The organism is Streptomyces sp. NPDC050315 (genome assembly GCF_040655775.1).
Lineage (GTDB): Bacteria > Actinomycetota > Actinomycetes > Streptomycetales > Streptomycetaceae > Streptomyces.
Map to the genome: position 1 here is coordinate 458061 of NZ_JBFAKN010000005.1, position 110628 is coordinate 568688.

Consider the following 110628-nt stretch of genomic DNA (forward strand, 5'->3'; position numbering starts at 1 on the left):
GCCCGGAACGTGGGGCCGGGCAGCCGCAGCGGCAGCGTGAGGCGGCGGCGCTCGCCCGCGTGCAGGGTGCGGTCGACCAGTTCCTTGGCGGTGAGGATCTCCGGGCCGCCCATGTCCGGGACGTGCCCGGCGGGTTCGCCGTACGCCAGCTCCACCAGCCGCGCGCCCACCTCACGGACGTCGACGGGCTGGACCCGTACGCCCGCCGGGAACGGCAGTACCGGCGACCGCGCGCCGGCCTTCACCAGCCGCAGCACCAGATCGTGGAACTGCGTCGTGCGCAGCACGGTCCACGGCACGTCCGACTCCGCCAGCAGCCGCTCGACCTCGCACTTGGTGCGGTAGTAGCCCAGGGGCACGCGGTCCACGCCGACGATGGAGATATAGACGAGATGGCGTACGCCCGCCGTCCGCGCCGCGTCCACCAATTGGCCCGCCGAATCCAGGTCGCCACCGGTCGGCGTCGAGGCGCAGTGCACGATCACCTCCACGCCGGACACCGCGTCGGCGAGCCCGACGCCGTTGCGCAGATCGACGGCGTACGAATGCAGCCGCGGGTTTTCCGTGCGGGTGTGCGGTCGGCGGCTGAGCACCCGCACGGTGTGCCCGTCGGCAAGCAGCCGGTCCACCACCACGCGCCCGAGGGTCCCCGTGCCGCCGGTCACCAGAAACGTCGTCATCGCCCGCTCCTCCCGGAGACTGTCCTGTCATTCGACCGCGCCGGGCGCGGTCTGTCATCCGTAAGAACTCCCCAGGAACGGCCGGGGAACTCCGGTCGACCGGGCGTACCCGTCCCGCCACCCGGTGTGAGTCAGCCCACAGCCACGCGCCCGCATGGCCGACGATCAGACGTGGCAGACTGGAGGGGTACTGACACACGCAGCGCACTCCGGGGTCGGTGAAAGTCCGAACCGGCGGTTACAGTCCGCGACCCGTCCGCAGCCAGCGGCCGGTTGAGCAGGTGAAATTCCTGCACCGACGGTTAAAGTCCGGATGGGAGGCAGTGCGCGGCGGGCGAGCAGCATCAGTGCACCGCCGTCGGCGGTCCCGTCCAGATGGGCGGGATCCTCTGTCCGGCCCGGTGATCGTGTTGTTCCGTACCGCTTCTGTCGCTCGCGACAGCCCCGGAGTCCGTGCCTGAAGAGGCAGGAGGACCCGGTGGCCGCGACAGCCCCCGCTGAGACCACGGCGATGCGCCGAGCCATCGAGCTCGCCGCCCGCGGCCTCGGGCACACCAGCCCCAATCCCGCCGTCGGCTGCGTCGTCCTCGACGCGTCCGGACAGCTGGTCGGGGAGGGCTGGCACCAGCGGGCCGGCGGCCCCCACGCAGAGGTCCACGCGCTCGAAGCGGCAGGTGAGCGGGCCCGTGGCGGTACCGCGCTGGTCACCCTGGAGCCCTGCAACCACACCGGCCGTACCGGCCCCTGCGCCCAGGCCCTCATCGACGCCGGCATCGCCCGCGTCGTCTACGCCGTACCGGACCCGAACCCCACCGCGACCGGCGGCGCCGTCACGCTCCGCGCGGCCGGCGTCGACGTCGAGGGCGGGGTGCTGGCCGACGAGGCCGCCGCCGGGAATGAAGCCTGGCTGACCTCCGTACTGCGCCGCCGCCCCTTCGTGCTGTGGAAGTACGCGGCCACGCTGGACGGCCGGATCGCGGCCGCCGACGGCACCAGCCGGTGGATCAGCTCGCCGCAGTCCCGCGCCGATGTGCACCGGCTGCGCGCCCTGGCCGACGCCGTGATCGTCGGTTCCGGCACCGCTCGCGCGGACGACCCGCAGCTCGGCGCGCGGCTGCCGGACACCGAGGTCACCCAGCCGCTGCGGGTCGTCGTCGACTCCTCCGCCACGTCCGTGAAGCCCGGCGCCCGGGTGCTGGACGGCACGGCACCGACCCTGATCGCGGTCGCCGAGGACGCCGACGCGACCCACCTCGAAGAACTCGCGCCGATCGTCCGGCTGCCGCGCGCCGCGGACGGCCCGGGCCTGGACGTACCGGCCCTGCTCGGCGCGCTGTACGAGCGCGGCGTCCGCTCCGTGCTGCTGGAAGGCGGCCCGACCCTCGCCGGGTCCTTCGTCGCCGCCCGCGCCGTCGACAAGGTCGTCGGCTATCTCGCCCCCACGCTGCTCGGCGCCGGCCCGGCCGCGCTGGGCGACGCCGGAATCACCACCATCGCCCGGGCGTTGCGCCTCGACGTGACCGACACCGAACGGCTCGGCCCCGACCTGCGCATCACCGCCACCCCCGCCCTCCACGAGGAGAACTGAAGTGTTCACCGGAATCGTCGAAGAACTGGGTGAGGTCGTCGCCGTCGAGACGCTCGCCGACGCCTCCCGCTTCACGCTGCGCGGGCCGGTAGTCACCGAGGACGCCAAGCACGGCGACTCGATCGCCGTCAATGGGGTCTGCCTGACCGTCGTGGAGACCGAGAACGGTGAATTCACCGCCGATGTGATGGCCGAGACGCTGAAGCGGTCCAGCCTCGGCGCGCTGGAGAAGGGCTCCCGGGTCAACCTGGAACGCCCGATGGCGCTCGGCGGGCGGCTCGGCGGCCACCTCGTGCAGGGACATGTGGACGGTACGGGCACGATCGCGGAGCGCATTCCCGGTGAGCACTGGGAGATCGTGAAGATCGCGCTCCCGGACGGCATGGCCCGGTACGTCGTCGAGAAGGGCTCGATCACCGTCGACGGGGTGAGCCTCACCGTCGTCGAGGCCGGGGACGACTACTTCACCATCAGCCTCATCCCGACCACCCTGGACCTCACCACGCTCGGCATCAAGCAGGTCGGCGAGCCGGTGAACCTGGAGGTCGACGTCCTCGCCAAGTACGTCGAGCGGCTGCTCGGCCACGACGGTGCGGGGGTCGCGCGATGACCGGGATGAGCTGGTTGAACAGCGAGGCCTTCACCGCCTTCGGCCAGCACGTCATCTGGTCCGACATGATCGGCAACACCGTCGGCCTGATAGCCCTGGCGCTCGGCTGGCGGCGGTCCATATGGACCTGGCCCGCGCAGTTCCTCTCCGGCGTCATCCTCGTCGCCGCGTACGCCTCCGCGCACCTCGCCGGCGGCGTCGGCAAGCAGCTGCTGGTCATCGGCGTCGCCCTGTGGGGCTGGCGGCAGTGGCAGCGCGGCCGGCAGCAGGCGCAGGACGGCACGATCGCCGTCCGCTTCGCCTCCTGGCGCGAGCGCGGCACCCTGATCGCGGGCACCGCCGTCGGCACCCTCGCCGTCGGCTTCCTCTTCACCCAAGTACCGCAGCTGTCCTGGAACCCCTGGCCGGACGCCTACATCTTCGTCGGCACGCTCGCCGCGATGGTGGCCCAGGCCCGCGGCCTGGTGGAGTTCTGGTTCGGCTGGCTGCTGGTCGACGTGGTCGGCGTCCCGCTGGCCTTCAGCAGCGGCCTGGCCTTCTCGGGCCTGGTCTACGTCGTCTACTTCGGTCTCGTCCTGTGGGGCCTGCGCGACTGGTGGCTGCGCTCCCGTACGAGTACGCAGCCCGTCCTGGAAGGAGCGGCGGCATGACCGCACAGCAGAACTGGTACGACGGTCCCGACGCGGCCGACCTCACGCTCGACCCCGTCGAGCGGGCCATCGCCGACATCGCGGCCGGCCGCCCCGTCGTGGTCGTCGACGACGAGAGCCGGGAGAACGAGGGCGACCTCGTCCTCGCCGCCGAGAAGGCCACTCCCGAGATCGTCGCCTTCATGATGAGCGAGTGCCGCGGCCTGATCTGCGCGCCCATGGAGGGCCCGGAGCTGGACCGGCTCGAACTCCCGCAGATGGTCCAGAACAACACCGAGTCGATGCAGACGGCCTTCACCGTCTCCGTGGACGCCACCGCGGAACACGGCGTGTCCACCGGCATCTCCGCCGCCGACCGCGCCACCACGCTGCGCCTGCTCGCCTCCGGCGAGTCCACCCCCGGCGACTTCGTACGGCCCGGACACATCTTCCCGCTGCGCGCCAAGCCCGGCGGCGTCCTGACCCGCAACGGCCACACCGAGGCAGGCGTGGACCTCGCCCGGCTCGCCGGGCTGCGGCCCGCCGCAGCGATCGTGGAGATCGCGGGCGAGGACGGCACCATGCTGCGGCTGCCGGAGCTGATCCCGTTCGCCCGCAAGCACGGCCTCGCGATCATCTCCATCGAGGACCTGATCGCCTACCGCCGCAGCTCCGAGCCCACCGTCCGCCGCGAGGCCACCACCCGGCTGCCCACCGCCTTCGGCGAGTTCACCGCGCACGGCTACCGCTCCACCGTGGACGGCGTCGAGCACATCGCGCTGGTCGCGGGCGACCTCGGCGACGGCGAGGACGTCCTGGTCCGGGTCCACTCCGAGTGCCTGACCGGCGACATCTTCCACTCGCTGCGCTGCGACTGCGGACCGCAGCTCCAGGAGTCGCTGCGCCGGATCAGCGAGGCGGGCCGCGGCGTGGTGATCTACCTGCGCGGCCACGAGGGACGCGGCATCGGACTGCTGTCCAAGCTGCGCGCCTACGAGCTGCAGGAGCGCGGCCGGGACACCCTGGACGCCAACCTGGAGCTGGGCCTGCCCGCCGACGCCCGGGACTACGCGGCCGGCGCGCAGATCCTCAACGAGCTCGGCGTGCGCTCGCTGCGCCTGCTGACCAACAACCCCGAGAAGACCGCGGCCCTGGTCGAGCACGGCCTGCACGTCAACGGCCGGGAGCCGATGCCGGTCCAGGCCGGCGAGCACAACCTGCGGTACCTGCGTACCAAGCGCGACCGCATGGGGCACGACCTGCCGTGGCTGGACCCGGCGGACCGCGCCTCGGCCTGCAACACCCAGTAAGACACCTACGTACACCACCAACACGCACCATCAGCACGAGGAGCAACGTGAGCGGCAAGGGCGCACCCGAACTGTCCGTGAAGAACTGTGGCGACCTCCGGGTGGCCGTCATCGCTGCCCAGTGGCACACCCAGGTCATGGACGGCCTGGTGAACGGCGCGCTGCGCGCGCTGACCGAGCTGGGCATCGACGAGCCGACCCTGCTGCGCGTCCCGGGCAGCTTCGAGCTCCCGGTCGTCGCCAAGGTGCTCGCGGGCCGCGGGTACGACGCGGTGGTCGCGCTCGGCGTGGTCATCCGCGGCGGCACCCCGCACTTCGACTACGTCTGCCAGGGCGTCACCCAGGGCCTGACCCAGGTCTCCATCGAGACCGGCGTCCCCATCGGCTTCGGCGTGCTGACCTGTGACGACGAGCAGCAGGCGCTGGACCGCGCGGGCCTGGAGGGCTCCAAGGAGGACAAGGGCCACGAGGCGGTCACCGCCGCCGTCGCCACGGCCGCCACGCTCCGTTCAGTATCCGAACCCTGGCGCTGAGCCGGGGCGGGCGACCGCTAGGGTGGGTATCACCATGTCCAAGAAGACGTTCGAGGAGCTCTTCGCCGAGCTCCAGCAGAAGGCCGCCACCGGCGACCCCGCCACCTCCCGCACCGCCGAGCTTGTCCAGTCCGGCGTCCATGCGATCGGCAAGAAGGTCGTCGAAGAGGCCGCCGAGGTGTGGATGGCCGCGGAGTACGAATCCCACGACGCCGCCGCCGAGGAGATCTCCCAGCTCCTCTACCACCTTCAGGTGATGATGGTCGCCAAGGGCATCAGCCTTGACGACGTCTACGCCCACCTCTGATCCGCATCACTTCTCCGCTCACCTTTTCTCCTCCCGCAAAGGAAATCTCTCTCATGCTGCGCATCGCCGTCCCCAACAAGGGTTCACTGTCCGAGCCTGCGTCGGCGATGCTCCATGAGGCCGGCTACCGCCAGCGCAAGGACCGCAGGGAGCTGGTCCTGGTCGACGCCGAGAACGAGGTCGAGTTCTTCTTCCTGCGCCCCCGCGACATCGCGGTCTACGTCGGCTCCGGCAAGCTCGACATCGGCATCACCGGCCGTGACCTGCTGCTGGACTCCGGCTCGGACGCCGAGGAGATCATGCAGCTCGGCTTCGCCGGCTCGACGTTCCGCTACGCCACCCGCCCGGGCACGGCCAAGGACGTCAAGGAGTTCGGCGGCATGACCGTCGCGACCTCCTTCTCCGGCCTGGTCAAGCAGCACCTCGCCGACAACGGCGTGGACGCGTCGGTCGTGCACCTGGACGGCGCGGTGGAGACCGCCATCCAGCTGGGCGTCGCCGAGGTCATCGCGGATGTGGTCGAGACCGGTACGACGCTGCGCAACGCCGGTCTGGAGATCATCAGCGAGCCGATCCTGCAGTCCGAGGCGGTCGTCATCCGCCGCAAGGGCGCGCCCGCCGACGACCCGAAGGTGCAGCAGTTCCTCCGCCGCATGCAGGGCGTCCTGGTGGCCCGCCGGTACGTGATGATGGACTACGACATCCGCGTCGAGCACGTCGAGAAGGCCGTCGCGCTCACCCCGGGCCTGGAGTCGCCGACCGTCTCCCCGCTGCACCACGAAGGCTGGGTCGCGGTCCGCTCGATGGTCCCCTCCAAGGACGCCCAGCGCATCATGGACGAGCTCTACGACCTCGGTGCCCGCGCGATCCTGACGACCGGCATCCACGCCTGCCGCCTCTGATCGCCCACCGGGCCGTACGTACCCGCAAGGCGTACGTACGGCCCGTCCAGCCATCCCCGCCACGGAAGACGACGACGTGTCCGCGCCTCTGCCCGACCTCCCGGTGACCTTCCGGCCCGCCCGCACCCGTGCCGTCCTGTACGCCGTCGGCATCGCCCAGCTGGTGGCCCTCACGGTCGTCGCGTTCCTGCTGCCCGCCCTCAGCGGCGGCGAGCGGATCAGCTTCGTGTTCACCGGGCTGCTCGTCCTGGCCGTCCTGCTGCTGCTCGCGCGGCCCAAGGTCGTCGCCACCGGGCACGGCGTCACCGTCGTCAACCTCACGACCAAGCGCGAGCTGGCCTGGGCCGAAGTCCTGCGGGTGAACCTCCGCGTCGGCGACTCCTGGGTCCACCTCGACCTCGCCGACGGCACCAGCCTGCCCGCCATGGGCATCCAGCCCGGCATCGCCAAGGAACAGGCCGTCCAGGACGCCCGTACGCTGCGGGCGCTGGCCGAGGCACACGGTACGGGCGCGGGCGAGGGCTGAAACCGAGCCGCCCGTGCGGCGTACCGCACGTCCGTCGGCTCTCCCCTCGCCGCGCCCGGCCTGATTACTCTGTAGCCCGGGGCCGTGCCGTGCCCCGCCCCCTTCGCGGGGACCCTGCGACCCGAGGAGTGACTCCTTCCAGCAATGGACGGATCGTCCTGTAGTACCTGCGCCGCCCCTCCCCGCACCACGGAGGTGGCGGCATGACAGTCCCCCTGCTGCTGCTCGCCGCGGCCTTTGTGCTGATCCTGGCGAACGGCTTCTTCGTGGCCGCGGAGTTCGGCCTCGTCACCGTGGAGAAGGCGGCCGCCGAGCGGGCCGCCGAGGCCGGTGACCGCCGCGCCCGTACGGTCGTCACCGCGCTGCGCGAGCTCTCCTTCCAGCTCTCCGGCACCCAACTGGGCATCACCATCACCTCGCTGGTGGTCGGCATGCTCGCCGAGCCGGCCCTCGCCGACCTGCTCGGCGGGCCGCTGGCGGCCACCGGGCTGCCGGCCGGCGCGGTGCCCGGCATCGCCGTGGTCATCGGCATGCTGCTGGCCTCCGCCGTGCAGATGGTGATCGGCGAGCTGGTCCCGAAGAACTGGGCGGTCTCCAAGCCGCTCACCGTCGCGCGCTTCGTCGCCGGCCCGCAGAACGCCTTCTCGCGCTTCTTCCGCCCGGTCATCGCGCTGCTCAACACCGTGGCCAACCGTCTCGTACGGTCCCTCGGCGTCGAGCCCACCGACGAGCTGGCCTCCGCCCGCACCCCCGGCGAACTGGTCTCGCTGGCCCGGCACTCCGCGCAGGCCGGCGCCATCGAGCAGGACACCGCCGACCTGTTCGTACGCACCCTCGCGCTCGGCGAGCTGACCGCGGAGAACGTGATGACCCCGCGGGTACGGGTCTCCGCGCTGCAGTCCTCCGCGACCGCCGAGGACGTACTGAACCTCACCCGCGCCACGGGCCTCTCCCGCTTCCCCGTCTACCACACCCGGATCGACGAGGTCGTGGGCATGGTCCACCTCAAGGACGCGCTCGCCGTCCCGGCGGAGGAGCGGCTGCGTACCGCCGTCGGCCGGATAGCGGTCGCGCCGCTGCTGGTCCCGGAGTCGCTGCCGGTCCAGCCGCTGCTGGAGCGGCTGCGCAGCGAGCAGCCGATAGCCGTGGTCGTCGACGAGTACGGCGGCACGGCCGGCGTGGTGACCCTGGAGGACATCATCGAGGAGCTGGTCGGCGAGGTCCGCGACGAGCACGACCATGTGGACCTGCCGGAACTGGTGCTCGCGCCCGCCGAGGACGGCCACCCCGCCTGGGACGCCGACGGCGGCTGCCGCGTCGACACGCTCCGCCGCATCGGTCTGGTCGCGCCGGACGGCCCGTACGAGACCGTGGCCGGACTGGTCGCCCATGTACTCGGCCGGATCCCCGCCTCCGGGGACACCGCCGAACTGGACGGCTGGCGGCTGCGGGTACGCCTGGTCGACCACCACCGGGCCGACCGGGTGCGCCTGATACGGACCGGGCCGGTACTGAGCGCCGTGCCCGCGGGCACCGGCGAGACGGCAGGTGCCCGATGAGCGCGCTGCAGCTGTTCTTCGCCGCCCTCCTCGTGCTCGCCAACGGCTTCTTCGTCGGCGCGGAGTTCGCGCTGGTCTCCGTACGCCGCAGCCAGATCGAGCCGCTCGCCTCGGAGGGCTCCAAGCGGGCCAAGCGGGTGCTGTACGGGCTGGAGAACCTCCCGCAGATGATGGCCGCCGCGCAGTTCGGCATCACCGTCTGCTCGCTGACGCTGGGCGCGGTCGCCGAGCCGACCGTGGCCCGGCTGCTGGAGCCCCTCTTCCACGCCGTACACCTCCCCGAGGCGCTGATCCACCCCCTCGGTTACGCCATCGCCCTGGCCCTGGTGGTCTTCCTCCACCTGGTCATCGGCGAGATGGTGCCGAAGAACCTCGCGATGGCCGCGCCGGAGAAGACCGCCCTGTGGTTCAGCCCGGGTCTGGTCGTCTTCGCTCGGATGTGCCGCCCGGTCACCGCCCTGCTGGGCGCCTGCTCCCGGGGCATCCTGCGGCTCTTCCGCGTGGAGCCGAAGGACGAGGTCGAGGCGGTGTTCACCACCGAGCAGCTCACCCACCTCGTGGCGGACGCGGGGCAGGCCGGGCTGCTGGACCCGGGGGAGCAGGAGCGCCTCTCCGACGCGCTGGAGCTGGGCCGCCGCCCGGTCACCGATGTACTGATCGACCACGCGGCCCTGGTCACCGTCGACCCGTCCGTCACGCCTCGGCAGGTGGAGGAGCTGACCGTGAAGACGGGCTTCTCGCGCTTCCCGGTGTCCGCGCCGGGCGGTGCCTACATGGGCTATCTGCACGTCAAGGACGTACTGGACCTGGAGGAGCGGGACCGCGCGGTGCCGCAGCACATCTGGCACCCGATGACCACGCTGCGCGCCGAACTCCCGCTGGACGACGCGCTCACCGCGATGCGCCGGGCCGCCTCGCACCTCGCGGCGGTCTCCGACGGCGCGGGCCGGGTGCTCGGCCTGGTCGCGCTGGAGGACGTACTGGAGAAGCTGGTCGGAGAGGTACGCGATCCCGCCCACCGCGGGGAGATCGCACCGGCGCACATCGCCGAGCCGCGCGGGGCCGGGGATCTCCAGTCCGGAAGCGGACAGCCGGGCGAGCGGGCGATGGCGGGCTGACCGCCGGTGTCCGGGCCTGCGGCCTTACGGCCCCAGGTCCGGCGCCGGCCCCCGCCCCGACAGCACCTCGCCGTACGCCTGCATCAGATCCGGCAGCCGCAGCGTCGAGAGATCCTCGCGCCCCGGCGAGCCCGACCACATCGACAGCCGCAGGTCTCGGTACGCGCAGCTCTTCTCGTACAGCGTGCGCAGGAAGCGGCCGTTGCCCAGCTCGTCGATCCAGCCCTGGTCCACGACGTGCCCGGCGATGCTGCGCAGCTCGTCCAGCGACTCCTCGTCCCAGCGGTCGCCGTTGTCCGCGGCCAGCACCTCGCCGATGGCCGTCAGCTCCAGCGGCCGGTAACTGGGGAAGTCCACCCGGGTGGTGAAGCGCGAGGAGAGCCCCGGATTCGCCGCCAGCAGCCGGTCCATGCCCTCCGGATACCCGGCGAGGATCACCACCAGCCGGTCCCGGTTGTCCTCCGCGCGCTTGAGCAGCACCTGCAGCGCCTCGTCGCCGTACGCGTCGCCCTTGGTGTAGCCGGAGTTGGAGAGGGAGTACGCCTCGTCGACGAAGAGCACGCCGCCCAGCGCCGAGTCGATCAGCTCGTTCGCCTTCACCGCCGTCTGGCCGAGGAACTCGCCCACCAGATCGGCCCGTTGGGCCTCCACGAGATGGTCGCCGCCCAGCAGCCCCAGCGCGTAGAAGACCCGGCCGAGTATCCGCGCCACGGTCGTCTTGCCCGTCCCCGAGGGGCCCGAGAAGACGAAGTGCCGCTTCGGGGGCTGCACGGGCAGGCCCTGTCCCGCGCGCAGCCGCGCCATCCGCAGCTGTGCCGACAGCGCCCGGACCTGCCGCTTCACCGGCTCCAGCCCCACCATCCGCTCCAGCTCCTGGAGCGCCTGCTCCAGCAGGACGGGGTCGGCGGGGCCGGTCGGCAGCTGGTCGGCGCCGCGCTGCTCCGGCACGCGCGGGGCGCGGACGGGTCCCGTCGCGCCGGTGGACGGCGACCCGAGCAGGTCCGCGTCCGGCCCCTCCGGATCGGCCGTGGCCAGCAACTCCCGGCCGTCCACCGGGTCCAGCGGCGCCAGTGGGTCCAGATCGGCGCCGTTCTCCTGCCCGAGCCCGGCCGGCACCGCGGCCAGATCCGCACCCTCCTCCAGGCCGTCGCACTCGGCGATGGCCGCGAGCCGGGCCGCGGTGTCCATGAAGGCCGGATCCACGCGGTGAACGGCGCGATACAGGGGGAGCGCCGCGGCGCTGCGCCCCGTGCCCTCGTGCGCCCGCGCCAGCCAGTACCGCAGCTCCTTGCGCTGCGGCTGCTCGCTGCGGCAGCGCATCAGGGCGGCCGACAGCAGCGGCTCGGCCTGCCCGTACATCTCCAGCCGGACCCGCGCCATGCCGCCGAACAGCCCCGACTCGATACCCAGCAGCGGATCGTCGATCAGCGGCTCCGTATGCCGTACGAGCTGCTCCCAGTCCTTGACCAGGTAGGCGCGGCAGGCGTGCAGGAAGCGGACCTGCGGGTCGGTGTCGACCGGCGGGCAGCCGGCCAGCGCCTGGTCCAGCTCGGCGACGTGCCGGCCGTCGAGCCAGTGCGAGGCGTGCGCGAGCAGCAGGTCGCGGCCGGACTCCAGCACCGGCTGCACCCACCAGCCCAGCCAGTACCAGGAGTTCAGGGTGCGGCGGTGGCGGGCGCGCTGCTCGCCGAAGCGGTCGCGGTGCCGGTACATCCGCAGCAGCGCCGTCGTGGTGTCGGCGCGCAGCGCGTGCAGTCCGAGCCAGGCGTCCGCCATCGTGGGGTCGATCCGCACCGCGGCCCGGAACTCCTCCTCGGCCTGCGCGTACGCGCCCATGGTGTACGCGTCGACCGCGCGCAGCCAGGCCAGCTCGGCCGGGGCCGCCGTGCCCTGCGCGCCACAATCCATCCTGTCCCCCACAAATGATCCCCCGCGCCGTCCCCGCCGGGTGACTACCCGGCAGCAGCGTGATCGAAGCAGCGTGCTGTGGACGGGATCTGCACGCCGTCGCGCGCCCGTCGGCTCGTGTCCTCGGGTGGCACGAACTGGCATCGTACCTGCGGTCGCGAGGCGGGCCGAAGAGGGGCGCAGGGGGGAAGCGGGGACTCGGCGGCGCGAAGGGGCCGGTGACCGAGGGTGAGGGGGAAGCGGTGAGAAGCGCGGAAAATCGCGAGCTGAGGGCAGAACGAAGCCCCCGATCACGGGGGAACAACCGGGGGCTTCGCGACTGCGGGCGGTCCGTCAGAACCGCACATTGAGAACGTAAGTCCTGTACGGCCCCCAGGTCAAGCGGAGTTGAGGCACTCGGCGGGAGCCGGTCGGCCGTCTTCGGTGCGCCGGCCCTCGACCGTCACCCAGCGTGAAGGAATGAGGGAGTCAACGCGCGTCCACCGGTCCCTTGTGCCACTCGTAACCCACCCGTCCCTGGGTCACCAGAAGGTCCGCATACGGCCGGGAGGGATCCGCCGCGAAGTGCGCGCGCTCCGCCGGAATCCAGCCATCCCAGAAGGTGTCGAGTCCCGGGCCGTCCCGCCGTCGCCCGCGTGCCCAGGCGGTTTCGTCGGGCAGTTCCATCCACAGCAGGCACGCCAGATACGGGCGGAGCGCGCTGCGGCCCGCTCCGACGCCTTCCAGAAGCACGATCGGGGCAGGCGCCAGCGTGCGCTCCCGCGTGAAGCTCCGGCGCACCCAGTCGTACACGCCGTACCGCGCGCTCCTCCCTTCGGAGAGCGGCCCGATCACCTGTTCCCGCAGCCGCCCGGTCCACGCGAAGAGCTCGTCGTGCGTCGCCAGGTCGTCGAGGTGGAGTACGGGGGCGGGGGTGCGGTGCGCCCCTGGCTCCGGCTCGTCGCCCAGCGCCGTCGCCAGTCGCCCCGCGAACGTGCTCTTCCCCGACCCCGCGTGCCCGTCCACCGCGATCAGCCGCACCGGTCCGCACGACGGCGGCAGCGCGCGCAGACGCGCGGCGAGCGCGGCGAGGTCCTGATCCGCGTCCTGATCCATGTCCTGCCCCCTGGTGCCGTTCATCGCGCCAGCGTACGACAGTGGTCCAGGCCAATATTTCGGCGCGCGACGCGCGTCGAACCGCTGGCCGAATGGCGTCCCGTGCGGAGATAGTTGAGCCACGACTGCCGTGACGCTCATCCCGCACCCGACTGGGGGACATGAAGCCCATGACCAGATCCGCGCCCCGCCGCACCGTACTGGCCGCCGCCCTCGCCGTCGCCGCCGGCGCCGCGACCCCCCTGCCCGCGCACGCAGCGAGCCGTTCCGGGACCCCCGACCCGGACGACTCCGCCGCCGCCCACCCCGCCGCCGCCTCGCTCGTGGACTACCACGGCTGGAGCTCCCTGGCGGACTGGCTCGCGGGATCGGGGCAGGGCACCCGCATCGAGCCCGGCCCCCGCCCCGGCGTACAGATCGCGGCCCCGATCGGCACCATCGACTACCGCGACCCGCACCTGAAGAAGACCTCCCCCTGGGAGTACGCCACCTGGACCTCCCCGGTCCACCAGCTCAAGGTCCCCGCCACGGAGCTCGTCGCGTCCTGGAACGCGCACACCCCCGCCGGCACCTGGATCGCGATCGAGCTGCGCGGCATGTACTCCGACAAGTCCCGCACGCCCTGGTACGTCATGGGCCGCTGGGCCGCGGGCGACCAGGACATGCGCCGTACGTCCGTCGACGACCAGACCGACAACAAGAGCACGGTCTACACCGACACGCTCTCCCTCGACGCGCCCGCGTCCGGCCTGCGCATCGTCTCGTACGAACTCCGCCTCACCCTCTACCGCAAGCCGGGCACGGACCTGACGCCCACGGTGTGGCGCGTGGGCGCGATGGGCTCCGACATCCCCGACCGCTTCACGGTCCCGGCCTCCAAGCCGGGCGTCGCCAGGGGCCGCGAACTGGCCGTACCGCGCTACTCCCAGGAGATCCACAAGGGCCAGTACCCCGAGTACGACAACGGGGGAGAGGCGTGGTGCAGCCCCACCTCCTCCCAGATGATCATCGAGTCCTGGGGCCGCCGCCCCACCCCCGAGGACCTGGCCTGGGTCAACCCCGCCTACGCCGACCCCCAGGTCTGCCACGCGGCCCGCTTCACCTTCGACTACCAGTACGAGGGCTGCGGCAACTGGCCCTTCAACGCGGCCTACGCCGCGACGTACGACAACCTCCAGGGCATCGTGACCCGCCTGCAGTCCCTCACCGACGTCGAAAAACTCATCCACGTCGGCATCCCCGTCATCACCTCCCAGTCCTTCATCGCCTCGGAACTGGACGGCGCGGGCTACGGCACGGCGGGCCACCTGATGACGGTCATCGGCTTCACCCAGTCCGGCGACATCATCGCCAACGACCCCAACTCGCCCACCAATGTCGCCGTCCGCCGCATCTACAACCGCCGCCAGTGGGAGAACATCTGGCTCCGCACCAAGCGCAAGGACGCCAGTGGCGCCGTGAAGTCCGGCACGGGCGGCGTGTGCTACCTCTACTTCCCGACCCAGCCGACACCGACCCAGTGCCGCGCTCTGCGGGAGTTGGGGATCCGCCCGTAGCCGGTCCACTCGGCTCCGCCGGCAGGCAGTCCCCACGGCCGTACGCACCGGGCTCGAGCCCGGTGCGTACGGCCGTGGCATATTAAAATGCAACAAAAAGCGTCCGGGTGTGAATTAAATCCTTCATGCCCGGCATTGATTTATTTATTTGGTGTTTCGCGGTGTCGGCTGCTTAAGTTGTTCGCAAGCTGGACGGTGAAAAACGGGGGCAAGATGACCGTCGCGGACAACGCCGGGACCGTAATCGGAACCGGAATCATTCATTTGGACGCCGGGAAGGCGGACATCGCACAGCTCAAGAAGCTGGTGCGCTACGGCTATCGGGTCCACAACGAGCAGTTCGACGAGGACTCGCACCTGGACCGGGTAATTCCGAAGCCGTGGGGCTACGAATACCGGGCATACGTCGATGATTTTTTCGACATCTGGTCGCTGCACATCGACGCCCCGCACAGCACCTCGGTTCACGCGCACCCCAGGAAGCTGACGTACCTGCTCTGCCTCGGCGGGCGGGGCGTCACGTCGGGGCTCGACCGGGAGGACGTCCGCATCGGCGCGGGCTCGATCCTGCGCATCGCGCCAGGGGCGTTCCACGGTACGCGGAACATGGGGGACGACCCGCTGGAGCTGATCGAGGTCGAGGTACCGAGGAACAAGTTCGACCTCATTCGGCTGGAGGACGACTACAACCGCGCCGGTACCGCGTACGAGTCCGAATCGGTGGAGCATTCGCAGGACACCATGCGGGCCATTCGGTCCTTCCCGAACGCCCGTATGCGCGAGCGGAGTCCGGACCGCCGATTCCGGTTCGAACTCCGGACCGGAATGGACATTTTCTACCGGCGGCGCGAGAAGGACCTCTTCCACATTCCGTTGTGCTTCTCGGGAGTGGTGGAGCGCGACGTCGAGATCCTGACCGGGCGCCCGGAAGACTCCCGGCGCCCTCAGGCGGACGGGCAGTACCTGTCCATCAGCCGCGATCACTGAAAGAGCGACAAGAACGACAAGGAAGCATTCAGGGGGGAAATGCGTATGTCCCGTAACGCCGTCATCATCACCGGAAGCGGTTTCCAGGACCACGACGTGATCTTCACGTACTACCGTTTCCTGGAGGAGGGCTGGCACGTCGACGTGGCCACGAAGAACGGTGACCCGGTCACCGGGAAGTACGGCGTGCCACTGCCGATGGACAAGACCGCCCGACCGCTCATCTCCTTCGAGGACCTCGCCGTCGAGGACTACGACGCCGTCATCCTCACCGGCGGCCATGAGGCCCCGGACCGCGTCCGCCAGGACCGCAAGGTGCTGGACTTCGTCGCGAGCATGGACCAGGCCGGCAAGGTCGTGGCAGGTCTGTGCCACGGCCCGTGGATCATGGTCAGCGCCGGCGTCCTCAAGGGGCGCAAGGCGTGTGCGTACATCGGTCTGCGCGATGACGTGATCAACGCGGGTGCCGACGTGGTGGACAGTGACGTCATCGTCGACGGCAACATCATCACCTGCTCGTACTACGGCTACATGGGCGCCTTCATGCGCGCGGTCTTCGAGACCACGCGTCAACTCGCCGCCGGCCGGCAGGCCGCCTGATGGCGCAGCCCAAGGAGGTGCTGGCGGTCGACTTCGACGGAGTCGTCGCCGATGCGCCGGCGGAGTGCGCCCTCGTCACCTGGCTCGGTGTGCGGGGACTGGACACCTCGGTCACCGGCGCCGAGCAACTGAGGCGGGTACCGGGCGATTTCGTCGAGCGGTTCCGGCACATCAGGAACTACTCACGACTGCTCGACCACTTCATGGTGGCGCATCTGCCCACGGCGGCGGCGGTCGGCTCACAGGCCGAGTTCGACGCCCTCTTCTCCGGACTGGCACCGGAGCGCGTCCGTGAGTTCACCCACCAGGCCGGCGCGGCGCGGGAATGGCTGCGCACCGAGGAGCCGGACTTCTGGCTGGACCTGCACACGCTCTACCCGGGCATGGCCGACCTGCTGCGCCGCTACAGCGGCTCGGTGGTCGTCATCACGGCCAAGGACGAGGGGGCCGTCCGCGCCGTCCTGGCCCGGCAGGGCCTCGAGGACACCGTCCGTGAGGTGTTCGGCGAGTGCGGTCGCAAGGCCGAAGCGCTCCTGGACGTCAGCGCACGGTGGGCGGTTCCGGTCGAGCACATCACGTTCATCGACGACAACCTCGCCAACGTACGCAGGGCCATCGAGACCGGTGCCAGGGCCCGGTGGGCCCGGTGGGGGTACGCGACGCCCGAACACCGGGCCGAGGCGGAGCGTTTCGCGGTGACCGCGCTGGACCTGTCCGAGGTGGCACACCTCGCTCCCGTGGCCGTGTGACGCCACGGACGGCCGGACGTGGGTGGGGCGGGCGCGAGCTGGCCCGTCCCATCCACGTCCGGCCCGGAGCTCTCCCAGATTCGAGCAGGAGCAATTCCTCATGAGCATCACACAGTCCGTGGTGCCGTCACCCGGCCGGATGCGGGCACGGGCGGGGTTCACCGTGCAGCTCGCCGCACTGGTGGTGATGGCGTTCGCGATTCCGGCGCAGTTGTATCTGGCGATTCCGCTGGCGGGCAGCATCGAGAACGCGTTCGGTGTGAGCCCGGGTGCGGCAGCGTGGACGGGCAGCGCGTTCTCGTTGGCATACGCCGTCGGCTTCCTCGTGTTCGGACCGCTGTCGGACCGGGTGGGCCGGCGTCGGGTACTGGCGTTCGGCACGCTGGCGACGGCGGTCGCGACCGGAGCGGTGGCGTTGAGCCCCGACTTCGGCTGGTTCCTCGTGTTCCGGGTGCTGCAGGGACTGGCGGCGGCGAGTTTCGCACCGGTGGCCCTCGCTCATGTCGCGGAGCGCGCGCCGGCCGCGCACCGTGCGGTGGCGCTGTCCTTCCTCACCACGGGGCTGCTGGGGGCCGGGGTCGCCGGGCAGGTCTTCGGGCAGGCGGTCGGCGACCGTTGGCGGCTGGCGTTCTGGCCCGCGGCGCTGGTGTACGCGGCCGCGGCAGCCGCCTTCTGGTTGCTGTTGCCGTCCGCCCGGTGCCGTGCGGCAGCGGGCAACAGCGGCATGGCCGCGGCGATGGGCGGGCTCATACGCAATCGGGGCGTCACCACCGTGTTCGCATCGGCGCTCACGGTGTTCGGTAGCTTCGTGGCCCTCTACGCAGCGCTGAACGAACACCTGCGGTCGACTGCCGGGTATGACGCGGGGGATCTGCTGGGCGTGCAGGCGCTGGGTGCGCTGGGCCTGGTGGTCGCTCCCGTGGTGAGCCGGCTCGCGGGGGCGCGAGGGCCGGGCCCGCTGACAGCGGCGGGGTTCGGTCTGGCATCGGCGGGGCTGCTGCTGGCGCAGGTGACGGCAGTGCCCGCGGTGCTGCTGGCCGGGACCGTGGTGTTCGTCGGCGGCATCAGCCTGGTCGTACCCGGCCTGGTGGGGCTCCTGCACACGCTCGCGCCGCAGGCGGCGGGCACGGCGGTCTCGTTCAACACGTTCGTGCTCTTCATCGGGTCTTCGCTCGGACAGCCGGCGGCCGCGCACGTCGACTACCGGCTGCTGCTGGCCACCTTGACGGTCACGACGCTGGTGGCGGGGGGCGCGATGTGCTTCCTCCCCCTCGCGGCCCCGCATTCCCATGGAAAAACACCCGACACTTCACCTCCCCTGGAGAAAGCATGAAGACCAAGAAGGTTCTGTTCGCCCTCACCAGCCACGGCGATCTGGGCGGCACCGGACGCAGCACCGGGTTCTACGTCCCGGAGGTCGCCCACCCCGCGGCAGTGTTCCGCGCGGCCGGTCGCGACATCGACTTCGTGTCCGTGGAAGGCGGTGCGCCCCCGCAGGACGGCGTCAAGCCGGACGACAAGGTCGTCACCGACTTCCTCGCGGACCCCGCCAACAAGGCCGCCCTTGCGTCGACCCGCACCGCGGCCGAGGTCAACGCCCAGGACTACGACATCATTTACTACGCGGGCGGCCACGGCACGATGTGGGACTTCCCCGAGGCGTCCGGGCTGGCCGCCCTGGCGGCCGCCATCTACGAGCGCGGCGGTGTCGTCGCCGCCGTCTGCCACGGCCCGGCCGGCCTGCTGAACATCAAGCTGAGCGACGGTTCGTACCTCGTCGACGGCAAGCAGGTCGCGTCGTTCACCAACGAGGAGGAGGCGGCCGTCGGCCTCAGCGAGGTCGTTCCCTTCCTGCTGGAGAGCAAGCTCGTGGAACGCGGCGCCAAGCACACCAAGACGGCCGACTTCGCCGAGCACGCCGTCGCCGACCAGCGCCTGGTGACCGGCCAGAACCCGGCATCGGCCGTCAAGGTCGCCGAGCTCGCCCTGGCGAGCATCAAAGACGCCTGAGCCCTTTCGCGTCCGAATCCCGGCGCCCTGGGAGTGTTCCCGTTCCCGGGGCGCCTCGCGATGGCAGAGTAGACCTCGGGGAGCTCCGGTCGGCTTCGGTGACCGGGCCGGGGGTACGGGCGGGGAAATGCCATGGCGATTCAACTGGGCTGGCTGCGCACGTTCGTCACCGTCTACCGACTCGGATCGTTCACCAAAGCCGCCCAGGTCCTGGCACTCTCCCAGCCGGCCGTGACCCATCAGGTGCGCAATCTCGAGAAGGAACTGGGACACCCGCTCTTCGACCGGCTCCCGCACGGTGTGCAGCCCACTGCCGCCGCCGAGGCCCTCATCCGCGAGGTGCAGGGGCCGATCGACGCTCTCGGCGCCGCCATCGAGCGGTACTTCGGTGACGAATCGGAGAGCAGGCCGATGCGGGTCGGCGGACCCGTCGAGCTGATGACCAGCCGTGTGATCCCCGCCATCAGCGACCTCATCGCGGACGGCATGCAGCTCCGGCTGCACTTCGGCCTCGCCGACGACCTCCTCGCCTCCCTGATGGACCGGCAGCTCGATCTGGTCCTGTCCACCGTACGACCGCGGGAGCGGGGCATCGCCGCCACACCGCTCGGGGACGAGGAGTTCGTGCTGCTTGCCTCCGAGGGACTCGCCGAGCGCATCCCTCGAGACCGGCTCGCGGAGGAAGGGCCCGTGGCGCTGAAGAAGTTCCCGCTGATCAGTTACGCCGAGGCCCTGCCCATCATCCGCCGTTACTGGCTCGCCGTGTTCGGCATCCGGCCCACCGTGAAACCCGCCCTCGTCGTTCCGGACCTGCGGGGCGCGCTCGCCGCCGTGAAGTCGTCGGCCGGGATTTCGGTCCTGCCGACATACCTGTGCGTCAAGGAACTCACCGCGGGCGAGGTCGTCCCCCTTCTCGAACCCGAGGTCCCGCCCCTCAACACTTTCTACCTCGCGGTCCGCCAAGGTGAGCTGTCCCGCCCCGGACTCGCGCTGCTCCACGGCCACCTGCTGACGAAGGCACAGCTGTGGACGTGAGGGGCCAACGGTCGTCCGTCATGCGGTACGCACCTCGTCGAGTCGTACGGGGCGGTGTTCGCGCAGGGACAGGGTGCAGGCCTCGGCGATCCAGCTTGCCTCGATGGCGTCGGCCACGGTGCAGGGGGAGGGCCGGGTGCCCGCCACGACCTCGGTGAACGCGGTGAGTTCGGCGCGGTAGGCGGCGGCGAAGCGGTCCATGAAGAAGGTGTGCGGGGTGCCGGCGGGGAAGGTGGCCCCCGGTTCGGCGGAGCGCAGCGGCAGCTTGTCCTCCAGGCCGACCGCGATGCTGTCCTTCATGCCGTGCAGTTCGAGGCGGACGTCGTAACCGCGGGCGTTGTGCCGGGAGTTGGAGATGACGGCGATCGTGCCGTCGTCGAGGGTGAGGAGTGCGGAGGCGGTGTCGACGTCGCCCGCCGCCGCGATGTACTCCGCACCCCGGTTGCCACCGGTCGCGTACACCTCGGTGACCTCGCGCCCGGTGACCCAGCGGACGATGTCGAAGTCGTGCACGCTGCAGTCGCGGAAGATCCCGCCGGAGACCGCCACGTACGCCTCCGGCGGGGGCGCCGGGTCCAGGGTGGTGGACCGTACGGTGTGCAGCGGGCCGAGTTCGCCGCTGACGACGGCGGCGCGTGCGGTCGCACAGCCCGCGTCGAAGCGCCGGTTGTAGCCGATGTGCACCTCGACGCCGCTGTTCTCGACCGTGCGCAGCACCTCCAGGCTGTCCTCGATGCCGCGGGCCACCGGCTTTTCGCAGAAGACGGGGATGCCTGCCTTGACTGAGGCGAGGATCAGCTCGGGATGTGCGTCGGTCGCGGCGGCGATGACGACGCCGTCGACGCCGGCGGCCAGTACGGCCTCGGGGGAGTCCACGGCGGTGGCCCCGAACCGTTCGGCCGCGGCGGTCGAAGCCGCGGCCACCGGGTCGGTGACGACCAGGGAGTCCACCGCGTCGAGCCGGGAGAGCGTGTCCGCGTGGAAGGCCCCGATCCGGCCCAGCCTCATGATGCCCATACGCATGAAGAAGTACTCCTCTAGTCGGTTGCGCCGATGACGGTCTGGCCCCAGTCGATGACCGAGCCGGTCACGACCCCGCTGCGGTCGGAAAGCAGGAAGACGACGAAGTCGGCGATCTCGTCGACCTGACCGAGCTTGCCCATCGGCAGCTTCGCGGCGGCCTTTTCGCGCCAGTCGTCGCCCGCGCCGTGGAATTCGCGCTGGGTGGCGTCCTCGCCCTCGGTCTCGGTCCAGCCGATGTTGAGGCCGTTGATACGGATGCGGTCCCAGCGGTGGGCGTGCGCCGCGTTCTTGGTCAGGCCGGCCAGTCCCGCCTTCGCGGCGGAATAGGCGGCCAGGAAGGGCGGGCCGCCGTGTGCGCAGTCGGAGCCGATGTTGACGATGGTGCCCGGCGCCCCGCGGCCCTTCATGTCGGCCACCGCTGCCTGCATCGCGAAGAACGGCGCCCGCAGATTGATCGCCATATGGGCGTCGAAAAGCTCCGGCGTGGTGTCCAGCAGCGAGCCGCGTGACGTCAGCCCGGCGGCGTTGACCAGGCAGTCGATGCGGCCGTACCGGGACACGGTTTGCTCGACGCTGCCGCGGGCCTGTGCCGGGTCCGCGAGGTCGGCGCGCAGGAAGTGCGCCCCGGTGTCCGCGGCGAGCTTCTCGCCGACCTCGGCCCGGCGTCCGGTGAAGACGACGGTCGCGCCTTCGCGGACGGCCACCCGTACGATGCCCGCGCCGACGCCCTGGCTGCCGCCGTTGGCGAGGAGGATCTTGCCTTCAAGCAGTCCCATGAGTGTGAGTCTCTTTTCAGCTCTGGCGGCGCTCGGCGCCTGCTTGCAGTTCCTGGCGGAGCCGGTCGGGGGTCCACTCCTCGGCCACTGCCTGCCACACGGCGTCCGCCTGGGAGGGGGGTGCCGGCCCGTCGACCGGCGGGTCGAGGTCGAGGTTGGTGGGGAAGGGGTAGCCCTCGGCGGTGGCGGCGATCACCCGGCGCAGCCAGTCGTCACCCACGCCCTCCGCCTTGCGGCGCAGCAGTACGGGGAAGACGGCGTTGGCCATCGCCTCCCGGTCGACGGTCTCCATGGCGCGGCCGAAGGCGGAGGAGATCTGCAGGAGGTTGGCCATCCGCTTGATGTCGGCGGAGCGGTTGTGTCCGGCGGCGTGGAAGAGCGCGGGGTTGAAGAACACCGCGTCGCCCTTGGCCAGCGGGAGTTGGATGTGGTGGGCGTCGAAGTACGCGATGAACTCCGGGCGGCGCCAGGCCAGGTAACCCGGCTCGTACTTCTGCGAGTGCGGCAGGTAGAGCGTCGGCCCGGACTCCACCGGCATGTCGCAGTGGGCGACGGCACCCTGGAGGGTCAGTACGGGGGAGAGGCGGTGGACGTGCGCCGGGTAGGCCGCGGCCTGTTCCTGGGAGAGGAAGCCGAGGTGGTAGTCGCGGTGCGCCTGCTGCGCCGCGCCGCCGGGGTTGACCACATTGATCTGCGAGGTCACCTGGTACGCGGGACCGAGCCAGGCCTCGGCGATCAGGGCCGGCATGTCGTTGGCGTAGTAGTCGGCGAACGCCTCCGGTGCGCGGACGGCCATCTTGTCCAGCGCGTTCCACACCCGGTCGTTGGCGCCCGGCTTCGCGAAGTGGTCGCCGCGAGCCGCGCCCGTCGCGCGCTCCTCCTCGATCAGCGCGTAGAAGGCCGCGGACGCCCGGTCCACGACGGCGGGGTCCGGGAAGGCACCCCGGAGGACCACGATGCCGGGGCCGTCGAGCAGCGCCCGCGCCAGCTCGGCCTGCACCGCCCTGCGCCCCGCCGAAGTACCGGTGAGGTCACGCAACCGTTCGCTGTCGTACATCAGGACGTTCTGCTCGACTCCCTCGGCCGCGGGGTAGTCGTGGGCGTCGGTGCGCTCGCCGACCAACGCGTCGAACTCATCGAGTACGCAGTCGTCCTCGCTCAGCCATACCACCGGTGATCCCGCAGCTGCGAGGGACATCCCGGATCCTTTCGCCGTGCTTGCTTTTCTGTCAGTCTGAGGAACCTCCAACCGTCATTCAATGAGCAGTAAGCCATCAAAAAGCCATCATCAATATCCAGGGACAGCGATGCGGCATCCGTATCCGATCAGGGAGATCGCCCGTCAGGCCGGGCTGAGCGAGGCCACCGTCGACCGGGTGCTCAACGACCGCGGCGGCGTACGGGAGAACACCGTCATGGAGGTGCGCCAGGCCATCAAGGACCTCGACCGGCAACGGACGCAGGTCCGCATCGGCGGCCGCACCTTCATGATCGACATCGTGATGCAGGCGCCGGACCGGTTCTCCACCGCCGTACGCAATGCCCTGGAGGCCGAACTGCCCTCGCTGCACCCCGCGGTGGTGCGTTCGCGCTTCCACTTCCGCGAGACCGGCACTGCTGACGAACTCGTCGCGATCCTGAACAAGATCGCCAAGCGTGGGTCGCAGGGAGTGATCCTGAAGGGCCCCGACCTGCCGGAGGTGGGGGCCGCCGTCGGCCGGCTGGTCGCCGCCGGGATTCCCCTCGTCACCCTGGTGAGCGATCTGCCCAGCAGCGCACGCCTCGCCTACATCGGCATCGACAACCGGGCGGCCGGCGCCACCGCCGCGTACCTCATCGGCCAGTGGCTGGGGGAGCGCCCCGGCAACGTCCTCACCACCATCAGCCGCGGCTTCTTCCGCGGCGAGGAAGAGCGGGAGATGGGCTTCCGCAGCGCCATCCGCAACACCCAGCCGCACCGCGCCCTCGTCGAGGTCACCGACAGCGATGGTCTGGACGCCACTCAGTACGACCTCGTCCACCACGCGCTCAAGCGGGACCCGTCCATCACCGCGGTGTACTCCATGGGCGGCGGCAACGCGTCGACCGTGGCGGCCTTCGAGGAACTCGGACGCGACTGCGCGGTGTTCATCGCCCACGACCTCGACCACGACAACACCCGCCTGCTGCGCGAACAGCGCATCTCCGCGGTCCTCCACCACGACCTGCGCCAGGACATGCGCCGCGCCTGCCAGACCATCATGCGGGCCCACCACGCACTGCCCGACGAAGGTCCCGCGCTACCGTCGGCGATCCAGGTGGTCACGCCGTACAACATGCCGCACGGGGGCTCGGTCACGTGGGAGAACTGATCACCGGTCACCCGGCCGTCGCGTCCGCGCTGCTGCTCCTCGCGGCCGGCGTCGCCTCCGGACTCGCCGGGTCGATCGCCGGACTGGCCTCGCTGTTCAGCTACCCGGCGCTGCTGGCCGCGGGCCTGCCACCGGTCGCCGCCAACGTCACCAACACCGTGGCTCTCTTCTCCAACACCGTGGGCACGGCCGCCGGTTCCCGGGCGGAGCTGCGCGGGCAGCGCGCCCGTCTGATCCGGCTGTCCTGCATCGCGGCGGTGGGCGGGGCCATCGGAGCGGCCCTGCTCCTCGGCACGCCGTCCGCCGCCTTCGAGCTGGCCGTACCGTGGCTCATCGCCCTCGGCTCGGTACTGATCCTCGTCCGCGAACCCCTGCGGCGCCTGATCGCGAAACGTACCTCCGATGCGGCCGCCGTGCCCCAACTACCTGTGGCCTGCGCGGTGTTGCTCGTCGGACTGTACGGCGGCTACTTCGGTGCGGCGGCCGGTGTGCTGATGCTGGCGGTGCTCTCGCTGTCGGCGGCGGAACCGCTGCCGGTGACCAACGCCGTCAAGAACATCGCCACCGGCGCCGCCAACATCACCGCGGCCGTCGCCTACGCGTTCCTCGCCCCCGTCGACTGGAGCGCGGCGCTCGCGCTGGGCCTCGGCTGCTTCGTGGGCGCCTGGATCGGCCCGGCGGTCGTACGACGTGTCCCCGAGACCCCGCTCCGCATCGCGGTGGCCCTCGCCGGCCTCGGCCTCGCCTGGAGCCTGTGGCGGGACGCCACCGCGTCATGAGGCCGCTTCACACCAGTACGGACGTCAGCCCTGGGGCTTTCGCAGGCCGAGGCGAGTCTGCACCTCGTTGTTCTCGGACGCCGCCCAGGAGCAGACCTTGTTGAAGCCGCCGACACTGTGTTCCCGGGCCGCGTTCAGCAGCCAGAACGCCTGGCGGAGCTGGGCGTCCCGCTCGTGCGGGAGCGGCCGCGAGATCGGGTCCGGGTCGTGCAGGTACTTCGCGGCCAGTGTGATGGCCCGCCCGCGTTCGAACTTCGTCACGATGGATTCGTTGCCGTGTGCTTCCTGCAGCACGCGGCAGGCGTCGAAGCAGTCGTAGGCCCGCCGGGCATGGCCGGCCGCCTCCCGCGCGGTGTCGGAGCCCGGTTCCGGTTCGCTGCCGTGCGCCTCCTGATGACCGGCGATCAGGTCGTCCGCCCGGTGGAGGTAGAGCTTCCCGAGCCCGCTCAGCAGCTTCACGCTGGTGAACTCCGTCAGCAGCAGCTCCCCGAGCAGCTCGGAGGCGAACTGCCCCGGGTCCTCGCCGCCGACGAGCGCCGCCGCCGCACCGGACGGCGCCCGGCCCTCCTGCCCGCTGTTCTGCCGGGGCACCGCGGCACCCTGCCGGACACCGGCCGGGGCGGTACGCCCGACGAGCCCGCCGAACAGCTCGCTGAGCCGCTGCTGTTCCGATGCGCCCGCGCCGTCCTTGACCGTGATGCGGACCCGGGCGCCGAGCCGCTCGGAGTCCCGGTCCCGGCCGTAGCGGCGCTGGTCCAGGAAGCGCCCGACCGTACCCGCGTAGTCGCCGCCGACAACGGCCTCGAAGGCCGCGTCGACCGGGTCCCAGCGCACCGGCCGGCCCAGCCGGATCGCGACCCGCTCCCGCAGCACCATGGCCAGCCCGCCGCGGGCGTTGGCGCTGAACACGGCGTCGAGATGGTCCTGCGCGGCGAGCAGCCGGTCGCGCCAGTCGCTCCGGTGGGCGCGGGTCGCGTACTCCAGGTCGGCGAGGAGCGCCTCGGCCGCGGACAGGTGCGCGCCGCGCCGGATCTCGCCGTTCGGCGCCGTCCGGGCGAGGTACTCGTACAGCTCGATCGCCCGGTCGTAGTTCCATACGTAACGGTGCAGGGCGGCCTCGGCGGCGATCAGCCGGGCGTCGCCGGGCCACCGGGCCGCGGCGTCGCGGTAGATCGCGAACAGCGGCTCGTTGTCGACCTGCGGGGCCATGGCCACCGGGCGCGGGCCGAGCCCCTCCTTCCAGTCCTGCTTGGCCTGCTTGAAGTCCAGGACGCTCGTCCAGCGGCGGTACTCGCGCTCCAGCCGGGACTCCAGGGCGCACAGCTCGATCGACGGTCCGTACCGGTGCAGGTGCGCCTTCAGCTTCTGCCGGCGCTCGCGGTGCAGCGCGTCGATGGGCACCCGCTGCCGACGGGCCTTGAGCCGGAGGAAGTCCTCGCCGGGGACCCGCTTCTGGGCGGCCCCTCGCAGACTGCCCTCCTCCGCCCAGTCGGAGTCGAGACAGGTGATGTCGAGCACGGCATGGGCGTGCGAGTGGCTGTCCTGCTGGGCCAGCCAGCCGCGTACCTCCTTCACGCAGGCCCGCCGGCGCTTCGACGCGGCGTCACCGGCCGCACCCGTGCGCGGAGTCATCCGCCGGATGTCGAGCACCTGCCGGAGCCAGACCGAGTACGAGAACGTGCTCGGGGCGAGCTCCACCGCGGCGTGGGCGCACTCCGCCGCCCGCTCCAGCCGGGAGCGCGCCGCGCCGATCCGGTCGTTCTCCCGGAGGGTGTAGGAGTGGAAGCCGTACGCCTGGGCCAGCGCGCTGAGGACCTTCGCGGCCTCCTTGCCGTCCGTGGCAGGGGCGCCGTCCGCGGGCGGCCCGCCCTCGGCCTCCGCGCGCCGGGCCTCGTCCGCGCGCCGCGCCTCGGGCAGCCGTTCCAGCAGGTCCACGGCCTCCTTGGCGCCGTTCTGCCGCAGCGCGGCATCGACGCAGCGCACGTAGAGCTTCCGCAGGAAGCGCGCCGCTGGAACGCAGACGCCCGGTGGCCACGACGACCGCTCGCCCCAGCACTCCTCCAGCGCGTCCATGACCAGCGACCGGGCCTCGACCAACTCCTCGTCGGTCCGGCTCTGCTGGATGACCAGCAGCGTCGCGTCGAACAGCCGCGAGGTCCACAGCGACAGCGGTTCGCCCTGCGCGTGCGCGAGCCGCAGCCCGGCGGCAACACTGCGCGCGCCGTCCAGCAGCACCCGGCGGCTCTCCCCGGTGTCGCTCAGGAGGCGGCCGCGCACCCGGGCGATACGGCTGTTGAGCTGCAGCCGCGAGGAGACGCTGCGGGGCGCGTCGTCCTGCGGGAGCAGGTCCGTCACCAGGCCGCCGACCTGGTCGACGAGCGCCCCGGCCTCCTCCAGCCGGTCCGCGTCGATCAGCGCGTCGGCCGTGTTGAGCAGCCAGGACACCGCCAGCGTGATCCGCCCGGCCTGTCCGGGGCCGCGGCGGTGCGCCCCGTGCAGCAGTACCTCGACCGCGGCCAGCCGGACGTCGAGCAGCCGCGCCCGCAGGCCGAGCCGGTTGCCGGTGAACGCCAGCGACGCGTCCGCCGAGCGCAGCAGGGTGTGCGGTACCTGCTCGGCGTCGCAGCCGGCGAGCGCGGCGGAGACCTCCTCGGCGGCGGCGGTGAACCGCGCACCCGTCCGTTCCGCCGGGCCCTCGGCACGGGCGGCCAGGGTCAGCGACGCCACGGCGTGGTACAGCCGGTAGAGCGCCGCCAGCGAACCGGCGCCCTCCTCCTCGTCCGCCGGCCGCTCCACCGGAAGCGGTTCGGGACCGGTCACCACCAGCTCCTCCGCGTCGGCCGGAGGCGCCAGCGGTTCGTCCGATGTCGGGCGGTAGCTGGCGTCACCGGAGGGCGCGAGGACGAGCGGGCGGATCGCCTCGTGCAGCGCCGGCAGCCGCCGGTCGCCCTCGTCCTCGATCCAGCCGAGCGCCGAACGCAGCCGGAAGCGGTACGCCCCGTCCGCCTCGTCGTCCTTCGGCGCACCGGCCGTGAACAGCGGAAGCGCGGCCGCGGCCAGCCGGCGGTCCAGCTCGGCGAGGCCCAGCTCCTCGGGGACGACGGTCTGGAGGAGCGCGGGTTTGACGAGCGGCCGACCGGGCCGGTTCTCCTCGGCACGGCTCAGCGCGGCGGACACCAGATTGCGCAGCGCCTGTTCGCTGGTCTGCCCCAGCAGGAGCGCTCCCGTATCGGTCCGGGAGAGGACACGCGCGTCCACCAGCCGGTCCAGCGTGTCGCGCGGAAAGCCGACGGCCGGATCCTCCAACACCTGTGGGGAGAGCGGCAGTTGGTCGGCGAGCGCCCAGACCGCGAGGACCGCGAACGGCTCCGGACCGGCGGGCACGTCGGGCCCGGCGGCGAGCCGGCAGCCCAGCTCCCGCAGGGTTCTGATCATGCTGGGCGCGGTGCCCTCGACCAGGGCGGCGGCCACGTCCGCCGGATCGGGCGCGCCCGTACCGCGGCCCCTGCGGCGGAGGTAGCCGATCGTGCTCTGGTTCAGTACGCCCGGGAGGCGCAGCCGGGGGTCCGGGATGCCGCGCAGGACGTCCGCACCGTCGACCGTCACGCGCTCGTGTGCCATGAGGGCGGTGAGGAGATCGGCCGCCTCCTCCTGCGGCAGCTCCTCCAGCAGGACCGGGATCTGATGGTCGAGCTGCTCCTCGCTGTGCACCGGCTCGTCCAGCTCGACGCGGGAGATGACGATGTTGGCCGTGTCCCGGAAGTAGGGGTGCGCGAGCAGCTCGTCGAGCTCCGCGCTGATGCGGTGCGAGTCGTACCCCAGCCGTCCGCAGTCGACGACGAGCAGCAGCGTGCGTCCGCGTGCGTGCTCGCGGAGCCGCTCGATGACCAGGTCGCGGCGGGAGTCGCCGTCGGCCTCGGCGTGCTGGGCGATGTCCTGGAGGCCGACCTCCAGCGCGGAGGCCAGCGCCTCCATGACCGGGGACTCGGCACTCGCGTTGATGATGTTCAGCTCCAGCAGCAGCCAGGGCCGCTCCGCGGGCTCGGAGTCCTTCACCTCGGGGGTGGCCAGCAGTTGGCGGACGAACGCGGACTTGCCGGCGTAGCGCGGCCCGTAGACTGGCAGGACCGTACGCTGCCGGAACCGGCCGAGCGCGCCCGTCAGCTCCGTGGCGCGCCCGGTGAAGAGCGGGTCGGCGACCGGCCAGGCGGGGAATCCGTCGGGGAGCGCCTGCGGGACGGCGGCCGGCCGATCGGCCGGGAGCGGGGCGTAGCTGTACGGAGTGGTGGCCGGTCTGATGTGTTTCCGGTTGCGCAGCCAAGGGCGGTTCGCCCAGGCGGCCGGGGCGTGCTGGGGCAGGACCGCGGCGCCGTTGACTCCCGGCGTACGAGCGATGATGTCGCTCACGGCCTCGAAGACCCACTGCACGGAGAGGCTCGGCTGCGTGGCCGCGACGCCCTCGAACGATTCGAGCAGGGCGCCGGTGAAGAAGGTGGTGTCGCGGTCGGAATCGGCGCGCGCGAAGACGCCGTCCGCGCACGAGGCGATGACGTACCAGCCGTTCTCGCTGGTCGCCGTCGATGCCTCCGCGGGCATGGCCTTGATGGCGCTGCCGGAGAAACAGCAGTCGAGAATGAGCAGCATCCGGTCGGCCGACCGTTCCTGGTCGGCCACCGCCCGGTAGATGTCGGCGACCGACACCATGGAGTCCTGTGGGAACAGCGGGTTTCCGGCGTCGTGCGGTGCCAGGTAGAGCATGCCGGTGCTGCTGTCCTCCTGCGCGTGCCCCACGAAGTAGAGGACGAACAGCCCGCCCGGGTCCGTCGCCCGGTACGCCTTGCCGATCCGCGTCAGCATCCGTTGGCGCGTCATGTTCAGGTGCTGCTGCACCTCTGCCGGGTCGACGCCCCACAGATCAGGATTTTCGAATGCCTCCGCGAGCTTGCTCAGGTTGGTCTCGGCGGCGGGCACGGGCGCCAGCTGCGTCCCCGGGTACTCGCTCCCGCCGATCAGCAGAACGGCGGAGCGGGACGGGTCGACCCGCTCCTCGTCCGGATTCGGCGTGAGGTTCACTGCAGTTCCTTGAGAGCCGCAGCTACGTCCTTCGCCTTCCCCTCAAAGACGATCTCGGTACGGCGCGTACCGTCGGGGAGGTCGGTCCGGACGGCGCTGACCTTGAGGTCCGCGCGCTTCGGCTGCCCGAGCCGCTGCGACGCGTACTCGTACAGGGCCTGGAGGAAGACGGGGAGCAGCACGTTCTCCCCCATGAACTGGAGCACCTCGACGGCGCCGAGCGCGCCCTGCTCCACCTCACTGACGGTGCGCACCGTCCGGACGCCCTGCGCCTTGAGCTTGTTCTTGACCGCCCGTTCGAGGCTTCCGAGCTCGTCCGCCCGGCCACCCTCGATGTTCACGACAATGTCCATGTGTCCCCCCGAGAACCAATGCCTGACGGGCACCAACCGTCAAGGGGACCCACTTTAACGCCAGTTCGGCGAAACAGATCGTTTCAGCGCTCGTCGATCTTGGCCAGGCGGAAGGGGCCCGCGGCGCCGGGGCCGTACATCACCGGCAGGTCATGGCCCTGCGGTACGACGACGAGCGGTTCGTCGCGGTACTCCTTCAGGAACCGTTCCAGCGGCTCCCAGATGAGGCTCTGGTAGCCGGACTCGCTCCGCTGGTGTTCGAAGGACAGGGTCAGTGCAGAGTCCATGACGGTGACGCTCACGCAGTTCACCTCCAGCCATGCACCCCCGATCCAGGCTTCAAGCCGCACGTAGGACATGGCGCACAGCCTGCCTCGTCCGGCACACCGCTCGCAATCAGCCACGGCGGATCCCCGACGCGTGTGCGAAGGGTGACGGCCCTCCGGCGTGTGCATCCATCGCTGCGACTCGTGCGTCTCATGAGTGAGCGGCACTCTCATGTGACCGCACGGCAGGGTAATGGAGTACACGACTTGAAAAACGGCATCAACGGCAAGCGTCGCGTGTCCGCGGTCCTCGTGACCGCGGGAGCCGTCCTGACGGCCGGGGCGTTCGCCGCTCCGGCGCAGGCCGCCACGCTCAAGACGCCCACGATCACCGCCAAGGGCGGTTTCGTGATGAACAACGGGACGGGCAAGAGCCTGTTCACCAAGGCCGCGGACACCCGGCTCGCCACCGGGTCCACTACGAAGATCATGACCGCCCGGGTGGTGCTCGCACAGTCGAATCTCAACCTGGATTCCAAGGTCACGATCCAGAAGGCGTACAGCGACTACATCGTCGACAACAACTGGGCCTCGTCGGCCCGGCTGATCGTCGGTGACAAGGTCACGGTGCGTCAGCTGCTGTACGGGCTGATGCTGCCGTCCGGCTGCGACGCCGCGTACGCGCTGGCCGACAAGTTCGGCAGCGGCTCCACGCGGTCCGCGCGTGTGAAGTCCTTCATCGGCAAGATGAACTCGACGGCGCAGAGCCTCGGGCTGAAGAACACCCACTTCGATTCGTTCGACGGCATCGGCAAGGGCGCGAACTACTCCACGCCGCGCGATCTGACCAAGCTTGCCAGCAGCGCGATGAAGTACTCGACGTTCCGCACGGTCGTGAAGACGAAGTCCACCAAGCAGAAGGTCACGACCAAGAGCGGTGGCTACCGCTACATGGAGTGGGCCAACACGAACAACCTGCTCGGCAGTTACTCGGGCACCATCGGCGTCAAGACCGGCTCCGGCCCGGAGGCCAAGTACTGCCTGGTCTTCGCCGCCACCCGCAGCGGCAAGACGGTCATCGGCACCGTCCTCGCGTCCTCCTCGGTGGCCAACCGCACCGCGGACGCGAAGAAGCTGATGGATTACGGGTTCAAGAAGTAGCCGGCGGAGAAAACAGGCCGGTCCGGGCCGGCGTCAGGGGGTCGGGGGCCCTGGCGCCGGCCCGGCGCTTCACGAGGGCGGGGGGTCAGGCCGCCGCCGCGCCGTCGCGGACCGGGACGTGGCCGAGGGCGCGGGCGCGCAGCCGGGCGTAGCCGGGGCGGATGACCTCGTTGATGAGCGCGGCGCGCTCGTCGAAGGGCAGGAAGGCCGCCTTGGCCGCGTTGACCGTGAACTCCTCCAGCTCCGCCGGGCCGTAGCCGAACGCGGTGGCCAGGTGCTGGAATTCCTGCGTCATCGTGGTGCCGCTGACCAGCCGGTTGTCCGTGTTGAGGCAGACCCGGAAGCCGAGCCGGCGGAGCAGGTCGATGGGGTGCCCGGGGTAGCTCGTCGCGGCGCCGGTCTGCAGGTTGGAGGTCGGGCAGACCTCCAGCGCGATGCGCATGTCGCGTACGTAGGAGGCGAGGCGGCCGAGGCGGACCGAGCCGTCGGCGGCGATCTCGATGTCGTCGGTGATGCGGACGCCGTGGCCGATGCGGTGGGCGCCGCAGCGCAGTACGGATTCGTGGATGGACTCCATGCCGACCGCCTCGCCGGCGTGGATCGTCACGCGGGCGCCTTCGCCGCGGAGGTAGTCGAAGGCGGCGGCATGGCGGCTCGCCGGGTTGCCGATCTCGCCGCCCGCGATGTCGAAGCCGGCCACGCCGCGGTCGCGGTGGGCGACGGCCAGCTCGGCGATCTCCAGCGCGCGGTCGGCGTGCCGCATGGCGCACAGCAGCGTGCCGACGCGGATCTGGCGGCCGTCGGCCGCGGCCCGGCGCTCGCCCTCGCGGAAGCCGGCGGTGACCGCGTCGACGACCTCGTCCAGGGTGAGCCCGGCGTTGAGGTGCTGCTCGGGGGCGAAGCGGACCTCGGCGTAGACCACGCCGTCGGCGGCCAGGTCCTCGGCGCACTCGGCGGCGATGCGGAAGAGCGCGGGGGCGGTCTGCATCACGGCGCAGGTGTGCGCGAACGTCTCCAGGTAGCGCTCCAGCGAACCGGAGTCCGCGGCGTCCCGGAACCACTCGCCCAGCGCGGCGGGGTCGGTGGTGGGCAGCGCGTCGTAGCCGGCCTCCGCGGCCAGTTCCACGACGGTCTGCGGGCGCAGGCCGCCGTCGAGGTGGTCGTGCAGCAGGACCTTGGGGGCCAGGCGGACCAGCGTCTCGTCGAGGGGGTGCGTGGGGACGTGGGGGTACTCGTGCGTGTACTTGTCAGACAACGTCATGGGGTCGGAGTATGACACGGCTCCCCGAGTGGGGGCGACCGCGTCTCACGAGCAGGGCCCGGGGCGGCAGCCGCGCTGCCCTCCCGGGCCCGTGCGTGCGCCTGCCGCCCCGGCCCGTCAGCGGGCCTGCCACACCGGGAGGGCCGGCGCGCCCGGCGGCAGCATGTGCTTGGCCGCGAGCAGCGGGGTGCGGTCCAGCCGTACGACCTGGATCACCAGGACGGCGGGGGAGTCGGCGGGGCGGCCGAGCTGCTCGCCGCGCTGGCGGCCGAGCGTGGTGGCCACGATCGTGCTGCTGCCCGTCAGCGGCAGCGCGCGCCCGGCCTCCAGCAGCAGCCGCAGCATGGACGAGCTCTTCGCGGCGGGCCCGTCGAACGCCTCCGCCGCCTCCGGCAGCAGCTCGGCCAGCGTCTCGTCCCGGGCCGCCCACTCCTGGGTGAGGCAGACCGGCAGGCCGCCGACCTCGATCAGGCTCTCCCAGAAGCGCACCCGGCTGGTGCCCGGCAGCAGCAGGTGCTGGGTGGAGAAGTCGGTCGGCTCCTCATAGGCGCGGGCCAGCGCCGTGGTCACCGCCTGCCCGCCCTCGCTGAGCAGCTGTTCCACCGGCTTGAGGTACTCGAAGCCGCGCGGCGGGAGGTGCGGGCTCACCGTGCGGCCCACCCCGCGCCGTACGGTGATCGCGCCGTCCTCCTGCAGCAGGATCAGCGCCTCGCGCAGCGCGGGACGGCTCACCCCCAGCTCGGCGGCGAGCCGTGGTTCGGTCGGCAGCGTGGAGCCCGGGGGGTAGGTGCCGTCCCGGATGGCCTCGACCATCCGCTCGTACAGCGCGACGACCGGCCGCCGTCGTGGCGGCTGGGGTTGTCTGTCGGCCATGTTCATCTCCCTGGGGCAGTGGTCCGACGTCGTCACCCGTCATGGGTGGCGGTCCGCGCGCTCGCGTGGCCGCGCGGCCCCCAGTTTCGCACCGTGGGAGGGGGTGAGATGGGGCCGTACGCAGGGCAAAGCAATCCTCGTCCGCAGCGCGAATCAATCGTCCGTGATCTCTTGACACCCCGGGGATGGCGGAGATAGACCAGAGCGCACGACGCGTTCCTGTCTGACAAGTGACGCAGAACGAGCGTCGATGACGCCGGTCCATCGCGTGACGGGTGCCCCCTCCAGCGCGCCGTGATCCGGCCGCGCCCGTGTCCGGCGCCCGTATGAAAGCCCCGCCCTCTCAGCCCCAGGAGCCGTCATGTCCCTGAGCTTCCGCGAGCGTACGCGCCCAGCGCCGCCCGCCACCCCGCGGCTGCTGCTGCCCTCACTGGTGCTGGCCGTGCTCGGCTACCAGATCAACGCCACCATGCTCAGCCCCGCGCTGCCCGACATCGCCCGCCGGCTGGACACCTCCAGCAGCCTGGTCGGCCTGTCGCAGACGCTGTTCTTCCTGCTCGCCGCCGTCGGACAGGTCACCCTCGCGCGCCTCAGCGACTACCGCGGGCGCAAGCCGGTGATGCTGCTGTGCGGCGTCCTGCTGATCATCGGCAACCTCGCCTGCGCCCTGGCGCCCGACATCTCCGTCTACCTCGCCGGGCGGATCCTCCAGGGCGTCTCGGCCGCGATGTTCTCGCTCTCCTTCCTGACCCTCAACGACCTGCTCCCGCCCGCCGGCTTCGGCCGCGCGGCCGGCATCATCAGCGCCGTCAACGGCGGTTTCGCGGGCATCGACGCCATCGTCGGCGGGCAGCTCGCCGACACCGTCGGCTTCCGCGCGATCTTCCTCGGCGGCCTGGTGCTGTCGGTGGTGGGCACGCTGGCGGTGGCCCGCTACGTACCGGCCGTGCCGCCGAAGGCGAAGGGCACCATGGACTGGCTGGGCGCGGGACTCCTCGCGCTGGGCCTGTCCGGGCTCCTCATCGGCCTGGCACAGGGCGCCGCCTGGGGCTGGACCTCACCGGCCACGCTCGGCTGCGTCCTGGGCGGACTGGCCGCGCTGGCGGCGTTCGTCCTCGTACAGCGGTCCCGCTCGGCGGGCGGTAACGGCACCGGCACGGACTCCGGTACCGGAGCGGACTCCCGCACCGGCGCCGCGCGCCCCCGCATCACCGCCGTCATCGACATCCGGCTGCTCGCCTCGCGCCGCGCCTGGCCGCTGCTGCTGACCGTGACCCTCACCCTCGCGGGCGCCTTCGGCGCGCTCGCCCTGACGATCCCGCTCTTCACGCAGGACGCGCACGCCGGTTACGGGCTGTCCGCCACCTGGTCCGCGCTGCTGTACTCGACGCCGGCCGCGGCGATCGGCGTGATCGGCGCCCCGCTCGCGGGGTACTTCGGGCCGCGCATCGGGTGGCGCCGCGTCGCGCTGATCGGCTCGGCCGGCTCGCTGCTCGCCTTCGCCGTCGCGGTGCCGTTCCGGGACCAGCCCTGGGTGCTCTTCGCCGCGCTCGCCGTACTGGGCCTGACGTACAACGGCATCAGCATCACCGCGCTCAACGGGCTCGCCGTCGTCTCCGCGCCCAAGGATCAGCAGGGCGCCCTCACCGGCCTGACCGGCGCCTGCTTCGGCGTCGGCGCCTCCCTCGGTACCGCCCTGGCCTCCGGACTGATCACCACGGCCGGCACGAGCGGGGCCACCGGCGCCGCCGCCTACACCGGCGCCTTCGTCGCCGCGCTCGCCCTGCTGGCCCTCGCCATGGCAACCGCCCTGGCCATCAGGCCGGTACCGGCGGGCGAGGGCGCCACGGAGCGGGCACCCGGCGTCCATCTGTGAAGCGGCTCCTGATCCACGGGCATGAGGACACGAGTGACGGGTAGCCGGGCGGTGGTGAACGCTAGACCTGCGGACGCCTGATTCCGCAGAGGAAAGGAGCCCGCCATGCTGATGGCCCACTCCGCGATGCTGCGCAATCTCATCGACCAGTACGAGGCGCTGGCGGTGCTGAGTGCGGAACGCGGCAGCGACGAGGTGCGCCAGCGGATGGACGACCTCGCGTACCTGCTGTGCATCACCACCGGCACGGCCGACGTGGACAGCGCGCTGGTCGCCGCCCGGCACCGGCTGCCCGGCGCCCGTATGGAGGACGACTCCCTGCTCACCGCGTGACCCCGGCGGGGCGGTGCCCCGTCGGCGCGGGATGGCCGTGGTAGTTGTTGCGTGCCCCGCGCCGTGGACAGGAGACGCGTATGACCGAGCAGAACCCGGACCCGGACCCGCGGCAGAATCCGGACCCGGACCCGCGGCGTACGCCGGGTCTGGAGCCCGGCGGCGGCGTGCCGCCGGGCGAGACGCCGCCCGCCGAGGGCAGCACGCCCTGGGCCGGCCCGCAGGAGACGTACAACCCCCCGAAGGGCTGGGGCAAGGGCCCCCTCATCGCCATCGGCATCGTCGTCCTGCTCTGCGTCGTCTTCTTCTTCGCCTTCGCGTTTCTGGTGTGATGCTTTTACACGACGGAGCCGGCCGCTCATGGCGGCCGGCTCCGTCTGCACGAACGGTGCGGTGCTAGCTCTTGCCCACCTCCCTGTTCACCGCGGCGGGCGAGTCGTAGTCGGACTCGGGCAGCTTCTTCAGGGCGCCCATGATGTCCTTGCTCGCGCCGTGCTGCTCGGCCTGCCGGACGATTTCGTCCTTGGAGGCCGGGTAGTTGACGCCGCCGAGGCACTTCTGCATTTCGATGGGGTTCACGTTGTTCTCCATGCGCTGGGGGTACCCCGGCGGCCCGCTGCACACGGCGTGCGGACGCGATTATTCGCCCCGATGGAGCAAGAAATTCAGGCCGCTGTATATGTGATGACGAGGACATCGCGGCGGGCGGGCCGGTCGGCGTCCACGGGCCGGATGGGGGAGACCCCGTGCAGGGTGCTGCGGTCGTCGGAGAGCAGCAGGGCCGCGGGTTCCTGAAGCGTCGTCGACAGGACTTCGCGGCCGTCGGTGGCGTACACCGTGCTCTGCCCGCCGGTGGCATTTTCCCGGCCGATGAGCAGCGAGGTCACCAGCGTCACGCCGTCCCGGTGGCGGCCCTCCGGAGTGGGCTGTCCTTCGCTGTCCGCAGCGGCCGTGACCCGGAAGGGGTGCACCTTCACCCGCCACCGCTCCGGCCTCGCCAGCGCGTCCGCCGCCTTTCCCAGCAATTCCAGCAGGGAATGCAGTACGGGGTCGGCGAGGAATGCGTCCGTGAGCGGGTCGAATTCGCGGTGCTGGGTTTCGTAGAGGTGATTGGTGCGGTCCGGCTGGAGGAATGGCTCGTGGGGCTGCAGTGTCCCTTCGCCGGTTTCCGGGTCGACGGTGAAATGGCCGTACCGGCGAAGCCTTCGGGTGCCGCGGGAAGCCGCGTACGGGTCCGGTGACAGCTCTTCCCAGTGCGCGGCGAACCGCGCCCAGCCGTCGGACCCGCCGGGCAGCGCGGCCCGCACGGCGGCCGGGGGCATGAGGTGGGCACCGGTGGCGGTCAGTGCCGTACGGGCGGCTTCGATACCGGCGCTGTCGGTGGTGCGGTCCATGCGGCCATGATGTGCGGCGCCGCCGAGGGCCGCACCCCGGTGGCGTACCACTGCTGCGCTCAGCGGCGTGGCGGCAGCCGGTGCAGTTGTACGTCGCTCAGCCGGCCGTCCGCCGCCGCCAGCGTGAGGTACGTGCAGTACGGCTCGCGGCGCCGGTCCGTCGGGGAGCCGGGGTTGAGGAGCCGCAGGCCGCCGGGTGCCGTGGTGTCCCAGGGGATGTGGCTGTGGCCGAAGACCAGCACGTCGAGGTCCGGGTAGCGCTCGGCGCACCGGCGCTCGCGGCCCTGTGCCCCGCCGGTCTCGTGCACGACACCGAAGCGCAGCCCGCCCAGCTCGGCGCGCGCCACCTCGGGGAGCCGGGCCCGCAGCTCGGGCCCGTCGTTGTTCCCGTACACGCCGATCACCCGGCGGGCCCGCGCCTCCAGCAGATCCAGCGTGGCCGTGTCCACCCAGTCGCCCGCGTGCAGTACGGCATCGGCGCGCTCGATCTCCGCGAGGAGCTGATCCGGCAGGACCTTGGCGCGCTGGGGCAGATGGGTGTCGGAGGTGAGCAACAGACGCATCGGGCGGCCTCCTGAACCTGCGGAACTTACGGATCGCGAGGTACTGCGGACGGTCTGCGGACGGTTCGTCACGGTACACCTGAGCCCCGCCGCGGGGCGGTCGCATAGGCTCACCGGGCGATGAAGAACACTCAGGTGCCGCCGGCGGCCAAGGCGGACAGGTCGACCGTGCGGCGGCACAACCTCAGCCTGGTGCTGCGGGTGGTGCACGACGAGGGCGAGGTCACCCGCGCGGCGGTGGCCGCGCGGGTGGGACTGACCCGTGCGGCGGTGTCCTCGCTGGTCGAACAGTTGCTGGCGGGCGGGTTCCTGGTCGAGTCGGGCAAGACGTTCAGCGGCCAGGCGGGCCGGCCCGGCACCGTGCTGAAGGTCGCGGGCACCGGCCCGGCGGGGCTCGGCGTCGAGATCAACATCGACTACGTCTCGGTGTGCGTCGTCGACCTCGCGGGCACCGACCGGGTACGGCTGACCACCCACCTCGACAACCGGGGCGCGTCCCCCGAGGAGGTACTGGACCGGGCGGCCCGGATCGCCGCGCGCACGCTGGAGTCGGCCGCCGAGCAGGAGCTGCGCCCGGCGGGGGTGCGGCTCGCGGTGCCGGGCCTGCTCTCCGGCGGCACCGTGCGCCAGGCCCCGAACCTCGGCTGGCACGGCGTGGCGGTGGAGGAGATGTTCGGCCGGGCGCTGGCCCGGCTGCGGCCCGCAGGCCGCCCGCTGCCCGTCGGCTCCGACAACGAGGCGAACAGCGCGGCCCTCGCCGAGCTGTGGTTCGGCGGCCTGGACCGGGTGCGCAGCTTCCTGTACCTGACGGGGGAGACCGGCGTCGGCGGCGCGCTCGTACTCGACGGCGAACTGCTGCGCGGGGCGCACGGTTTCGCGGGCGAGATCGGGCATGTGGTCGTGGACCCGGACGGGCCCGAGTGCCGCTGCGGGGCGCGCGGTTGCCTGGAACAGTACGCGGGCCAGGCGGCGCTGCTGCGCAACGCCGGGCTGGAGCCGGGGCAGGGCGGAGCACCGGCCGTGACGGAGCTGGAGCGGCGGGCCCGGCAGGGCGAGCCGCGCGCGCTGGCGGCGATCGAGCAGGCCGGGCGGCAGCTGGGGCTGGTGCTCTCCGGCGCAGTGAACCTCTTCGACCCGGACGCCGTGGTGCTCGGCGGCAGTTACCGGCTGCTGATGCCGTGGCTGGCGCCCGCCACCCACGCGGAGCTGGCCCGGCGGGTGGTGTCGGGCCTGTGGAGCGCGGACGGCGGGCGGCTGCGCGCCTCGTCCTCCTCGGGCGACGCCGCGCGGGGCGCCGCCGCCCAGGTCGTACGGGAGGTACTGGCCGATCCGGTGGCGTACGCGGAGGGGCAGCCGCAGAGCTGAGCGGCCGCCCCGGGCGATGCGTACGTGGCCGGGAGCCCTGTGCTCGCCGGTGCGTCAGCGCACCGCGAGCAGGTGCTCCATCGCGAGCTGGTCGAGCCGCTCGAAGGCCATCGAGCGCTCGGCGGCGGCGCGCACGTCGAACTCCTCGTACGCGGCGCGGTCGGCCCGCAGCGCGGCCAGGCCGTCGGCGGCGGTGGGCTGCGCGAGCTCGTCCAGCCGGGAGTCGCGCAGCGCCTGCTGTACTTCGGGGTCGGTGCGGAAGGCGGCGGCCCGCTCGCGCAGGATCAGGTAGTTGCGCATGCAGTTCTTCGCGGACTCCCAGACGCCGTCGAAGCCGTCGGTGCGCACCGGCTTGAAGTCGAAGTGCCGGGGGCCCGCGTACCCGGCGGTCTCCAGCAGATCCACCAGCCAGAACGCCTGCCGCAGGTCGCCCGCGCCGAAGCGCAGGTCCTGGTCGTACTTGATGCCGTTCTGGCCGTTCAGGTCGAGGTGGAAGAGCTTGCCCGCCCAGAGGGCCTGCGCGATGCCGTGCGGGAAGTTCAGCCCGGCCATCTGCTCGTGGCCGACCTCCGGGTTCACGCCGAACAGCTCCGGCTTCTCCAGCCGCTCGATGAAGGCCAGCGCGTGGCCGACGGTGGGCAGCAGGATGTCGCCGCGCGGCTCGTTCGGCTTCGGCTCGATGGCGAAGCGCAGCCCGTAACCCTGCTCGGTGACGTACTCGGCGAGCAGGTCGAAGGCTTCCTTCATACGGTCCAGCGCGTGGCGCACGTCCTTGGCGCCGCCCGACTCCGCGCCCTCCCGGCCGCCCCACGCCACGTACGTCTCGGCGCCCAGCTCGGCCGCGAGGTCGATGTTGCGCATGGTCTTGCGGAGCGCGTAGCGGCGCACGTCGCGGTCGTTGGCGGTGAAGCCGCCGTCCTTGAAGACCGGCTGCGTGAAGAGGTTGGTGGTCGCCATCGGGACCTTCATGCCGGTGGCCTCCAGCGCGGCGCGGAACCGCTTGAGGATCGCCTCGCGCTCGCTGTCCGTGGACCCGAAGGGGATGAGGTCGTCGTCGTGGAAGGTGATGCCGTACGCGCCGAGCTCCGCCAGCCGCTCGACGGACTCCACCGGGTCCAGCGCGGGCCGGGTGGCCACGCCGAACGGGTCGATGCCGGTCCAGCCGACGGTCCACAGGCCGAAGGTGAAGCGGTCCTCGGGGGTGGGGGTGTAGCTCATGGGCACCTCTCTTGCGTCGCGCCTATTAGTAAAGCTAGAAAACAAATTAGTATGCGGTGCGGTCGCGGGGAAGCCCCCACGGCGGGCCGACCGGAAAAATCCGTCAAGGAGGAAACGTGCGCGGACAGCAGGGGCAGCGCCTGGTCATCGGGGTGGACAGCTCGACCCAGGCCACCAAGGCCGTCGTCGTCGACGTCGAGACCGGCCGCATACAGGGGCAGGGGCGCGCCCCGCACACCGTCACCGGCAGCGACGGGGCCCGGGAGAGCGACCCGGAGGCGTGGTGGAGCGCGCTCGGTGAGGCCGTCACCGCCGGGCTGAAGGAGTCCGGCGCCGATCCGTCCGCCGTGGCCGGCATCGCCGTCGCGGGCCAGCAGCACGGCCTCGTCGTGCTGGACGCGGCCGGGCGCCCGCTGCGCCCCGCGCTGCTGTGGAACGACACCCGCTCGGCACCGCAGGCCGCGGCCCTGACCGCCGCGCTCGGCGGCCCGGAAGCCTGGCTCGCGCGTACCGGATCGGAGCCGGTCGCCTCCATGACCGCCACCAAATGGCAGTGGCTGCGGGACCACGAGCCGGCCACCGCCGCGGCCGCGGCCGCCGTCCGGCTGCCGCACGACTTCCTCACCGAACGCCTCGCCGGCACGGCCGTGACCGACCCCGGCGACGCCTCGGGCACGCTCTGGTACGCCACCGCGACCGGCGCCTACGACCCGGCACTCCTCGATCTCGTCGGCATGGACGCGCGGCTGCTGCCCGAGGTCGCGCCGACCGGTGCGGCGCACGTGGGCACACTGACCGAGGCGGCCGCCGAGGCGCTCGGCCTGCCCGCCGGTACCGCCGTCGCCGCGGGCACCGGCGACAACATGGCCGCCGCCGTCGGCCTCGGCCTCGGCGGTGCGGGCCTGCTCGACCACCCCGTCGTCAGCCTCGGCACCTCCGGCACGGTCTTCGCCGCCAGCCGGGCCCGGCCCGCCGCCCCCGGTATCGCCGGGTTCGCGGCCGCCGACGGCACGTACCTCCCGCTCGGCTGCACCCTGAACTGCACGCTCGCCGTCGACAAGGTGGCCGCGCTGCTGGGACTGGACCGCGAGGACGCCGAGCCGGGCGGCGCGGCGGTCCTCTTGCCGTACCTCGACGGCGAACGCACCCCCGACCTGCCGCACGCCTCCGGGCTGCTCACCGGCGTCCGCCACGACACCACCCCGAAGCAGCTGCTCGGCGCGGCCTACGAAGGCGCCGCCTTCACCGTGCTGCGTGCCCTGGACGAACTGCTGCGCGCCTGCGGCCTGGACCCGGCGGCACCCGAGGTGCGGGACCGCCCGCTGCGGCTGACCGGCGGCGGCGCGCAGGGCCGGGTCTGGCGGGACACCGTACGGCGGCTCTCCGGCCGCCCGCTGATCGTGCCGCACCACACCGAACTGGTCGCGCTGGGCGCCGCCGCACTGGCCGCCGCCGCGGCGACCGGCGCCGATCCCGTGGCCATCGCGGCCGGTTGGGGCACGGGCGAGGGTGAACCGCTGCCGGCCCTGCCGCGCGACCGGGCGGCGTGGGACCGCATCGAGGGCGTACTGGAACGGGCGACACCGTCGTTGCTGAGCTGAGCCGGGGCGAGCCGAGCCGGGGCGGGCGCGGGGCCGGGCCGCGGGACCGTCAGGCCACCGCTGAGCCGGCGCGCGGCAGAAGTCACGCCACCGCGTCCCCGAACTCCCGTACCGCCTCGTCCACGATGGTCTGCAACTGCGTGTGGTGCGCCCCGCGCCAGTACACCCGGCCACAAGCGGTGCACTGCGCGAACACGTCGTACGTGCGCCGCGTGCCGTGCTCCAGCCGCTCCTGCACCGACTCCTTGTCCGCGTCCTTCAGCTCGCCGTTGCACGCCGTGCAGCGCGTCCACGGGGCCAGTCGGGGTGCGAACCGGCTCAGTACGTCCCGGAGTTGCTCGCCCGGCCGGTCGCTGTAGACGAACGCGCCGGCCCACAGCTCACGGCGGCGCAGCAGTCCGCGGTCCCGGGAGAGCAGCACGCGGCGCTGGGCGGCGGAGCGGGCGGCCAGCTCCGGGTCGCCGATGTCCTCGCTCTCGTACGCCGCGTCCACGCCCAGCAGCCGCAGCCGCCGCGCGAGCGTGCCGAGATGGACGTCGAGCAGGAAGCGCAGCGGCGCGCCCGGCACCTGCTGCGGCCGCTCGACCGGCCGCACCTCGACGCTCTCGTCCGCGCGCGGCACATGGGAGATCGGCCGCTCCCGGCCGTCGACGAGCAGCGCGCCGACCTCCGTGAGCGGCACGCCGAGCGATTCGACGATGTGGCCGAGCGTGGACGTCCCGTCGGTACGGAAGGCGGTGGGGCCGCCGCGCCGCGCGGCAGTGGCGAGAGTCTGCAGCTCAGGGGCGAAATCGATGGAGATCTCGGGACCGTTCACCCCCACAGCATGCCATTACGGAGCGGCGTCGGACCGGGGATTTTCCGCCGAGCCGACGACGCGCGCGTACTGCGCGGCCAGGCCCTCCAGCAGCGCCTGCAGGCCGGTCTCGAAGGCGCCCTCGTCGACCGACCGCTGGTGCTGGGCCAGCAGATGGGCCTGGTCGAGGTGGGGGTACGTACCGGCGTACAGCTCCGCGTCGGTGGGGAAGCCGGCGGCGAACGAGCCGAGGGCCGAGCCGGTGATGAAGTACCGCATCGAGGCGCCGATGTGCGTGGCGTGCGCGCGCGGCCAGCCGGCCGCGACCAGGCCGCCGAAGACGGCGTCGGCCAGCCGCAGCGAGTTCGGGCGGTGCGCGGAGGGGCGCATGAGGGCCGGGACGAGGTTGGGGTGGCCGGCGAGGGCCGCGCGGTAGGAGCGGGCCCAGTCGCGCAGCGCCGTACGCCAGTCCAGGCGGCCGAACATCGACAGGTCGACCTGGCCGACGACCTGGTCCACGAGCGCGTCGACCAGCTCGTCCATGGTCCGGAAGTGGTTGTAGAGCGAGGGGCCCGTGACGCCGAGGACGGCCGCCAGCCGCCGGGTGGACAGGGCCTGAAGCCCTTCGTCGTCGACGAGTCGCAGGGCCGCTTCCATGATGCGGTCGCGGCTGAGCAGTGGTTGGCGCGGGCGGGCCACGGCGCATCTCCTCGGCAGGTCGGCGGGACGTGGACCTTACACGGTGGTGCCCGGGCAGTCGCAGTGCACCTCTTTTCAGCGGCATGACGGCGGAGTAAGGTGCGAAAAACTTGCACCGCTAGTTTACGTAGTTCACGGGCGGCGGGCGCGTCGTACGCAGCGTCGTACACCGTGCCGTACAACGCGTCCTCCACCGCGTCCTCCACGGCGAACAGGAGCATCCGCACATGACCACCCTGTCCCTGGCCACGATCCTCGCCGAGGCCGCCCGACGCCGCCCCGACCACCTCGCGCTCGTCGAGGGCGAGCGGCGGATCACCTTCGCTGAGCTGTGGCGGCAGGCCAGGACCCAGGCGGCGGCGCTGGGCGCGCTCGGCGTGCGGCCCGGCGACAAGGTCGCCCTGATGGCGCCCAACACCGCCGAGTTCCCGCGCGCCTACTACGCGATCCTCGCGGCCGGTGGCGTCGTGGTCCCCGTCCATCTGCTGCTCTCCGCGGGCGAGGTGGCCCACGTACTGCGCGACAGCGGCGCGAAGCTGCTGCTGTGCCACGCGGATCAGGCGGCGACCGGCGGCGAGGCCGCGGCCGCCACGGACGCGCGGATGGTCACCATCGGGCCCGAGGTCCGGGTGCCGGGCGCGGACGGCCGCCTGGAGGACCTGGCGGAGACCGTGGAACCGCTGCCCACGTACCTCACCCGCGAGGCCGAGGACCCGGCCGTGGTCTTCTACACCAGCGGCACGACGGGCGTCCCCAAGGGCGCCGTACTCACCCACCTCAGCCTCGTCATGAACGCGACCACCAACGCCTTCGACTCGCACGAGGTGCGGCCGGACGACATCACCCTCGGCGCGCTGCCGCTCTACCACACCTTCGGGCAGACGGCGAGCATGAATTCCTCCTGGCGGCGCGGCGCGACGCTCGTCCTGCAGCCGCGCTTCGACGCCGCCGCGGCCCTGGGCCTGATGGTGCGCGAGGGCGTCAACACCTTCCAGGGCGTGCCGACGATGTACGTACGGCTGCTGGAGGCCGCGGGCGAGGCGGCCGAACTGCCGAAGCTGCGCCGCTGCATCTCCGGTGGCGCCTCGCTCCCGGTCCCCGTCCTGGAGAAGTTCACCGAGGTCTTCGACGCGGAGGTGTACGAGGGGTACGGGCTCTCCGAGACCTCGCCGACCGCGGCCGTCAACCAGCCGGTCTTCGGCGCCCGCGCGGGCACGGTCGGCCACGCGATCTGGGGCGTGGACGTGGAGATCGCCGCGCCCGAGCCCGCCGACCGCATCGAGCTGCTGCCGGCCGGCGAGCTGGGCGAGGTCGTCGTGCGCGGCCACAACGTCTTCGCCGGCTACCTCGGCCGCCCCGAGGAGACCGCGGCGGCCCTGGTGGACGGGTGGTTCCGCACCGGAGACCTCGGCACGAAGGACGCCGACGGGTTCCTCCGCATCGTCGACCGCAAGAAGGACCTGATCATCCGCGGCGGCTTCAACGTCTATCCGCGCGAGGTCGAGGAGGCACTGCTGCGCCACCCCGCCGTCGCCGAGGCCGCGGTCATCGGCCTGCCGCACGCGACCCACGGCGAGGAGGTCTGCGCCGTACTCATCCGCGACCGGCACGCGGACCCGGCGCCCACCGCCGAGGAGATCATCGACTGGTCCAGGGAACGGCTGGCCAAGTACAAGTACCCGCGCCGCGTCGAGTTCGTCGACGCCTACCCGCTCGGCCCCAGCCACAAGGTCCTCAAGCGCGAACTGCGCGCACGGTTCACGTCGGCCTAGGAACGCTCCGGCGCCGGCTGCCGCAGCGCCCTGGTACGCAGCGCCAGCAGGGCCTCGAAGCGGAAGGCCGGGTCCGCGAGGCGGTCGCCGAAGAGGGCGTCCAGGCGGCGCAGCCGCTTGCGGGCCGTCTGCGGGTGGATGCCCAGCGCCGTGGCCACCTCGGGCGCTGTGCGGCCCCAGGACATCAGCAGCGCGTCCAGCGTCTCCGCCAGCCGCGCCGCGGTGCCGGCCGGCAGGCCCGCGAGCACGCCGAGCAGCCGGTCGCCCAGCAGCCGCCCGACCGGCGCCGACCCGAGGAGGTGCAGATCGGCGAGCGGGATCAGCTCGCCGACCGGCTGGAACTCCGGCTCGGGCGCCGCGGAGTACCGGGGGTGACTCATCGCGAGCCGGACGCAGTGGTGGGAGACCCAGGCGTCGGCCGGCGGGACGGCCGGGCCGAGCACGGTGCGGCGGCCGCGCAGCGCGTTCCGTACGTGGTCGAGCAGCCCGCCGTCCGCCGGCTCGGGCACGACGAGCACCAGGTCGCCGCCGCGCGGCAGGACCAGCACGTCCTCGTGCAGGCCGCGGGGGGTCGGCCGGGCGGTGCCGGGGGCGGGCCGGGCGACCAGTACGGCGACGGTTTTAGGCAGCGGCCATCGGGCGCGCGCCGCCAGCGCCCGCAACCGGTCGGGCGCCGGCCCGCGCGCGCCTTCCAGCAGCGCTTCGGCCAGCGCGCGCCGGCCGCGCTGCACCTCGCCCTCGGCCCGCGACTGGGCCGCGCTGAAGCCCCGGACGGCCTCGTTGGACAGCGCGTTGATGTGCGTCAGTACGGCCTCGTGCAGCGGCAGGACGACGTCGGGCGGCAGCGCGGCGGTGCGGGCCAGCTCCGCGTAGCGCCGGCTGCCGACCCGGGCGCCGACCCGGAAGGCGGCCTGCAGCCCGTCCGTCGTACGGCCGTTGAGGAATTCCACCCGCCCCAGGTGCCGGAAGTGCGCGATGTGGTGGTCCTGGCTGCTGTCCGGGTGCTCGGTCAGCTCGGCGAACTGGCGCAGTGCGCGGCGTACCGCCCCGAACAGATCCCGTCCGACGGGGGAGTCCAGCGGTCGCCGATAAGCGGGCACCTCTTCCCGAATCACGTCGACCATGTCGCCGGCGATCTCCCCGATCCGCGGGCGGATCAACGTGGCCAGCACGGGCGGGAGTTCCTGCCACGGGCGGCGGCTGAAGGTCTGCTCCGGTGCCTGCATCGAGGGTCTCCCTGGGGTGGCCGGCCCTCGCGGCCGGCGGTCCGGAGGGGCTGTGCGCGGTGAGCCGTGCCGCCGCAGGAGTGTCAGGGGCGTGACACCTTTGCGCGCCGGGCGCGGTGTTTCCTTGGCCCGCGCCGGCCTGCGACGACAGCGTGGTCACGACGTTACGTGCCGGTAGCTTCCGGCTGACTCCCCTGAAACGAGTTGTGACGGAAATCCCGCGCGGCACGTCCGTAACCCGTAACTCCTTGTCCTGCCAGCTGTCCCTGCCGGCCTGCCCGGCAAGAGGGGAACCACTCATGCGCAGAAACGGGACCACACGCGCAGCGCACCGGCGCCGACGTCGGCTGACGGCCGTGGCCGTGGGCCTCGCCGTGGCGGGCGGCCTCGGCCTCTCCGGAGCGACGGCCGACCGGTCGACGGCGGCCGCGACCGCGGCGGAACCCCAGGGCCCGCCGCAGAGCAACTTCCTGTCCGCCTTCGCCTACTCGGCGGCCCATCCCGCGGCCGTCCCCGCCGGAGCCAACGACTGGGCCTGCGAGCCGGACCGGGCACACCCCCGCCCGGTCGTCCTCGTCCACGGCACCTTCGAGAACCGCTACGACAACTGGGCCGCCCTCGCCCCGAAGCTCAAGGCCGCCGGGTACTGCGTCTACGCCCTCAACTACGGCGGCGAGGAAGGGCAGCCGGTCCTGGGCACCGGCGACATCCCCGCGTCCGCCGGGCAGCTCGCCGTGTTCGTCGACAAGGTGCGCGCCGCGACCGGCGCCGCCCGGGTCGACCTGGTCGGCCACTCCCAGGGCGGCATGCTGCCCCGCTACTACCTCGGCAGACTCGGCGGCGCCGCAAAGGTCGACAAACTGGTGGCTCTCGCCCCCACCAACCACGGCACCTCACTGGCCGGCCTCGCCCTGCTCGCCCATGCCGTCCCCGGCACCGAGGACACGACGAGCACCGGCTGTCCCGCCTGCCACCAGCAACTGACCGGCTCGGACTTCATCGAAGACCTGAACGCCGACGGCGAGACCGTGCCAGGCGTCACGTACACAGTGATCATCAGCCGCTATGACGAGGTGGTCACCCCCTACACCTCGGCCTTCCTCACACCCGCCCCCAACGTCACCAACACCACGCTCCAGGACATCTGTCCGACAAACCTCAGCGAACACACCACCATCAGCTACGACGGAACGACGACCCGCCTCGTCCTGAACGCTCTCGACCCGACCCACGCCCAACGGCCTGCCTGCTGAGGTCGGTACCCGTGTCCTGCCGCTCCCCGCCGCCCGTGCGGGGAGAATGGGCCGAGCACACGGCCGTCGACGGACAGCGGGGCGAGGATGCGGACAGGGCTGCTACGGATGGTGGGCGCGGCGACCGCCGTGTACGGCATGGCGGTGACGGCCCGGCCCGAATGGCTCGCTCGGCCCTCGGGGCTGGCGGACGCGGAGGGCCGGGTGGCCGCGGCGACGCGGGTCTCGCTGCGGCCGCTCGCCTGGCGCGACGCGGCGAGCGGCGCCGCGCTGGTCCTCGCTCCCGAGGGCCCGGCGCTGCGTGCGGCCGCCCTGGTCCGGATCGCCGCCGACTTCGGCGACGCGGCCCTGCTCGGCGCCACCCTCCCGGACCGGTCCGCGCGCCGGATGGCCGTCGCGGTGTCCGTCGGCTGGGGCGCCCTCTCGCTGGCGGGGCTGCTCGCGCCCGACCCGCGGCGGCGCTCGGCGGGCCGGGGGTAGCGCCCCCGCCGGGCGGCTCCCGCCTGCTGGGTCTCCTCACGAGACTCTCCGTATCCTGGCCGTATGAGGCGGACATCCTTTGCGCACTGGCCCTGCTCGATCGCGCGCACGATGGATCTGTTGGGGGACTGGTGGACGCCGTTGGTGTTGCGGGAGGCGTTCTACGGGATCCGGCGGTTCGATGCGTTTCAGGAGTCGTTGGGGATCGCCCGGAACACGTTGACGGACCGGCTGCGGCGGTTGGTGGACGAGGGGCTGTTGGAGAAGCGGCCCTATCAGAGTGAGCCTGTGCGGTACGACTACGTGCTCACCGAGAAGGGGCGTGACTTTTACACCGTATTGCTGGCCATGAACCGGTGGGGTGATCGTTGGCTGGCCGGTGAGCAGGGGCCGCCGATCGTCTTCCGGCACGACTCGTGCGGGCACGACAGTCACGCCGAGGTGGTCTGCGCCGACTGCGGCGAGCCGATGACGGCGGAGAACACCCACGCCCGACTGGGCCCCGGCTATCCGCCGAAGCTGGCCCAACGGCCGGATGTGCGGGAGCGGTTCGGTCACTGAGTCGGCTCGCGCGCAGGCGTCGCTTGCCCTTGACAGGTGAGTCTAATTACGCAACTTTGGAGGTCAGAGCCCTGAAGAGGGGTAGCGCTGAGGAGGCTTGCCAGGCATGGAATGGACGGGCGCGCGGTACGCGGACGGGCCGACGGTCGAGGTGGACACCTGGGTCGGCGCCCCGCCGGAACGGGTGTGGGAGCTGGTGTCCGACATCGAGCTGATGCCGGAGCTGAGTACCGAACTGCGGTCGGCACGGTGGCTGGACGGCGCTTCGGGGCCGGCCCTCGGCGCCCGCTTCGTGGGGCACAGCGCCCATGAGGCGCTGGGGGAGTGGCAGACCACCTCTCACGTCGTGGAGTGCGACCCGCCGTGCGCCTTCGCCTGGGCCGTCGCGGACCCCGAACACCCCTCCGCCACCTGGCGGTTCACCCTCGCTCCCGAGGGCGGCGGCACCCGGCTGCGGCAGTGGGTCCGGCTGGGGCCCGGCCGGTCGGGGCTCTCGCAGGCCATCGACCGGATGCCCGAGAAGGAGCAGAAGATCGTCCACGTACGGCTGCGGGAGTTCGAGCGGAACATCACCGCCACGCTCGACGCGCTCAAGAAGCGAGCCGAGCGGGCCGAGCGGGCCGAGCGCACCGACTCCCGGAAAGCGGGCGCCTGATGCGTACCGCGACGACGATCGAGGCGTCCGGCGGCCCGTGGCCGGAGCTGGTGGACTACGTCACCGAGGCCGAGAAGCTGGGCGTGGACATCTGCTGGGTGGCCGAGGCCTGGGGCTCCGAGGCGCCGTCCCCGCTGGGCTACCTCGCCGCGCGCACCGAGCGCATGCTGCTCGGCTCGGGCATCATCCAGCTCGGCACCCGTACGCCGATGGCCATCGCCCGCGCGGCGATCACCCTGGCGCAGATCTCCGAAGGCCGCTTCCTGCTCGGGCTCGGCCCGTCCGGGCCGCAGGTGATCGAGGGGCTGCACGGTGTGCCGTTCGCCCGGCCGCTCTCCCGTATGCGGGAGACCGTCGAGATCGTGCGGCAGGCCGCCTCCGGGGAGAAGATCGCGTACTCCGGGCGGGAGTTCACCATCCCGCTGCCGGGCGGTGAGGCCAGGCCGATGCGGCTCTCGATGCGTGCCGAGCACGACATCCCGGTGTATCTGGCGACGCTTTCGCCGAAGATGCTGCGGCTGACCGGCGAGGTCGCCGACGGCTGGCTGGGCACGTCCTTCGTGCCCGAGGGGGCCCGGGAGGCGTACTTCGATCACCTGGACGCGGGGCTGGCCGCCGCCGGCCGCACCCGCGCGGGCCTCGACATCTGCCAGGGCGCCGAGGTGGCGTTCGCCGAGGACGAGGGCGCGCTGCGCACGATGGTGGCCGGGCGGAAGAAGGAGCTGGCCTTCAGCCTCGGCGGCATGGGCTCGGCGAGTACGAACTTCTACAACCGCGCCTACAGCCGCCAGGGCTGGGCCGAGGCCGCGGCCGAGGTGCGGGAGCGCTGGCAGGCCGGCGACCGGGAGGGCGCCGCCGGGCTGGTCACCGACGAGATGGTGCTCGGCACGACGCTCATCGGGACGGTGGACATGGTCCGCGAGCGGCTGCGCGTGTGGCAGGGCGCGGGCGTGGACACCGTACGGCTGTATCCGGCTGGCACTACCCTCGACGCCCGGCTGGCCACCCTCGGGCGCGCCCTGGACCTCGTACGGGAGGTGGCCGACGAGCGGTGACGCTCAGAAGCCACGGTCCCGTCGATCAGAAGCCCACGGTTCCGTCGATGCCCTCGCGGAGGAAGTCGGCGTGGCCGTTGTGCCGGGCGTACTCGTGGATGACGTGCAGCATCACGAGGCGGAGGGAGACCTCGCCCCAGAGCCGGGAGTGGCCCGTCACGTCGAGGGAAGGTGCCGCCGCTTCGATGCGGCGGGCGTGTGCGACCTCGGCCTCCCAGGCCGCGAACGCCTCGGACCGGGTGGCGCCGGTCGCGTCGTACGCGACCTGGCGGTCCCCCTCGTCCGACCAGATGAGGGGGACGTCCTCGGCGTTGATCACGTCGCGGAACCAGGTGCGCTCGACCTCCGCCAGGTGCCGTACCAGGCCGAGCAGGCTGAGCGTGGACGGCGGCATGGACTGTCGGCGCAGCTCCTCGTCGGTCAGCCCCTCGCACTTCATCGCGAGCGTCGCGCGGTGGAAGTCGAGGAAGCCGCGGAGCGTCTCCCGCTCCCCGCCCCGCAGCGGCGGCATGACGCGGTCGACCTTCGCGGCCGGCTGCTCGGCGGACTGCCCGGCCGACTGTCCGGTGGTCACGTGCGGTCCCCTCCCCGTGTGCCGCCGCCCGTGCGGCGGCGGCTCCGGGTGAGGCTAGTCCACCGTCGCGTCCACCGCCGGGGATTCCTCGGCCCGCTTGCCCAGGAGGCTGTGCCGGCGCCCGTAACCGAAGTACAGGGCCAGACCGGCCGCGAGCCAGACCAGGAAGCCGATCCAGGTGATGACCTGGAGGTTCAGCATCAGGTAGAGGCAGCAGAGGAGCGAGACCAGGGGGATGACGGGCACCCAGGGCGTACGGAACGCGCGGGGCAGGTCGGGGGCCTTGCGCCGGAGGATCAGCACGCTCGCGGAGACCGCGGCGAACGCGAACAGCGTGCCGATGTTGACCATCTCGGCGAGCAGGTCGAACTTCAGGAACGCGGCCAGGAGCGCCATGATGACGCCCAGCACCCACAGGTTGATCTTCGGCGTGCCGTGCTTGGGGTCGACCTTGCACAGCGCCTTCGGCAGCAGCCCGTCGCGGGCCATCGCGAAGACGACCCGGCTCTGCGAGCGGAAGCAGATCAGGCTCACGGCGGTCAGGCCGACCACCGCGCCCACGCTGATGACCGTGGCGAAGGCCGGGTGCCCCTTGGCCGTGAAGGCGTCCGCGAGCGGCGCCTGCACCGACAGCTCGGAGTAGTGCTGCATGCCGGTGACCACCAGGCACACCGCGACGTACAGCACGGTGACGATGACCAGCGAGGCGATGATGCCGATCGGCAGGTCGCGCTGCGGCTTGCGGGTCTCCTCGGCGGTCGTCGCGACCATGTCGAAGCCGATGTACGCGAAGAAGACCATCGCGGCGGCGCTCAGGATGCCGGCCACGCCGAACGCGGTCGGGGTGATGCCGGTGAGCACCTGCAGCAGCGGGGCCTGCAACCCGGCGACCTTGCCGGTCGGCTCGGCGTCCGGGACGAAGGGCTGGTAGTTCGCGGTGTCGATGAGGAACGCGCCCGCGATGATCACCAGCAGCACGATGGCGAGCTTGACGGCGACGAGCACGTTCGTGACGCCCTTGGAGAGCTTGCCGCCCGCGATCAGTACGCCGGTCAGTACGAGGATGAGCAGCGCGGCCGGGAGGTTCATCACCGAGCCGTCGCCGCCGCTCAGCGCGGCCGGCAAATGCACGCCGATCCCGTTGAGCATCGAGTTCAGGTAGCCGGACCAGCCGACCGCGACCACCGAGGTGGCCAGCGTCAGTTCCAGGCTCAGCGCCCAGCCGATGATCCAGGCGGGCAGCTCGCCGAGCGAGGTGTAGGAGTACGAGTACGCGGACCCGGCGACCGGCACGGAGGACGCGAATTCCGCGTAACAGAGGGCCGCGCAGGCGCAGACCGCGGCGGCGACGACGAAGGAGAGCGCCACGGCGGGGCCGGCCATGTTCCGGGCCACCGTGCCGGTCAGTACGAAGATTCCGGTGCCGAGAATGACACCTACCCCGAGGATCGTGAGATCCAGCGCGGAAAGATCACGACGAAGGCGCTGTTCGCCTTCTCCGCGAGCTTCCTTCAGCGCGCGTTCCAGGGGCTTCTTTCGTAGCAGACTCACGGTGTTTATCCGAACTCTCAGGGTTACCGGGAACTAAGGGTGGTGTTCCCGACGAGGGAGTGTCGGACAGCCGCGCAGCTCACCGCAACGCGACGTCCCCGTGTCTCACATCGTGATACATCTTGTCCGTCCCGGTATTTCCCCGGTCACAGCACCGTTCACATCACCGTGCCGATATGCCACGGCACGAATTCCTCCTCGCCGTATTCCATCGATTCGCTCTTTGTGGGCTCGCCCGAGGCGACCGCGAGGACGCGTTCAAAAATGGCCTGCCCCGTTTCCTCGACGGTGGTGGTGCCGTCGATGATGCCGCCGGTATTGAAGTCCATGTCGTCGGCCATGTGGTCGTACAACGGGGTGTTGGTGGCGAGCTTCAGGCTCGGTACGGGCGCGCAGCCGAAGGCCGAGCCGCGCCCCGTGGTGAAGCAGACGACGTTCGCGCCGCCCGCGACGATGCCGGTCACCGAGACCGGGTCGTAGCCGGGCGTGTCCATGAAGACAAAGCCCTTGCTCGTGACGGGCGCCGCGTAGTCGACGACCTCGGCGAGGGCCGTCGTGCCGCCCTTGGCGACCGCGCCGAGCGACTTCTCCAGGATGGTGGTGAGGCCGCCCGCCTTGTTGCCGGGGGAGGGGTTGTTGTCCATCGACCCGCCGTTCTTCGCGGTGTACTCGCGCCACCACGCGATGCGTTCGAGGAGCTTCTCGCCGACCTCCTTGGTGGCGGCGCGGCGTACGAGCAGGTGCTCCGTGCCGTAGATCTCCGGGGTCTCGCCGACGATGCCGGTGCCGCCGTGCCGGACCAGCCGGTCGACCGCGTTGCCGAGCGCGGGATTGGCGGTGATGCCGGAATACGAGTCGGAGCCGCCGCAGTTGGTGCCGAGGATCAGCTCGCTCGCCGGCACGGTCGTCCGGCGGGCGCGGTCGGCGGCCGGCAGCATGGCGGTCAGCCGCTCGACGCCGGCCGCCACGGTCTTCTTCGTACCGCCGAGTTCCTGGATCGTGTGCGCGAAGACCGGCAGGTCCGCGCGGAGCGGCAGCCCGTCGGTCAGCGCCGCGATCTGGTTGTCCTCGCAGCCCAGCCCGAGGAGCAGGAAACCGGCGAAGTTCGGGTGCGTCAGGTAGCCGCGCAGCACGCGCCGCAGTACGTCGATGCCCTCGCCGTCCGCGGCGAGTCCGCAGCCCTGGCCGTGGGTGAGCGCCACGACGCCGTCGATGTGGTCGAAGTCGTCCAGGACGCCGGAGTACCGCATCCGTGCGGCGATCTGTTTGGCGGCGGTCGCCGAGCAGTTGACGCTGGTGAGGATCCCCAGGTAGTTGCGGGTGCCGACCGAGCCGTCGGCGCGCACGTACCCCTGGAAGGTGGCGCGCTCGGACTCGGGGAGCGGCTGCACCGGGCGGGCGTCCACGGAGAACTCGTAGCCGCGCTCGAACTCCCGGTACTCCAGGTTGTGCAGGTGGACATGGTCGCCGGGCGCGATGTCCGCCGCCGCGAAGCCGATGATCTGGCCGTACCGCAGCACGGGCGCGCCGCGGCGGACGGCGCGCAGCGCGATCTTGTGCCCGCGTGCCACGTCGGCCCGCAGCAGTACGGTCTCGCCGCCCGCGTCGACGGTGGTGCCCGCGGGGATGTCGGCCGTCGCCACCGCGACGTCGTCCTGGGGCTGGAGGCGGAGGGCGCGGGCGACGGCGGGCGGGACCATGGGCACCTCGATACGTGGGCGGAGCGGCCGGCGGGTCGAACGTTCTGACGCGCTCTCAGGTATGCCCGCACACCCACTCATTGACGCCGCTCAGAAGGCCGCCTTACGCTCCCGCTCAATAGGTCGGACAACGTTCGGTATCTCGAACAATCGCGAACGTGATCAGAGAGGCTCCCATGCTGACGACGCCCCTGAGCGGTGTGATCCCCGTCGTCCCGACGGTCTTCGACGACGAGGAGGAGCTGGACCTCGCCGGACTGGCCCGGGTCGTCGACTACCTCATCGACGGCGGCGCCGACGCGCTGTGCGTCCTGGCCAACTACTCCGAGCAGTTCTCGCTGACGGACGAGGAACGCGACCAGGTGTGCCGTACCGTCCTCGAACACACCGCGGGGCGCGTCCCGACGGTCGTGACGACCAGCCACTACAGCGCCCGCGTCGCCGCCCGCCGCGGCCGCGAGGCGCAGGCGATGGGCGCCGACATGATCATGCTGATGCCGCCGTTCTTCGGCGCCACGATGGCGGTCCCCGAGGCGGCACTGACCGAGTACTTCACCACCGTGGCCGCCGCCACCGACCTCCCGCTCATGGTCCAGGACGCCCCCATGTCCACCACGCCGCTGCCCGTCGGTGTCCTCGTCCATCTGATCAAGGAGGTGCCGCAGCTGCGGTACGCCAAGATCGAGACGCCGGGCGCCGCGGACAAGCTCCGTACCCTCATCGCCGCGGTCGGCGACCGGCTGGAGGGCCCGTTCGACGGCGAGGAGGCCGTCACGCTCATCCCGGACCTGGACGCGGGCGCCGTCGGCACCATGTCCAGCTCGACCGTGCCCGACGCGCTCGGCCGGATCGTGCGCCGCTACCACGCAGGGGACCGGGCCGGCGCGGTAGCGGACTGGGAGGAGCTGCTGCCGCTGATCCACTACGAGAACCGGCAGTGCGGGCTGCGCGCGCAGAAGATCCTCCTGGCCGAGGGCGGCATCATCGGCTCCGAGCGCACTCGCGCCCCCTTCGGCCCGGTACCGCCGGCGACCCGCACCGGGCTCCTCGAACTGGCCCGCCGCCACGACCCGTTGGTGCTGCGCTGGGCGCGGTGACGGGGGGCCTGTGCTCAGCCGGTCGCGGTCCCGTCGGGCGTGGGGCCCCGGGACCGCAGCGGCCGTACCGGAAGGTCGGCGACCAGCCGGCCGTCCTGGTCCTCAACCAGCAGCGACTTGATGGAGTCCCGGGCCATCGCGGTCATCATGCGGGTACGGGCGCCGGGACCGGGCGCGGTGAGGCTGCCGGCGGGTACTCGGTTCCCGTCGGCGTCGGCCGTCATCATCCGGTACGTCCGGCCGGGCGTGAGCCCGGACAGCGACACCGGTACCTCGGTGCCCCACGGGTGCGGGATCATCAGCCCTTCGCGGGCCACCGTGACGACATCCACCGGACCGCTATCCCGGTCGTGCACGGCCACCGGCACGAGGATGGCGAGGACGGCCAGTGCGGCGGCGGCCGCGAGGACGGCGAGCCGGCGGGTGCGGCGGGGGCGGGGTTGGAGCCGGGGCCGGGTCCAGGGTGCGGACGGCGGTACGGGCGCGAGTACGGGTACGGGCGCGGGCGGTTCCGACGGCGCGGGCAGCGGCGATGGCGCGGGCAGTGGCGTCGGCGCGCTCTCCGCGCGCTCGAACGTCCGCACCACCCGGCGCACGCCTTCGCACTCGGCCGCGCACTCCTCGCACCCCGCCAGATGCCGGGTCAGGGCCGCCGGCAGCGGGCGTCCCAGCAGCAGGAGTTCCGTCGCCTGCGAACGGACCGCCTGGCACAGGGCACTCATGGGGCCAGCCATCCGTTCTCCTCCAGGATGCTCCGTAGCGCGCGGACACCGTAATACAGCCTGCTGCGCATGGTGGCCGCCGGGATGCCGAGCTCGGCGGCGAGGTCCGCGCAGGTCCGGCCGAGGAAGTAGACCTCCACGACGGCCTGCCGCTGCTCATCGGAGAGCCGCAGCAGCGCCTCGTCCAGCTCGATGCGGGTCAGCAGATGGTCGAAGACGTCGGTGCGGGCCGGCTCCGGCTCCTGCTGCTCGCGCCGGTCGGCACGGTCGCGCACGGACCGGCGGCGTACGGCGTCCACCACCGCGTTGCGGGCGATGGCGAAGAGCCAGGTGCGCAGCGTCGCGCGGGCCGCGTCGAAGCCGTCGGCCGCGCGCCAGGCACGGATGAAGGTCTCCTGCACGACGTCCTCGGCGAGCTGGTGGTCGCCCAGCGCGTTGAGCGCGTAGCCGTACAGCTCGCCGCCGTACCGGTGATAGGCGATCCGCACGTCCGCCTCCCCGTCCAGCGTCTCCCCGACCGGCGTCTCCTGGGTCGACGGCTTCGCGCCGGGCGCATCAGCCGTCCCGCGGCGGCGCACCCGCCGGAGCAGCCCGCCCACTACCGGCCCCGCCCCGGAAGCCCCGCCCACCGCACACACATGCGCCCGTCCTCCTCCAACGCCGAGAGCCGATCGTCCGTGATCACCGTCGAAGGGAGTACGCAGCGGACGCGGCCACCGTTGAAGCCGGACCGAAATTCTTCAGCAATCCTCCACCAGCACGACATGCTTGAGGTACCGGCTCCCGAGGCCGATGAGCAGGGTGGCCTTGTCGCGGTCCAGGCGTACTTCGATACGGCCGTGCCGATGCGCGTCCGTGGACAGGCTCAGCAGGTCGGAGGCGCAGCCGACGCTGAGGAAGTGCAGCCGGGAGAGGTCCACGACCAGATGGCCGTCGTGCGCCGAGCGCTTGAACGCCTCGCGGAGCGCGGAGATCCACTCGATCTGGGTGGCCATGTCGGCCTCGCCGACCAGCCGGACGGAGCCCGCCGCGTGCAGCGCACGCAGCGCACCCGGCCCGTCGAGCAGGTCGTGCGGATGGGCCGCGCGCAGGGCGTCGAGCACCGCGGGCTCAAAGGCGCTCGTGTCGTATGCGCAGATCTCGCTGTAGGAGCGGGCGGCGAAGAGATGCGCCGCGTTGTTCTCGCGGGCCATCACCTCCGCCACGTCCGCGCCGAGGTCGGCGATCCAGCGCATGTCGATGTACGCGCGCAGCCCGGCATAGCGCTTCGCGAGCGCGCCGGCGATCTCCTCCTGGATGCGCTGGCACTGGCGGGCGGGGGTGAAGCGGTCGTAGGGGTGGAGCAGCCTGCGCATGCCGGCGAACACCAACTGGCCGCGGGCGCAGACGTGGTCGAGCGAGGGGCCGTGTTCCTCCAGCCGGTCCCGCACCGTGTCCCGGTCGGCCTGTGGCGCAGGGCAGATGATGACCTTCTCGCCGCGCGCCAGCCCGGTCCACGCGTACGCGGCCACCAGGTCCCACCTGGGCCGTTCCGTGTACCGGCAGAACGCGTGGTCCCCGGGCCGCAGCCGCTGTACGGGCAGTGTGCCGCGCCGCGTCGTCTCCCCGGCCATCGCGTCCCCGGCCACTCGTCCGCCGCCTTCCGACCGCACCACCGTCCGGACTGTGCCGTACGCCAACTTCAGCAGAACGTAAACGATCGCGTGCGCCCCGCGCCCAGTCGTGCGCCAACTGCACGACTGGGCAACGACTGTGCAAGAACTGTGCAAGAAAACCGCTTACCCGAGGCCTCTCCTCGAACGATCCGATGCGGAACCCGAACGAGAGCTGTCAGCTCCGGTCCATCGCCCCGCGGCATTGACCGCGACCCTCCGGCCCCTTACGTTCACCTCCGGCGCGCGGCACGGAACGCGCGCCGTCGGCTTTCCGAAGGAGGCCCAGGTGTCCGTCACCATTTGTTCCCTGCTGTGGGACGCGAAGCGGCACGGCGCACGCACGCAGAAGATCTCCTACGACTCCGACGGTTACCATCTCGTCCGCTTCCCCTACGACACGTCGGGCGAGAGCTACGACCCGTGGCGCATGCACGACCCGGCCAACGGCGGCGGCGACCCGTCGGCCTTCCCCGACGCCCGCTCCGGACTGATATGGCCCAGCCACGAAGGCTGGGGCGTGCTCTCCGCGATGGTCTTCTGGTCCGCCGACTCCCGCCCCAACGAGTACCGCGCCCGCTTCGTCCGCGACCCGTTGAACAGCGCCGGCGGCTACGACTCCACGGCCACGACGGACACCTGGAAGACCGGCGGCGGCCAGTACAAGACCTACATGTGGCAGATCTTCGTCCACCCCGGCACCCCCATCGGCCTCAAGATCTCCGCCCGCGGCAGCGGCGACACGAAGGTGCCGGTCCCGATCACCCACGCCCAGTTCAAGCTGGCCATCCATACGGATGTGAAGCGGCCCTGAGGCCGGATGTGAAGCGGCCCTGAGGCCGGTGGGAGTCGGGTGGTGCCGGTGAGTGGCAGGAGTACGCTGAAATCACTCCCGTGACAGAGAGGCGGTGAGGCGGCCATGGACACCGGTATCACCATCGCCGTCATCCTCGCGTTGGTCATCCTGGGCGCACTGCTGATCCACCGCCTGAACGACCAGACGACCGGCCGGATCGCGGCCCACCCCCACGGCCACCACCCGCACGGTCACCGGGCCCCGCACCGCCACCGGCTCCTGCCGCGCCACCGGGGCCTGCCGGGGCACCGGGGCCACCACGACTCCACCGAGCCGCCGCCCCCGGGATCCTCTCCGTAGCTCCGCCAGGTCAGTCCGCCGAGGGGCGGGCCGCACCGATCGGCGGTGGGGTGCCGACGGTGTGACCGAAGTAGTCGGTCTTCCCCGGGGCGGTGTCGAAGCGCTTCCGCAGGTCCAGGCCCTTGCCCCGCAAGGCGTCGCAGTCGGGGACGAGCAGGCGCGCGTCGGCGGCGGAGCGGATGTCCGGCAGCGGGCCGCCGGTGAAGCAGGGGCTGGCGGTCAGGCCGGTGGGGCGGTCGTCGGCGGTCTCCTGTGAGGTCGCCGCGCGCCAAGCCGCGAGGCCGAAGTACGGACGGCCGGCCCAGTTCACGCTCCACTGGCCCTCGGGGGCGCGGTAGTTGTTGCCCTGCAGGATGACATCGCGGGGATCCAGGCCGCGCTCCGCGGCGACCAGCGGGGAGCCGTCGGTGACCAGGAGGTTGTTGCGCAGGGAGACGCCTGTCTCGCCTCGCTCCAGTTGCACCGCGCGGCCGATTCCGTTGGGGGAGACCGTCATGACCACGGTGTTCTGGTAGATCCGCAGTTTCCGGATGTCCTTGCCGTGGACGGCCAGCCCGCCCTTGAGGGGCAGCTTGCGCGCATCGTTGACGCTGATGTTGTAGCGCATGGTGTTGTCGGTGTGGGCGCCGTTCGTGTAGCGCGTGTAGGCGTAGAAGCCGGGACCGTCGTTGTGGAACGCCAGGTTGTACTGGATCGTCGCGTCCGAGACGTTGGAGTCCAGCCCGAAGCCGGAGCCGTCGACGTCGGATCCGGTGTGGTTGTGGTAGGCGGTGTTGTGTTCCATCAGCACATCGGTGGCGTCGTAGGCCCAGATGCCCGCCGGGCCTGCCGGCGCCTCGGCTGCCGCGCGCTTCCCGTTGTCGTGGGCGCTGGAATCCCGCAGCGTGACGTCGCGGACACCGCCGAGGGTGATGCCGTCACCGGTGTGGCGGTCGCCGGCCTCGGGGTCGCCGGGGTTCCGGTACGCCTCGACGTCCGCGATGTCGATGTTCTGGTGCGCGTAGTCCGGGTGATCCGGGTTGAAGGTGGGACCGTAGGTCAGCAGCCCGACGTCCTTGTTGGCGTGCAGCCTGGCCTGACGGATGGTCACGTCCTTGAACCCGGTGCCGCCGGCCGCGGCGCCGACTGTGATGCCCGCCCGGAACCGGGAGACGTCGACGCGGGAGATGGTCACCTGGTCCAGCTTCGTCCCGTCCTTGAGGTCGCTGTAGAGGTTGATGCCGCTGTCGCGGGTGTAGGCGGCGCCCTTCCCGATGAGGGTGAGATCGCGGATGGCCACCCCCGCGGTGTTGTGCACGGTGACACCGGGGCTGCCGGTGGCCTCGATCGTCGCGCGCCCCTTGCCGTACGACCCGATCACCACGGGCCGGCTCGCGTCTCCCGCTTCACCGCGCTTGAGGATGACGGTCCCGGAGAACCGGGCGCCGCCCTTGAGCAGCAGCCGGTCTCCGGGGTGGAGCGTCACGCGCTCGACCCGCGCGAGGGAGCGCCAGGCAGTGCCCGGCGACGACCCCTTGTCGCGGTCGTCGCCGCGCGGGCTGACGTAGTACGTGTGGGACACGGACTCGGGCGGTGAGTAGTGCGGCGTTCCGGCGCAGCCGCTGGCGGCGATCATGAGTGTCGCGGCGGTGAGGGCGCCCGGCGCGTGGCGTGCGCTGTTCGCGGCTGTCCTGTGCATCGTGCTCAGGTTCCCACAGGCTCTTGGCGCGCCTGGTACGACGCTCCGTCCAGTGGTGGCCGGCAACGGTCGGTGAACCACGCGACCGTGTGCCGCAGGCCCTCCTCGATGGGGACCACAGGGGCCCAGCCGAGCTGCTCGCGGGCCCGGGTGATCACCGGGCACCGGCGGGCCGGATCGTCGACGGGGAGCGGGCGGTGGTCGATACGGACGGGCGAGCCGGTGATCGTGAGCACGAGCTCCGCGAGCTGGCGTACGGTGCGCTCGCTGGGATTGCCCAGGTTCACCGGCCCGCTGTGGCCGCTGTCGACCATCGCCACGAGGCCGCGTACGAGATCATCGACGTAACAGAAGCTCCGGGTCTGGCTGCCGTCGCCGTAAATGGTCAGCGGGTGGCCCGCCAGCGCCTGGCGGACGAAGGTGGACACCACGCGGCCGTCGTACGGCCGCATCCGCGGACCGTAGGTGTTGAAGATCCGCACGATGCCGACGTCGACTCCGAGGCTGCGCCGGTACGCCATGGACAGCGCTTCCGCGTACCGCTTGGCCTCGTCGTAGACGCTGCGCGGGCCGACCGGATTGACGTTGCCCCAGTACTCCTCGGGCTGCGGATGGGTCTCGGGGTCGCCGTACGCCTCGCTGGTGGAGGCCAGGACGAAGCGGGCGTCGTGCCGCTGCGCCAGCCGCAGGGCGTTCTCCGTCCCCCGGCTGCCGACGGACAGCGTCTCCAGCGGCAGCCGGTCGTAGTCCGGTGGCGAGGCGGGGCTCGCCAGGTGGGCCACGGCGTCCAAGGGGCCCGGCACGTCGAACGCGGCTGTCACATCGGTGTGGACCAGCCGGAAGCGGGGGTTGCCCCGCAGCGTGGAGACGTTCTCCGGCGCACCGGTGGAGAAATTGTCCAGGCACCACACCGTGTCCCCCCTGCGGAGCAGGGCCTCGCACAGGTGTGATCCGAGGAATCCACCGCCGCCGGTCACGACGATCTTCATGAGATGCCTTCCATGAGTGCCGCCGGGGAGGCGGCCGGCGTCGGCGCTTCCGGCACGGTCGGGTCGGACCACGGACGGCCCAGCGCGTGCAGCGTCCAGCCGGCCGAGGACCAGGGCTCCGCGTCGAGGCTGTTACGGGCGTCCAGGATGAGCGGGTTGCGCACCACGGCGGCGAGCGCCGCGGGGTCGATCTTCCGGTACTCCGGCCAGGGCGTGAGATGCAGGACCAGGTCCGCGTCCTCGCAGACCAGAGGGATGTACGGCGCGTACGTCAGGTCGGGATGGACGGCGCGCGCGTTGTCCAGGGCCTCCGGGTCGTGCACCCGCACGGTCGCCCCTTGCCGCTGGACGGCGGCCGCGACGGCGAGGGCCGGCGAGTCCCGTACATCGTCGCTGCCCGGCTTGAAGGCCGCGCCGAGGACGGCGATCCGCCGCCCGGTCAGCGATCCGCCCAGGAGCTGCCGTGCCCGGTCGACGGTGCGCCGCCGCTGCCGGGTGTTGATCCGGTCCACCTCGTGCAGGAACGCCACCGCCTCGCCGGCGCCCAGCTCCTCCGCGCGGGCCGCGAAGGCCCGGATGTCCTTGGGGAAGCAGCTGCCGCCGAAGCCGAGCCCCGGCTCCAGGAAGCGGTCACCGATCCGGGTGTCCGCGCCGATGGCCCGGGCGAGGACCGCGGCGTCGGCGCCCGCCGCGTCGCACACCTCCGCCATCGCGTTGATGAAGGAAATCTTGGTCGCGAGGAAGGAGTTCGCCGCTACTTTGACCAGCTCGGCGGTGGCCGGGTCGGTACTGAAGAACGGCACACCCGCGCGCAGCATGGGCCCGTAGATCTCCCGGAGGACGGCGTCGGCGCGCCGGGAGGAGACGCCCACGACGAGCCGCTCGGGCCGCATGGTGTCCCCGACCGCGCAGCCCTCGCGCAGGAATTCCGGGTTCCAGGCGATCTCGGCGTCCGAGCCGGTCGCGGCCAGCCGCCTGCCGAGCCGGGCCGCGGTGCCGACCGGCACGGTGGACTTGCCCACGATCAGGCTGCCCGGGCGCAGATGCGGTGACAGGCCGTCCACGACGGCGTCGACATATCGCAGGTCGGCGGCCGCACCGTCGGCGCGCTGCGGGGTGCCCACGCACACGAAGTGCGTCCTGGCGAAGGCGGCGCCTTCCGCGAGGGAGGTGGAGAAGTGCAGTCGGCCGGAGGCGACGGCGCGGGCGAGCAGCTCGTCCAGGCCCGCTTCGCGGATGGGCGCGCGGCCCGATGCCAGGGAGGCGATCCGTTCGGCGTCGATGTCGATGCCGAGGACCTCGTGACCGAGGTCGGCCATGCATGCGGCGTGCACCGTTCCGACGTATCCGGTGCCGATGACGGTCATTCTCATGGTGTTGCTCCTTCATATTCATGACGTCGCGCCCAGCCCGCGTAGCCGTGCGGATTGTGCTGTTGGAATCGCCAGGCGTCCTGGCACATGTCGGCGAGATCGCGGGTGGCGCGCCAGCCCCAGGCGCGTTCCACCGCGCGCGGGTCGGCGACGAGTTCGGGGACGTCGCCGGGGCGGCGGTCCACGACCCGGTAGGGGATGGGACGGCCGCAGGCCGCCTCGAACGCGGCGCGGACTTCGAGGACCGTCCGGCCCGATCCGACGCCGAGGTTGAACGCGTGCATACCGGGGCCGTCGGCGAGGTGCTCCAGCGCGACACGGTGGGCCTCGGCGGTGTCCATGACGTGGAGGTAGTCGCGGATCGCGGTCCCGTCGGGGGTGTCGTAGTCGTCACCGAACACGCTGAGCCGGTCGAGCCGGCCGGCGGCGACCTGCGCGAGGTACGGCACGAGATTGCCGGGAGTGCCGCAGGGCGCTTCCCCGAGCAGCCCGCTGGGATGGGCGCCGACCGGATTGAAGTACCGCAGGCACAGCACGGTGAATTCCGGGCAGCGGCGGCACACGTCGGCGAGAAGCTGTTCACAGGTCCACTTGGAGGCCGCGTAGGGATTCGTGGGCCGGGCGGGAGTGGTCTCGTCCAGCGGTCCGCGTCCGGCGTCGCCGTAGATCGAACAGGAGGAGGAGAACACCAGTTGGTGCACCCCGTGCTCGTGCATGGTCCGCAGCAGGGAGGTCGTCCCGCCGATGTTGGTGTCGTAGTACTCGACGGGCATCCGCGTCGACTCACCCACGGCCTTGCGGGCGGCGAAGTGCACGACGGCGTCCACGGAGTGGCGGTCGAAGACGGCCGAGAGGGCCTGCCGGTCACGGATGTCCACGTCGTAGACGGCGTCGATGAGGCGGTCGGCGAGCCGTTCCACGCGGGTGAAGACGCGCGGGGTGCTGTTGGCGAAGTTGTCGACCACGATCAGTTCGAAGTCGTGCTGGAGCAGGTCGACGCAGGTGTGACTGCCGATGAAGCCGGCTCCGCCGGTGAGGAGAATCGTGGTCGGTCTCATGGGCCCAGTTCCTTCGGGTTCGGGCGGGCGTCGGTCTCGGGGCAGTGAGCTCATGCGCTCAGGACCGCGACGGCGTAGGAGGGGAAGAGCGTGAGGGCCGTGGCGACCGGCAGCGTGGCGAGCAGGCCGAGGGCCAGCGGCAGCCGGGCCGTCGGCAGCGCGGAGACGAACCGGGTTCCGGCCGCCCGGGCCGCTTCCCGGACATGGAGTACGGGGACGGCCACGGTGACCGCGCCGTAGCCCGTGGCGGCGAGCAGGCAGAGGAAGACGTAGCCGGCCGAGGGGCTGGTCAACTCGCCCAGCAGGGCGATCGTGGAGAGGGCCACGGTGAGTGCGGCGAACGGGACGATCAGCCGGGCGAGCAGCGGCTGCGGCCCACCGGTGTCCTTGGGGGTGACCTTGAACGTCACCGGCCGCGGGCGAATCTTCTGGCGGACGGCGCCGCCGACACCCCAGATGACGAACGGCCAGCGGACGAGCGCGAACAGCCAGGTCTCCCAGCTGATGAGGGGGGCGGTGCGGGGGCGCAGCAGCCCATGGCGGCGCATCAGGTACAGCGTCAGCAGCAGCCACACGGGCATTACCCAGAAGTGGAGCAGGAAGTCGAAGTAGTTGACGTTCATCCACGGCAGGCCGGTGAGCACCGCGATCGGCGGGAGGGTCAGTCCGGCGACCATCATCAGGCCGAGGAGCGGGTAGTACGTCAGCGCGTAGGCGAAGCGCATGCGCAGCACGGCGGGCAGTCGCCCAAGGTGGCGCGGGAGCAGACCCAGCAGCATGGTCGTGAGGCTCCGGGACCACTGGTACTCCTGCGTCACCATGTCGGCGAAGGTCAGCGGCCCGTCCCCGTGCGCCTCGGCATCGATGGCGAAGGCACCGTGCCAGCCCGCCGAGTTGAGCAGGAACGTGGTGGAGAAGTCCTCGGCGAGTTCGGGGCCGAGGCCGCCGATCTGCCGCAGCGCCCCGGTACGTACGGCGTAGTGGGAACCGATGCACATGGGGGCGAGGCCGTCGCTGTGGCCGAGCTGGAAGGCACCGTGCAGGTTGGCCTCGCGGTGCAGCCGTCCGCGGGCGGCCCAGGAGACCGTGCCGTTGGCGTCGCACATGCTGGGTGCGGCGACATAGCCGATGGCGGGGTCGCCGAACGGGCGGACCATCTCGGCGAGGTAGGTCGGGGCCGGCACGTGGTCGCAGTCGAGTTGCGCGACAACGGCGTACTGCCGGTAGCCCCAGTGGTCGTAGAAGTACGCCAGGTTGCCTTCCTTGCAGCGCGTCCGGCGCGGCCAGTCGACCCGGTGGTACGGGGTCACACCGCGTCGGCAGGACACGTGCACGCCGTGCCGCCGGCACCATTGCTCGATCTCTTCGGTCGGGTCCTCGTCACAGAGCCAGACGTCGTACGCGTACGGAAACTCCTGGGCCAGCATCGCTTCGAGCGTCCGCCGAGCGGTGGGCCAGGGCTCCGAGGGGGCGCGGGTCACGACGAAGGCGACCGGCAGCCGGGGAACCGGCAGCGCGGGATCGACCCGGCGCAGGCGGATGGCGGCGAGCAGGAAGTAGGAGGGCATGGTGGTGAAGTAGAGGAGGAGGGCGCTGTTGACGATCAGCCCGGCCCAGCCGACCCGGTGCTCCGGTTGCAGCCACCACAGCCAGAACCAGACGAAGGCCGCCGCCCAGGTCGCGGCGACCAGGACGATGGCCGCCCGGTTGTGCCGGGGGAGGGCGCGCACGAAGGTCGTCGGCCGGACGGTGCGCACCGGGTACGGACGCCCGAAGACGGGGCCGCCGGTGGTGATCCGGGCGACGTTGCCGTCCGAGATCGACATGAGGTGGCGCTCCAGTCGGGGGAGATCCGACGGCACCGATTCGCTGTGCGTCACGTGAGGACGCTCCTCAGTGAGAGAACGCTGTACGCTGAGTGCGTATGTTTACGTCGTATATGTCCGACTTTGCGCCCGAAGTTTCCCGGAGTCAAGGGGGGCCATCGGGCGGCATGGGGAGAGCACCAGGAGAGGCACGCGGAGGCGAGCATGGCGAAGGACGCGAACGGTGCGAAGGACGCGAAGGGTGCAGGTGGCGGCGGGGGCCGGCGCGCCAGTGACCGCGGGCACTACGGGCGGCTGACCAGGGAGCGCGTGCTGGCCACGGCCCTGGAGGTGGTCGACCGGGACGGACTGTCCGGGCTGAGCATGCGCAAGCTCGGGGCGGAGCTGGGCGTGGAGGCGATGGCCCTGTACCGGTACGCGCAGAGCAAGAGCGACCTGCTGGACGGGCTGGTGGAGGCGTTCTGCGGGGAACTGGAGCAGGTCCTGGGGGAGGAGACCGAAGGGGCCGGGGCGCCGCAGGCGGGTGACTGGCGGCGGGGACTGCACCGCATCGCGCTCGCCACCTACCGGGTCGGGCTGTGCCACCCCCATGTGGTGCCCCTGCTGGCCACCCGCCTGCTGTCCACCCCGCTGGCCCGGCGGCCCCCGGCCGTGCTGCGCAGCGACGAGCGCGTCCTGGCGCTGCTGCACGCCGCCGGCATGAACGACCGCCGCACGGTGTCCGTCCACCGGGCCTTCACGGCGTGGCTGCTCGGCTACCTCATCGTCGAGCTGCGGGCCATGGACGACGAGCCCGCCGAACCGGATCCGGCCTTCCGGCTCGGCCTGCACCGGATGTCGGCCCAGGAGCTGCCCCGGCTGCGGGCGACCGCCCTCGCCCTCGCGGAGCGCGGCGGCCCGGAACAGCTGGCCGCCGGGCTGGACGCACTGCTCGACCGCTTCGACTGAAGGGGGTCACAGCCCCCAGCCGGACAGCCCGCGCCGGACCAGTGTCCGGGCGTTGTGGGTCAGGAGGTCGTACGGGTCGTGGTCCGTTGTGTCGATCTCGGTGACGTGCCAGCGGATGCCGGCGGGGGCGTGGCGGAGGGCTGTTGAGGGGTCGACCTTGCCCGTGCCGATGGGGGTTTGGGGGAGGTCGCGTTGGGCCGGGCCGTCCTTGAGGTGGACGGCTACGGTGCGTGTGCCCAGCTGTGCCAGTACGGATGCCGGGTCGGCGCCGGCGGCCACCGCCCAGTACACGTCGAGTTCGGCGACGAGGCGGTCGTCGGCCCGGGTCCAGAAGCGGTCCCAGGCCGGCGTGCCGTCCGGCAGGGGTGTCCACTCGAACCAGTGGTTGTGGTAGCCGAGTTGCAAGCCGTGGCCGGACAGTTCGTGCGCGGCCTCGCACAGCGTGTCGGCGAACGCGTCGAGCTTGTCCGGGTCGTTGAAGGCGTCCTCGTCGAATCCGGCCACCAGGTGGGGGTGCGGGACCAGCACGGTGTCCGCGCCGAGGACCTCGCACTCCGCGGCGAGCTCGGACAGGTCCCGCGGCAGCCCGGCGTGCACCGTCGGGGCGGTCAGCCCCGCGGCGTCGAGCGAGCGGCGCAGCCCGCGTACCTGTGCCATCCGGTCGGCGGCGGACCGGTCGGGCGCGCCGAGCCCGAACGGCTCCACGTGGCGGAAGCCGATGCCGGCCAGCCGGTCGAGTGTGGCGTCCCGGTCGGCGGCCAACTGGTCGCGGACGCTGAAGAGTTGGACGGAGAGGGAGGGGAGGGAGTGGGACTCGGTGGGTGTCGTGCTCAACTTCGGTGGGCTCCTGTTGATGCCGTACTGCGGTGGCTCCTGGTGATGCCGTACTTCGGCGACTCGTGCTGCTGCCTGGGCGCTCAGTCGACGATGAGCGGGCGCAGTGTGCGGTGGGCGATGCGCAGGCCCTGCGTCACGCGGTCCTCGTCGCCGCTCCAGACGGGGTCCTCGTGCTCGACGGAGAGCGTGCCGGTGAAGCCGTGCTCGTACAGCCGGTCCACGATGCGCGGCCAGTCGACCTGCCCGAGGCCCGGCACGCGGTAGCGCCACCAGCCCGTCTCCCACGGGTTGCCGCCCTTGTCGGTCTTCCCGAAGAAGCCGTACCGCTGCCGTGCCCGCGCGTCGAGTTCGACGTCCTTCGCCTGTGCGTGCACGATCCGGTCGGCGTACGGCGCGATGGTCTCGACCGGGTCGATGCCGATCCAGGTCAGGTGGGAGGGGTCCCAGTTCAGGTAGAAGCCGAGGGAGAACATCCACTCCCACAGCTCCGGTGAGTAGGCGAGGTTGCCCGGATAGCCGTCGGGGTGCCAGCCCTCCATGACGCAGTTCTCGATGATGAGTTTCACGCCGCGCTCCCCGGCGTACTCGACGAGCTCGGGGAGGACGCGTTCGGCCTCCGCGAGATTGTCGGCGACCGGCTTCGTCCAGTCCCGGCCGATGAAGGTCCCGACGTACGGGACGTCCAGTGCCTGGGCGGCGTCCACGGCGTGCCGCAGATGCGTACGGATCTCCGCGCGCCGGACCGGATCCGGGTGGAGGTTGTTCTCGTAGTACGCCAGCGCCGACAGCTCCAGGCCGTGCCGGTCGAACAACTCCCTTGTCCGCTCCGCCTGTTCGGGGTCGAAGTCGGCGACCGGCAGGTGGCTCGCTTCGAAGTCGCGGCCGCCGGTGCCGGGCCAGACGGCGACCTCCAGCGCCTCGTAACCCGCTCCGGCGGCCCAGGAGGCGATGCGCTCCAGGTCCCAGCCGGGCAGGCAGGCGGTCAGCATTCCAAGTCGCATGGTCACACCTTCGTCCAAGTACCGTCGTGATGGGACTGCAGGACCGCCTCGACGAGGCGCGCGGACCGCAGTCCGTCCGCGAACGTCGGCAGGCCCTCGCGCCGTTCGCCGCCGATCGCGGCATAGGTGTCGGCGACGAACGCCTCGAAGCACTGGGCATAGCCCTGCGGGTGTCCGGCGGGCAGGGCGGACAGCCGCCGCTGTTCGGCCGCGCCGTGCCCGGGATCGCGTACGACAAGACGGCTGCCGTCCAGGCCGCCCAGCCAGACCGTCTCCGGGTTCTCCTGGTCGAAGACCGCGCTCGCGCGGGAGCCGTCCAGCTCGAACCAGAGGCGGTTCTTGCGCCCGGGCGCCACCTGCGAGACGACGGTCGAGCCGAGCAGGCCGTTCGCCGTGCGCAGCAGTACGGTCGCGGAGTCCTCCGTGCGGACCGGTACGGTCGCGGAGGCGTCCGCCCAGCCCGAGAAGCTGGGGCCGCCGCTCGCGGGACGTTCGGGCACGGCGATGGACAGCGCGCCCAGTACCTCGTCGAAGCGCTCGCCGGTGACCCATTCGACCAGGTCGCACCAGTGCGACCCGATGTCCGCGAAGGCCCGGGAGCGGCCGCCGAGTTCGGGGTCGACCCGCCAGCCCGAAGCGTCGGCCGGCGCCATCCAGTCCTGCAGATAGCTCCCGTGGATCAGATTCCACCGGCCGAACTCGCCGGCCAGCCGCCGCGCGCGGATCTCCCGTACCAGCGGGTGGTAGCGGTAGACGAAGGGCAGCGTGGCCACCAGCCCGCTCTCTGCGGCGAGCGCGGCCAGCGACTCGGCCTCCGCGACCGAGACGCCCAGCGGCTTCTCGCAGACCACGTGCTTGCCCGCGCGCAGTGCTGCCTCGGCGTAGGCGGCGTGGGTGGCGTTCGGGGTGCAGATGTGGACCACGTCGACGCGGTCGTCGGAGAGCAGTTCGCCGAGATCGCGGTAGCCGTGGCCGACGCGCCACCGGCGGGCCACCTCGCGCGAACGCTCGGGGGAGGAGGCCAGGACGCCGGTCACCTCGCCACCGGCGAGCAGGACCGCCCTCCGGTGGACCTCGGCGATCATGCCGGCGCCGACGAGTGCCACGTGCAACAGAACGGCTCCTTCTGTGTGTTGAGGGGAAGGATTACGGGTGTCTCACGCCCAGGTTTCGTTCGCCAGAACCGTAAGCCGCCGCTATTTACATCTACAAGAGTCTTAATTAAATTTCTTTCCGAGCAATATTCGGAGCATTTCGACGGGGAGCGGAGAGCCACCGTGTGGGAACCAGTACGTCTGACCTGGCCGAACGTGTCGGGGCGCGCCGACGGCAGTACCGTGCGCAGTTCGCTGACGCGGCTGATCGCCTCGGGCGCCGCCGACTCGCGGGTCGCCCTGGTCCGCGCCACGGACCTGTCCCGTACCGCGGTCAACACCCACCTCGACCAACTGCTCGCGGCGGGCGTCGTCGTGGAGTCGGGCCGCGCCGAAGCCACCGGGCGGGGACGGCCGGCGCACCGGCTCTCGCTCGCGGCCCGCTCCGGTGCGGTCCTGGTGGCCGACGTCGGGGCCCGCTCCGTCCGGCTGGCGGTGACCGACCTCGGCCAGCGGCTGCTCGCCCACCGGCAGGTGCCCTTCGACATCCGGCAGGGGCCCGAGAAGGGGCTCGACGTGCTGAGCGAGCAGCTGGCGGAGCTGCTGGGCGAGGCGGAGCTGACCGCGGAGGACGTCAGGTCGCTGAGCGTCGGCCTGCCCGGGCCCGTGGACTCGCAGATGGGGCGCCCCGTGCGGCCGCCGATCATGCCCGGCTGGGACGGCTATCCGGTCGGCGACCGGCTGGGCGAACGGTTCTCCTGCCCCGTCCTGGTCGACAACGACGTGAACCTCATGGCTCTGGGTGAGGCCCGCTCGCTGCCGGGCGAGGCGGGCCCGTTGCTGTTCATCAAGATCGGTACGGGCATCGGCGGCGGGCTGGTCGCCGGGGACGGCCAGCTGCACCGCGGCGCCGACGGCGCGGCCGGCGACATCGGCCACGTCCGGGTGCCCGGCGCCGATCACGTCGTCTGCGAGTGCGGCAACGTCGGCTGCGTCGAGGCCGTGGCGTCCGCCGCCGCGGTGCTCGGCGAACTGCAACAGCACCACCCGGAGCTGCGTACCGTCGAGGACCTCGCCGACCGGCTGCGCTCCGGGGACGCGAGCGCCGTAAGGGCCGTGCGCGCCGCCGCCGAACCCATCGGGGAGGTCGTCGCGACGCTCGTCCACTTCTACAACCCGCGGACGATCGTCCTCGGCGGCCTCGTCAGCACGGTCAGCGATGACCTGCTGGCCGGGGTGCGCGGCGTCGTCTACCGCCGGGCGCTGCCACTGGCCACCCGCAACCTGACGCTGACGCACAGCAGGCTCGGCCAGTACGCGGGCCTCGCCGGCGGCGCCGTGGCAGGCATCGAACTCGTCCTCTCGCCGGAGAACGTCGGGGGGCTGCTGACGCCCGGCCGGTGAGCGGCGGGCCTCCGGTCAGGGGTTTCGCGGTTTCTCGGCAGAGGATCTCTTGACAGCCCCCACCCCCTGGCCAATGATGCACGTGTCTCGTTAACCGGTTTCGTTCGACCGGCCGGTGGCGCACAGCCGCCGCACCGGATGCCCCATGAGCCCCGCGGTTCTTCCCGCGGAAGCTCCCTGAACGAACGAACGGCGAGAGACATGAGCACGACGGAAGACACCGGTATGCGCCCCCGGCAGCTCAAGCCCGGGCAGCGGACCGTGGTGTGGACGGCATCCCTGGACTCCCCGGCTCCGTACCAGCTGTACGAGACGGCGGACATCCTCCTGGAGGCTCCCAACTGGAGCCACGACGGCGGCAGTCTGCTCCTCAACGGCGACGGCAAGCTGTGGCGACTCGACCTCGACCGGCCCACCGCGCTCCACGAAGTCCCGCTGGACGGCGTACCGCAGATCAACAACGACCACGTCCTCTCGCCGGACGGCGACACGATCTACGTGTCCGGCATGGACGGCCACCTCTACGCCGCGCCGTCCACCGGCGGCCGGGGCACCCGCCTGACCGGGGACGACGGCGTACTGCACTTCCTGCACGGCATCAGTCCGGACGGCGAAACGCTGGCGTACGTGGCGATCCCGCGCGGCGTGCAGGGCGCGCCCGGCCGGCTCGCCCTCATGCCCGCGGCGGGCGGCGCTTCCCGCACGCTCGACACCGGCGCCGGCCACATCGACGGCCCCGAGTACTCGCCCGACGGCGCGTGGATCCACCTCAACAGCGAGGCGTACGCGACCGCTCCGGGGCACGCGCAGCTGTGCCGGCTCCCCGCGGCGGGCGGCCCGCTCACGCGGCTGGTCGCGTCCGAGACCGTCGACTGGTTCCCGCATCTGTCGCCCGACGGCAGGCACGCCACGTACATCGCTTTCCCGCAAGGCACGCTCGGCCACCCCGAGGACCTCGACGTCCACGTCCATGTCGTCTCGACGGACGACTGGGCGCGGCCGCTGCGCACGTACCCGCTCTTCGGCGGCCAGGGCACGCTCAACGTCAACAGCTGGGCCCCCGACAGCAACCGCTTCGCGATGGTGTCGTACCCGCTGTCCGACGAGAAGGCTCCGGCATGACTTCGTACGACGGCTACGAGAGCCTCTTCGACGGGCAGACGCTGAACGGCTGGTACGCCGTTCCCCGCACCTACGGCACCCAGTGGCCGGGCGGCCCGCACGTGCTGACCCCCGAGGACGGCTTCCCGGCCGACTACCAGGTGCACGCGGACGCGCACCCGGCCAAGTGGACCGTCGAGGACGGCGCGCTCGTGGGCCGGCAGGACCCGCCCGGCAGCGGATACGGCGGCTACCTCGTGTCCGAGGAGTCCTTCGGCGACTTCGAACTGGTCCTGGAGGCCAGGCCCGACTGGCCCGCCGACAGCGGCATCATGATCCGCCGGCGTCCGCATTCCTGGGAGGGAATTCAGGTACTCCTCGATCACCGGCGCTCCGGTTCGATCGGCGGTTACTACGGCAATGGCATCGGCGCCTTTCACGCCGTGCCCTTCGCGCTGACCGCCGAGGTGGACGACCGGGGCAATGCCATTGGTCTCCGGGAGGACGATCCGGAAACCAGCGTCGAGCCCTTCTCTCCCGAAAAGCGCGCGTTGCTCATCCGGAGCGCGGAGGTCGAGGAATTCCTCGACGTCTGGCGCTGGAACGACTGGAACGAATTCCGGATCCGCTGCGTCGGCGCCCGGCCCACCGTCACCACCTGGATCAACGGCCTGCTGGTCGCCGAGATCGACATGGCCACGCTCGACGCACCGCACTACGACGCCGACGCCGTCCACGACCTGCTGGGCTCCGAGGGGCATCTCGCCCTGGAAGTGCACGACACCGATCCCCGGCTGGGCCTCGACCGCTGGGGCGCGAACGCCGCCTGTCGCTGGCGGAACCTGCGCATCAAGCGCCTGTAACAGTCCGACCCATACGCTTTGTTCTCAGCGCAGAGGACCCATGATGGATAAAAGAACCGGCCTGTATTCCCGCCTCGGCCTGATGATGGTCCTGGAATTCCTGGTCTTCGGATCCTGGTATCCGACGATCGGCCTGGTACTGAGCAGGAACGGCCTCGGCGACCTCATCGGACTCGTCTTCGTCTTCTCCGCCGTGGCCGCGGTCATCTCGCCCATGTTCGTCGGCGCCCTGGCCGACCGCTTCTTCCCGGCGCAGAAAGTCTTCGGCGTGCTGCATCTCGCCGGCGCCGCCCTGTTGCTCTTCCTTCCGAGCGCGGTGCGGTCCGGAAATGACGCGCTGTTCCTGATCCTGCTCTTCGCCTTCACGCTCTTCTTCCAGCCGACCCAGGCGATGCCGAACAACATCGCCTTCGTGCACCTCGGGGACCGGCACCACGTCTTCCCGTACATCCGGGCCCTCGGCACGGCCTCGTGGATCGTCGCGGGCCTGATCGTCGGCCAGACCGGCCTGTCGGCGAGCCCGGTGATCTTCTACCTCACCGCGGGCTGGGCGGTCGTGCTCGGCGTGTACTCCTTCACCCTGCCCGCCACGCCGCCGCAGCAGCGCGATGTGAAGTTCAAGCCGGGCGACTTCGTCGGCATCGGTGCCTTCGCGCTCTTCCGGCGGCGCAACTTCCTCGTCCTGATGGGCTGCATGCTGCTCATCAGCGTGCCCATCGCGATCTACAACGCGTACGGCTCGACGTACCTGTCCGTCGCCGGCATCGAGAACGTCGCCTCCGTCATGTCGATCGGGCAGGCGTGCGAGCTGGTCTTCATCCTCGTACTGCCGCTGATGCTGCGCACGATGGGCTATCGCGGCGTACTGATCACGGGGCTGGTCTGCTGGATCGTGCGGTGCGGGCTCTTCCTCGCCATGGACGGCGGGCCGCACTGGCTGGCGTTCGTCGTCGTGGGCATGCACGGCGCGTGCAACGACTTCTTCATGATCACCGCGTGCATGTACGTCGACCGCATGGTCTCCCCGGCCCTCAAGGCACAGGCCCAGGCGCTGGTTTTCTTCATGAGCATCGGCGTCGGCCAGGGCATCGGCGCGCTGATCGCCGGCCTCATCTACAACGACGTCATCGGGAACAGCGCGGTCGCCTCCCTCGGCGACTGGGACACGCTGTGGCTGGTCGCCGGCGCGGTATCGGTCGCCGCCACCGCCGTCTTCGTCGCGCTCTTCCGCAAGGAGACCGCCGTCGAGGAGACCACCGCGGGCCCGACGGACGCGAGCCGGGACGCGGACGCCCTCGCCGTGCAGCCGTGAGATCCCCTTGCCGGGCAGCCGTGAGACCCCCTTCCTGAAATGCGAGAAACCATGAAAACCACCTTCCCCCTCACCGGATTCATACAGATCGCCCTGGTCGTCGAGGACATCGACCGTGCGCTCGACGCATGGTGCGAGCTGCTGGACGTCCCGCGACCCCACGTCCGAATCACGCCCGCCGAGCCCAATCCGGACGAGACCTACCGGGGCGAGACCGCGTGCTACGGCTTGAAGTTCGCCGTCCTGGAGTGTCCGGAGCGCGGCTTCGTCATCGAGCTGCACGAGCCCGACGAGAACCCGTCCACCTTCAGGGAATTCCTCGACGCCCACGGCAACGGCGTCCACCACATCGGCTTCCAGGTGGGCGAGGCACGCGACGCGGTGGTCGGCGAGCTGGCGGACCTCGGGTACGCGCTGCGCAACATTGGCCACTATCCCGGCGGCAGCTGGACCGTACTGGACACCGAAGCAGCGCTCGGCGTGAACCTCAACGTCAAACCGCGCCCGTGACGGGGACTGCACGGGCCCCTCAGTCGACCAGGGTGAGCACCGGGGCGAGGCCGTTCGGGCGGGCCGTGGCCGGGAGGTGGTCGACGGGGAGGTAGCCGCAGCCGAGGGCCTGCGCGCCGCCGTCCGCGCGGCGGTCGTCGCCGACCATCAGGACGTCCTGCGGGGGCAGCCCCAGCTCCCGGCAGGCCAGTTCGAAGATCCGCGGGTCCGGCTTCTGGATGCCGTGCTCGAAGGACAGGACGTACGTGCTGATCAGCGGATCCAGGCCGTGCGCGCGCAGTACCGGGCGCAGGTCCCAGCCGATGTTGCTGACCACGCCGGTCGCCACGCCGCGGTCGCGCAGCGCGCCCAGCACCTCGGCGGCGTCCGGGTACGGCGCCCAGGCGGCCGGTGACTTGTGGCGGACGTACAGCGCCTCGTACAACTCCTCGGACGGGAGCGGTACTTGGCGGGCCAGCGCGGTGTACAGCTCGCGGTGGTGCGCGGCCGTGCGGTCCCGGATCCGCCACAGCTCCTCCAGGCCGGCGGGCAGCCGCTCGGGCGAGGAACCGCCGGGCAGCGCGCCGGCGCGGTCCAACTCCCGTACCGCGTGGTCGAATTCGGCATCGGTCATGGTGGTCCCGGTCGCGTCGAGCGCCGCGCGCAGCCAGGTGGCGACCGGCTCGATCCGCAGCAGCGTCCCGGAGAAGTCGAAGAGCACGCCCTTGTACGCCATGGTCACCATCCTGTCCTGTACGGCGGCCCGGGGCCAAGGGCATACGGGGGAGGGGCGGACGTGGCGGCCGGGCTGCCGCCGGGCCGGGGCGTGGTCAGTCGGCGTTGGCTGGGCCGGCAGGCTTTTCGGCGTCCGGTGGCGTGGTGGCCGAGGCCGCGGCGAGGCGGGTGTAGAGGCCGACCGCGGCGGCCACGATCGCCGCGCCCAGCAGCCAGCCGGCCAGTACGTCGGAGAGCCAGTGCACGCCGAGGTACAGGCGGGTGCAGCCGACGCCGAGCACGGACACGACGGCCAGTACGGCCACCACCCGGCGCCACACCACGGGCGCGCCGCGCTCGGCCAGTACCCACAGCGCCAGCCCGCCCGCGACCGTGGCGGTCATCGCGTGTCCCGACGGGAACGAGGCGTAGTGCGCGGAGTCGACCGGGTCCGGCCAGACCGGGCGCGGCCGGTCCAGCAGGGCCTTGATGCCTTGCTGGAGCAGCGTGCCGACGACGGACGTGGCCGCCACCCAGGCGGCGAGGATGCGCACCCCGCGCCACACCAGCCACCCCACGAACACCACCAGCAACGCACGCATCGTCCAGGGGTCCCAGACCCAGTCGGTGAGGATGCGGTTCGCCTGTGTCCAGTCCGGCGACGCGCGCGCCATTTGGTGCAGGTCTCCGGCGATGGTCCGGTCCGTGTGTGCCAGTGGTGCCCAGCGGACGGCCACGAGGACGCCGAGCGCCACGGCCGCGGCGGCGAGCCACCCCGCCGCGTACAGCGCCCGCGCGCCTGCCGTGGTGCCGGGCGGCGTGGCCGTCCCGGGTGCGCTGCCGGTGCCGGAGGAGGACGAAGTACCCATGCCCCGATCCTGTCCGAACCACCCGGGCCCCGGCCACCTCTCAGCTGCACCGATGTCGCGAACCGGACCGCTGCCGGGATCACACTCGTGTCGTGCCCGTCACGTGAGGGCGCTCAGCCCCGGTACGAAGGTGATCAGCAGGGGGACGACCGGTACCAGCGCTGCCACGGCGGTCATGCCGAGCCGGCGGACCGGCGTGAGGCGGGCGGCCGGGGCGAGCAGCCGGTCGACCCGCGCCGGTACCTGCGCGCACTGTGCCGGGCAGGGGCCGAAGACCCCGCGGTCCTCGTTCAGTTCGACCAGCGCCAGGGCGGTCGTCAGCCGTCCGAAGCGGCGCGACGCCATGTCGTCGGCGCACAGCTCGACGAGCCGGTGCACCTGGTCCTGGAACGCCGCGAAGACCGGCACCTGCGGGAACCCCACCGCCAGCGCCGTCGCGCAGTGCAGCAGCAGGTGGTGGCGCGCCCGCGCGTGGCCCTTCTCGTGCGCGATCACCGCGTCGAGCTGATCCCCCTTCAGGCGCCGCAGCGCGGCCGTGGTGACGACCAGCTGCGGCGAGAGGCCCGGCAGCCACCACGCCTCGGCGCGGTCGCCCTCCAGCACCACGAGCGGGTCGTCGGTCCGCTCCTCGCCGGGCAGCAGCGGGGAGCGCAGCGCCACGTCGGCACGGCGCTGCTTGCGGCGCGCCCGCGAGGCCCGCACCTCCCGCGTCAGTACAACGGCGGTCCACGCGCCGCCGCACGCGAGGAGCACGGCCAGTGGGGCCGCCCAGGAGCCGTAGGCGCCGAGCGCGTACGCCTCGATGACGTCGTGCGGGGCGAGCGCGAAGACGTTGCCCCGCACCGCCTCCCAGGCCGCCGCGGCGCTGAGGGACATGGCCAGCACACAGCACAGCAGCACACCGGCGACCACGCACTGCCAGACCCACAGGGCGAGCACCGGCTCGCGGTCGGGCCAGTTCGCGCGGGCCATCAGGCGCGGCGCCACTGCCGCCGCCAGCGCGCCGAGGAGGATCAGCGCGAAGGGGACCATCATGGCCGTCACCTTATGGCGAGAGGCTACTGAGAGGTACGGTCTTGCCCCGGAAGTGACGCATGACACCGACGGATGAGGTGTGAGGCGCTCATAAGTGCTCAGCGCCGGTGTCCGGCCGGCCGCCGACTCTTCCCGACGCCCACACCGTCCGCAGCATCTATACCGTCAGCAGCATCGTGAACATCCCGACGCTCATCGCCGTACGGCAGGCGCTCAGCAACTCCGGCCGCGGCACGGCGGCCGGGCCGCCCGCGGGGGCCACGGCGGGGGCCGGTATCAGGCGTATGCCGGACGCGACGGCGTGCACCGCGAAGTACGCGAGCAGCAGGCCCGTCAGTACCGGTATCCCGCCCGCGCCGCCGTGGACCGCATGGCCCGCGTGCCCGGCACCGGCCTGCGCCGTCGTCATCACCAGCGCCATGTACACCATGGCGAGCGAGCCCACCGCGTGATGCGGATGGCGGGCGGCGAGGGCCCACAGGCCGATCGTCCCGAAGGCCGCCACGAAGACCCAGGCCGACCAGCCGGGCAGCGGCACGACGGCGGCCGGCAGCGCCATCGCCGCCATGCCCAGCGCCATCAGCCCCTCGCCGCGCGCCTGCCCCCGCCAGGCCGGGGCCCGCTCCGCCCCCGCCCCCGCGCGCGAGCGCATGAGGCAGTACGCGCTCGCCGCTGCGCACAGCGCGACCAGCAGCCAGCCGGCCATCGTCGATCCCTGCACGGCGTGCCTCCCCGCTGCTCCGACGCGAACGATCTCTTCCGCTCGCAGGATGCCCGCCGGGGCCTCGCTTCACGGGAGCGCACAGGCGCACTAGGGAGCGCGTGTGCGATTACCGTGCCATCGCCCCCCGTAGTGCCCGCGAGATCGCCCCCGTAGTGCCGTCAGATCCCCGGCCGGTACCGCAGCGGATGGTCCGCCGGGACCTCCGTGAGGACGATCCGGTGGCCGTCCGGGTCGGCGATCCACATCTCGATCAGCCCCCACGGCTCCTTGACCGGCGGCCGCAGGATCTCCACGCCGTGCGCCGCCAGTTCCTCGTGCGCCGCCGCCGCGTCCGCGACCTGGAGCCACAGCTGGAGCGTCGCGGTGGGCGGCTGCTCCGAGCGGCCCGAGACCTCCAGGAAGCCGCCGCCCAGGAAGTACACGACGCCGCGTTCGGGTCCCGTGCCGAACTCCCGGTACACCGGGAGGCCCAGCGCCTTTCCGTAGAACTCCCGCGACCGCTCGGGATCGGCCGGCCGCACCAGCACTCTGCTGCTCAGTACCTGCACCATGGCACGGACCCTACGGGGTGAGCGGCCTCCCGAACACAGTGACGCACGGTCCCGCCCCCTTGTTAGCCTCGTGCTCGCCGGCCCCGCCCGCCCGAGAGGACCCCCGCCCGCCATGGCCACCACGCCCGCACCCGAGCTGACCTTCCGCGCCGCCACCGCCTCCGACGTCCCCGCGCTCGTCGACCTCATCGAGTCGGCGTACCGGGGGGACGCCAGCCGGGCGGGCTGGACCACGGAGGCGGACCTGCTGGCGGGGCAGCGCACGGACCCCGAGGGCGTCGCCGCGGTGGTCGCCGCCGAGGACAGCCGGCTCCTGGTGGCCGAGCGGGACGGCGAGCTCGTCGCCTGCTGCCAGCTCGAACACCGCGGTGCGCACGCCTACTTCGGCATGTTCGCGGTGCGCCCCACGCTCCAGGGCGGCGGTCTGGGCAAGGTGATCATCGCCGAGGCCGAGCGCACCGTAAGCGCCGAGTGGGGCGCCCGTGAGATGCACATGACGGTCATCCGGCAGCGCGCCGAGCTGATCGCCTGGTACGAGCGCCGCGGCTACGCGCGCACCGGCCGGACGACCCCCTTCCCGTACGGCGACGAGCGCTTCGGCATCCCGCAGCGCGACGATCTCGAATTCGAGCTGCTGGTCAAGAAGCTGGCCTGAGGGCCGCCGCTTTCGGGCCGGGCCGCGGCGTGACCGCTACGCGGTGAAGCGCGTCGCCCGGCGGATCTCCGGGAAGTCCGTGACCACGCCGTCCAGGCCCATCCCGCGGGCGATCCGCAGCTGGTCGTGGGTGTTCACGGTCCAGGCGAGCACCCGCAGGTCGGCCGCGTGGGCGCGTTCGACCAGCTCCAGGGTGAGCCGGCGGATGTTCAGCGAGAGGTACTCCGCGCCCACGGTGCGCGCCCGGTCCACCACGTCCGTGCCGTACCGGCTCGCCACCAGGCCCGTGCGCACGCCCGGCAGCAGCGTGCGGACGGCCGCCAGCGCCTCGTCGTGGAAGGAGATCACGTCGACCCGGTCGACGAGGTCGCGCTCGCGCAGCACGTCGGCCAGCGCGCGGGCCGCCGCCACGTCCTTGATCTCGGCCTGCAGCGGCGACCGCACCGCCTCGACGACCTCTTCGAAGACCGGGATGCGCTCGCCCTTGCCCGCGTCCATCTCGCGCAGCGCGGCGAGGGTGTGGTCGGCGATCGGCCCGTGTCCGTCGGTCGTGCGGTCCACATCCGCGTCGTGCATGACGACGAGCGCGCCGTCCTTGCTGAGGTGCACGTCCAGCTCGATGAGGTCGAGCCCTTCGTGTTCGGCGCGGCGGAAGGAGCGCAGGGTGTTCTCCGGCTCCACACCCATGACCCCGCGGTGTCCGATGGTCAGGAAGGACAAGGCTGCCTCGCTTCTGTGTCTGTCGGCTGTGGCTGGCGGTACGGCACCGGCCACCGGCTGTGGCACGGCTGCCGGAAACGGCGGCCAGCCTAACGGGCCGTGCTGACCACGGAGGGAACGCCGGATGTCGTCGCGGCGTGCCCGGCGCGGACGCTCGCGACCCCCAGGACGAGGCCGGTGATGACGGCCGCCACCAGTACGGCACGGGTACTCACGTAGGGCGACTCCATTCTTCTGTGTGCGGACCGGGAACGCCTGATCCTGACGAAGGGCGCGGGCAGGCGGATCCCCTCACCCGTGCGTGGGCGCGTCCTGCGCGTGCTGACGGCCGCCCAGCCTTCCCAGGTCGGCGAGCATCGCCTCGGCCAGTTCCAGCTCCGCCAGGTGCTGCCGCTCGCTCCAGCCCAGCGCGACGCGCGGGAAGTCCCACTCCGGCTCCTGACCGGCGTCGGCCAGCGCCTCCCGTACCTCCCGCAGCCCGGCCCGGGTGCGTTCCCGGTGCCGCTCCACGAGGGCGCGCAGCGTGTCCGGCGCGGCGAGGTGTCCCAGCCAGACGCGCAGGAGGAGCGGGTGCTTGAGGACCGGCGGGCCGCAGTCCTGCGTGCCGTCCGCCCAGGCGGCCAGCGCGTCGCGGCCGTCCTCGGTGATCGTGTAGCGGCGCTTGGCCCGTGGCTCGTCCGGGCCCGAGCGCCGCGAGGTGACCAGGCCCAGCTCCTCCAGGCGGCGCAGCTCGGCGTAGATCTGGCTGATGGCCGGCGACCAGTAGAAGAAGCGGAGCGAGGCGTCGGCCCACTTCTTGAGGTCGTAGCCGGTGCGGCCGGAACGGAAGGAGAGCAGGCCGAGCACGGCCCAGGCGGTGACGGGGAGTCGCGGGTACGTGGTGGCCCCCTGGCGGCGGTACGGCGTGCTTGCCCGGCCATCTTCGGGGCGCGGCGGGGAAGTGCGGTCGCGAAGCCCGAACATCTCGTGTTCCGGGATGTTCCTGATCGGTCGGTGATCGTACGAACGCCGGCTGGTGACCGGATTCGGTCGGTCACCGTGTGTACGCCACTCGGATGGCCGATGCGACAGAAAATGCCGATTCCTGCTACGCCCACAGGAAAAACATCTTCGCGGGTAGGGGCTGGGCAGGATGATTTCCGTTGATCCCTCTTGAGGGGTGAGGGTGATCCGGTTACGGTGTACTCACCGAACGATCTCCTGCCGGAGGGCAGTCATGACGGAAATTCTTTCGCCTGTGAGTGTCCAGGCGGGCACGACAACCGCTGAGCGCGTGGTCGAGCACGCGGCCTGGCCCGTACTGAAGGACGCCGTCGAGGCCATCAGGCCCTGGCAGTCCGCGGACGGCTCCATCGACCTCGACGCCGAGGGCGCGCCCGACGCCGCCGCCGTGCGCCGCGAGGTCGACCGCGTCATAGCCGCGGTCGAGGCGCTCTCCCCGCTGCTGCCGCACGACGCCGCGTACCACCGCGCGCTCGTCGCCGACCTGCGCCGCTGGGCCGACGGCGGCTTCGCCGTGCCGGACTTCCTGGACTCGCTGCTCGCCTTCCAGCCGGCCCGCGACCGTGCGGACGGCCTGCAGCACCTGGTCGTCTTCCCGATGTACACGCAGAACGGCAACCCCGACCGCAACTTCGAGGCCGTCGTGCTGCGCATGGTCTGGCCCGAGTGGCTCGCGGAGCTGGAGCGCACCCGCTTCGACAACCCGCTGTTCTGCGGCATCACCTTCGAGGACTTCACCGCCGGTTACGACACCAACTCCGCGGTGCTCTTCCCCGAGACCATCGCCGTGCGGGAGGCCCCCGAGCGCTTCAGCTGGGGCGGCATCTTCTGCGACCGCGAGGCCGCGCGCTTCCGCCGGGTCAGCGAGGCCGCCGTGGAGGTCCTCGGCATCGACCTCCCGGACGACGTGCGCGCGATGCTCGCCGACCAGGACCGCTGCCAGCAGGCGTTCGTCCTGTGGGACATGGTGCACGACCGCACGCACAGCCACGGTGACCTGCCCTTCGACCCGTTCATGATCAAGCAGCGGCAGCCGTTCTGGATGTACGGCCTGGAGGAGCTGCGCTGCGACCTCACCGCCTTCAAGGAGGCCGTGAAGCTGGAGGCGGAGGGCCTGCCGCAGGCCAGGGACGTCCAGTACGCCGTGATCTTCGACCGGATGTTCCGCTTCCCGGTCACCGGCGACCGCGTGAAGAACTACGACGGTCTCGGCGGTCAGCTGCTCTTCGCGTACCTCCACAAGCACGACGTGGTGCGCTGGACGGACAACACCCTGCACATCGACTGGCAGCGGGCCCCGCTGGTCACCCAGCAGCTGTGCGGCGAGATCGAGAAGCTCTACCGCGACGGCATCGACCGCCCGAAGCTGGTCCACTGGTTCGCCGCGTACGACCTGGTCTCGACCTACCTCGCGCCGCACCCCGGCTCGGTCTGGGCCAAGGGCCCGGACGCCCTGGATCTGAGCCTCCCGCCGCGGAAACTCGTCGACGAGGTGCTTCCGGACGAATTCCCGTTGAGCATGTTCTATGAGGCCCTGCGCAAGAAGCTCCGTGATGTCATCGCCTCCACGAAGGGCATCACGGCCGGCGACGAGGCAGGGGCGGCGGCGTGAGCGCGGACAAGGAGCAGCGGGAGGCCGAGATGACTACTACGACCGGTAACCAGGGCGTACTGGAGGGCGCGGTCGTCGCGGTGGCCGGCGCGGGCGGCCCGGCGGGGCGGGCTGCGCTGCTGCGGCTGGCCGAGGCGGGGGCCACGGTGGTCGCCTCGGACGCGGACGCCGGGCGGCTGGCCGAGGCGGTGGACGCCGCGCGGTACGCCCACGGCGGCGCGACCGTCACGGGCGACACCGTCGACCTGCTGGACCTGGACGCCACCCGGGACTGGGCGGACCGTACGGAGAAGGAATTCGGCCGGATCGACGGCCTGGTGCACCTCGTGGGCGGCTGGCGCGGCTCCGCGTCCTTCGCGGAGACCGACCTCGCCGACTGGGATCTGCTGGAGAAGCTGCTGATCCGCACGGTCCAGCACACCTCGCTGGCCTTCGAGGGCCCGCTGAAGCGCAGCGGCAACGGCCGCTACCTGCTCATCAGCGCGGCGGGCGCCAGCAAGCCCACGGCCGGGAACGCCGCCTACGCCGCCTCCAAGGCCGCCGCGGAGGCCTGGACGCTCGCGCTGGGCGACGCCTTCCGCAAGGCCGGGGGCGAGGGCGGCCCGCACGCGGCGGCTGCCATCCTGGTGGTCAAGGCGCTCGTCAACGACCAGATGCGCGCCGAGCGACCGAACGCGAAATTCGCGGGCTTCACGGACGTGACGGAGCTGGCAGAGGCCGTCGTCGGCGTCTGGAACCGGCCCGCCCAGGAAGTGAATGGACAGCGTCTGTGGCTGACCCCCAAGCCGTGAGTGCCGGCAAGACCGACGCGCGGCGCCACCACGACCCCTCGGTACGCGGCTTCGCCAGCGACAACTACGCCGGCACGCACCCCGAGATCCTCGAAGCGCTCGCCCTCGCCAACGGCGGTCACCAGATCGCCTACGGCGGGGACGAGTACACCGAGAATCTCCAGCGCGTCATCCGCAGCCACTTCGGGCAGACCGCCGAGGCGTTCCCCGTCTTCAACGGCACCGGCGCCAACGTCGTCGCCCTCCAGGCCGTGACCGACCGCTGGGGCGCGGTGATCTGCGCCGAGTCCGCGCACATCAACGTCGACGAATGCGGGGCGCCGGAGCGCGTCGGCGGCCTGAAGCTGCTGACCGTCCCCACCCCGGACGGCAAGCTCACCCCCGAGCTCATCGACCGCGAGGCGTACGGCTGGGACGACGAGCACCGGGCCATGCCGCAGGTCGTCTCGATCACGCAGAACACCGAACTCGGCACGCTCTATACCCCCGATGAGATCCGGGCCATCTGCGAGCACGCCCACGAGCGCGGCATGGTCGTGCACCTCGACGGCTCCCGGATAGCCAACGCCGCGGCGTCGCTGGACGTTCCCATGCGGGCGTTCACCAACGCCGTGGGTGTGGACATCCTGTCGCTGGGCGGCACGAAGAACGGCGCGATCTTCGGCGAGGCCGTGGTCGTCATCAACCCCGACGCCGTGCGCGCCATGAAGCACCTGCGCAAGCTGTCGATGCAGCTGGCCTCGAAGATGCGCTTCGTGTCCGTACAGCTCGAAGCGCTGCTGGCCAAGGACCTGTGGCTGCGCAACGCCCGGCACGCCAACACGATGGCGCAGCGGCTGGCCGCCGGGGTGCGTGCGGTCGAGGGCGTGGAGATCCTGTACCCGGTCCAGGCCAACGCCGTCTTCGCGCGGCTGCCGCACGATGTGAGCGAGCGCCTGATGAAGCGGTACCGCTTCTACTTCTGGGACGAGGCGGCCGGCGATGTCCGGTGGATGTGCTCGTTCGACACCACCGTGGAGGACGTGGACGGCTTCGTGGACGCGCTCCGCGAGGAGATGGGCCGACCGTAAACGCAGGCCGTAAGGCGAAGAAGATACGCGACGCGCGGTTCAGTGAGCTGCACTTTTCGGTGCAGCTTGCTGAACCGCGCTCGTGCGTGCTGGAATGCCTGCCATGAGCATCTCCGTCACCGTCTCCGATGACGTCCGGGCGCTGGCGCCCGGCTTCGCGCACCTCGTCGTCGAGGCCCATGACCTGGTCAACGGACCCAGCGATGACGCCAGTTCGGCGCTGCTGGACGAGGCGGCGGCCCGGCTCGCCGCGCGGCTGTGCGGCACGCCCCCGCAGGAGGAGCCGCACATTGCCGCCTGGCGCGCCGCGTACACCGCCTTCGGTGCCAAGCCCTCGCGCACCCGTAACTCCGCCGAGGCGCTGGCCCGGCGCGCCCTGGCCGACGGCGGCCTGCCGCGCGTCAACCGAATCGTCGATGTCTACAACGCGATCAGCGTCGCGCACGTCCTCCCGGTCGGCGGCGAGGATCTGGGGCGTATCGAGGGGGACATGCGCCTCGTACGGGCCACGGGGGACGAGCCCTTCGAGACGGCGGCCGGGGGCGAGCCCGTGACCGAGCACCCCGAGCCGGGTGAGGTCGTCTGGCAGGACGGCATCGGCGTCACCTGCCGCCGCTGGAACTGGCGCCAGGGCGTCCGCACCCGCCTCACCGAGGACTCCACCAGCGCACTGTTCCTACTGGAGCGGATGGCGCCGATGAGCCTGGACGCGCTGGAGGAGGCGGGCGCGGAACTGGCCGAACTGCTGGAGAAGTTCTCCCCGGGCGCGCGCATCGAGATGGGCGAGATCCGCCGCTGAGGCGCGCGCCGGAGGGTCAGCCCGCCGTCCGCGGTGCCGGTGCCGTGCCGCCCAGGTGTGCCGGCACCCACCAGGTGTCGTCCGGGCCCTTGGGGCGTACGGGGTACGCGCGCTGGGCCGCCTCCAGCAGGTCCTGCACCCGGAGGCGCAGCCGGTCGGTGATCTTCTCGGCCTGCTCCTCGGCGGGCGCCTCGATCGGCTCGCCGACCCGGATGGTGATCGGGAAGTGGTTCCGCCCCAGGTCGCGCTTGTGGCCCTTGGTCCACAGTCGCTGCGTGCCCCACAGCGCCATCGGGATCAGCGGCACGCCGGCCTCCTGGGCCAGCCGGGCCGCGCCGGACTTGAAGTTCTTCAGCGTGAAGGACTCCGAGATCGTGGCCTCGGGGAAGACCCCGATGATCTCGCCGCCGCGCAGCGCGCTCAGCGCGTGGCGGTAGGCGTGCACACCCTGCGCGCGGTCCACGGGGATGTGCTTCATCGCGCGCATCAGCGGCCCGGACACCTTGTGCCGGAAGACCGAGTCCTTCGCCATGAAGCGCACCAGGCGCTTCGCGGGCAGCGCGGCCAGGCCGCAGAAGACGAAGTCCAGGTACCCGATGTGGTTGCTCACCAGCACCGCGCCGCCGCGCCGCGGAATGTTCTCCGCTCCGGCGATGTCGAACTTCAGGTCCAGCGCCTTGAACGCCGTGCGGGCGAAGCCGATGACGGGCGGATAAACGAGCTCTGCCATGGTCGGGGGGTCCCCTTCTGTGCCTGGGGAGGGGCTCTCCCGGCGGGATGTTACGCAGCCGTAGCTTTTGGGCTTTCGGAGATCGTGCCCGAAGAAGGGCCCAGGGGCTACCGTCGGGCCGCTTCGGGCCGGGAGATCCTCGTCACGTCCGTGTGCGGTGTATCCCTGCCGCGTACCCCGGTAACCGCTGATCAACCGGGTTCCGGGGGCTGACGGTACACCGGCCGGGAATCATCGCCGGCCCGCATACGCTGACACCGGAGGCACATACGCGTGCACATGTACGGGCGCGGCGACGGAAGGCCGAAGGTGGCAGGGCAGGCAGGACAGCAGGGGACGGAGCGGCTGACCGCGGAGCGGATCGGCGCCGGACTGGGGGAGCGGGCCACGCTCGTACAGTTCTCCAGCGCCTTCTGCCAGCCGTGCCGGGCCACCCGCCGCACGCTGGAGGACGTCGCGGGCATGGTGCCGGGCGTGACGCACGTCGAGGTCGACGCCGAAGCCCATCTCGACCTCGTACGGGAGCTGCGCATCGTGCGCACCCCGACGGTCCTCGTCCTGGACGCGGCCGGCACGGTCGTGCGCCGCGCCTCGGGCCAGCCCCGCAAGGCGGACGTCATCGCGGCCCTGGGTGCCGCGGTCGGCACCTGAAGCTCATGAGGGTGGCCCGTACACGCTGCGTGATTGTGGTCGCACCTGCCCGTGAGCACTTGACTGCATCACGCACGCATCGCCAGGCTGACGTCATGCGGCCTGATCCCCTTCTGTACGGACGTGTCCACGTGGACCTCCTGCGCACCGCGAGCGCGCGTTGTCCGGGCGTGTGAGCAGCGACGACAGCGCCACTCCGGCTCGTACACCACAGCAGAAGGACACGTTCATGACCGTCTCGTCCGATCTTGCGGCACCCCAGCTGGCCTCTCCCGAACTGCTGCGCTCGGTCTTCCGGCGGCACGCGGCGGGAGTCGCGGTGATCACCGCGCAGGGCCCGCACGCGGGCCCGGTCGGCTTCACCGCCACCTCCCTCACCTCCGTCGCCGCCGAACCGCCCCTGATTTCCTTCGGGGTGGGCACCGGCAGCTCCAGCTGGCCCGTCCTCGCGGAGGCGGAGTACGTCGGCGTGCACATACTCGGCGAGGACCAGCACGAGCTGGCCGCCACCTTCGCGCGCAGCGGTGCCGACCGCTTCGCCGCTCCCACCTCCTGGCACACCGGCCCCCAGGGGGTGCCGGTCCTCGACGGCGTGCTCGCCTGGCTGGTCGGCCGGGTCGTGGCGCGGGTGCCCGCGGGGGACCACCGGATCGTGCTGGCCGAGGCCGTCGTCGGGGATCCGACGGGGCCGGGCCGGCCGTTGCTGTACCACCAGGGAAGCTTCACGGCCCTACGTGACTGACACCCCGTCCGGCGGCCCCGACACGCCAGGTCGGGGCCGTTGGCAAGGTCACAGTTCGACTCGCTTGCCATCGGGGAAATGCATAGGTGTACTGGCGAGTAATATTTCGGTCGGCGCGAGGACGCGCACCCGACCGGGAGCCGCCCCAACAGGCGCTTATGCTGCCAGCACAAGGCAGTTGTGAAGCGACGAAGCAGGTAGGAGAGCCGGCGTGAGCCTGAGGATCGTTGTCTGTGTGAAGTACGTGCCCGACGCCACCGGCGACCGGCACTTCGCCGAGGACCTGACCGTCGACCGCGACGACGTGGACGGTCTGCTCTCGGAGCTGGATGAGTACGCCGTCGAGCAGGCTCTCCAGATCAAGGAAGCGGCCGACGACGCCGAGATCACGGTGCTCACCGTCGGCCCCGAGGACGCCAACGACGCGCTGCGCAAGGCGCTGTCGATGGGCGCCGACAAGGGCGTGCACGTCGAGGACGAGGACCTGCACGGCACCGACGCGGTGGGCACCTCCCTCGTGCTGGCCAAGGCCATCGAGAAGACCGGTTACGACCTGGTCGTCTGCGGCATGGCCTCCACCGACGGCACCATGGGTGTCCTCCCGGCGATGCTGGCCGAGCGCCTGGGCGTCCCGCAGGTCACCCAGCTCTCCGAGGTCTCCGTCGAGGACGGCGTCGTGAAGGGCCGTCGCGACGGCGACACCGCCACCGAGCAGCTGGAGGCGTCGCTGCCTGCGGTCGTGTCGGTCACCGACCAGTCCGGTGAGGCGCGTTACCCCTCCTTCAAGGGCATCATGGCCGCCAAGAAGAAGCCGGTGGAGTCCCTGGAGCTGGACGACCTGGACATCGACGCGGACGAGGTCGGTCTGGAGGGCGCCTGGACCAAGGTCGAGGACGCCACCGAGCGTCCGGCGCGCACCGCCGGCACGATCGTCAAGGACGAGGGCGAGGGTGCGAAGCAGCTCGCTGAGTTCCTTGCGGGCCAGAAGTTCATCTAAGGCCCCTGCGGCCGGGGTTCGCCCCGGCTCGGTCGCCCCTCAACCGCCTCATTCTTTCCCGCAGGAGTGCAATCCCATGGCTGAAGTCCTTGTCTTCGTCGACCACGTGGACGGTGCCGTCCGCAAGCCCACCCTCGAACTGCTCACCCTCGCCCGCCGCATCGGCGACCCGGTCGCCGTCTCCCTCGGCAACGGCGCGGCCGACACCGCCGCCGCGCTCGCCGAGCACGGCGCGGTCAAGGTCCTGACCGCGGACGCCCCGGAGTTCGCCGACTACCTCGTCGCCCCGAAGGTGGACGCGCTGCAGGCCGCCTACGAGGCCGTCTCCCCGGCCGCCGTGCTCCTGCCGTCCTCCGCGGAGGGCAAGGAGATCGGTGCCCGTCTCGCGGTGCGCATCGGCTCCGGCATCATCACCGACGCCGTCGACCTGGAGGCCGGCGACGAGGGCCCGGTCGCGACCCAGTCGGTGTTCGCCGCCTCCTTCACCACCAAGTCCCGTGTCTCCAAGGGCACCCCGGTCATCACCGTCAAGCCCAACTCCGCCGCTCCGGAGGCCGCCCCGGCCGCCGGTACGGTCGAGGCGCTCGCGGTGACCGTGGCCGACTCCTCCAAGGGCACCAAGGTCGTCTCCCGCACCCCGCGTGAGTCCACCGGCCGCCCGGACCTCACCGAGGCCGCGATCGTGGTCTCCGGTGGCCGTGGTGTCAACGGTGCCGAGAACTTCCCGGTCATCGAGGCGCTGGCCGACTCGCTCGGTGCGGCCGTCGGCGCCTCGCGTGCCGCGGTGGACGCGGGCTGGTACCCGCACACCAACCAGGTCGGCCAGACCGGTAAGTCCGTGTCGCCGCAGCTGTACATCGCGGCGGGCATCTCCGGTGCGATCCAGCACCGCGCCGGTATGCAGACCTCGAAGACCATCGTCGCGATCAACAAGGACGAAGAGGCTCCGATCTTCGACCTGGTCGACTACGGCGTCGTCGGCGACCTCTTCAACGTGGTTCCCGCGCTGACCGACGAGGTCAAGTCCCGCAAGGGCTGACCCGTCCCACGGCACGTCACCGGGCCCCGTACGCGCACGCCGCGTACGGGGCCCGGCGTTTGGGAGAACGGCGCGAACTGTGCGCGGCGGCAAGATGGGTGTTGACCTGGCCAGACGGCGCGGATAGCTTCACTATGCGGAGTTTCACTTCCGTGAAGCGAAACTTGCCTAACTCTTAAGCGAATCTGGGATGGAAACGTCCCCCTATCGGGAGGGTGTCGAATGCCGCAGCAGGAGACCGTGGCCACGAGCCTTGCGAGCACCGTACGCGAGGAGATCGGAGCCTCTCTGGCCGCGGTCGACGCGGACCTCGCGCGGCGCTACCCAGGTGATCCGGGCACCCGCCAGCCCGTCCACACGGTCTACGTCCCCGGTGACGTCTTCGCCGCCGACACCATCCGCTCCTGGGGCGAGGCCGCGCGCACGGCGCTGGACGAGCACGCCCCGGACGCCGCGGCCCTCGCCTCCGTACTGGGCATCTCCGACGAGCTCGCCGGGCCCGTGTACGACCGCGTACGCGCCAAGCTGGAGCGGGAGCCCATCGAGGACCTGCGCGTCGACTTCGAGGACGGTTACGGCGCCCGCGCGGACGCCGAGGAGGACGAGGCGGCCGCCCGCGCCGCCGCGACGATCGCCGCCGCGTACCAGGACGGCACGGCAGCGCCGTACATGGGCATCCGCATGAAGTGCATGGAGGCCGCCGTCCGCGACCGCGGCATCCGCACCCTGGACATCTTCCTCACCGGCCTCATGCGGGCCGGCGGCCTCCCCGACGGCCTCGTCCTCACCCTCCCGAAGGTCACCTACGCCGAGCAGGTCACGGCCATGGTCCGGCTGCTGGAGGCGTTCGAGAAGGAGCACGGCCTGCCCGCCGGCCGGATCGGCTTCGAGATCCAGATCGAGACCACCCAGTCGATCCTCGGCGCCGACGGCCGCGCCACCGTCGCCCGCATGATCGAGGCGGCCGAGGGCCGCGCCACCTCGCTGCACTACGGCACCTTCGACTACAGCGCCTCCTGCGGCGTCAGCGCGGCCCACCAGTCGCTGGACCACCCGGTCGCCGACCACGCCAAGGCGGTCATGCAGGTCGCGGCGGCCGGCACGGGGGTCCGGCTGTCCGACGGTTCCACCAACGTCCTGCCCGTCGGCTCCACCGAGCAGGTCCACGACGCCTGGCGCCTCCACCACGGCCTCGTACGCCGCTCCCTGGCCCGTGCGTACTACCAGGGCTGGGACATGCACCCGGGCCACCTGCCGACCCGTTACGCGGCCGTGTACGCCTTCTACCGCGAGGGCCTCGAAAAGGCCGCGGCGCGCCTCGCCGCGTACGTCGCCAAGGCCGGCGGCGCCGTGATGGACGAGCCCGCGACGGCCAAGGCGCTCAGCGGCTACCTGCTGCGCGGCCTGGACTGCGGCGCCGTCGACATCGCCGAGGTCGCCCGGCTCACCGGCCTCACGCGCGCTGACCTGGACGGCCTGGCGGGCCGGCCGACGCAGGGCTGACCTGGATGGGCTGATCCGGACGGGCTGACCTGGCGGGGTCAGCCCTTCAGGGCGGCCAGCGTGGCGGACAGGTCCGTGGCACCGGCCCGGTTGTACGGCAGCTTCGCCAGTACCCGGGCCATGCCGCAGGTGTCGGTGAGCGCCGAGAAGACCAGCCCGCTGGCGATACCGGCCGACAGCAGCCGGGCGGCGGGCCACCGGCGCCCGGCGAGCAGGCCGGTCAGCACCAGCGACCCGGCGGCCAGCCGCACCTGACGCTCCATGGCCCAGACTGCGCGCCCGCCCTCCGGGCGCTGCACTTCGAGCCCGTGCTGCACCCAGCCGTTGGTGCCGCCGGTGAGGGTGGCGGCCTCTATGCCCTGCTCGGCGAGGGTGGCGCAGGCCTGCGCCGACCGGTTGCCGGAGGCGCAGACCATGAGCAGGCCGGCCCGCTCCGCCGCGCTCCGCAGCGCGGGCACGGCCTCGCCGAGGCGGTCCAGGGGGATGTTGTGCGCGCCGGGCAGATGTCCGGAGGCGTACTCCCCGGGCGTCCGCACGTCGATCACGGTCAGCTCGTCGAGCCGCGCGGCGGCCTGGTCGGTGGTGAGGGCGGCGGGGGTGCCGGTGGCGGTCATGCAAAGCTCCTTGCTTCTGTGTACGTCGCTTCTGTGTACGTCGGTGTATGTCGGTCAGCGTGACGAGTGCCCGGTCATGTCACGGCGTCCACCGCCATGAAGGCCGCCACTGCCAGGAGTGCGACGGCGAACGTCCGTTGCAGCAGCGGACCCGAAGCCTTCGCGGCCAGCCGCTTGCCGTCCCACGCGCCCAGGATCGCGGTGGCCGTGAAGGGGCCGATGATGCCCCAGTTCAGGCCGCCCATGGTCGTGCCGCGAGTGGCCAGCGAGGCCAGGGAGTTGGCCGAGATGACCAGCAGGCTGGTGCCGACGGCGGCCCGCATCTCGAAGGCCAGCACGGTGACCAGCGCCGGTACGGCCAGGAAGCCGCCGCCGACGCCGAGCAGCCCGGTCAGCGCGCCCAGCCCGGCGCCGCTGCCGGCCGCCCTGACCGGTTGTACCGGGGACGGCTGTCGCTGCCCGTCGGCGTCCGGCCGGGCGCAGCGCAGCATACGGACGGCCGCCAGCGCCGCCACGGCGGCGAACGTGAGCGTCAGCGCCCACTGCGGCAGCCGCGCCGCCGCCGCGCCGGCCAGCGCCGCCGGTACCAGCCCGGCGGCCGCGAACAGCGCGCCGGCCCGCCACCGTACGTTGCCCGCACGGGCATGGGCGTACAGGGCCGTGAGTGAGGTGGCGGTGACGATGAGGAGGCTCGCGGTGGTCGCCGCCGCCGGGGTGAAGCCGAGGAGGTAGATCAGCGCGGGGACGGCGAGCACGCTGCCCCCGCCGCCGAGTGCGCCGAGCGCCAGGCCGACCACGGCCCCGGCGACCAGGGCCAGAATGAGTCCCGTCATCGAGCCGTATCGGTCCCGGGCTCGGGGAGTACGAGCTTGAGCCCGGCCGGTGCGGCCGCGTCGAACCGGTCGTCGACGGCGACGACGTCCCGCCCGGCCGCGTCCAGCAGGGACGCGGCGATCGCTGCCCGCATCCCGCCCGCGCAGTGCACCCACACCACGCCCGCCGGCACCTCTCCGATGCGGCCGTGCAGCTCGTGGATCGGGATGTGCAGCGAGTCCGCGACGTACCCGCCGGCGCGCTCGGAGTCCCGCCGTACGTCCAGTACGACCAGGTCCTGATCGGCCGTGGCGCGCGCGAGATCCGCGAAGGTGGCCCGCGGGAAGGAGCGCAGCTTCTCGCCGTCGCGCAGCCAGCTGTCCGGCGCGCCCGTGGCCGCGGCCGCCGGCCGGTCGATGCCCACCCGCGCCAGCTCCCGCTGCGCGTCGGCGATCTGCGCGGGCGTCTCGGCCAGCAGCGTGACCGGCTTGCCCCAGGGGATCAGCCAGGCCAGGTACGTGGCGAGCTTCCCCTCGCCCTCGAAGTTGAACGAACCGGCGAGGTGCCCTTCGGCGTACGCGACCCGGTTGCGCAGGTCCACCACCCACTCACCGGCCGCGAGCCGCCGCGCGAGCTGCTCGGCGTCGGCGGGCTCCGGCGGGGTGAGGTCCACGGGCGCGGGCCCTGCCGCGTTGGCCGGGCCCATGTGCGCGTAGTACGCCGGTACGTCCTCCAGGCCGGCCAGCAGCTCCGCGACGAAGGTGTCCACGTCCTGGGTGAACGCGGCGTTGTTCCGCCGCTCCGCGCCGATCGTCGTGCTGTCCCCCGCGGCCTGCGCCGACGAACAGAAGCTGCCGAAGCCGTGCGTCGGCAGTACCTGCACCTCGTCGGCCAGCTGGTCGGCGAGGCGGTGCGCCGAGGCGTACTGGGCGCGGGCCAGCCGCTCGGTCAGCCGCGGTTCGACCAGGTCGGGCCGCCCGACCGTGCCGATCAGCAGCGAGCCGCCGGTGAACGCGGCCACGCCGCTGCCCGCGTCCTCCAGTACGTAGGAGGTGTGGTGCGGGGTGTGCCCGGGGGTCGCCACCGCCCGCAGGACCAGGCCCTCGTCGACCGTGACGGTGTCGCCGTCGGCGATCGGCGCCCGCGCAAACGAAACGGCCGCGTCGGCCGGGACCAGGTAACGGGCGCCGGATATTCGTGCCAGCTCCAGCCCGCCGGTGACGTAGTCGTTGTGCACATGGGTCTCCGCGACGTAGGCGATCCGGACCCCGCGCCGGGTGGCGGCCGCGAGGACCCGGTCGATGTCGCGTGGCGGGTCGATCACCACCGCGGCCGAGCGCCCGCCCGCCAGATAGCTGCGGTTGCCCAGCCCCTCGAATTCCAGGGTGTCGACGAAAAACACGGCAGCGCCCCTTCCTTCCGTATCGAAGAAATGTATACCCCTGTGCATTTACCCCCGGGGGTATCGGTACCACCATAACAGGGGTACCCCCGGGGGTATTCCGAACGGTGTGGAAGGGGAAGGCGATGACAATCGGAAGGTGCTAGGCGGGCGGGAGTTCGCCCGAGCCGCGGGGGATCAGGCGGGTGGGGAGGACGCGCTGCTGCGGCGGCTCGTCGTTGCCGTCCAGCCGACGGAAGAGGAGGGCGGCCGCGGTGCGGCCGAGGCGGGCCGCGTCCTGCGCGACGACGGTGATGCCGGGGTCGATCAGGTCGGCCAGTTCGAAGTCGTCGAAGCCGACCAGGGCGACCGGGCGCGAGCGGCCCGCCAGGACGCGTACGACGGTGACGGTGACGCGGTTGTTGCCCGAGAACAGCGCGGTGACCGGCGCGGGCCCGGCGAGCATCGCCTCGGCCGCCGACCGCACCCGCTCCGGAGCCGTCGACCCCAGCGCCACCCACGACTCGTCCACCGGCAGACCCGCCTCGTCCATCGCCGCCCGATAGCCGCGCAGCCGCTCTATGGCCGTGTGGATGCGCGGCTGGTCGCCGATGAAGCCGATGCGGCGGTGGCCGTGCGCGATGAGGTGGGCCACCGCGTCCCGCGCGCCGCCGAAGCTGTCGGAGAGTACGACGTCCGCTTCGATCTCCCCGGCCGGCCGGTCCACGAAGACCGTGGCCACGCCGGCCGCTATCTCCGGCTCCAGGTAGCGGTGGTCCGTACCGGCCGGGATGATCACCAGGCCGTCCACCCGGCGGGCGCACAGCGCGAGCACCAGCTCCTGCTCGCGGGCGGGGTCCTCGGCGCTGGAGCCGTTGATCAGCAGGGCGCCGTGATCGCGCGCGACCTCCTCGACGGCGCGGTTCAGCGGCCCGTAGAAGGGGTCCGCGAGATCTTCCAGTACCAGCCCGATGCTGGCCGTGCGGCCCTTGCGCAGCACCCGCGCCGAGTCGTTGCGGCGGAAGCCGAGCGCGGTGATCGCCTCCTGCACGCGCCGCTCGGTGTCGGGCGTCACGCCCGGCTCGCCGTTGACCACCCGGGAGACCGTTTTGAGGCCGACGCCGGCGCGCGCCGCGACGTCCTTCATCGTGGGCCGGGTGCCGTAGCGGGTGGTGCTGCGGGCGGTGTCGGTCACGGTGCGGCGGTCCTGTTCCCTGGGGTGGCGGCTGCCCGTGCTCATGTGGCTGGGCATATCTGGGCGTGGCGTCGAGCATAACGTCTGGACAACGTTGTCAATTCTGGCGAGACTGGCGTTCCGCACGCCGGGGCGTCCGCCCCGGGCCGCCCGCCGACCAGGAGATTCCACGCCGATGCAGACCGACCTCAACGCAGCCCTGGACATCGGCGGTACGAAGATCGCCGGGGCGCTGGTCGACGACCAAGGCCGGATGCTCGTACGGGCCACCCGCCCCACCCCCGCCCAGGAGGACGGCGCCGCCGTGATGCGCGCGGTGCACACGGTGCTCGACGAGCTGACCGCGGCGCCCGAGTGGTCCCGTACGTCTGTCGTCGGGATCGGCAGCGCCGGGCCGGTCGACGCGCAGACCGGCACCGTGAGCCCGGTCAACATCCCCGGCTGGCGGGACTTCCCGCTGGTCGCCGGGGTCCGCGAGCGGACCGGCGAACTCCCCGTCGTACTGGTCGGCGACGGCGTGGCGATGACCGCGGCCGAACACTGGCAGGGCGCCGCCCGCGGCCACCGCAACGCGCTGTGCATGGTGGTCTCCACCGGCGTCGGCGGCGGCCTCGTCCTGAACGGCCGCCCGCACCCGGGCCCCACCGGCAACGCGGGCCACATCGGCCACATCAGCGTCGACCTCGACGGTGACCCCTGCCCCTGCGGCGGGCGCGGCTGCGTCGAACGCATCGCCAGCGGCCCGAACATCGCCCGCCGCGCCCTCGCGGAGGGCTGGCGGCCGGGCCCGGACGGCGACGCGACCGCCGTCGGGGTGGCCGCGGCAGCCCGCGCCGGGGACGCCGTGGCCATCCGCTCGTTCGACCGCGCGGCACAGGCCCTGGCGGCCGGCATCGCGGCCACCGCCACCCTGGTCGAGATCGAGATCGTGGTGATCGGCGGCGGAGTGGCCGGTGCCGGCGAGCTCCTCTTCGCGCCGCTCCGCCGCGCCCTTCAGGAGTACGCCACGCTCTCCTTCGTCCGCGGCATCAAGGTCGTACCGGCCCAGATGGGCACGGACGCGGGCGTGGTGGGCGCGGCGGCGGCCGCACAGCAGTACCGGGCGGGCGCGCTGGCGGCCACGTCGGGCTGAACGGAGGGCCGGACGGCCCGAAATCCCCCTCTCTGCCCTCTAGTCTGGTCCCCGCCACCACGCACACGGGCGACGAGGGGAACGCACAAGGTGTCGACGGGGGAGTACGGCGAGGACTACGAAGGCGGCCACGGAGCGAGCACCCCGGGTGGTGCCGAGCTGACCGGCCGGCTGCTGGGCGGCCGGTACCGCGTCACCGGCCCGCTGGGCCGCGGCGGGATGGGCGTGGTCTGCCGCGCGGTCGACGAGGTGCTGGGCCGGGAGGTCGCCGTCAAGGTGCTGCGCGCTTTCACCGACGCCTCCACCGCCGAACTGGCCGACCTGCGCACACGGATGCAGCGCGAGGCGCGCGCCGCCGCCCGCATCCGCCACGCCGGCGTCGTCACCGTCCACGACGTGATCGACGAGGACGGCCGGCCCGTCATCATCATGGAGCTGATCGAGGGCTCCTCCCTGGACGACCTCATGAGGCAGCGCGGAACGCTGGACCCGAGGGAGGCCGCCGGCATCGGCGCGCAGGTGATGGACGCGCTGGACGCCGCACATCAGGCCGGCGTGCTGCACCGGGACATCAAGCCCGGCAACATCCTGCTCGACCGCGCAGGCCGCGTAGTGATCACCGACTTCGGCATCGCCAGCATCCAGGCCCCGGACGACGGCACCCGCACCCACCTCACCCGCAGTGGTCAACTGGTCGGCTCGCTGGACTACTTGCCGCCCGAGCGGGCCCAGGACCTGGCGCCCGGACCGGCCTCGGACATCTGGTCGCTCGGCATGACGCTGTACGCGGTGGTGGAGGGCGCGGCGCCCTTCCGCCGTACGTCGGTGTGGTCGACGCTCACCGCGATCGTCTCCGAGCCGCTGCCGGAGCCCCGGCGGGCCGGCGCCCTGGCGCCCGTACTCCACGCCCTGATGACCAAGGACCCGGCCGCTCGCCCGTCGGCTGCGGAGGCCCGCGACATGCTGCAGGCGGTGGCCGAGGGACACGCCCCGCTGGCCGGCGACCCGCCCCGCACCCCGACCGAGCGCGACGTACGGGCCGCCGGAGCCACCCCGCCACCCGGCTTCGGCCCGGCCCCCGCCGCCCCGGAAACCGGCCGCCGTCGCCGCCGAGTACCGCTGCTCGCCGCCGCGGTGGCCGCGGTACTGCTGACCGCAGGCGTAGCCACGTACGCCCTGCTCACCCCGAACGAGCGGCCCACCGCCACCCCCGGCCCCCACGACCAGGGCAAGGATCGCTCGAAAAATCCCAGCGCCGCCCCGTCCGCCTCCTCCACCGCCACGGCCACCACCACCGCGTCCGCCCCCGCCCCGTGCGCGTCCGCCACCGGAGGCAGGTACCACTGCGAGGTCTGGCGCCCCGCCGACACCTACACGAAGGACTTCGACCGGGCGGGCACGCTGAACGCCGGTACCAGCTACTTCTACTGCCAGGCCGACCTCGGCCGCCGCGAGACCTACGGCCGGTGGACCAACGTCTGGTGGGCCAGGACCGACGACGACAACGGCAACACCGGCGTTTACGTCAGCGTCGTCTACCTCAAGGGCGGCGACAACGACGAGCCGGTACCGGGCCTCCCCACCTGTTGACAGCGGCGCGGGCCGACCCTGCGGGAGCGCCCGTACGTGGCGCGTTTCCGTGGCAGGGTGTTGCGGGCAACTCACAGGGGTCTAGGGATGAGGGGGAACCGTGATCGTCTGGCTGAACGGCGCGTTCGGTGCGGGCAAGTCCACCGCGGCACAGGAACTCTTGGACCTGCTCCCCGGGAGCACGCTCTTCGATCCCGAAGTGGTCGGCCGCGGACTGAAGGAGATGCTTCCGGCCAAGCGGCTGGACGATGTCGACGACTACCAGGACCTGCCGTCCTGGCGCAGACTCGTCGTCGACGCGGCCGCCGCGCTGCTCACGGAGGTACCGGGTCCGCTGATCACGCCGATGACGCTGCTGCGGCAGGAGTACCGGGACGAGATCTTCGGCGGGCTGGCGGCACGCCGTATCCCCGTGCGACATGTGCTGCTGCATGCGGAGGAAACGATCCTCCGGGAGCGGATCGCGCTCCGGGACGAGCCCGTACGGGAGGAGTCCCCGCAGGAGGGTTCGGTACGGGAAGAGCCGGTACGCGAGCGGAGTCTGGCGCAGCTGGAGCCCTATCAGCAGGCGCTGGACTGGATCCGCGGCGACGCGCACGTCATCGACACCTCGGGCCTCGGGCCGCGGCAGACGGCCGAGCGCATCGCCGAGGCCGTACGGACCGGCGACGGCGCCTGCGACATCGTCCAGACGCCCGAACCGACCGCCGAGACCCTGGCCGCCGGCGTACTGCTCTTCGATGAGGAGGACCGGGTACTGCTGGTGGACCCGACGTACAAACCCGGCTGGGAATTTCCCGGTGGGGTCGTGGAACCGGGCGAGCCGCCGGCCCGGGCCGGCGTACGGGAAGTGGCCGAGGAACTGGACATCCGGCTTCCCACGATGCCGCGCCTGCTGGTGCTCGACTGGGAGGCACCGGTGCCGCCCGGATTCGGCGGGCTGCGGCTGCTGTTCGACGGCGGGCGGCTGCCCGACGAGCAGATACGGGACCTGCTGCTGCCGGGCTCGGAGCTGCGCGACTGGCGGTTCGTCACCGAGGACGAGGCCGAGTCGATGCTGCCGCCCGTGCGCTGGAACCGCCTGCGGTGGGCCCTGCGCGCCCGCGCACAGGGACGCCCGCTCTATCTGGAGGCGGGCGTTCCTGTGGGGTGACGCCCGGGAGGGGAGGCGGGCCGGTCAGGCCCGCGCCCCCACGCCCGTACACGCTTACGCCCCCGCCTTGCTCCCCGCGTACCGCTGCAGGAACAGCGCCTCGGCCAGCGACAGTCGCTCCAGCTCCTCCGGTGACACGCTCTCGTTGACCGCGTGGATCTGTGCCTCCGGCTCGCTCAGCCCGATGAGCAGGATCTCGGCCTCCGGGTACAGCGCGCCGAGCGTGTTGCACAGCGGGATGGAGCCGCCCATGCCGGCGGACTGCATCTCCGTACCGTCGTACGCCTCGCGCAGCGCCGCCACCATCGACTCGTACGCCGGGCTGCCGAGGTCGGCGCTGAACGGCTGGCCCTGGCCGATCTGCTCGACCGTGACGCGGGCGCCCCAGGGAGCGGCCGCCTCCAGGTGCGCGGTGAGCAGCTTGGTGGCCTCGGCCGCGTCCTGGCCCGGCGGCACCCGCAGGCTCACCTGCGCCCGCGCGCTCGCCTGCACCGACGGGGTGGCGCCGACGACCGGCGGGCAGTCGATGCCGATGACGGTGACGGCCGGGCGGGCCCAGATGCGGTCGGCGACGCTGCCGGAGCCGATCAGCTCCACGCCGTCGAGCACCTTGGCGTCGTTGCGGAACTCCTCCTCGTCGTACTGGAGGCCCTCCCACGTACCGTCCGCCGCCAGCCCCTCGACCGTCGTCGAACCGTCCTCCGCGCGCAGCGAGTCCAGGATGCGGATCAGCGCGGCGAGCGCGTCGGGCGCGGCGCCGCCGAACTGTCCCGAGTGCAGATTGCCCGCCAGCGTGTCCACCTGGACGCGCAGCATCGTCATGCCGCGCAGCGAGGCGGTGACCGTGGGCAGGCCGACGCGGAAGTTGCCGGTGTCACCGATGACGATGGCGTCGGCGGCGAGCAGGTCGGGGTGCGCCTCGGCGTACCGCTCCAGGCCGCCCGTGCCCTGCTCCTCCGAGCCCTCGACGATCACCTTGACGTTGACCGGTACGCCGCCGTGCTCCTTGAGCGCGCGCAGCGCCGTCAAGTGCATGATCAGGCCGCCCTTGCAGTCGGCGGTGCCGCGGCCGTACCAGCGGCCGTCGCGCTCGGTCAGCTCGAAGGGCGGGCTCAGCCAGGCGCTCTCGTCCAGCGGCGGCTGCACGTCGTAGTGCGCGTACAGCAGGACGGTGGGGGCACCGGCCGGGCCGGGCAGGAAGCCGTAGACGGACTCGGTGCCGTCCGGTGTCTCCAGTACGGCGACGTCCTCGAAGCCCTCGGCCCGCAGCGCACCCGTTATCCACCGGGCCGCGGCCTCGCACTCGCTCTTCGGGAACTGCGCGGGGTCGGCGACCGACTTGAAGGCCACCAGCTCGGACAGTTCGGCCCGGGCGCGGGACTGCAGCGCGGCGACGGTGGTGGCGAGCGGGCTGTCAGGCATGGGAACGCTCCTTTTGGGCGCGACGTTGTCCTGTCGGGGCGGTGTACCCGTCCGGTGAGCATGCGTACGTGTGCGTACGTGACGCGTCCTGCGTAGGGGGATGGTGCCTCCGATCTTCCCACAGGCACCTCCGCGATCAGCGAGCCGTAGGATGCGGGCGGTACGCGCACGGCACGGGCGGTACGCGCAATGGTGCGGGCGGTACGGCAGCCAGGGATCCATGCCAGGGATTCGTACCAGGGATCGATCGGGAGTAGCAGCACAGGTGAGCAGCGACAGCGCAGCCCAGGACGGCCGGAACGTGTGGGACGTGGTGGTGGTCGGCGCGGGGCCTGCGGGCGCCTCGGCGGCCTACGCCGCGGCCTGTACGGGACGCCGCGTACTCATCCTGGAGAAGGCCGAACTTCCCCGGTACAAGACCTGCGGCGGGGGCATCATCGGCCCCTCGCGCGACGCGCTGCCGCCCGGCTTCGAGCTGCCGCTGCGGGACCGCGTGCACGCCGTGACGTTTTCCCTGAACGGCAAGCTGACGCGAACGCGCCGCTCCCGGCAGATGCTCTTCGGCCTCATCAACCGCCCCGAGTTCGACGCCCAGCTCGTCGAGGCCGCACAGAAGGCGGGCGCCGAGCTGCGTACGGGCGTCACGGTCAGCCGCGTCGAGCAGCACGGCAGCGCCGTCCCCGACCGCCGTACGGTTGCTGTAGTACTGAGCGGCGGCGAGACGGTGCTCGCGCGTGCCGTGGTCGGCGCGGACGGCAGCGCGAGCCGGATAGGCGCGCACGTCGGGGTCAAGCTCGACCAGGTGGACCTCGGCTTGGAGGCGGAGATCCCGGTGCCGCCGACGGTCGCCGAGGACTGGGCCGGGCGGGTGCTCATCGACTGGGGGCCGATCCCGGGCAGTTACGGGTGGGTCTTCCCCAAGGGGGACACACTGACCGTCGGCGTGATCTCCGCACGCGGCGAAGGCGCGGCCACCAAGCGGTATCTGGAGGACTTCATCGCGCGGCTGGGGCTCGCGGGCTTCGAGCCGTCGATCTCGTCCGGGCACCTGACGCGCTGCCGCGCCGAGGACTCGCCGCTGTCGCGGGGGCGCGTGATGGTCTGCGGTGACGCGGCCGGGCTGCTGGAGCCGTGGACGCGCGAGGGCATCTCCTTCGCCCTGCGGTCGGGGCGGCTCGCGGGGGAGTGGGCGGTACGGGTGGCCGAGGCGCACGACGCGGTGGACGCGCGCCGCCAGGCGCTCAACTACGCCTTCGCGATCAAGGCGGGGCTCGGCGTCGAGATGGGCGTGGGCCGCCGGATGCTCGCGGTCTTCTCCCGCCGCCCGGGCCTGCTGCACGCCACGATCACGGGCTTCCGCCCGGCCTGGAACGCCTTCACAAAGATCACCCGCGGCACCACCACCCTGGCCGAGCTGGTACGGACGCACCCGCTGGCCCATCGGGCGCTTTCGGCGTTGGATCGCTGAGTCGGTGTTGGATCGCTGAGTCTCGCAGGGTGGGGGGCTGGTGGTCGGGGCGAGAGGGGATCACTCGGTCGGGGTGATGCGGAAGATCGGGTGGTGCGGGGCGGCGGCGAGCAGCGTGGCGTCGTCCGACCGGGCGGTGACCTCACCGAAGTACTGCTTCACCTCCCAGCCCCAGCGCTCCAGATACGCCCGCAGAATCGCGGGCGTCTCGACGGGCGGCAGCTCCACGGCGGTGAACGCGCGGGTCCTGCGCCCCACCCGCAACTGCCCACCACCGGCCGCGCGCAGATTACGGACCCACTCGCCGTTGCCGCGCGCCGAGACGAGGTACTGAGCGCCTTCGAAGGCCAGCGGATTCACCGGCACCCGCCGCCACTCACCGCTCTTCCGTCCACGAACGGCGAGATCCGCACTCCCGGCCAGACTGATCCCCCGCCGGGCCAGCCAGCCGACGAGGGCGTTGAGGCGGGCGCCGAGAGGGCTGGGCTTGAGGTAGCGCGTTGCCTGCTCGTTCATGAGTGAGCCTTTGTTCGGGAGGGGCAGCATGGGTCGTACGAAGGGGCGACAACTCGCCGCCGAGAGCGGTGCTCTCATTCATGAGCAGTGTGCACGGGAGCGGTGCACACTGGCAAGAGCAGTGCTCTCGATTTAGCGCGCCGCTCTCATCCGTGGTCGGTGTTCGCGACATGGCACACTGCTCCGCATGACTGCGATCAAGGGAGCCAGGGAGCGGGCCCGCGGTGAGATCACCGCTGCGATCAAGGACGAGGCCCGCAAGCAGCTCGCCGCCGAAGGCGCCGCGAAGCTCTCGCTGCGCGCCGTGGCCCGGGAGCTCGGCATGGTCTCCTCGGCCCTCTACCGCTACTTCCCGAGCCGCGACGACCTCCTGACGGCCCTGATCCTCGATGCGTACAACGCCCTGGGACAGGCCGCCGAAACCGCGCTCGCCGCGGCGGGCGCGGCGGATACGGCGGATGCGCGGCCCGGCCGACGGGGCAGTGCGGACGCGGCGGCTCCGGCTGCCCGGTGGACCGCCGTGTGCCGCGCCGTACGGGAGTGGGCGCTGGCCCACCCGCACGAGTACGCGCTGATCTACGGCTCACCCGTACCCGGCTATCACGCCCCCAGGGCCACCGCCGAGCCCGCCGGCCGGGTGGCGCGGGCGCTCATCGACGTCGTACGGGACGCCTACACGGCAGGCGCACTGCACGAGCCCGACGATCCGCTGCCGGACGCCGTGGTCGGGGACATGCTGACGCTGGTCGCGGAGCAGGGCGTGGAGCTGCCCGCCGGGGTCGTGGCCCGGCTGGTCGGCGCCTGGGCGCAGCTGTTCGGACTGGTGGGGTTTGAGCTCTTCGGGCAGTTCAACCGGGTCATCGAGGCGCGGGAGGAGTTCTTCGAGCAGGCGGTACTGCAACTCGCCCGGTCGGTCGGACTGCCCATGCCTGCCCGCTGACCCGCCGGGCCTCCTCCTCTCCATGCTCGCCACAGACCCGTACACCTGACAGCCCCGTACACCTCGCAGACCCGTACTCCTCACAGCCCCGTACTCCCCACGGAGTACCGGCCGGCACCGCGCTCGGCGGACGCCCTGGGCGCATGGGGCGGGCTAGCGTGGCGGCATGGACAAGGGACGGCCGTCGTGGGGGCGGTGGTGGGGGCGGCACTGCCCCGGGTGGCTCGGGCCCGCGCGCAACGCCACCGCGCGGGGCGTCCCCTGGCGTTCGACCTTGCTGATCGCCGCGTTCGTGCAGGTCGGTACGCGTTTTGCCGCGCACGGGCAGCCGGACCGGGCGGCCCTGGACGGCCTTGCGGAGTTTCTGCTGCTCGCGGGCTCCCTCCTCCTGCTCGTACGTCATCGTCTTCCGCGCGTCGTCGCGTTCGGTACCGCGGTCGCCGCGCTGCTCTACCTCGGTGGTGGGTATCCGTACGGCCCGGTCTTCCTGTTCATGGCGGTCGGGTGCTTCGCCGCTGTCGTGGCGGGGCGGCGCGTCGCGGCCTGGAGCGCGGTGGGGCTGCTGTGGGCCGGGCATCTGCTCGTCGCGCACTGGCTGTACCGATGGCTGCCGCCGGCCGCCGACGGCGCCGCGCCGTGGGGGCAGGAGCTGATCGTCGCCGCCTGGGTGGTGGCGATCATCGCCGCGTCCGAGCTGGGCCGCGTACGCCGCGAACAGCTCGCGCACGCCCGCGCCGAGCGCGCGGCGGCGGAGCGGCGCCGGGCCGACGAGGAGCGGCTGCGGATCGCGCGGGAGCTGCACGACGTCCTCGCGCACAGCCTCTCCGTCATCAACGTCCAGGCCGGCGTCGGGCTCGCCCTGCTCGACGACGACCCCGAGCAGGCGCGTACGGCCCTGACGACGATCAAGGGAGCCAGCAAGGAGGCGCTCGGCGAGGTCCGGCAGGTGCTCGACACGCTGCGCGCGCAGGGGCGGGCGCCCAGGTCGCCGGCGCCCGGACTGGCCCGGCTGCCCGAGCTGACCGAGCAGGCGAAGAGCGCGGGGCTGGACGTGGCCGTGTCGGTCGAGGGCCGGGTGTCCGGGCTGCCGCCGGGCGCGGACCTCGCGGCCTTCCGTATCGTCCAGGAGGCGCTGACGAACATCGTCCGGCACTCCGGGGCCCGCGCCGCACGCGTGCACCTGGCGCGGTCGGCGGACGCCCTGCGTCTTCGCGTGGACGACGACGGGCCGGCCACGGGAGAGGGACCGCCCGGTGGCGGAAACGGCCTGGTCGGCATGCGCGAACGCGCCGCCGCGCTCGGCGGCGAGGTCCAGGCGGGCCCGCGCGCGGACGGCGGCTTCACCGTGCGCGCCACGATCCCGCTGCGGGGGAGCAGCGGCCCCGGCGGGCAGGACGGCGGGACGGCGGCCCGTGCGACGGGCGACGACGACGAGGAGAGCGCGTGATCCGGGTACTGCTCGCTGACGATCAGGTGCTGGTGCGGGCCGGCTTCCGGGCGCTGCTGGACGCCCAGCCGGACATCGAGGTGGTCGGCGAGGCCGCCGACGGTGAGGAGGCGCTGACGGCCGTACGGGATCAGCAGCCCGATGTCGTCCTGATGGACATCCGGATGCCGGTCGTGGACGGGCTGGCCGCCACCCGGCGGATCACCGGGGACGAGCGGCTGGCCGGAGTGAAGGTGGTCATGCTCACCACTTTCGAGCTGGATGAGTACGTGTTCGAGGCGATCCGCTCGGGCGCCTCCGGGTTCCTCGTGAAGGACACCGAGCCGGACGAACTGCTGCGTGCCGTACGCGCTGTGGTGGCCGGTGATGCGCTGCTGTCCCCGGGAGTGACCCGGCGGCTGATCGCCGAATTCGCCGCCCGTTCGAAGGAACCGGCCGCGGCGGAGGGGCTTGCCCAACTGACCGAGCGGGAGCGGGAGGTGATGGCGCTGGTCGGCATCGGGCTGTCCAACGAGGAGATCGCGCGCCGGCTCGTCGTCAGCCCGCTGACGGCCAAGACGCACGTCAGCCGCACGATGGTGAAGCTCGGGGCCCGGGACCGGGCCCAACTGGTCGTGCTGGCCTACGAGTCGGGGCTCGTGCGCCCCGGCTGGCTGGGCTGACGCCACCGCCACAGGACGCGCACCACCCGGTAAGCGAAGGCCGCGCCGCCGATCAGCGCGGCTCCCATGAGCCAGGAGCCGCGCCAGGAGGCGGGCAGCACGTCCCAGAGGGCGGGCGCCGCGCAGATCAAGAAGGCGAGGGCGCCCGCGAGCGCACCGGTCACCACGGCGAATGCGATCTCGACGGTGACGGCGTCCCGTTGGGCCTGCGAGCGGGGCGGAGACACCGTACGAGTCTGTCATGCGCACGGGATTGCCGCTGCCCTCCGGCCGCTCATAGGCTGAGCGCTTCCGGCCGGTCACCGGCCGGAACCAGCGCATGCACGGCAGTGGCGCACGCCTCGTGCCGCAGCTACTCGCGCCGGAAGAGCCGGAAGAACTGGTGCCGGAAGAAGGCGAGCGGTCATGAGGCAGTGGGACGTTGCGGTGCGGTCGGGTGCGCGGCTCGGCGAGGGGCCGACCTGGGACGCCGCGCACGCGCGGCTGATCTGGGTGGACATCCTCACCTGTCGGGTACACACCTACGACCCCGCCACTGGGCGCCGCACCGTCATGGTCACCGAACAGCACGTGGGCGCCGCGAAGCCGCGCGCACGGGGCGGCCTGGTCGTCAACCTCCGGGACGGCGTGGGCCTTTACGACGCGGCCGGGGCGTTCTCCTGGCTGGCCTACGAGGCCGTGCCGGGGCGGCGCGGCAACGACGCGGCCGTGGCGCCCGACGGCGCGCTGTGGGCCGGCACCATGCCCTACGACGAGACGCCGGGCGGCGGCACGCTGTCCCGCGTCGCCCCGGACGGCAGCATCGTGCGGGTGCTCTCGGACGTCACGGTCAGCAACGGCATCGGCTGGAGCCCGGACGGCCGGCTGATGTACTACATCGACACCCCGACCCGGCGGATCGACGTCTTCGACGTGGGTGCCGGAGACGGGGGCGCCCCGGGGCAGTTCGCGCACGGCCGGCGTCCCCACGTGGAGATCGAGCAGGGCGCCGGCTTCCCGGACGGGCTGTGCGTCGACGCGGAGGGCTGCGTCTGGGTGGCGCTGTGGGACGGCGGGCAGGTGCGCCGCTACACGCCCGACGGCGCCCTGGACCGCACGGTCGACCTGCCCGTCCGACGCCCGACCGCCTGCGCCTTCGGTGGCCCCGACCTCACCGACCTCTACATCACCACGGCTCAGGAGGACACGCCGCGGCATCCGCTGGAGGGCTCCGTACTCGTCGTCCCGGGCGCGGGCAAGGGGCTCGACCAGCCGGCCTTCGCGGGCTGAGGACCGCGGCCGTCCGCGACCCGCACGGGACCCACGGGCCGGCCGCCGGCAGCCCACGGCCGCGATCAGATCGCGAACAGCTCCTGCCAGAGCCGGGGGAAGGAACCGTCGTCGCCGAGCGTCACCGTCACCGCGGCCGAACTCTGCCACGGCAGGCGGTTCCACAACATCGCGTAGAGGTCCGCCGCGGGGCCTTCGAGCACACAGTCCGGCGCGGAGCCGGTCGCCGGGCCCGCCGCGCCGTCCTCGTCCCCGGTCGCGGTCTCCCGCTCCGTACGAGGCGGCGCGTCCGAAAGCCGCACCCGCCAGGCGGCGTTGCCCGTGCCGGCGGCGCCGGGCGCGTCCGTGGTGCGTATATACAACTCCTTGTCGGGAGTCGTGCGCGCGCGGCCGCGGTCCGTGCCGAGGAAGCCCGTCAGCAGCTCGTCGATGCCGTCCGCGGCGAACGCGGGATCGATGGCGGAGAAGCCGGCACCGAGCGCCGCCTCGGCGTCGATGCGGTGTATCGCCGTCTCATGGGCCTGTCGGCGGGCCCAGAACGCCAGCGGAGAAGGAGCAGGCAGGAAGGTCCAGCAGGCCAGGTCGGCCGGGGCCGCCGCCAGCGCCGCGACCAGGGCGGCATGGCCCTCGCGCATCCATTCCACGAGCGCCGTGCCGTCCAGGTCGGGCGCCTCGGGCGGCCGCACGCGCCCGTCCGTCCCGTCCGTGACATATCCCGTCGCCCAGCGGTGGACGCGGCCGATGTGCAGGAGCAGGTCGCGGACCTGCCAGTCGGGGCAGGACGGAACCGAGGCGTCGGGGCCGGCCTTGTCCGCGGCGTCCGCCAGCAACAGGCCGTCCCTGCGGAGCATTTCGACGAATTCAGTGATCTCCATACCACCGAGTGTCCCAGCCGCCACTGACAACGGCCTTGGGCGCGGCCGGCCGGCTGCGCAGACTGCGGTGGACCAGACCCAGCAGCAGCGCGTTGACCAGCGCGGCGAGGCCGATGGTGGCCATCGAGTACCAGGCGGGCGCGCCGGCGTCGCTCCACATCGCGTCCCCCGCGAACCACAGCGGGAAAAGGGTCGGGGAGGTGAGCAGCGCGGCCCAGACGCCGGACATCGAGGCGTCCGGATGGTCGACGAAGAGCGAGTCGACGACGGCGAAGACCACCGCCGCGGCGACCAGGGTCAGGTAGATGCAGGAGACCGGATTGCCGAACGTCAGCCGCGCCGCGTCGCGCAGCCAGGGAGCCGGGTGCGCCCGCTGCCGGGGCGTCTCGGGGTCGCGGTGCCGGAGTATCGCCTTCATGTGTCCCCCCAGGGGCCGGTCCATGTGCAGATGCAGAGGTACGTGTCCAGTCGTACGTGCTCCGGGCGGGACGGACATCCGTGTTCGTACTCACATACGGGGGTCCGTACTCAAGTATCGAGCCGGAACCGTGGGCTGTCAGTGCGTGATTCCGGCCGCGTGGGCCGTGCCCCCTTCCGGGCGTGCGGGCGGGTGGCCGTACACGGTGCGGGCGCGGGGGTAGCGTCTCGGTGTGCGGCGCGCGACCGGCGGATTTCCGGGAGGCGGCGGGCCGTGTTTTGTTCATAATGGATACAAAGTCAGAATGGACGGCGTGACCCACACACGGACGACCAGGCTGGAGCGGGGCCGTGGCGCGCTCGGGCCCGCGCTGGAGCTCGTACACACCGGGCGCGCGCCGACGCGTGCCGTACTGACCTCCGAACTCGGCGTGACGCGCGCGACGGCCGGCGCGGTGGCCGCCGAGCTCGAAGCGCTCGGCCTCATCACCGTCGACGCGCACCCGACGGCCGCCGCGGGCACCCAGGGGCGCCCCTCGCACCGGCTGTTCATCGCCGACCAGGGACCCGTCGTGCTGGCCGTGCAGATCCATGCCGACGGCTACCGGGTCGCCCTGGTGGGCCTCGGTGGCCGGATCGTGGCCACCACGTCCGGATGCGGCACGATCCCCGCCGACCCGGCGCACGTCCTGGCCGAGGCCGTGCGCGCCGGTTCCGGGTTGCTGCGCGACTCCGGACGGCAGTGCCTGGGTGCCGGACTCGCCGTGCCCTCCGCGGTCGCCGAGCCGGACGGTGAGGCGCTCAACCCGCTGCACCTCGCCTGGCCCGCCGGCGCCCCCGTACGGGCGCTGTTCCTCCAGGCGCTGGCCGACGCCAAGGTGCCGGGCGTCACCGAACACGTCGGCTTCAGCGGCAACGACGTCAACCTCACGGCTCTCGCCGAGCACCGCCACGGCGCCGGGCGCGGCGCCCGCGACCTGCTGTGCGTGGCCTCCGGCCACCGCGGCGTCGGTGGCGCGCTGGTGCTGGACGGCCGCCTGCACAGCGGCAGTTCGGGCCTGGCCCTGGAGGTCGGGCACCTCACCGTCAACCCGGAGGGCGCCCCCTGCCACTGCGGCAGCCGCGGCTGTCTCGACGTCGAGGCGGACCCGCTCGCCTTCCTCGGCGCCGCGGGCCGCACACCGGGCCCCGAGGGCTCGCTGCTCAAGCAGGCGACGGATCTGTTGCGCGAGGAGTACGCGGACGCCTCCGTACGGGCCGCCGGAGAGCTGCTGATCGACCGGCTCGGCCTCGGCATCGCGGGACTGGTCAACATCCTGAACCCCGACCGCATCATCCTCGGAGGGCTGCACCGGGCGCTTCTGGAGGCCGACCCGGAGCGACTGCGGGCCGTCGTCGCGGACCGCAGCCTCTGGGGGCGCAGCGGCGGCGTCCCCATACTGCCCTGCACTCTGGACCACAACGCCCTGGTGGGCGCGGCCGAGCTGGCCTGGCAGCCGGTGCTGGACGACCCGTTGATCGTCCTCGAGGGCGAGCGCGCCGGCTGACGCGTCCGAGGGGCGCCGCGGCTCAGGCCCGCCACTCCGTGGCGAAGGCGCGCGCCGGATTGACCGTCAGCATGCGCTCCACCGCCTCCTTCTCCAGAGTGAGTTCGAGGCGGCGGCGCAGCCCCAGTACGACGTACGGCATTCCGGGCCCGCCGTCGACCGAACGGGCCCCGGCCGTGGTCGTGTCGCCGCCCAGCAGGACGCGGTCGCCGTACCCCGCGTCGACCAGCGCGGCCAGCGCCTCCGGGAGCCGCCAGTCCGTCGCGTGGTGCGCCCGCGAGGGGCCGTCGAAGGCCAGGTAGGCGCCGGCCTCGGCGGCCGTGCGGTGGACGGCCGTGTCGGGGGAGCGGTTGAGGTGGCCGAGTATCACGTGCTGCGGCGGTACTCCCGCCCCGTCGCACAGCAGGTCGAGCACATCGAGTGCCCCGGTGCCCAGCTCCAGATGGACGCCGATGGCGGCCCCCGTGGCGTGGTGTGCCTCGGCCGCGGCGGACAGCGTGTGCCGGGCGTGCGCGTCCAGGCCGTGGAAGCCGCCCGCCACCTTGACGAGGCCGGCCCGTGGGCCGCCGGGCCCGCCGATGCCCTCCGTCAGCTCGGCGACGAACAGCCCCGCCAGGTCCTTGCGGACGCGTGCGAGCGTCTCCGGTGCGTAGTGCGCCGCCTGATGCAGCCCGGTGGCCGCCACGATCCGTACGCCCGACTCCCGGGAGAGGTACGCCAGTTCGGATGCGCGGCGTCCCATCCCGTAGGGCGTCCACTGCGCCACTGTGCCGCCGCCCGCCTCCTGGAAGGCGCGCAGCTCGGCGGCCGCGGCACCGGTGTCCGCCAGTTCCTGGCCGGGCAGCTGGGGCGTGGTGAGAAAGAGGTGGTCGTGCGCGTCGAACCGGCCGCGCAGTGCCTGAGGGGGCAGGTCGCCCAGCACAGTACGGAGGGCAGGCGCGGGGACGGCCCCGGTGGGGCGGTGAGGTGTGACCATGAAGGCACTTTACATACCAGTAGTTACAGTCTCGCGCCGTCGCCCCCATTGGCGGGCGTACTCCCCAAGAGGTAGGCCCGGTGCCGCTGTCCGTACGACGACGGCCGGCGTCCGGCG

General features: G+C 72.1%; 111 protein-coding genes and 1 riboswitch (1 of these 112 cut by a window edge). Of the genes, 60 read left to right on the forward strand and 51 right to left on the reverse strand.

Features of this window, described 5'->3' with window-relative positions:
• Positions 1-680: the 5' portion of an NAD(P)H-binding protein gene (locus tag AB0I82_RS20970; RefSeq protein WP_363258813.1), read on the reverse strand. Its footprint begins 133 nt before the window's first position; only the first 680 of its 813 coding nucleotides appear in the window; the start codon lies at positions 678-680; its stop codon lies beyond the left edge, outside the window.
• A gap of 200 nt (positions 681-880) precedes the next feature.
• Positions 881-1011, forward strand: a riboswitch (FMN riboswitch).
• A gap of 180 nt (positions 1012-1191) precedes the next feature.
• On the opposite strand from AB0I82_RS20970, the gene ribD reads away from it, so the two are divergent.
• The 10 genes from ribD (at position 1192) to AB0I82_RS21020 (ending at position 9762) form a co-directional block, all read left to right on the forward strand.
• Positions 1192-2268 (forward strand): bifunctional diaminohydroxyphosphoribosylaminopyrimidine deaminase/5-amino-6-(5-phosphoribosylamino)uracil reductase RibD, encoded by a 1077-nt coding sequence (gene ribD, locus AB0I82_RS20975; RefSeq protein ID WP_363259078.1) that lies wholly within the window; start codon positions 1192-1194, stop codon positions 2266-2268.
• Between the two features lies 1 nt (position 2269).
• Positions 2270-2878: a riboflavin synthase gene (locus AB0I82_RS20980; RefSeq protein WP_363258814.1), complete on the forward strand. Its 609-nt coding sequence runs from the start codon at positions 2270-2272 to the stop codon at positions 2876-2878.
• The gene (locus AB0I82_RS20985; RefSeq protein WP_363258815.1) at positions 2875-3528 is read left to right on the forward strand and encodes a nicotinamide mononucleotide transporter family protein; all 654 of its coding nucleotides are present in this window, start codon (positions 2875-2877) and stop codon (positions 3526-3528) included. The genes AB0I82_RS20980 and AB0I82_RS20985 overlap by 4 nt, the downstream gene beginning before the upstream one ends.
• Entirely contained in the window at positions 3525-4817 is a 1293-nt protein-coding gene (locus tag AB0I82_RS20990) for a bifunctional 3,4-dihydroxy-2-butanone-4-phosphate synthase/GTP cyclohydrolase II (protein WP_363258816.1), read from the forward strand. Before AB0I82_RS20985 ends, AB0I82_RS20990 begins: the two co-directional genes overlap by 4 nt.
• Positions 4818-4864: 47 nt before the next feature.
• Positions 4865-5350: a 6,7-dimethyl-8-ribityllumazine synthase gene (gene ribH, locus AB0I82_RS20995; RefSeq protein WP_363258818.1), complete on the forward strand. Its 486-nt coding sequence runs from the start codon at positions 4865-4867 to the stop codon at positions 5348-5350.
• 34 nt (positions 5351-5384) lie between these two features.
• Positions 5385-5657 (forward strand): phosphoribosyl-ATP diphosphatase, encoded by a 273-nt coding sequence (locus AB0I82_RS21000; protein WP_030251465.1) that lies wholly within the window; start codon positions 5385-5387, stop codon positions 5655-5657.
• Between the two features lie 53 nt (positions 5658-5710).
• Positions 5711-6559, forward strand: coding sequence for an ATP phosphoribosyltransferase (hisG, locus tag AB0I82_RS21005; protein WP_363258819.1), 849 nt, complete (start codon positions 5711-5713; stop codon positions 6557-6559).
• A 76-nt stretch (positions 6560-6635) separates the two neighbouring features.
• Entirely contained in the window at positions 6636-7085 is a 450-nt protein-coding gene (locus tag AB0I82_RS21010) for a PH domain-containing protein (RefSeq protein ID WP_363258820.1), read from the forward strand.
• 203 nt (positions 7086-7288) lie between these two features.
• Positions 7289-8644: a hemolysin family protein gene (locus tag AB0I82_RS21015; protein ID WP_363258821.1), complete on the forward strand. Its 1356-nt coding sequence runs from the start codon at positions 7289-7291 to the stop codon at positions 8642-8644.
• Positions 8641-9762, forward strand: coding sequence for a hemolysin family protein (locus tag AB0I82_RS21020; protein WP_363258822.1), 1122 nt, complete (start codon positions 8641-8643; stop codon positions 9760-9762). The genes AB0I82_RS21015 and AB0I82_RS21020 overlap by 4 nt, the downstream gene beginning before the upstream one ends.
• A gap of 24 nt (positions 9763-9786) precedes the next feature.
• Here AB0I82_RS21020 and AB0I82_RS21025 read toward each other — a convergent pair whose 3' ends face one another.
• Positions 9787-11670, reverse strand: a complete 1884-nt coding sequence (locus AB0I82_RS21025; RefSeq protein ID WP_363258823.1) for an AAA family ATPase — start codon at positions 11668-11670, stop codon at positions 9787-9789.
• Between the two features lie 468 nt (positions 11671-12138).
• A complete protein-coding gene (locus AB0I82_RS21030) occupies positions 12139-12789 on the reverse strand; it encodes a hypothetical protein (protein WP_363258824.1) in 651 nt (216 codons plus the stop codon).
• Positions 12790-12935: 146 nt separating this feature from the next.
• Here AB0I82_RS21030 and AB0I82_RS21035 point away from each other — a divergent pair, with 146 nt between their 5' ends.
• From AB0I82_RS21035 to AB0I82_RS21065, 7 genes are all read left to right on the forward strand, one after another.
• Positions 12936-14321: a peptidase C39 family protein gene (locus tag AB0I82_RS21035; protein ID WP_363258825.1), complete on the forward strand. Its 1386-nt coding sequence runs from the start codon at positions 12936-12938 to the stop codon at positions 14319-14321.
• A gap of 213 nt (positions 14322-14534) precedes the next feature.
• Positions 14535-15308 carry a cupin domain-containing protein gene (locus AB0I82_RS21040; RefSeq protein WP_363258826.1) on the forward strand — a complete coding sequence of 258 codons (774 nt, stop codon included), beginning with the start codon at positions 14535-14537 and terminating at the stop codon, positions 15306-15308.
• A gap of 45 nt (positions 15309-15353) precedes the next feature.
• Positions 15354-15908: a DJ-1/PfpI family protein gene (locus AB0I82_RS21045; protein WP_363258827.1), complete on the forward strand. Its 555-nt coding sequence runs from the start codon at positions 15354-15356 to the stop codon at positions 15906-15908.
• Positions 15908-16657: an HAD family hydrolase gene (locus AB0I82_RS21050; RefSeq protein WP_363258828.1), complete on the forward strand. Its 750-nt coding sequence runs from the start codon at positions 15908-15910 to the stop codon at positions 16655-16657. The genes AB0I82_RS21045 and AB0I82_RS21050 overlap by 1 nt, the downstream gene beginning before the upstream one ends.
• 163 nt (positions 16658-16820) lie before the next feature.
• Complete coding sequence (locus tag AB0I82_RS21055) at positions 16821-17990, forward strand: MFS transporter (RefSeq protein WP_363258829.1); 1170 nt, start codon at positions 16821-16823, stop codon at positions 17988-17990.
• On the forward strand, positions 17987-18667 hold the full coding sequence (locus tag AB0I82_RS21060) for a type 1 glutamine amidotransferase domain-containing protein (protein WP_363258830.1): 681 nt from the start codon (positions 17987-17989) through the stop codon (positions 18665-18667). The genes AB0I82_RS21055 and AB0I82_RS21060 overlap by 4 nt, the downstream gene beginning before the upstream one ends.
• A gap of 132 nt (positions 18668-18799) precedes the next feature.
• Entirely contained in the window at positions 18800-19702 is a 903-nt protein-coding gene (locus tag AB0I82_RS21065) for a LysR family transcriptional regulator (RefSeq protein WP_363258831.1), read from the forward strand.
• A gap of 18 nt (positions 19703-19720) precedes the next feature.
• Here AB0I82_RS21065 and AB0I82_RS21070 read toward each other — a convergent pair whose 3' ends face one another.
• From AB0I82_RS21070 to AB0I82_RS21080, 3 genes are read right to left on the reverse strand one after another with little or no spacing between them, the layout of a single operon-like run.
• Complete coding sequence (locus tag AB0I82_RS21070) at positions 19721-20725, reverse strand: Gfo/Idh/MocA family oxidoreductase (protein ID WP_363258832.1); 1005 nt, start codon at positions 20723-20725, stop codon at positions 19721-19723.
• A gap of 14 nt (positions 20726-20739) precedes the next feature.
• Positions 20740-21501, reverse strand: coding sequence for an SDR family oxidoreductase (locus AB0I82_RS21075; protein ID WP_363258833.1), 762 nt, complete (start codon positions 21499-21501; stop codon positions 20740-20742).
• Between the two features lie 16 nt (positions 21502-21517).
• Entirely contained in the window at positions 21518-22699 is a 1182-nt protein-coding gene (locus AB0I82_RS21080) for a phytanoyl-CoA dioxygenase family protein (protein WP_363258834.1), read from the reverse strand.
• A 109-nt stretch (positions 22700-22808) separates the two neighbouring features.
• Here AB0I82_RS21080 and AB0I82_RS21085 point away from each other — a divergent pair, with 109 nt between their 5' ends.
• Complete coding sequence (locus AB0I82_RS21085) at positions 22809-23852, forward strand: LacI family DNA-binding transcriptional regulator (RefSeq protein WP_363258836.1); 1044 nt, start codon at positions 22809-22811, stop codon at positions 23850-23852.
• Positions 23840-24631 (forward strand): sulfite exporter TauE/SafE family protein, encoded by a 792-nt coding sequence (locus AB0I82_RS21090; protein WP_363258837.1) that lies wholly within the window; start codon positions 23840-23842, stop codon positions 24629-24631. The genes AB0I82_RS21085 and AB0I82_RS21090 overlap by 13 nt, the downstream gene beginning before the upstream one ends.
• A 24-nt stretch (positions 24632-24655) precedes the next feature.
• On the opposite strand, the gene AB0I82_RS21095 is transcribed toward AB0I82_RS21090, so the two are convergent.
• The 3 genes from AB0I82_RS21095 to AB0I82_RS21105 all read right to left on the reverse strand — a co-directional run bounded on the left by AB0I82_RS21095 (position 24656) and on the right by AB0I82_RS21105 (position 30344).
• Complete coding sequence (locus tag AB0I82_RS21095; protein WP_363258838.1) at positions 24656-29704, reverse strand: hypothetical protein; 5049 nt, start codon at positions 29702-29704, stop codon at positions 24656-24658.
• Positions 29701-30057, reverse strand: coding sequence for a hypothetical protein (locus tag AB0I82_RS21100; RefSeq protein ID WP_363258839.1), 357 nt, complete (start codon positions 30055-30057; stop codon positions 29701-29703). Before AB0I82_RS21100 ends, AB0I82_RS21095 begins: the two co-directional genes overlap by 4 nt.
• Before the next feature lie 83 nt (positions 30058-30140).
• Positions 30141-30344 carry a hypothetical protein gene (locus tag AB0I82_RS21105; RefSeq protein WP_363258840.1) on the reverse strand — a complete coding sequence of 68 codons (204 nt, stop codon included), beginning with the start codon at positions 30342-30344 and terminating at the stop codon, positions 30141-30143.
• 246 nt (positions 30345-30590) lie between these two features.
• On the opposite strand from AB0I82_RS21105, the gene AB0I82_RS21110 reads away from it, so the two are divergent.
• Positions 30591-31484 (forward strand): serine hydrolase, encoded by an 894-nt coding sequence (locus AB0I82_RS21110; RefSeq protein WP_363258841.1) that lies wholly within the window; start codon positions 30591-30593, stop codon positions 31482-31484.
• A gap of 85 nt (positions 31485-31569) precedes the next feature.
• Here the strand turns inward: AB0I82_RS21110 and AB0I82_RS21115 are convergent, their stop codons facing one another.
• Positions 31570-32745, reverse strand: coding sequence for an adenosine deaminase (locus tag AB0I82_RS21115; RefSeq protein ID WP_363258842.1), 1176 nt, complete (start codon positions 32743-32745; stop codon positions 31570-31572).
• 117 nt (positions 32746-32862) lie between these two features.
• On the reverse strand, positions 32863-33624 hold the full coding sequence (locus AB0I82_RS21120; RefSeq protein ID WP_363259079.1) for a GntR family transcriptional regulator: 762 nt from the start codon (positions 33622-33624) through the stop codon (positions 32863-32865).
• 355 nt (positions 33625-33979) lie between these two features.
• On the opposite strand from AB0I82_RS21120, the gene AB0I82_RS21125 reads away from it, so the two are divergent.
• From AB0I82_RS21125 to AB0I82_RS21135, 3 genes are all read left to right on the forward strand, one after another.
• Positions 33980-35494 carry an MFS transporter gene (locus AB0I82_RS21125; RefSeq protein WP_363258843.1) on the forward strand — a complete coding sequence of 505 codons (1515 nt, stop codon included), beginning with the start codon at positions 33980-33982 and terminating at the stop codon, positions 35492-35494.
• Positions 35495-35599: 105 nt separating this feature from the next.
• Positions 35600-35827 carry a DUF5133 domain-containing protein gene (locus tag AB0I82_RS21130; protein ID WP_363258844.1) on the forward strand — a complete coding sequence of 76 codons (228 nt, stop codon included), beginning with the start codon at positions 35600-35602 and terminating at the stop codon, positions 35825-35827.
• 80 nt (positions 35828-35907) lie between these two features.
• Positions 35908-36159, forward strand: a complete 252-nt coding sequence (locus tag AB0I82_RS21135) for a DUF6480 family protein (RefSeq protein ID WP_363258845.1) — start codon at positions 35908-35910, stop codon at positions 36157-36159.
• A gap of 64 nt (positions 36160-36223) precedes the next feature.
• On the opposite strand, the gene AB0I82_RS21140 is transcribed toward AB0I82_RS21135, so the two are convergent.
• From AB0I82_RS21140 to AB0I82_RS21150, 3 genes are all read right to left on the reverse strand, one after another.
• Positions 36224-36418 (reverse strand): DUF2795 domain-containing protein, encoded by a 195-nt coding sequence (locus tag AB0I82_RS21140; protein WP_363258846.1) that lies wholly within the window; start codon positions 36416-36418, stop codon positions 36224-36226.
• 74 nt (positions 36419-36492) lie between these two features.
• Positions 36493-37221 carry a 2OG-Fe dioxygenase family protein gene (locus tag AB0I82_RS21145; RefSeq protein WP_363258847.1) on the reverse strand — a complete coding sequence of 243 codons (729 nt, stop codon included), beginning with the start codon at positions 37219-37221 and terminating at the stop codon, positions 36493-36495.
• 59 nt (positions 37222-37280) lie between these two features.
• Positions 37281-37784: a metallophosphoesterase gene (locus AB0I82_RS21150; RefSeq protein WP_363258848.1), complete on the reverse strand. Its 504-nt coding sequence runs from the start codon at positions 37782-37784 to the stop codon at positions 37281-37283.
• Between the two features lie 120 nt (positions 37785-37904).
• Between AB0I82_RS21150 and AB0I82_RS21155 the strand changes: the two genes are divergently transcribed.
• Entirely contained in the window at positions 37905-39149 is a 1245-nt protein-coding gene (locus AB0I82_RS21155; protein ID WP_363258849.1) for an ROK family transcriptional regulator, read from the forward strand.
• A 54-nt stretch (positions 39150-39203) separates the two neighbouring features.
• Here AB0I82_RS21155 and xylA read toward each other — a convergent pair whose 3' ends face one another.
• Positions 39204-40367, reverse strand: a complete 1164-nt coding sequence (xylA, locus tag AB0I82_RS21160) for a xylose isomerase (protein WP_363258850.1) — start codon at positions 40365-40367, stop codon at positions 39204-39206.
• A 116-nt stretch (positions 40368-40483) separates the two neighbouring features.
• On the opposite strand from xylA, the gene xylB reads away from it, so the two are divergent.
• Positions 40484-41968 carry a xylulokinase gene (gene xylB, locus AB0I82_RS21165; RefSeq protein ID WP_363258851.1) on the forward strand — a complete coding sequence of 495 codons (1485 nt, stop codon included), beginning with the start codon at positions 40484-40486 and terminating at the stop codon, positions 41966-41968.
• An 82-nt stretch (positions 41969-42050) separates the two neighbouring features.
• Here the strand turns inward: xylB and AB0I82_RS21170 are convergent, their stop codons facing one another.
• Together AB0I82_RS21170 and AB0I82_RS21175 are read right to left on the reverse strand one after the other, a co-directional pair.
• A complete protein-coding gene (locus AB0I82_RS21170) occupies positions 42051-42785 on the reverse strand; it encodes a Mut7-C RNAse domain-containing protein (RefSeq protein ID WP_363258853.1) in 735 nt (244 codons plus the stop codon).
• Between the two features lie 15 nt (positions 42786-42800).
• Positions 42801-43463, reverse strand: a complete 663-nt coding sequence (locus AB0I82_RS21175; RefSeq protein ID WP_363258854.1) for a TetR/AcrR family transcriptional regulator — start codon at positions 43461-43463, stop codon at positions 42801-42803.
• Positions 43464-43690: 227 nt separating this feature from the next.
• Between AB0I82_RS21175 and AB0I82_RS21180 the strand changes: the two genes are divergently transcribed.
• Positions 43691-45235, forward strand: coding sequence for a long-chain fatty acid--CoA ligase (locus tag AB0I82_RS21180; protein ID WP_363258855.1), 1545 nt, complete (start codon positions 43691-43693; stop codon positions 45233-45235).
• Here AB0I82_RS21180 and AB0I82_RS21185 read toward each other — a convergent pair.
• Positions 45232-46461, reverse strand: a complete 1230-nt coding sequence (locus AB0I82_RS21185; RefSeq protein WP_363258856.1) for a helix-turn-helix domain-containing protein — start codon at positions 46459-46461, stop codon at positions 45232-45234. The two genes, AB0I82_RS21180 and AB0I82_RS21185, sit on opposite strands and share 4 nt — an antisense overlap.
• Positions 46462-46817: 356 nt before the next feature.
• Between AB0I82_RS21185 and AB0I82_RS21190 the strand changes: the two genes are divergently transcribed.
• The 5 genes from AB0I82_RS21190 to AB0I82_RS21210 all read left to right on the forward strand — a co-directional run bounded on the left by AB0I82_RS21190 (position 46818) and on the right by AB0I82_RS21210 (position 50465).
• Positions 46818-47714, forward strand: a complete 897-nt coding sequence (locus AB0I82_RS21190) for an alpha/beta fold hydrolase (protein WP_363258857.1) — start codon at positions 46818-46820, stop codon at positions 47712-47714.
• An 87-nt stretch (positions 47715-47801) separates the two neighbouring features.
• On the forward strand, positions 47802-48194 hold the full coding sequence (locus AB0I82_RS21195) for a hypothetical protein (RefSeq protein WP_363258858.1): 393 nt from the start codon (positions 47802-47804) through the stop codon (positions 48192-48194).
• Positions 48195-48257: 63 nt separating this feature from the next.
• A complete protein-coding gene (locus AB0I82_RS21200; RefSeq protein ID WP_363258859.1) occupies positions 48258-48755 on the forward strand; it encodes a helix-turn-helix domain-containing protein in 498 nt (165 codons plus the stop codon).
• 106 nt (positions 48756-48861) lie between these two features.
• Positions 48862-49410 (forward strand): SRPBCC family protein, encoded by a 549-nt coding sequence (locus tag AB0I82_RS21205; protein ID WP_363258860.1) that lies wholly within the window; start codon positions 48862-48864, stop codon positions 49408-49410.
• On the forward strand, positions 49410-50465 hold the full coding sequence (locus tag AB0I82_RS21210) for an LLM class flavin-dependent oxidoreductase (protein ID WP_363258861.1): 1056 nt from the start codon (positions 49410-49412) through the stop codon (positions 50463-50465). Before AB0I82_RS21205 ends, AB0I82_RS21210 begins: the two co-directional genes overlap by 1 nt.
• Before the next feature lie 25 nt (positions 50466-50490).
• On the opposite strand, the gene AB0I82_RS21215 is transcribed toward AB0I82_RS21210, so the two are convergent.
• From AB0I82_RS21215 to AB0I82_RS21225, 3 genes are all read right to left on the reverse strand, one after another.
• Positions 50491-50976, reverse strand: a complete 486-nt coding sequence (locus AB0I82_RS21215) for a DinB family protein (protein ID WP_363259080.1) — start codon at positions 50974-50976, stop codon at positions 50491-50493.
• A gap of 117 nt (positions 50977-51093) precedes the next feature.
• Positions 51094-52590 carry an amino acid permease gene (locus AB0I82_RS21220; RefSeq protein ID WP_363258862.1) on the reverse strand — a complete coding sequence of 499 codons (1497 nt, stop codon included), beginning with the start codon at positions 52588-52590 and terminating at the stop codon, positions 51094-51096.
• A 158-nt stretch (positions 52591-52748) separates the two neighbouring features.
• Complete coding sequence (locus tag AB0I82_RS21225; protein ID WP_363258863.1) at positions 52749-54290, reverse strand: altronate dehydratase family protein; 1542 nt, start codon at positions 54288-54290, stop codon at positions 52749-52751.
• A gap of 176 nt (positions 54291-54466) precedes the next feature.
• Here AB0I82_RS21225 and AB0I82_RS21230 point away from each other — a divergent pair, with 176 nt between their 5' ends.
• Positions 54467-55387, forward strand: coding sequence for a dihydrodipicolinate synthase family protein (locus AB0I82_RS21230; protein ID WP_363258864.1), 921 nt, complete (start codon positions 54467-54469; stop codon positions 55385-55387).
• A gap of 14 nt (positions 55388-55401) precedes the next feature.
• Here the strand turns inward: AB0I82_RS21230 and AB0I82_RS21235 are convergent, their stop codons facing one another.
• From AB0I82_RS21235 to AB0I82_RS21245, 3 genes are all read right to left on the reverse strand, one after another.
• Complete coding sequence (locus AB0I82_RS21235) at positions 55402-56121, reverse strand: hypothetical protein (protein ID WP_363258865.1); 720 nt, start codon at positions 56119-56121, stop codon at positions 55402-55404.
• Positions 56106-56708, reverse strand: coding sequence for a sigma-70 family RNA polymerase sigma factor (locus AB0I82_RS21240; protein WP_363258866.1), 603 nt, complete (start codon positions 56706-56708; stop codon positions 56106-56108). The genes AB0I82_RS21235 and AB0I82_RS21240 overlap by 16 nt, the downstream gene beginning before the upstream one ends.
• 141 nt (positions 56709-56849) lie before the next feature.
• Positions 56850-57764 carry an MEDS domain-containing protein gene (locus tag AB0I82_RS21245; protein WP_363258867.1) on the reverse strand — a complete coding sequence of 305 codons (915 nt, stop codon included), beginning with the start codon at positions 57762-57764 and terminating at the stop codon, positions 56850-56852.
• 286 nt (positions 57765-58050) lie between these two features.
• Between AB0I82_RS21245 and AB0I82_RS21250 the strand changes: the two genes are divergently transcribed.
• Both AB0I82_RS21250 and AB0I82_RS21255 read left to right on the forward strand, forming a co-directional pair.
• The gene (locus AB0I82_RS21250; protein ID WP_363258869.1) at positions 58051-58575 is read left to right on the forward strand and encodes a hypothetical protein; all 525 of its coding nucleotides are present in this window, start codon (positions 58051-58053) and stop codon (positions 58573-58575) included.
• Between the two features lie 105 nt (positions 58576-58680).
• Positions 58681-58917: a hypothetical protein gene (locus AB0I82_RS21255; protein ID WP_363258870.1), complete on the forward strand. Its 237-nt coding sequence runs from the start codon at positions 58681-58683 to the stop codon at positions 58915-58917.
• A gap of 10 nt (positions 58918-58927) precedes the next feature.
• Here the strand turns inward: AB0I82_RS21255 and AB0I82_RS21260 are convergent, their stop codons facing one another.
• Genes AB0I82_RS21260 through AB0I82_RS21280 form a run of 5 tightly spaced genes read right to left on the reverse strand, consistent with a single transcriptional unit; the run spans position 58928 to position 65841 of the window.
• Positions 58928-60595 carry a right-handed parallel beta-helix repeat-containing protein gene (locus AB0I82_RS21260; protein ID WP_363258871.1) on the reverse strand — a complete coding sequence of 556 codons (1668 nt, stop codon included), beginning with the start codon at positions 60593-60595 and terminating at the stop codon, positions 58928-58930.
• A gap of 5 nt (positions 60596-60600) precedes the next feature.
• Complete coding sequence (locus AB0I82_RS21265; protein WP_363258872.1) at positions 60601-61584, reverse strand: UDP-glucuronic acid decarboxylase family protein; 984 nt, start codon at positions 61582-61584, stop codon at positions 60601-60603.
• Entirely contained in the window at positions 61581-62957 is a 1377-nt protein-coding gene (locus AB0I82_RS21270) for a UDP-glucose/GDP-mannose dehydrogenase family protein (protein ID WP_363258873.1), read from the reverse strand. Before AB0I82_RS21270 ends, AB0I82_RS21265 begins: the two co-directional genes overlap by 4 nt.
• Positions 62954-64015 (reverse strand): UDP-glucose 4-epimerase GalE, encoded by a 1062-nt coding sequence (galE, locus tag AB0I82_RS21275; protein WP_363258874.1) that lies wholly within the window; start codon positions 64013-64015, stop codon positions 62954-62956. Before galE ends, AB0I82_RS21270 begins: the two co-directional genes overlap by 4 nt.
• A gap of 50 nt (positions 64016-64065) precedes the next feature.
• Positions 64066-65841 carry a glycosyltransferase family 2 protein gene (locus AB0I82_RS21280; protein WP_363259081.1) on the reverse strand — a complete coding sequence of 592 codons (1776 nt, stop codon included), beginning with the start codon at positions 65839-65841 and terminating at the stop codon, positions 64066-64068.
• A 204-nt stretch (positions 65842-66045) separates the two neighbouring features.
• On the opposite strand from AB0I82_RS21280, the gene AB0I82_RS21285 reads away from it, so the two are divergent.
• Positions 66046-66789 (forward strand): TetR family transcriptional regulator, encoded by a 744-nt coding sequence (locus tag AB0I82_RS21285; protein ID WP_363258875.1) that lies wholly within the window; start codon positions 66046-66048, stop codon positions 66787-66789.
• Between the two features lie 6 nt (positions 66790-66795).
• Here AB0I82_RS21285 and AB0I82_RS21290 read toward each other — a convergent pair whose 3' ends face one another.
• The 3 genes from AB0I82_RS21290 to AB0I82_RS21300 all read right to left on the reverse strand — a co-directional run bounded on the left by AB0I82_RS21290 (position 66796) and on the right by AB0I82_RS21300 (position 69733).
• On the reverse strand, positions 66796-67623 hold the full coding sequence (locus tag AB0I82_RS21290) for a sugar phosphate isomerase/epimerase (RefSeq protein ID WP_363258876.1): 828 nt from the start codon (positions 67621-67623) through the stop codon (positions 66796-66798).
• Between the two features lie 83 nt (positions 67624-67706).
• Positions 67707-68627, reverse strand: coding sequence for a sugar phosphate isomerase/epimerase (locus AB0I82_RS21295; RefSeq protein WP_363258877.1), 921 nt, complete (start codon positions 68625-68627; stop codon positions 67707-67709).
• A gap of 2 nt (positions 68628-68629) precedes the next feature.
• Complete coding sequence (locus AB0I82_RS21300; protein WP_363259082.1) at positions 68630-69733, reverse strand: Gfo/Idh/MocA family oxidoreductase; 1104 nt, start codon at positions 69731-69733, stop codon at positions 68630-68632.
• 171 nt (positions 69734-69904) lie between these two features.
• Between AB0I82_RS21300 and AB0I82_RS21305 the strand changes: the two genes are divergently transcribed.
• From AB0I82_RS21305 to AB0I82_RS21325, 5 genes are all read left to right on the forward strand, one after another.
• Entirely contained in the window at positions 69905-71125 is a 1221-nt protein-coding gene (locus tag AB0I82_RS21305) for an ROK family protein (protein WP_363258878.1), read from the forward strand.
• 201 nt (positions 71126-71326) lie between these two features.
• Positions 71327-72247, forward strand: coding sequence for a hypothetical protein (locus AB0I82_RS21310; RefSeq protein ID WP_363258879.1), 921 nt, complete (start codon positions 71327-71329; stop codon positions 72245-72247).
• On the forward strand, positions 72244-73089 hold the full coding sequence (locus AB0I82_RS21315) for a DUF1080 domain-containing protein (protein ID WP_363258880.1): 846 nt from the start codon (positions 72244-72246) through the stop codon (positions 73087-73089). Before AB0I82_RS21310 ends, AB0I82_RS21315 begins: the two co-directional genes overlap by 4 nt.
• 43 nt (positions 73090-73132) lie before the next feature.
• Positions 73133-74401 (forward strand): MFS transporter, encoded by a 1269-nt coding sequence (locus tag AB0I82_RS21320; protein WP_363258881.1) that lies wholly within the window; start codon positions 73133-73135, stop codon positions 74399-74401.
• A gap of 51 nt (positions 74402-74452) precedes the next feature.
• Positions 74453-74911 (forward strand): VOC family protein, encoded by a 459-nt coding sequence (locus AB0I82_RS21325; RefSeq protein ID WP_363258882.1) that lies wholly within the window; start codon positions 74453-74455, stop codon positions 74909-74911.
• A 19-nt stretch (positions 74912-74930) separates the two neighbouring features.
• Here AB0I82_RS21325 and AB0I82_RS21330 read toward each other — a convergent pair whose 3' ends face one another.
• The 5 genes from AB0I82_RS21330 to AB0I82_RS21350 form a co-directional block, all read right to left on the reverse strand.
• On the reverse strand, positions 74931-75626 hold the full coding sequence (locus AB0I82_RS21330; RefSeq protein WP_363258883.1) for an HAD-IA family hydrolase: 696 nt from the start codon (positions 75624-75626) through the stop codon (positions 74931-74933).
• A gap of 94 nt (positions 75627-75720) precedes the next feature.
• Positions 75721-76473, reverse strand: coding sequence for a phosphatase PAP2 family protein (locus tag AB0I82_RS21335; protein WP_363258884.1), 753 nt, complete (start codon positions 76471-76473; stop codon positions 75721-75723).
• 99 nt (positions 76474-76572) lie between these two features.
• A complete protein-coding gene (locus tag AB0I82_RS21340; RefSeq protein ID WP_363258885.1) occupies positions 76573-77508 on the reverse strand; it encodes a M56 family metallopeptidase in 936 nt (311 codons plus the stop codon).
• A 157-nt stretch (positions 77509-77665) separates the two neighbouring features.
• Positions 77666-78229 carry a DUF5134 domain-containing protein gene (locus AB0I82_RS21345; RefSeq protein WP_363258886.1) on the reverse strand — a complete coding sequence of 188 codons (564 nt, stop codon included), beginning with the start codon at positions 78227-78229 and terminating at the stop codon, positions 77666-77668.
• Positions 78230-78390: 161 nt separating this feature from the next.
• Complete coding sequence (locus tag AB0I82_RS21350) at positions 78391-78783, reverse strand: VOC family protein (protein ID WP_031059322.1); 393 nt, start codon at positions 78781-78783, stop codon at positions 78391-78393.
• Positions 78784-78895: 112 nt separating this feature from the next.
• On the opposite strand from AB0I82_RS21350, the gene AB0I82_RS21355 reads away from it, so the two are divergent.
• Positions 78896-79438, forward strand: coding sequence for a GNAT family N-acetyltransferase (locus AB0I82_RS21355; RefSeq protein ID WP_363258887.1), 543 nt, complete (start codon positions 78896-78898; stop codon positions 79436-79438).
• A gap of 36 nt (positions 79439-79474) precedes the next feature.
• On the opposite strand, the gene AB0I82_RS21360 is transcribed toward AB0I82_RS21355, so the two are convergent.
• From AB0I82_RS21360 to AB0I82_RS21370, 3 genes are all read right to left on the reverse strand, one after another.
• Positions 79475-80158, reverse strand: a complete 684-nt coding sequence (locus AB0I82_RS21360; RefSeq protein WP_363258888.1) for a glycerophosphodiester phosphodiesterase family protein — start codon at positions 80156-80158, stop codon at positions 79475-79477.
• An 89-nt stretch (positions 80159-80247) separates the two neighbouring features.
• On the reverse strand, positions 80248-80373 hold the full coding sequence (locus AB0I82_RS21365; protein WP_363258889.1) for a hypothetical protein: 126 nt from the start codon (positions 80371-80373) through the stop codon (positions 80248-80250).
• Positions 80374-80449: 76 nt separating this feature from the next.
• Positions 80450-81121 carry a helix-turn-helix transcriptional regulator gene (locus AB0I82_RS21370; RefSeq protein ID WP_363258890.1) on the reverse strand — a complete coding sequence of 224 codons (672 nt, stop codon included), beginning with the start codon at positions 81119-81121 and terminating at the stop codon, positions 80450-80452.
• 253 nt (positions 81122-81374) lie between these two features.
• Here AB0I82_RS21370 and AB0I82_RS21375 point away from each other — a divergent pair, with 253 nt between their 5' ends.
• The 4 genes from AB0I82_RS21375 to AB0I82_RS21390 all read left to right on the forward strand — a co-directional run bounded on the left by AB0I82_RS21375 (position 81375) and on the right by AB0I82_RS21390 (position 85432).
• Positions 81375-82772 carry a DUF6421 family protein gene (locus tag AB0I82_RS21375; RefSeq protein WP_363258891.1) on the forward strand — a complete coding sequence of 466 codons (1398 nt, stop codon included), beginning with the start codon at positions 81375-81377 and terminating at the stop codon, positions 82770-82772.
• 29 nt (positions 82773-82801) lie between these two features.
• Positions 82802-83563 (forward strand): SDR family NAD(P)-dependent oxidoreductase, encoded by a 762-nt coding sequence (locus AB0I82_RS21380; RefSeq protein ID WP_363259083.1) that lies wholly within the window; start codon positions 82802-82804, stop codon positions 83561-83563.
• Positions 83560-84633, forward strand: a complete 1074-nt coding sequence (locus AB0I82_RS21385) for a low specificity L-threonine aldolase (RefSeq protein WP_363258892.1) — start codon at positions 83560-83562, stop codon at positions 84631-84633. The genes AB0I82_RS21380 and AB0I82_RS21385 overlap by 4 nt, the downstream gene beginning before the upstream one ends.
• Before the next feature lie 103 nt (positions 84634-84736).
• Positions 84737-85432, forward strand: coding sequence for a phenylalanine--tRNA ligase beta subunit-related protein (locus AB0I82_RS21390; protein ID WP_363258893.1), 696 nt, complete (start codon positions 84737-84739; stop codon positions 85430-85432).
• Positions 85433-85448: 16 nt separating this feature from the next.
• On the opposite strand, the gene AB0I82_RS21395 is transcribed toward AB0I82_RS21390, so the two are convergent.
• Positions 85449-86162, reverse strand: a complete 714-nt coding sequence (locus AB0I82_RS21395; protein ID WP_363258895.1) for a lysophospholipid acyltransferase family protein — start codon at positions 86160-86162, stop codon at positions 85449-85451.
• 279 nt (positions 86163-86441) lie between these two features.
• Here AB0I82_RS21395 and AB0I82_RS21400 point away from each other — a divergent pair, with 279 nt between their 5' ends.
• From AB0I82_RS21400 to AB0I82_RS21425, 6 genes are all read left to right on the forward strand, one after another.
• Entirely contained in the window at positions 86442-86813 is a 372-nt protein-coding gene (locus tag AB0I82_RS21400; protein WP_363259084.1) for a thioredoxin family protein, read from the forward strand.
• A gap of 95 nt (positions 86814-86908) precedes the next feature.
• The gene (locus AB0I82_RS21405) at positions 86909-86989 is read left to right on the forward strand and encodes a putative leader peptide (protein ID WP_351598915.1); all 81 of its coding nucleotides are present in this window, start codon (positions 86909-86911) and stop codon (positions 86987-86989) included.
• A gap of 53 nt (positions 86990-87042) precedes the next feature.
• Positions 87043-87555: a flavin reductase family protein gene (locus AB0I82_RS21410; RefSeq protein WP_363258896.1), complete on the forward strand. Its 513-nt coding sequence runs from the start codon at positions 87043-87045 to the stop codon at positions 87553-87555.
• A 211-nt stretch (positions 87556-87766) separates the two neighbouring features.
• On the forward strand, positions 87767-88552 hold the full coding sequence (locus AB0I82_RS21415) for an electron transfer flavoprotein subunit beta/FixA family protein (protein WP_363258897.1): 786 nt from the start codon (positions 87767-87769) through the stop codon (positions 88550-88552).
• A gap of 76 nt (positions 88553-88628) precedes the next feature.
• Complete coding sequence (locus AB0I82_RS21420) at positions 88629-89591, forward strand: electron transfer flavoprotein subunit alpha/FixB family protein (RefSeq protein ID WP_363258898.1); 963 nt, start codon at positions 88629-88631, stop codon at positions 89589-89591.
• A gap of 222 nt (positions 89592-89813) precedes the next feature.
• The gene (locus tag AB0I82_RS21425; RefSeq protein ID WP_363258899.1) at positions 89814-91094 is read left to right on the forward strand and encodes an aldolase/citrate lyase family protein; all 1281 of its coding nucleotides are present in this window, start codon (positions 89814-89816) and stop codon (positions 91092-91094) included.
• A gap of 38 nt (positions 91095-91132) precedes the next feature.
• On the opposite strand, the gene AB0I82_RS21430 is transcribed toward AB0I82_RS21425, so the two are convergent.
• The 4 genes from AB0I82_RS21430 to AB0I82_RS21445 all read right to left on the reverse strand — a co-directional run bounded on the left by AB0I82_RS21430 (position 91133) and on the right by AB0I82_RS21445 (position 95097).
• Positions 91133-91708 carry a rhodanese-like domain-containing protein gene (locus AB0I82_RS21430; RefSeq protein WP_363258900.1) on the reverse strand — a complete coding sequence of 192 codons (576 nt, stop codon included), beginning with the start codon at positions 91706-91708 and terminating at the stop codon, positions 91133-91135.
• A gap of 74 nt (positions 91709-91782) precedes the next feature.
• The gene (locus AB0I82_RS21435; protein ID WP_363258901.1) at positions 91783-92541 is read right to left on the reverse strand and encodes a sulfite exporter TauE/SafE family protein; all 759 of its coding nucleotides are present in this window, start codon (positions 92539-92541) and stop codon (positions 91783-91785) included.
• Entirely contained in the window at positions 92538-93923 is a 1386-nt protein-coding gene (locus tag AB0I82_RS21440) for an MBL fold metallo-hydrolase (protein WP_363258902.1), read from the reverse strand. The genes AB0I82_RS21435 and AB0I82_RS21440 overlap by 4 nt, the downstream gene beginning before the upstream one ends.
• A 142-nt stretch (positions 93924-94065) precedes the next feature.
• On the reverse strand, positions 94066-95097 hold the full coding sequence (locus tag AB0I82_RS21445) for a LacI family DNA-binding transcriptional regulator (RefSeq protein WP_363259085.1): 1032 nt from the start codon (positions 95095-95097) through the stop codon (positions 94066-94068).
• Between the two features lie 175 nt (positions 95098-95272).
• Between AB0I82_RS21445 and AB0I82_RS21450 the strand changes: the two genes are divergently transcribed.
• From AB0I82_RS21450 to AB0I82_RS21460, 3 genes are all read left to right on the forward strand, one after another.
• Positions 95273-96229, forward strand: coding sequence for an ROK family protein (locus tag AB0I82_RS21450; RefSeq protein ID WP_363258903.1), 957 nt, complete (start codon positions 95273-95275; stop codon positions 96227-96229).
• Between the two features lie 159 nt (positions 96230-96388).
• Positions 96389-97819: a serine/threonine-protein kinase gene (locus AB0I82_RS21455; protein WP_363259086.1), complete on the forward strand. Its 1431-nt coding sequence runs from the start codon at positions 96389-96391 to the stop codon at positions 97817-97819.
• Between the two features lie 100 nt (positions 97820-97919).
• Entirely contained in the window at positions 97920-98972 is a 1053-nt protein-coding gene (locus AB0I82_RS21460) for an NUDIX domain-containing protein (RefSeq protein WP_363258904.1), read from the forward strand.
• A gap of 54 nt (positions 98973-99026) precedes the next feature.
• On the opposite strand, the gene AB0I82_RS21465 is transcribed toward AB0I82_RS21460, so the two are convergent.
• Positions 99027-100394 carry a dipeptidase gene (locus AB0I82_RS21465; protein ID WP_363258905.1) on the reverse strand — a complete coding sequence of 456 codons (1368 nt, stop codon included), beginning with the start codon at positions 100392-100394 and terminating at the stop codon, positions 99027-99029.
• Positions 100395-100614: 220 nt separating this feature from the next.
• On the opposite strand from AB0I82_RS21465, the gene AB0I82_RS21470 reads away from it, so the two are divergent.
• A complete protein-coding gene (locus tag AB0I82_RS21470; RefSeq protein ID WP_363258906.1) occupies positions 100615-101862 on the forward strand; it encodes a geranylgeranyl reductase family protein in 1248 nt (415 codons plus the stop codon).
• Positions 101863-101922: 60 nt separating this feature from the next.
• On the opposite strand, the gene AB0I82_RS21475 is transcribed toward AB0I82_RS21470, so the two are convergent.
• On the reverse strand, positions 101923-102378 hold the full coding sequence (locus AB0I82_RS21475) for a nitroreductase family deazaflavin-dependent oxidoreductase (protein ID WP_363258907.1): 456 nt from the start codon (positions 102376-102378) through the stop codon (positions 101923-101925).
• Between the two features lie 187 nt (positions 102379-102565).
• Here AB0I82_RS21475 and AB0I82_RS21480 point away from each other — a divergent pair, with 187 nt between their 5' ends.
• From AB0I82_RS21480 to AB0I82_RS21490, 3 genes are all read left to right on the forward strand, one after another.
• Positions 102566-103318, forward strand: a complete 753-nt coding sequence (locus AB0I82_RS21480) for a TetR/AcrR family transcriptional regulator (protein WP_363258908.1) — start codon at positions 102566-102568, stop codon at positions 103316-103318.
• A gap of 166 nt (positions 103319-103484) precedes the next feature.
• A complete protein-coding gene (locus AB0I82_RS21485; RefSeq protein WP_363258909.1) occupies positions 103485-104765 on the forward strand; it encodes a sensor histidine kinase in 1281 nt (426 codons plus the stop codon).
• The gene (locus AB0I82_RS21490; protein WP_363258910.1) at positions 104762-105427 is read left to right on the forward strand and encodes a response regulator transcription factor; all 666 of its coding nucleotides are present in this window, start codon (positions 104762-104764) and stop codon (positions 105425-105427) included. The genes AB0I82_RS21485 and AB0I82_RS21490 overlap by 4 nt, the downstream gene beginning before the upstream one ends.
• Here AB0I82_RS21490 and AB0I82_RS21495 read toward each other — a convergent pair.
• Positions 105388-105654: a DUF6332 family protein gene (locus tag AB0I82_RS21495; RefSeq protein WP_363258911.1), complete on the reverse strand. Its 267-nt coding sequence runs from the start codon at positions 105652-105654 to the stop codon at positions 105388-105390. The two genes, AB0I82_RS21490 and AB0I82_RS21495, sit on opposite strands and share 40 nt — an antisense overlap.
• 178 nt (positions 105655-105832) lie before the next feature.
• Between AB0I82_RS21495 and AB0I82_RS21500 the strand changes: the two genes are divergently transcribed.
• Entirely contained in the window at positions 105833-106696 is an 864-nt protein-coding gene (locus tag AB0I82_RS21500) for an SMP-30/gluconolactonase/LRE family protein (RefSeq protein ID WP_363258912.1), read from the forward strand.
• Positions 106697-106761: 65 nt separating this feature from the next.
• Here the strand turns inward: AB0I82_RS21500 and AB0I82_RS21505 are convergent, their stop codons facing one another.
• On the reverse strand, positions 106762-107571 hold the full coding sequence (locus AB0I82_RS21505) for a maleylpyruvate isomerase family mycothiol-dependent enzyme (RefSeq protein WP_363258913.1): 810 nt from the start codon (positions 107569-107571) through the stop codon (positions 106762-106764).
• Positions 107558-107989, reverse strand: a complete 432-nt coding sequence (locus AB0I82_RS21510; protein ID WP_363258914.1) for a hypothetical protein — start codon at positions 107987-107989, stop codon at positions 107558-107560. Before AB0I82_RS21510 ends, AB0I82_RS21505 begins: the two co-directional genes overlap by 14 nt.
• A gap of 313 nt (positions 107990-108302) precedes the next feature.
• Between AB0I82_RS21510 and AB0I82_RS21515 the strand changes: the two genes are divergently transcribed.
• The gene (locus tag AB0I82_RS21515) at positions 108303-109535 is read left to right on the forward strand and encodes an ROK family protein (protein ID WP_363258915.1); all 1233 of its coding nucleotides are present in this window, start codon (positions 108303-108305) and stop codon (positions 109533-109535) included.
• Positions 109536-109557: 22 nt separating this feature from the next.
• Here AB0I82_RS21515 and AB0I82_RS21520 read toward each other — a convergent pair whose 3' ends face one another.
• Entirely contained in the window at positions 109558-110511 is a 954-nt protein-coding gene (locus AB0I82_RS21520; RefSeq protein ID WP_363258916.1) for a phosphotriesterase, read from the reverse strand.
• Positions 110512-110628: the final 117 nt, after the last annotated feature.

Bases quoted from the DNA above. Each gene is read 5' to 3' on its own strand.
- AB0I82_RS21215 (WP_363259080.1), bottom strand. From the start codon at position 50,976: ATGCCGCCGCTGCGGGGCGGGGAGCGGGAGACGCTCCGCGGCTTCCTC.
- AB0I82_RS21430 (WP_363258900.1), bottom strand. From the start codon at position 91,708: ATGACCGCCACCGGCACCCCCGCCGCCCTCACCACCGACCAGGCCGCC.
- AB0I82_RS21425 (WP_363258899.1), top strand. From the start codon at position 89,814: ATGCCGCAGCAGGAGACCGTGGCCACGAGCCTTGCGAGCACCGTACGC.
- AB0I82_RS21045 (WP_363258827.1), top strand. From the start codon at position 15,354: ATGTCCCGTAACGCCGTCATCATCACCGGAAGCGGTTTCCAGGACCAC.
- AB0I82_RS21340 (WP_363258885.1), bottom strand. From the start codon at position 77,508: ATGATGGTCCCCTTCGCGCTGATCCTCCTCGGCGCGCTGGCGGCGGCA.
- AB0I82_RS21085 (WP_363258836.1), top strand. From the start codon at position 22,809: ATGCGGCATCCGTATCCGATCAGGGAGATCGCCCGTCAGGCCGGGCTG.
- AB0I82_RS21235 (WP_363258865.1), bottom strand. From the start codon at position 56,121: ATGGCTGGCCCCATGAGTGCCCTGTGCCAGGCGGTCCGTTCGCAGGCG.
- AB0I82_RS21065 (WP_363258831.1), top strand. From the start codon at position 18,800: ATGGCGATTCAACTGGGCTGGCTGCGCACGTTCGTCACCGTCTACCGA.
- AB0I82_RS21395 (WP_363258895.1), bottom strand. From the start codon at position 86,162: ATGGCAGAGCTCGTTTATCCGCCCGTCATCGGCTTCGCCCGCACGGCG.
- AB0I82_RS21465 (WP_363258905.1), bottom strand. From the start codon at position 100,394: ATGCCTGACAGCCCGCTCGCCACCACCGTCGCCGCGCTGCAGTCCCGC.
- AB0I82_RS21470 (WP_363258906.1), top strand. From the start codon at position 100,615: ATGCCAGGGATTCGTACCAGGGATCGATCGGGAGTAGCAGCACAGGTG.
- AB0I82_RS21195 (WP_363258858.1), top strand. From the start codon at position 47,802: ATGCGGACAGGGCTGCTACGGATGGTGGGCGCGGCGACCGCCGTGTAC.
- AB0I82_RS20990 (WP_363258816.1), top strand. From the start codon at position 3,525: ATGACCGCACAGCAGAACTGGTACGACGGTCCCGACGCGGCCGACCTC.
- AB0I82_RS21285 (WP_363258875.1), top strand. From the start codon at position 66,046: ATGGCGAAGGACGCGAACGGTGCGAAGGACGCGAAGGGTGCAGGTGGC.
- galE (WP_363258874.1), bottom strand. From the start codon at position 64,015: ATGAGACCGACCACGATTCTCCTCACCGGCGGAGCCGGCTTCATCGGC.
- AB0I82_RS21400 (WP_363259084.1), top strand. From the start codon at position 86,442: ATGTACGGGCGCGGCGACGGAAGGCCGAAGGTGGCAGGGCAGGCAGGA.
- AB0I82_RS21115 (WP_363258842.1), bottom strand. From the start codon at position 32,745: ATGACGTTGTCTGACAAGTACACGCACGAGTACCCCCACGTCCCCACG.
- AB0I82_RS21380 (WP_363259083.1), top strand. From the start codon at position 82,802: ATGACTACTACGACCGGTAACCAGGGCGTACTGGAGGGCGCGGTCGTC.
- AB0I82_RS21270 (WP_363258873.1), bottom strand. From the start codon at position 62,957: ATGAGAATGACCGTCATCGGCACCGGATACGTCGGAACGGTGCACGCC.
- AB0I82_RS21325 (WP_363258882.1), top strand. From the start codon at position 74,453: ATGAAAACCACCTTCCCCCTCACCGGATTCATACAGATCGCCCTGGTC.
- AB0I82_RS21025 (WP_363258823.1), bottom strand. From the start codon at position 11,670: ATGGATTGTGGCGCGCAGGGCACGGCGGCCCCGGCCGAGCTGGCCTGG.
- AB0I82_RS21315 (WP_363258880.1), top strand. From the start codon at position 72,244: ATGACTTCGTACGACGGCTACGAGAGCCTCTTCGACGGGCAGACGCTG.
- ribD (WP_363259078.1), top strand. From the start codon at position 1,192: ATGCGCCGAGCCATCGAGCTCGCCGCCCGCGGCCTCGGGCACACCAGC.
- AB0I82_RS21420 (WP_363258898.1), top strand. From the start codon at position 88,629: ATGGCTGAAGTCCTTGTCTTCGTCGACCACGTGGACGGTGCCGTCCGC.
- AB0I82_RS21080 (WP_363258834.1), bottom strand. From the start codon at position 22,699: ATGTCCCTCGCAGCTGCGGGATCACCGGTGGTATGGCTGAGCGAGGAC.
- AB0I82_RS21260 (WP_363258871.1), bottom strand. From the start codon at position 60,595: ATGCACAGGACAGCCGCGAACAGCGCACGCCACGCGCCGGGCGCCCTC.
- AB0I82_RS21280 (WP_363259081.1), bottom strand. From the start codon at position 65,841: ATGTCGATCTCGGACGGCAACGTCGCCCGGATCACCACCGGCGGCCCC.
- AB0I82_RS21205 (WP_363258860.1), top strand. From the start codon at position 48,862: ATGGAATGGACGGGCGCGCGGTACGCGGACGGGCCGACGGTCGAGGTG.
- AB0I82_RS21505 (WP_363258913.1), bottom strand. From the start codon at position 107,571: ATGGAGATCACTGAATTCGTCGAAATGCTCCGCAGGGACGGCCTGTTG.
- AB0I82_RS21375 (WP_363258891.1), top strand. From the start codon at position 81,375: ATGACGGAAATTCTTTCGCCTGTGAGTGTCCAGGCGGGCACGACAACC.
- AB0I82_RS21265 (WP_363258872.1), bottom strand. From the start codon at position 61,584: ATGAAGATCGTCGTGACCGGCGGCGGTGGATTCCTCGGATCACACCTG.
- AB0I82_RS21480 (WP_363258908.1), top strand. From the start codon at position 102,566: ATGACTGCGATCAAGGGAGCCAGGGAGCGGGCCCGCGGTGAGATCACC.
- AB0I82_RS21255 (WP_363258870.1), top strand. From the start codon at position 58,681: ATGGACACCGGTATCACCATCGCCGTCATCCTCGCGTTGGTCATCCTG.
- AB0I82_RS21035 (WP_363258825.1), top strand. From the start codon at position 12,936: ATGACCAGATCCGCGCCCCGCCGCACCGTACTGGCCGCCGCCCTCGCC.
- AB0I82_RS21105 (WP_363258840.1), bottom strand. From the start codon at position 30,344: ATGGACTCTGCACTGACCCTGTCCTTCGAACACCAGCGGAGCGAGTCC.
- AB0I82_RS21180 (WP_363258855.1), top strand. From the start codon at position 43,691: ATGACCACCCTGTCCCTGGCCACGATCCTCGCCGAGGCCGCCCGACGC.
- xylA (WP_363258850.1), bottom strand. From the start codon at position 40,367: ATGAGCTACACCCCCACCCCCGAGGACCGCTTCACCTTCGGCCTGTGG.
- AB0I82_RS21310 (WP_363258879.1), top strand. From the start codon at position 71,327: ATGAGCACGACGGAAGACACCGGTATGCGCCCCCGGCAGCTCAAGCCC.
- AB0I82_RS21070 (WP_363258832.1), bottom strand. From the start codon at position 20,725: ATGCGTATGGGCATCATGAGGCTGGGCCGGATCGGGGCCTTCCACGCG.
- AB0I82_RS21210 (WP_363258861.1), top strand. From the start codon at position 49,410: ATGCGTACCGCGACGACGATCGAGGCGTCCGGCGGCCCGTGGCCGGAG.
- AB0I82_RS21510 (WP_363258914.1), bottom strand. From the start codon at position 107,989: ATGAAGGCGATACTCCGGCACCGCGACCCCGAGACGCCCCGGCAGCGG.
- AB0I82_RS21135 (WP_363258845.1), top strand. From the start codon at position 35,908: ATGACCGAGCAGAACCCGGACCCGGACCCGCGGCAGAATCCGGACCCG.
- AB0I82_RS21060 (WP_363258830.1), top strand. From the start codon at position 17,987: ATGAAGACCAAGAAGGTTCTGTTCGCCCTCACCAGCCACGGCGATCTG.
- AB0I82_RS21140 (WP_363258846.1), bottom strand. From the start codon at position 36,418: ATGGAGAACAACGTGAACCCCATCGAAATGCAGAAGTGCCTCGGCGGC.
- AB0I82_RS21125 (WP_363258843.1), top strand. From the start codon at position 33,980: ATGTCCCTGAGCTTCCGCGAGCGTACGCGCCCAGCGCCGCCCGCCACC.
- AB0I82_RS21350 (WP_031059322.1), bottom strand. From the start codon at position 78,783: ATGGTGCAGGTACTGAGCAGCAGAGTGCTGGTGCGGCCGGCCGATCCC.
- AB0I82_RS21015 (WP_363258821.1), top strand. From the start codon at position 7,289: ATGACAGTCCCCCTGCTGCTGCTCGCCGCGGCCTTTGTGCTGATCCTG.
- AB0I82_RS21100 (WP_363258839.1), bottom strand. From the start codon at position 30,057: ATGGACATTGTCGTGAACATCGAGGGTGGCCGGGCGGACGAGCTCGGA.
- AB0I82_RS21320 (WP_363258881.1), top strand. From the start codon at position 73,133: ATGGATAAAAGAACCGGCCTGTATTCCCGCCTCGGCCTGATGATGGTC.
- AB0I82_RS21200 (WP_363258859.1), top strand. From the start codon at position 48,258: ATGAGGCGGACATCCTTTGCGCACTGGCCCTGCTCGATCGCGCGCACG.
- AB0I82_RS21030 (WP_363258824.1), bottom strand. From the start codon at position 12,789: ATGAACGGCACCAGGGGGCAGGACATGGATCAGGACGCGGATCAGGAC.
- AB0I82_RS21040 (WP_363258826.1), top strand. From the start codon at position 14,535: ATGACCGTCGCGGACAACGCCGGGACCGTAATCGGAACCGGAATCATT.
- AB0I82_RS20985 (WP_363258815.1), top strand. From the start codon at position 2,875: ATGACCGGGATGAGCTGGTTGAACAGCGAGGCCTTCACCGCCTTCGGC.
- AB0I82_RS21450 (WP_363258903.1), top strand. From the start codon at position 95,273: ATGCAGACCGACCTCAACGCAGCCCTGGACATCGGCGGTACGAAGATC.
- AB0I82_RS21155 (WP_363258849.1), top strand. From the start codon at position 37,905: ATGAAGAACACTCAGGTGCCGCCGGCGGCCAAGGCGGACAGGTCGACC.
- AB0I82_RS21475 (WP_363258907.1), bottom strand. From the start codon at position 102,378: ATGAACGAGCAGGCAACGCGCTACCTCAAGCCCAGCCCTCTCGGCGCC.
- AB0I82_RS21370 (WP_363258890.1), bottom strand. From the start codon at position 81,121: ATGTTCGGGCTTCGCGACCGCACTTCCCCGCCGCGCCCCGAAGATGGC.
- AB0I82_RS21330 (WP_363258883.1), bottom strand. From the start codon at position 75,626: ATGGCGTACAAGGGCGTGCTCTTCGACTTCTCCGGGACGCTGCTGCGG.
- AB0I82_RS21335 (WP_363258884.1), bottom strand. From the start codon at position 76,473: ATGGGTACTTCGTCCTCCTCCGGCACCGGCAGCGCACCCGGGACGGCC.
- AB0I82_RS21225 (WP_363258863.1), bottom strand. From the start codon at position 54,290: ATGGTCCCGCCCGCCGTCGCCCGCGCCCTCCGCCTCCAGCCCCAGGAC.
- AB0I82_RS21485 (WP_363258909.1), top strand. From the start codon at position 103,485: ATGGACAAGGGACGGCCGTCGTGGGGGCGGTGGTGGGGGCGGCACTGC.
- AB0I82_RS21435 (WP_363258901.1), bottom strand. From the start codon at position 92,541: ATGACGGGACTCATTCTGGCCCTGGTCGCCGGGGCCGTGGTCGGCCTG.
- AB0I82_RS21520 (WP_363258916.1), bottom strand. From the start codon at position 110,511: ATGGTCACACCTCACCGCCCCACCGGGGCCGTCCCCGCGCCTGCCCTC.
- AB0I82_RS21150 (WP_363258848.1), bottom strand. From the start codon at position 37,784: ATGCGTCTGTTGCTCACCTCCGACACCCATCTGCCCCAGCGCGCCAAG.
- AB0I82_RS21000 (WP_030251465.1), top strand. From the start codon at position 5,385: ATGTCCAAGAAGACGTTCGAGGAGCTCTTCGCCGAGCTCCAGCAGAAG.
- AB0I82_RS21405 (WP_351598915.1), top strand. From the start codon at position 86,909: ATGCGGCCTGATCCCCTTCTGTACGGACGTGTCCACGTGGACCTCCTG.
- AB0I82_RS21185 (WP_363258856.1), bottom strand. From the start codon at position 46,461: ATGCAGGCACCGGAGCAGACCTTCAGCCGCCGCCCGTGGCAGGAACTC.
- AB0I82_RS21145 (WP_363258847.1), bottom strand. From the start codon at position 37,221: ATGGACCGCACCACCGACAGCGCCGGTATCGAAGCCGCCCGTACGGCA.
- AB0I82_RS21295 (WP_363258877.1), bottom strand. From the start codon at position 68,627: ATGCGACTTGGAATGCTGACCGCCTGCCTGCCCGGCTGGGACCTGGAG.
- AB0I82_RS21130 (WP_363258844.1), top strand. From the start codon at position 35,600: ATGCTGATGGCCCACTCCGCGATGCTGCGCAATCTCATCGACCAGTAC.
- AB0I82_RS21075 (WP_363258833.1), bottom strand. From the start codon at position 21,501: ATGGGACTGCTTGAAGGCAAGATCCTCCTCGCCAACGGCGGCAGCCAG.
- AB0I82_RS21355 (WP_363258887.1), top strand. From the start codon at position 78,896: ATGGCCACCACGCCCGCACCCGAGCTGACCTTCCGCGCCGCCACCGCC.
- AB0I82_RS21120 (WP_363259079.1), bottom strand. From the start codon at position 33,624: ATGAACATGGCCGACAGACAACCCCAGCCGCCACGACGGCGGCCGGTC.
- AB0I82_RS21500 (WP_363258912.1), top strand. From the start codon at position 105,833: ATGAGGCAGTGGGACGTTGCGGTGCGGTCGGGTGCGCGGCTCGGCGAG.
- AB0I82_RS21410 (WP_363258896.1), top strand. From the start codon at position 87,043: ATGACCGTCTCGTCCGATCTTGCGGCACCCCAGCTGGCCTCTCCCGAA.
- hisG (WP_363258819.1), top strand. From the start codon at position 5,711: ATGCTGCGCATCGCCGTCCCCAACAAGGGTTCACTGTCCGAGCCTGCG.
- AB0I82_RS21050 (WP_363258828.1), top strand. From the start codon at position 15,908: ATGGCGCAGCCCAAGGAGGTGCTGGCGGTCGACTTCGACGGAGTCGTC.
- AB0I82_RS21390 (WP_363258893.1), top strand. From the start codon at position 84,737: ATGAGCATCTCCGTCACCGTCTCCGATGACGTCCGGGCGCTGGCGCCC.
- AB0I82_RS21020 (WP_363258822.1), top strand. From the start codon at position 8,641: ATGAGCGCGCTGCAGCTGTTCTTCGCCGCCCTCCTCGTGCTCGCCAAC.
- AB0I82_RS21230 (WP_363258864.1), top strand. From the start codon at position 54,467: ATGCTGACGACGCCCCTGAGCGGTGTGATCCCCGTCGTCCCGACGGTC.